Below are 112,164 nucleotides of genomic sequence, written 5' to 3'. Positions count from 1 at the left end.
GCCGTCGAGCCGGTCGGCCTGCCCGCGCTGCTGGAGATCGCCGCCGAGCTCTACCACGGCGAAGACCCGCTGGCGGCCCACGGCGCACCGGTCACCCCGCTGCTGCGCGTGCGGCCCGCCGACGGCGGGTACGCCCTGCGCGTCGCGGTCCCGCTTTCGCGGGACGCCGAGGTCGACCTCGCCCGCGTCGACGACGACCTGGCGATCACCGTGGACGGCTTCCGCAGGCTCATCGCCCTGCCGGAGCCGCTGCGGCCGTGCCGGATCACCGGCGCGGAATCCGACGCCGACGGCCTGGTCGTGCACCTGGCCGGGAACCGGGGACGCGGGTGAGCGAAGCGGAACACGGGCCGCGGCTGGCGGAGGAGATCCGCCTGCTCGCCGAGCTGGTCGCCGAGAAGGCGGCCCCGTGGCTCGACGGGGTGCTCGCGGCCGGGCACGGGCCGCTCGACGAGGCGAAACCGGACGGTCCGGCGTGCGGCTGGTGTCCGCTGTGTGCGATCGTCGCGGTGGTGCGGGGTGAACGGCCGGAGCTGGTCGCGCGGCTGGCCGAGCAGCTCGCGCAGCTGGTCGCCCTCCTGCGCGCGGTGCTCGCCGACCGCTGGGAGCCGGAGGAGGGCGTGCACATGCCCGGGTTCAGACCCGCACCGCGGCCCGCCGGGGACGCCACCGCGGCGACCAGGGTGCAGCACATCGCCGTCCGCCGGCGCGACGAGTGGGAGAGCTGAGTGCGGACGATAGGGGTGGACGTCGGCGGGACGAGCATCCGGGCCGGCGTGGTGGACGAACGCGGCTCCCTGCTCGACACGGCCAGGGTCGCGACACCGACCGAGGAGGGCGCCCTCGAGGACGCCATCGCCGGTGTGGTCGAGGACCTGCGCAACCGGCACGACGTGGCCGGGGTCGGGCTGGCGGTGGCGGGGTTCGTGGCGCGCGACCGCCGGTCGGTGATGTTCGCCCCGCACCTGGCGTGGCGCGGCGCCCCGGTCGCCGACCGGATCGAAAAGCGCGTCGGCCTGCCGGTACTGCTGGAGCACGACGTCAATTCGGCGATCGTGGGCGAGCACCGCTTCGGCGCGGCCCGCGGCGCCCAGGTGGCGGCCCTGGTGGCCCTGGGCACGGGCATCGGCGCGGGGTTGCTGCTGGAGGGCAAGCTGTATCGCGGCGCGTACGGCGTGGCGCCCGAGCTGGGCCACCTGACGGTGGTCCGCGGCGGGCGGCCCTGCCCGTGCGGCAAGTACGGCTGCTGGGAGCGCTACTGCAGCGGAACGGCCTTGGCGGCCACGGCGGTGGAGCTGCTGGCCCGCCATCCGGGCCGCTCGACGGTGCTGGCGCCCCAGGTGGCGGGCGACCCGGGATCGGTGACGGGCCGCCGCGTGGCGGGCGCGGCCCGCGACGGCGACCCGATCGCCCAGCTGGCGATGGCGGAGCTGGCCAAGTGGCTCGGCGAGGGCCTGGCCCTGGTGGCGGACGTGTTCGACCCGGAGATCATCGTGATCGGCGGCGGCGTGTCCGAGTCGGCGCCGCTGTTCCTGGACGAGGCCCGCGAGCACTACGCGGGCGCGATCACGGGAGCCCGCCACCGCCCGTTGGCGCGGATCCGCACGGCCCACCTGGGCGACGACACGGCGATCGTGGGCGCGGCGGCCTTGGCGCTGGAAGCGGCGAAGACCCCGGTCTGACCCCGGTGGATGGTGCGCGCCGCCGCCGGTTCCGCGCGCGCGGAACTGTCGGTTGCTCCCGGTAGCGTGGAAAACGGGGGCTGCTCAGCCCGGCCACCGGCTTCCGGGCATGACACTTCCCCCGATCGGGTACCCCCGATCCGGGGAAGGGAGCGGGGATGCCGACGGACGTGTGGATCGGATCAGGGGGCGCGGTCCTGGCCGTCGCCGCACTCTTCGTCCAGCACAAGGCGAGCCGGAAGTGGGCGAAGACGACCGCCGCCGCCTTCGCCGGGGTGGGCTGGGTCCTCGCGGCGCACCTGCTCACGTGGCTGGTGCCCGGCGTGATCGTGGCCTGGCTCGTGATCGGCGGCAGCACCCTCGGCATCTTCCTCACCGCGCTGATCGGCGGCCGAAGCGGCCGGAGCCGCCCGAGCAGCCGTGCGGAACAGCCCGATCCGCAGCCGACCGCCCGCGACGACCGGCGGTCCGTGTCCGACCTGTGACAGGCTGGAGGGGTGAGTGCCCCGTCCGCGAGCGTCTTCGTCAGGTGCTCCTGCGGGCACCTGCACTGGGGCCGCTACGGCGCCGCCGGCCTGTTGCTCGTCGATCCCGCCCGCGGTGTCCTCCTGCAGCGCCGCGCCTGGTGGGTGCACCACGGCCGCACCTGGGCGCTGCCCGGCGGCGCCATCGAGGCCGGCGAGACAGCCAGGGGCGCCGCGGCCCGCGAAGCCTTCGAGGAGGCCTCCGTCCGCGCCGAGGCCTTCCGCCCGGTCTCGGCCTCCGTGGTGGACCACGGGAACTGGAGCTACACGACCGTCCTGGCCCTCGCCGACGGCGCCGAAGCGCGCGTCGCCAACACCGAAAGTGCGGAGGTGCGCTGGGTGGATCCCGACGACGTCCCCGGTTACCCCCTGCACCGCGACTTCGCCGCCGCCTGGCCGGACCTGCGCGGCCGCGTCGGGCAGGAGCTCGTCCTGGTCGTCGACGCCGCCAACGTCGTCGGCTCGCGCCCGGACGGCTGGTGGCGCGACCGGCACGGCGCCGCCGAGCGCCTCCGCGACCAGCTCGCCAAGCTCGCCGAAGCCGGTGTGCCGGATCCGGCCGACCCCACGGTGACCTGGTGGCCCCGGATCATCCTGGTCGTCGAGGGCAAGGCGAAGCACGTCACCGGAACAGCGGGCGTGGAGGTCGTCGCCGCGGACACCGACGGCGACTCGAAGATCGTCGAAGTCGTCGCGCAGCAGCACGCCGAGGTCCTGGTCGCGACGGCCGACCGGGAGCTCAAGCGGCGCGTCGAGGCCCTCGGCGCGTCGATCCTCGGCCCCGGCACCCTCCGCACGCAGCTGGACGCGCTCTAGTCCTTTGCGATCCCGTCGCGCATCTCCGCCACCAGCGACGCGACGACGGCCTTGAGGCTGCCCTTGTGCCGTTCCGCGACCGCCCGCTGCCGCCGGTAGCTCGGCCCGTACCGCAGGATCGTCTCGACGTCCCGCAGCTCCGCGACGCAGTCCAGGCGCCGCGCCACCGGCTCGAGCCGGTCCAGCAGGTCGGCCACGTCGTCGGTGACCAGCCGCTCGCGCCCGGCCGCGTCCAGGATGACGATCGCGTCCGTGCCGTAGCGCGCCGCGCGCCACTTGTTCTCCTGGACGTGCCACGGCGGCAGCGTCGGGAGGATTTCGCCGTCGTCCAGGCGTTCGCTGAAGTCGTCCACCAGGCACTGCGTCAGCGCCGCGATCGCGCCGACCTCCTCCAGCGTCGGCAGGCCGTCGCAGACGCGCATCTCGATCGTGCCGAGCTTCGGCGACGGCCGGATGTCCCAGCGGATCTCCGAGAAGCTGTCGATCACGCCGGTGGTGAACATGTCCTCGACGTAGCTCTCCAGTTCCGCCCACTTCCGGAACTGGAACGGCAGCCCGGCCGTCGGCAGCTGCTGGAACATCAGCGCCCGGTTCGACGCGTACCCGGTGTCCTCCGCGCCCCAGTACGGCGAAGACGCCGACAGCGCCTGCAGGTGCGGGGCGTAGTTCAGCAGGGCGTCGAGGATCGGCAGCACCTTCTCGCGGTGGTCGATCCCGACGTGGATGTGGACGCCGTAGATCAGCATCTGCCGCCCCCACCACTGGGTCCGGTCGATCAGCTTGGCGTACCGCTCCTTGTCGGTGACCTTCTGCTGGTACCAGTTCGAGAACGGGTGCGTCCCCGCCGAGAACATCTCGACGCCGAGCGGGTCGGCCACGCCGTGCACGACGTCGAGCGACTCGTTCAGGTCAGCCTTGACCTCGGCGATCGTGTCGCAGACGCCGGTGATGATCTCGATCGTGTTGAGCAGCAGCTCCTGCTTGATCTTCGGGTGCTCGGCCGCCCCGTCGGGCCGGACGGCCTCGAGGATCTGCTCGGCCGCCGACGACAGCTCGCCGCTGCGCCGGTCCACGAGGCCGAGCTCCCATTCCGCGCCGACGGTCGATCGCCGCGAAGGACTGAACTCGATGGACATCGCGGCGGGATCAGACCTGGGCGCCGTTGCTGGGGTCCGCACCGGGCGGCGGGCCCTGCCGCACGCGGAGCAGCAGCAGCGCGATCGCGGTCGCGAGCGCGAGGATGCCCAGCGGCGTCGCCACCGTCGGGCCGACGCCGATCGCGCCGGGCAGGATCAGCAGGAACAGCCCGGCCAGGAACAGCAGCAGGATGAGGAACGCCCCCATCCGCGGCCGGGGCAGCGGCGGCGGCTCCGGCGGGACGTAGTGCTCGTCGTCGCCCGCCGGGTCGTCGGAGAACATCGTGGTGTCCCACGACGTGCCCCCGGACCGCCAGCCGGGTTCCGGCGGCGCCTCCACGGCCGGCGGCTCGGCGGGCCGCTCGGGCGTGCGGCGCGACTCCGGCTCCGCGCCGGCCGTGCCGGTGGTGTCCGCGGTGTCCGCAGTGTCTTCTTCGGGGAGCCCGAACCCGCCGGCGCGCAGGTCGGCGACGATCTCGGCGAACGTCGCGTCGACGTCCTCCGGCCCGTCCTTCCCCCGGCTCATGCGGTCTCCTCCGGCTGGGCGGCGTGCGCCTTCGCGAACTCCACGCTGCGCGTGAAGATCACTTCGGCGTCGTTGTCCTGCGTCGCCACGTGGTAGCTGTTCTCCAGCACGACCTCGGTGACGTCGGTGCTCGAGACGCCCCGCAGCACCAGCTGCGAGTTCACCGGCTCGACGACGTGGTCGACCGAGGAGTGCAGCAGCAGCACCGGCTGCGTCACCTTGGCCAGGTCGGCCCGCACGACCGCCCACAGCTTCGCCAGGCTCGCCGCCGCGCGCACCGGCGTCCGCGGGTAGGCCAGCTCCGTCTCGCCCGGCTTCTTGATGTCGTTCGCGATCGCCGGCACCGACGGCACGAGCCGGCCCAGCACCGGCAGCAGCTTGGTGTCCCACTTCAGCCGCGTCACCGACGGGTTGACCAGGACGATCCCGGCGATCCGGTCGCCGAACTCCTCGGCTAGGCGCAGGGTCAGCGTCCCGCCCATCGACAGGCCGCCGACGAAGACGGTCTTGCACGTCGCCAGCAGCGCGAGGAGGGCCTCGCGGACGGCGCCGTACCAGTCTTCCCACGTCGTGCGGTTGAGGTCCGGCCAGCGGGTGCCGTGCCCCGGCAGCAGCGGGCAGCGCACCGTGAACCCGGCCCCGGCCAGGTGGTCACCCCAGGCCCGCAAGCTCGCCGGGGTACCGGTGAACCCGTGGCAGAGCAGGAACCCGGTTTCGGCCGAACCGGTGTGGCCGAACGGTTCCGCGCCGGCGAGCACGCCCATGCGATCGCCTTCCGTGTGAGCGGGGCAGTCCGTCCATGCTCTCACGCCCGGCGGGCGTTGTGGGGGTCCGCCCGGGCCCGGAATTCGCTGTGAGATCGATCGCTGCGGAAGTGGTAACCGGGTGGTCGGCGTTGTGCGGCGGCCGCCGGTGTTCGTAGGCTGTTCGTCTCGGGTGGACAGGGGTTGCGGCTGCGATGGAGGACTGAGGCACCGGTGCTGTACTGGCTCATGAAGTGGGTGTTCCTCGGACCGCTGCTCAAGACGCTCTGGCCGACCAAGGTCGTCGGCGCGGAGAACATCCCCGAGACGGGTGGCGCGATCCTGGCCGGCAACCACCTGGCGGTCGCCGACTCGTTCTTCATGCCGCTGCGCGTCAAGCGCAAGGTGACCTTCCCGGCCAAGTCCGAGTACTTCACCGAGCCCGGCTTCAAGGGCACGCTCAAGAAGTGGTTCTTCACCGGCGTCGGCCAGTTCCCGATCGACCGGTCCGGCGGCAACGCCGCCCAGGCCGCGCTCGACACGGCGATCCGCCTGGTCCGCGAGGGACACCTGCTCGGCATCTACCCGGAGGGCACCCGCTCCCCGGACGGCCGCCTGTACAAGGGCAAGACGGGCGTCGCCCGGATCGCCCTGGAATCCGGCGGCGTGGTGGTCCCGGTGGCGATGGTCGGCACCGACAAGGTCAACCCGATCGGTTCGAAGATGTGGCGGCCGCGGCGCCTCGAGGTCCGCTTCGGCAAGCCCCTGGACTTCTCGCGGTACGAAGGCCTCGCGGGCGACCGGTTCATCGAGCGGTCGATCACGGACGAGATCATGTACGCCCTGATGGAGCTGTCGGGCCAGGAGTACGTGGACATCTACGCGGCGAAGGCGAAGGAACTGCTGGCGGCGGAGGCGGCCGGGGTCAAGCCGGAGGTACCGGCCCAGCCCGGCGCCCGTGACGCGGCCCGGGTGCCGGATTCCAAGGTCGGCTGAGCCACCACTACTGTTCACCAGTGCGTTTTTTCTACGACACCGAGTTCATCGAAGACGGCGTGACGATCGATTTGGTGTCGATCGGGGTGGTGGACGAACGGGGCCGCGAGTTCTACGCGGTCTCGACGGAGTTCGACCCCGCCAAGGCGGGGCCGTGGGTCCGGGACAACGTGCTGGACAAGCTCCCGTCCCCGGCCGATCGCGCGTGGCGGAGCCGGGAGAAGATCCGCACGGACCTGCTGGAGTTCTTCGGCAAGCCGCCGGGCGGAATCGAGCTGTGGGCCTGGTTCGCCGCGTACGACCACGTGGCGCTGGCCCAGCTGTGGGGCCCGATGCCGGCGTTGCCCCGGCAGCTGCCGAGGTTCACGAGGGACTTGCGGCAGCGGTGGGAGGACGCGGGCAAGCCGAAGCTCCCGGCGGCCCCGACCGACCAGCACGACGCCCTCGCGGACGCGAAGCACAACCTGGCCCGCTGGGAAGTCATCGAGGAGTACTTCCGGCGCCGCTGACCCCGGTGCCAAGCGCCCCAAGGCCGCCTTGGGGCGCTTGACGAGACGAACGGCCCGTTCGCGCCGCCTCCGAACCCCGGGAAACCCACGTCACGCCGCAGTGGGGGTACGAACGGCCCGTTCGCGCCGCCTCCGAACCCCGGGAAACCCACGTCACGCCGCGGCGGGGGTACGAACGGCCCGTTCGCGCCCGCCGCAGGCCTGGAACTGTCGGGGGTCCCCGGTAACGTGAAAACCGGGGGACCCCCAGGCCGGGGACCTCTCAGCGGCGCGCCCGCACCGCCGCGGCCAGCTCGTCCAGCAGCGGTGCGGTGTCGTCCCACGCCAGGCACGCGTCCGTGATCGACTGCCCGTACGTCAGCTCCGAAGCGTGCCCCAGCGAAAGCTCCTGCCGGCCACCCGCCAGGAAGCTCTCCATCATCAGCCCGGAAATCCCGCGCTCACCCGCGGCGATCCGGGCCGCCAGCTCCCGGACCACCGCGCCCTGCCGCACGTGGTCCTTGCCGCTGTTGCCGTGCGAAGCGTCGATGATCACCCGCTCCGGCAGCCCCGCCTTCGCCAGCCGTGCCAGCGTGTCGGCGACCGTCGGTGCGTCGTAGTTGGGGCCCGCGTTGTGGCCGCGCAGGATCACGTGGCAGTCCGGGTTGCCCGACGTCGTCAGCAGGGCCGCCAGGCCGTCGGTGTTGATGCCCGGGAACACGTGGCTCGCCGCCGCCGCGCGGGTCGCGTCGATCGCCACCTGGACGTCGCCCTCGGTCGAGTTCTTGATGCCCACCGGCATCGACAGCGCGCTGCACAGCTGGCGGTGGACCTGGCTCGCCGCCGTCCGGGCGCCGATCGAGCCCCACGTGACGATGTCGGCGATGAACTGCGGCGTGATCGGGTCGAGGAACTCACACCCCACCGGCAGGCCGAGCGCCGACACGTCGAGCAGCAGCTTGCGCGCCATCCGCAGGCCCTTGTTGACGGCGAACGTGCCGTCCAGGTCCGGGTCGTTGATCAGGCCCTTCCAGCCCAGGGTCGTGCGCGGCTTCTCGAAGTACACGCGCATCACGACGTGGATGTCCTCGCGCAGTTCCTCGGCCTTCGCGGCCAGGCGGCGGGCGTAGTCGAGGGCGGCCTCGGGGTCGTGGACCGAGCACGGGCCGACCACAACGAGCAGCCGGTCGTCGCGGCCTTCGAGGATGTCGACCGTCTCGGCGCGGCCGTGGCGCACCACCTTGGCGACGGCCGCGTCGGCCGGATGGTCTTCGCGCAGCAGCGCGGGCGAAATGAGCGGACTGATCGACGTGGTGCGCGCGGCGTCGAGGTCACCGATGGCGGCCGGTCCGGCGGAGAGCGTCATGGCGGGGGTGTTCCTTCCTGGTGGACACCGACCCGCGGGGGACTCGCCGAGCCGGTTCGGAAATCCGGCTCGGGGGTGGGAGTCAGCGCAGGTTCACGCCGCCGCGCCCACCCGGGGCCGGCTTCGTAAACCAGAAATAGCGCTGCACGGCGTCAAGGTAGCACAGCGTCACGCGGACCGGATCCGGCAGGTGGTACGGGCTGCACCGATCAAGACGAGAGCCGCTACGCTGGCGGCTGACGAAATGTGACTGTCATCTCCCGAGAACAGACGGAGGCTTCTCATGCGTGTCGGTGTGCTGACCGGCGGCGGCGACTGCCCGGGGCTCAACGCGGTGATCCGCGCGGTGGTGCGCAAGGGCATCGAGGTGCACGGCTGGGACTTCGTGGGCTTCCGCAACGGCTGGAACGGCCCGCTGACCGGCGACAGCCGCCCGCTGGGCCTGAACGACGTCGAGGACATCCTCACCCGCGGCGGCACCATCCTGCGGTCCTCGCGCACCAACCCGTACAAGGTCGACGGCGGCGTCGACAAGATCAAGCAGGTCCTCGCCGAGCAGGGCGTCGACGCGCTGATCGCGATCGGCGGCGAGGACACCCTCGGCGTCGCGAAGCGGCTGACCGACGACGGCGTCGGTGTCGTCGGTGTGCCCAAGACGATCGACAACGACCTGGGCGCGACCGACTACACGTTCGGCTTCGACACCGCGGTCTCCATCGCGACCGAGGCGATCGACCGGCTGCACACCACGGCCGAGTCGCACCACCGCGCGCTCGTCGTCGAGGTCATGGGCCGCCACGCCGGCTGGATCGCGCTGCACTCCGGCCTCGCCGGCGGCGCGAGCGTGATCCTGGTGCCGGAGCGGCACTTCAACGTCGACCAGGTCGTCTCCTGGGTCGAGCGCCGCTTCGAGAAGGAGTTCGCGCCGATCATCGTCGTCGCCGAGGGCGCGCTGCCCGAGGGCGGCGAGGAGAAGCTGCTCACCGGCGAGAAGGACGCCTTCGGGCACGTCCGCCTCGGCGGCATCGGCACCTGGCTGGCCGACGAGATCGCCCACCGCACCGGCAAGGAGTCCCGCGCGGTCGTGCTGGGCCACGTCCAGCGCGGCGGCACCCCGACGGCCTACGACCGCGTCCTGGCGACGCGCTTCGGCCTCAACGCCGTCGACGCGGTCGCGGACGGCGACTTCGGCGTCATGGTCGCCCTCAAGGGCACGGACATCGTCCGCGTGAAGCTGTCCGAGGCGACGGCGGAGCTGAAGACGGTTCCGGTCGAGCGCTACCAGGAAGCCGAAGTCTTCTTCGGCTGAGCCTCTGGCGTCGAAGGGCCGCCCCGGGAGTCCCGGAGCGGCCTTTCGCGCGTTCAGGGCCGCTGGCGCACCGCGTCGACGATGCCCTGGCTCACCACCGTGCCCGTCCCGGAGCCGAGGTAGGCGAAGGTGACCGGGTCGAACAGGAACTCGTCCTGGTTGCCGATCCCGTGCTCGGTGGTGCTGTTCCAGGTGATGCCGAGCACGGGCCGGCCGGTGGCGTCCTTCGCGTCGGTGCGGGCGACCAGGCCGGGCACCTTCGCCACGGCCTCGTAGAGCGCGGCCCGGACCGCCGGGGGCAGGTGGCCCCCGGCCAGCTCCACGACCTCGGTGCCGAGGTCGTGGCGGGTGTCGCCTTCGCCGTAGGTGCTCCGGTGCAGGTAGGCGAGCATGGCGTCGGCGTCGGCGGGCAGGTCCGCGGGGGCGGCGGGGTGCGGCACGCACCGGCTCGTCACCGTCCGGCCGTGACTCTCCTTCTGCACGCGCTTCCCGTTGCGGCAGCCCGCCACCTCGGTTTCGTGGCCGAAGAGGAAGGCCAGCCCGTCGTGGGTGCCGTCCACCGACGCCCACGTCTCGTTCTCCCGGCCGTCCGCGAGCCGCGTCTTCGTGTAGACGAACTGGTCCGGCCGCGGGGTGACGTCCGGCAGGGCGCGGGCCTTCGCGGCCGCGGTGTGCAGGATCCGCACCGCATCGGGCACCGGGGCAGGCCCGACGGCTTCGTCCGCCGGCGCGAGCACGGCGACGACGGCGACGGCCGCGACGGCTGCGGCGAGCCCGGCTGCCGTGACCCCGCCCCAGAGCACCCGCCGCCGGGGACGGGCCGCGGCCGTCGCGGCGAGCAGTTCGGCCCGCTGCCGGGCCAGGTCCTCGCGCGCCGGGAGCCCGGCGGGCCCGGCGAAGTCGCGGAGCAGCTGCATCTCATCCATGGTTGGAGACCTCCTCGGGCACCAGTGCGGCGCGGACCTTCCGGCGGGCCCGGTTCAGGCGCGATCGGACAGTGCCGACCGGGATGTCCAGCGCGACGGCCACTTCCTGGTAGGCGAGCCCTTCCCAGGCGATCAGCAGCAGGACGTCCCGGTCCCCGCGCGCCAGCCCGCCCAGCGCGGCGGCCAGCCGGCCGTTCATCGCCTGCGCCGTCACCCGCTCGGCGACCCGGTCCGCGTGCCCGTCCTGCCCGGCGGGTGGGCCGAGGGTGGCACGCAGCCGGTATTCGCGGGCCTCTTCGCGACGGCGCTGCCCGACGAGGTTGGTCGCGATGCCGTAGAGCCACGGCCGCGCGTTGCGGAACGCCGGGTCGTAGCGGGCGCGGCCGCCGAACGCGATCAGGAACGTCTCGCCCATCAGGTCGTCGGCGACCTGGGCGCCGAGCCGCCGGGCGAGGTAGCGATGGATGTGCGGGGCGTGCCGGTCGAAGACCACCGCGAACCGCTCGGGGTGCGCCAGTGACGCGGTGATGACGTCCGCGTCGTCCCCGGCTTCACCTGGTGAACTCATGTACCGCCCGCCTGTCGTGAGGCCGTTTCCCCCGTTGTTGGCAGGCCGGGCGGATCGGGTTCACGCTAGATGCGCGCCAGCGCTTCCAGCACGCCGGCGGCGGCGGCGATGTCCTCGGTGAGCGGCCGGTCGTCGAGGCTCTCGGCCAGCACCGCCGACGCCGCTTCGAAGGCGTCGCGCACCGGCAGGTCCACCAAATCCGCCTCCCGCATCCGCAGCGCGCGGACCGCGGCGACCAGCTCGCACGCCAGCACCTGCTGGTAGGCCGCACACGCCGCCGTCGCCGCGCGGGCCGCCTGCGTCGAGAAGCTGGCGTGGTCCTCGATGCCGCGGGAGACCACCGCGGTGCCGAGCGTGGCCGGGAGGGCCGCCTGACGCAGCTCCGTCAGCGCGTCGTGCGCCACGTACTCCAGGATCATCACGCCCGAGCTGCCCGGCGGGCCCGCCGCCAGGAACGGCCGCAGGCCGGTGAACTCCGGCTCCACCAGGTCGCCCAGCCGCGCCACCGACGGCTCCGCCACCTGGTGCACGGTCGCGCGGGCCTGGTCCAGCGCCGTCGACACGTAGGCGGTGTGGAAGTGCGCGTGGTGGTAGGCGTCGTTGTGGACCGTCGAGATCATCGGGTTCTCCGTGCTGGCGTTGATCTCGACGGCGAGCACGTCCCGCAGGTAGTGGAGCGCGTCCAGCGCCGGGCCCTGCACCTGCGGAAACGCTCGCAGCCCGAAGGGGTCCTGGAGCCGCCGTCCCGGCTTCGGCGTCTGGTGCATGCCCAGCAGCCGCCGCATCTCGGCCGCGCAGGCCACCTGCCCCGCGTGCGGACGCGCTTCGTGCACCGGCGTCGCGTACGCCTCGGGGTTGCCGTCGAGGGCGACGTACGTCAGCGCCGCGACGGCGTGGCTCGCGCGGGTGAGGGTGTCCAGCCGCATGGCCGCGAGGGTTGCTTCGGCGAGGGTCGCGGCGTTGCTGCTCATGAACGCCAGCGCGTCGCCCGCGCGCACCGGCACCGGCGGCACGTGCCCGGTGAGCCACGGCCGTTCGCCGGTGAGCGCCAGTGCCGCCTCGGCCAGCGGCGCCAGGTCGCCGGTGCCGATGGCGCCGAGCCGGTGCACCAGCGGCCGCGCGCCGGTGCGGACCGCTTCGGCGAGCGCCCCGATCAGCTCGGGGCCGATCCCGGACCGGCCGGCCAGCAGCTGGTTGAGCCGGATCAGCAGCATCGCCCGGACCTGGCCGGGCGGCATCTCGTCCCCGCTGCCGCCCGCGTGGCTGCGCAGCAGCCGCAGGCCGTGCGCCACGGAGCTTTCGACGGGGTCGTCCTTGTTGGCCCCGACGCCGGTGGTCCGGCCGTAGACCACCCGCCGCGTGCTCAGTTCCTCGGCGAGCTTCCACGCGTTTTCCGCCGCTCGCAGCGCGGCGATCGAGACGTCGATGACCAGGGGACCCTCGGTGCGCGCCGCGGCCACGACGTCCGCGCACCGCAGGGTCCGGCCGTCCACCCGGATCAAACGGCAGCCCTCCCTTCCGGCTGCCCTCACTATGCGGCTAGGACGCCGGAGGCTGCCAGGGCGGCATCGGCCAGTCCCAGTGGGGGACCGGCTCGCCCGGGTCCGGATCGGCGCCGGGCGCGGAGAAGATGACGGCCAGGCGGCTGCCCCACTCGAGGTAGCCGGCGAACGCGGCCCGGAACTCGGGGTCGCCGGGCAGGCCGGCTTCGTCGGCGGCGTCGAGCAGCAGGGTCACCCACCGTCGGCGCTGCTCCTCGGTGATGCCGCGCCCGAGGTGGCGCCCGACCATGTGGGCGTGGCCGCCGTGGCTCGCGGAGTACTCGGCCGGCCCGCCGAAGACCTCCCCGAGCCAGACCGCCACGTGCTTCGGGTGGTCCGGGTCCATGCCGCGGAACACCGGTTCGAGCAGCGGGTCTTCGAGGACGTGGCCGTAGAAGATCGTCAGCAGCCTGACGAGCGCTTCGTGGCCACCGGCCCAGTCGTAGAGGGTCGGCGTGGTTTTTGGGACGATCACCGGATCAGGCAACCAGTGGTGCCCCGGTCGGGCAACCACGTACTTTCCGGTGCGTAGGGGGAAAGCGGATGAAGCACTACCACTGCGCGACGGAGCTGGCGGTCGACCTGATCGGCGGCAAGTGGAAGCCGGTGATCCTGGCCCACCTCAAGGAAGGCGCCCACCGCTACGGCGAGCTGCGGCGCCGGATGCCGGGGGTGAGCGAGAAGATGCTGACCCAGCAGCTGCGCGAGCTCGCCGCGGACGGCGTCGTCCGCCGAGAGGAGTTCGAGGGCCGGATCCCGCACGTCGAGTACCACCTGACGAAGGTGGGGGAGGAGCTCCGGCCGGCGCTGACGGCGCTGTACGAGTGGGGCGAGCGCCGCGCGGCCGAGCGCGGCATCACCTTCGAACCGCACTGACCCGAGCGCCCCAATGTGGCCTTCGGTGCGTGTGACGCACCCAAGGCGGCCTTCGGTGCGTCAGACGCAACCAAGGCCGCCTTGGGGCGCTTGGGGCGGGCGTCAGGCGGGGTCGGTGGAGTCCAGGCGGTGTTCCAGGGCGTCCAGGCGGTCGGACCAGAAGCGGCGGTAGGGCGCGAGCCAGGCGTCGACCTCGGCCAGGGGCTCCGGGCGCAGCGCGTAGCAGCGCCGCTGCGCCGCCACCCGGACCGTCACCAGCCCGGCCTCGCGCAGCACGCGCAGGTGCTTGGACACCGCGGGCTGGCTCAGCTCCAGCTGCTCGACCAGCTCGCCGACCGAGCGCTCGCCGTCGCGCAGCAGGTCGAGGATCGTCCGGCGGCGGGGTTCGGCGAGGACGTCGAAAGTCTGCATCACCCCCGAAATGTGCTCCGGCGGGCATATTCCTGTCAAGGAATGTGGACGGACGCTGGTCTGGACCATTGACCTAGTGGTCTAGTCCACTTACGGTGAGTGTGGTCCCCACCACTCCGGCAGCGTTGCCGTGAGTAATTCCCGGGAGGAAGAACGCATGTCCCGATTCCGCAGGAAGAGCTTCTCGGCCCTGCTGGCCGTGGCCGCCGCCGCGGGCCTCGTCGCGGGTGGCGCGACGGCCCCGGTGGCCACCGCCGCGACCGAGACCGCGCAAGCCTCGGTCGGCAAGGTGGTCGGCTACTTCACCGAATGGGGTGTCTACGACCGCAACTACCACGTCAAGAACATCGAGACGTCGGGCTCGGCGAGCAAGCTGACCCACATCAACTACGCCTTCGGCAACGTGACGAACGGCGGCTGCGCCATCGGCGACGCCTACGCCGACTACCAGAAGACCTACGACGCCGCGGGCAGCGTGGACGGCGTCGCCGACACGTGGGACCAGCCCCTCGCCGGCAGCTTCAACCAGCTCAAGAAGCTCAAGGCCAAGCACCCCGGCCTGAAGGTCATCTGGTCCTTCGGCGGCTGGACCTGGTCCGGCGGCTTCGGCCAGGCGGCGAAGAACCCCGCCGCGTTCGCGAACTCCTGCTACAACCTGGTCAACGACCCGCGCTGGGCGGGGGTCTTCGACGGCATCGACATCGACTGGGAGTACCCGAACGCCTGCGGCCTGAGCTGCGACACCAGCGGTGCGGCGGCCTTCAAGAACCTCCTCCAGGCGCTGCGGGCGAAGTTCGGCTCGAAGCTGGTCACGGCGGCGATCACCGCCGACGGCACCAGTGGCGGCAAGATCGACGCGGCCGACTACGGCGGCGCGTCGCAGTACGTCGACTGGTACAACGTGATGACCTACGACTACTTCGGTGCCTGGGCCGCGCAGGGCCCGACGGCGCCGCACTCGCCGCTCACCAGCTACAACGGCATCCCGACGCCGGGCTTCTACTCCGACGCGGCGATCCAGAAGCTCAAGAGCAAGGGCGTCCCGGCGGGCAAGCTGCTGCTGGGCATCGGGTTCTACGGCCGCGGCTGGACCGGCGTCACGCAGAGCGCACCGGGCGGCACCGCGACCGGCCCGGCGCCCGGCAAATACGAGCAGGGCATCGAGGACTACAAGATCCTCAAGACGTCCTGCCCGGCGACCGGCACCATCGCCGGCACCGCGTACGCCAAGTGCGGCAGCAACTGGTGGAGCTACGACACCCCGTCGACCATCGCCGGCAAGGTCTCCTACGCCAAGCAGCAGGGGCTCGGCGGCGCGATGTTCTGGGAGCTCTCGGGTGACACCACGAACGGCGAGCTGATCACCGCCGTCGCGAGGTAGGCCCTCGGGGGCACCGGCGAAACCCCGTCGGTGCCCCCGTTTATCGTCGCGGGCGTGACGTTCAGCGGATTCGGCGAGTACGCCATCGACTTCTACGACGGCCTCGTCGAAGACAACTCCAAGCCCTACTGGGACGACCACGTCGAGACCTACAAGTCCGACGTCCGCGCGCCGATGGAGGCGTTGCTCGCCGAGCTGGCGCCCGAGTTCTCCGACGGCTTCGGCGAGCCGAAGGTGTTCCGCCCCTACCGGGACGTCCGGTTCGCCAAGGACAAGACGCCGTACAAGACCCACTGCGGTGCGGTGATCGAGCAGGGCCGGGGCGGCGGCGCGTACTACGTCGAGGTCGGGCCGGACGGCCTGCGCGTCGGCGGCGGCTGCTTCCACCTCGAGCCCGACCAGCTCGCCCGGTTCCGGACGGCCGTCGACACCGAGCTGCACGGCGAAGCGCTGCGGAAGATCCTCGCCAAGCTCGAGCGGGCCGGCTGGGAGGTGAAGGGCGACCGGCTCAAGTCGAAGCCGCGCGGGTTCGACGCCGACCACCCGCGGATCGACCTGCTGCGGCACCGCTCGGTGTACGCCGTGCGCGGCTGGGAGCCCGACGACGTCCTGCACGAACGAGGCGCCCTCGACCGCGTCCGGAAGGCCTGGCGGCAACTCCGCGAGTTCAACGAATGGGCCCGCGACCGGGTCGGCGCGAGTGAACGGCCCCGTCGCTGACAGTGGCTGTGACCTGCGGGGCTTCGCCTCGGCCGGGGGCTCCGCCCGGCAGGCTTCGAAGCATCTGAGCGGGCAGGTTTCTGAACATCTTCTTGAACATTCGGGATCGGTACAGACGAACGCGCGAAGAGGGACTACCCTGTGCAGACGTGAGCCGACGCGCGAAGATCGTTTGTACCCTGGGACCCGCCACCGCCACGCCGGAGAAGATGCGGGCGCTGGTCGACGCGGGCATGGACGTGGCCAGAATGAACTTCAGCCACGGGAGCCACAGCGACCACAAGCAGGTCTACGACCTGATCCGGGCCGCGGCCGCCGACAGCGGCCGGGCGGTCGGCATCCTCGCCGACCTGCAGGGCCCGAAGATCCGCCTCGGCACGTTCGCCGGCGGTCCGGTCGAGTGGCACAACGGCGACATCGTCCGGATCACCGTCGAGGACGTCGCCGGCACCCACGACCGGGTCTCCACCACCTACAAGGGCCTGGCGAGGGACGCCAAGCCCGGTGACCGGCTGCTCGTCGACGACGGCAAGGTCGGCCTGGTGGTCCGCAAGGTCGAGGGCCCGGACGTGGTGTGCGAGGTCACCGAAGGCGGCCCGGTCAGCAACAACAAGGGCGTCTCGCTGCCCGGCATGGACGTGTCCGTGCCGGCGCTGTCCGAGAAGGACATCGAGGACCTCGAGTTCGCGCTCGAGCTGGGCGTCGACTTCATCGCCCTGTCCTTCGTCCGCTCGCCGGCCGACATCGACCTGGTCCACCAGGTGATGGACCGGGTCGGCAAGGGCAGGCTGCCGGTCGTGGCCAAGATCGAGAAGCCCGAAGCCGTCTACAACCTCGAAGCCATCGTGCTGGCCTTCGACGCGGTGATGGTCGCCCGCGGCGACCTCGGCGTCGAGCTGCCGCTGGAGCAGGTCCCGCTGGTGCAGAAGCGCGCCATCCAGATCTGCCGCGAGAACGCGAAGCCGGTCATCGTCGCGACGCAGATGCTCGAGTCGATGATCAACAACTCCCGGCCGACCCGCGCCGAGGCCTCCGACGTCGCGAACGCGGTGCTCGACGGCGCCGACGCGCTGATGCTGTCCGGTGAGACCTCGGTCGGCCGGTACGCGATCGAGGTCGTGGAGACGATGGGCCGGATCATCGAGGCGGTCGAGACCGACTCGCCGATCGTGCCGCCGCTCTCGCACGTCCCGCGGACCAAGCGCGGCGTGATCTCCTACGCCGCCCGCGACATCGGCGAGCGGCTCAACGCGAAGGCCCTGGTCGCGTTCACGCAGTCCGGTGACACCGTGCGCCGCCTCGCGCGCCTGCACACCCGGCTGCCGCTGCTGGCGTTCACGCCCGAGGAGTGCGTGCGCAGCCAGCTGTCGATGACCTGGGGCACCAACACCCACATCGTCCCGCAGGTCAGCTCGACCGACCAGATGATCCAGCAGGTCGACCACGCGATGCTGGAGATGGGCAAGTACCAGAAGGGCGACCTGGTCGTCATCGTGGCCGGTTCCCCGCCGGGCACCGTCGGGTCGACGAACCTGATCCGCGTGCACCGCCTCGGTGAAGACGACCACGCATAAGGGACGCGTCACCCGTCCAGCACATAGGGTCTGGCCATGACTGAATTGGCCAGGACGGCCGCCACCGAACTGGAGATCCCGGGTGGCGGCCAGCCGGTGCTCGATCGACTGGTCGCGCTGCTCGACCTGGAGAAGATCGAAGAGAACATCTTCCGCGGCGTCTCGCCCGCCCACTCGCCGGTGCGGGTGTTCGGCGGGCAGGTCGCCGGGCAGGCGCTGGTCGCGGCCGGGCGCACGGTCCCCGAGGAGCGCCGGGTCCACTCGCTGCACGCGTACTTCATCCGCGGCGGCGACCCCAGCGTGCCGATCGTCTACGAGGTCGACCGGATCCGCGACGGCCGGTCGTTCACCACGCGCCGGGTCGTGGCGATCCAGCACGGCAAGGCGATCTTCTCGCTCTCGGCGTCGTTCCAGACCGACGAGCCGGGCATCGAGCACGCCGAAGCCATGCCGGAGGGCGTGCCGGCGCCGGAGACCCTGCCGACGCTGATGGAACGCGCGGAGGGGTACGCGATCGGTGCGCACGCCCGGCCGCGGCCGATCGACCTGCGGTACGTCAACGAACCGCCGTGGGTCACCCGGCAGACCGGCGAGCGGCCCGCGCGCAACCAGGTGTGGATGCGCGCCGACGGGAAGCTGCCCGACCAGCAGCTGCTGCACGTCTGCGTGCTGACCTACGCCTCGGACATGACGCTGCTCGACTCGGTGCTCGCCCGCCACGGCGTCTACTGGGACACCGACAAGGTGCTCGGGGCGAGCCTCGACCACGCGCTGTGGTTCCACCGGCCGTTCCGCGCGGACGAGTGGTTCCTCTACGACAGCGCCTCGCCGACGGCGTCCGGCGCCCGCGGTCTGGCCACGGGCCGGTTCTTCGCCCAGGACGGCACGCTGATCGCGACGGTCGTCCAAGAAGGACTCCTGCGCGTCTTGTGATGTTCGCCGGGAAATCACCCTCACGGGCGACCAATTGCCCGAATACCGGTCGCCGGAAAAGGGCATTCGGCTCGCGTAAGGGGGCCGGGACCGATCGGGGGACGGCCCCGGACCCCTTCGCCCGATGATCGCGCAGCACGCTGCCCGATCATCGTCTACCCTGCTCAGAGGCCGGTCGAAGCCACGGCGGGCCGACAGTCGGGCGCCCGGAGCAGTGCAGGGTGCGAGGATACAAGAGCATTCTGCAAATTGCAGATCCGGTGCCGGAATCGACTCGCGTTAATCCCCCGACTCCGCGCCGGGATGGTTGGATACACGGACCACTCGACATCCGGAGGTGCCGCGATGGCAAGGGGACAGAGCCCCACGGTTCGCCGCCGGAGGCTGGCGGGCGAACTGCGCCGGCTCCGCGAGGCCGCGGACCTGACCATCGACGAGGTGGGCGAGAAGCTCGAATGCTCGGCCTCGAAGATCAGCCGCATCGAAACCGGGCACGTCGGCGTCACGCCGCGTGACGCCCGGGACATGCTGGCCCTCTACGGCATCACCGGCGACGAGCAGGAGGCGCTCGTCCAGCTGGCCAGGGAGGCCCGCAAGCGCGGCTGGTGGCACGCGTACAACGAGGTCTTCACCGGCACCTTCGTCGGGCTCGAAGCCGAAACCAGCTCCCTGCGCGCGTTCCAGGCGCTGCTGGTACCCGGCCTGCTGCAGACCGAGCGGTACGCCCGCGCGGTGATCCGCGCGCTGCGCCCGGACGCCGAAGAGGCCGAGATCCGCCGCCGCGTCGCCGCCCGGATGGCCCGCCAGGAGCTGCTGACCGAGAGCCCGCCGACGGAGTACTGGGCGGTCATGGACGAGGCCGTGCTGCGCCGCGTGGTCGACGGCCCCGAAGTGATGGCGGAGCAGCTCTACCGGATGGTCACCCTCGCCGAAAAGCCGAACGTGACCATCCAGGTCGTGCCGTTCGGTGCCGGCGCGCACCCCGGCATGGAAGGTCCCTTCCTCATCATGGGCTTCCCCGAGCAGGCCGACCCGGACGTCGTCTACGTCGACGACAGCACGTCCAGCGGCCTCTACCTGGAGGAACCCGCAGACGTCCGGCGCTACGGGCTGATGTTCGACCATCTGCGCGCGGCCGCACTGAAACCGGACGACTCGGTGGAGCTGATCGCCGAGGCCGCCGGACGGTTCGCCGAACAGGCGGCCGTACCGGCTCCGGTGCACCATCCGGATCCGAGGACCCAGTAGGGCGAGGACACAGTAAGGAGTGGGGACCATGGAAGCAGAACTCTCCGGGGCGCGGTGGCGCAAGAGCAGCCACAGCGGCGGCGGCAACGACTGCGTCGAGGTCGCGTTCGTCGACGGCGGCGCCGCGGTGCGCGATTCGAAGGACCCCGAAGGGGGTGCGTTCCGCCTGCCCGCGTCGGGTTGGCGGGGGCTGCTGGCCGCGGTGCGGACCGGCGGCCCGGCGCACGACTGAGGCGCTTGGAAAAGACCCCTTACCCCCGTCGAGCTGGGCTCGGCCGGGAGTAAGGGGTCTTTTCGCGCTGATGCCTACGTGATCACCCGATGCCCGGGGGGTGCCCTCAGGACGAACCTGAGTGCTACCAACCGAGAGACAGGGGAACACGATGCACAGCGATCTCATGCTCGACGCGGTCCGCGCCGAAGCCGCCTACCGGGCCGAGGAACTGCGGAAGGCCGGGCGCAGTGCCTGGGCCGCCCGCGCCCGCCGCGCCGTCCGCCACCTGCGGGCCGCGCACACCGACGTCGAGGTGCCGAGGCAGGAGCGCCGGGAGGCCGCGCGGGAGACCGCCGGCGTCGGCAAGACCGCCCGGTAAGGGGCGGCGAGATGGTGTCGAAGGCGATAAGCGGCCGGAAACCGTCGGGGACATCCGGGGCTTCGCCCCAGGTCGGGGGCTCCGCCACCCGAGCCCCCGAAAAAATGTCGGTGGGGTAGGCAACAATGCTCCTCGTGCCCCGACTCGGCTCCGGAATCCCGCTCGTCGCCCGTACCCACGAGATGCGGCGGCTCCGCGCCGCCTTCGCCAGGGCCGAACGTGGCGAAGCCGGCGCGGTGCTGCTCTCGGGGGACGCCGGGGTCGGCAAGACCCGGCTGCTGACTGCGCTCGGCGAGCACGTCTCGGCGTGCGGTGGGCTGGTGCTCACCGGCCGCTGCATCGACGTCCGCGAGGGCGGTCTTCCTTATCTTCCGTTCGCCGAAGCGCTCGCCCCGCTGGGCAGCGCGACGGACCCGGTGGTCGCCGCCGCGGTGCGGGCCCGGCCCGCGCTCGGGCGGCTGCTGCCGCAGGGCCCGGGCTTCGAGGAGCCCCGGGCGGCCGAACACCCGCCGATGACCTCCAACGACCGGGAAACCATGGTGCGTCCCCGGCCGGAGCAGGATCTCGGTCAGCTGCAGTTGTTCGACGCGGTACTGGGGGTGCTGACCGAGATCGCGGAGTCGCGCCCGGTGGTGGTCCTCCTGGAGGACCTCCACTGGGCCGACGCATCGACCCGCAACCTGCTGTCCTTCCTGCTCACCCGGCTGCGGGCGCAGCGGCTGCTCGTCGTGGGCAGCTACCGGGAAGAGGACGTCCACCGGCGCCACCCGCTGCGCGGCGTGCTCTCCGAGCTCGTCCGGCTCGCCACGGTCGAGCGCGTCGACCTGCAGCCCTTCGGCGCGGCCGACGCCCGCAAGTTCGTCGAGGCGCTGGCCGACGAGCCGCTGCCGTCCGGGGTCGTGGCCGACATCGTCAGCCGCTCCGAGGGCAACCCGTTCTTCGCCGAAGAGCTGCTCGCCACCAAGACCGAGTGCAACGACCTGCCCGCCGGGCTGGCCGAGGTGCTGCTGTCCCGGCTCGAGCGGCTGTCGCCGGACGCCCGCCGCGTCGCGCGGGTGATCTCGGTGGCCAACGAGCCGGTCATGCACGCCGCTCTCGCCGAGGTGTCCGGGCTGGGGGAGCTGGAGCTCGACGAGGCGTTGCGGGAAGCCGTCCAGCACCACGTGCTCGTGGTCCTCTCGGACGGCTCGTACACGTTCCGGCACGCGCTGCTGCAGGAAGCGGTGTACGGCGACTTGCTGCCGGGGGAGCGGTCGCGCACGCACGCGGCGTACGCGGCGCGGATCAAGGCGCGGCCGCAGGGCCGCGGCCACGACGCGAAGCTGGCCTACCACTCGATGCAGAGCAGCGATCTGGCCACCGCGCTGCCGGCGTTGCTGCGCGCGATGGACGAGGCCGAGAAGCTCGGCGCGCCCGGGTCGGCGCTGCAGCACGTCGAACAGGCGCTGTCCATCTGGGACGCCGTCAGCCCGGCCGACCGGCCCGACGGGGTCGACGAACTGCAGCTGCTGTACGAAGCGTCCTACTTCGCGGGCACGTCCGGCGAGCCCGAGCGGGCCGCCGCCTTCGCGCGCTCCGCCACGCAGGCGCTGACCCCGGACATCCCGAACGACCGGGCCGCGAAGGTGTGGCGGCGGCTGGCGGACGCGCTCCTCGCGCTGGAGGGCACCCTCGACGAGGCCGTCGCCGCCATCGACCGCGCCTGGGATCTGGTCGAGAACACCGAACCGAGCTCCGCGCGGGCCTGGGTGCTGGCCAGCCGGGCCGGGTTCCTGCGGATCCTCGACCAGCCCGAGGCGGCGCTCGACAGCGCGCTCACCGCGGTCGCCGACGCACAGGCCGTGGGCGCGACGGGCGCGGAGGCGTCGGCTCTGGTCACTCTGGGCACGCTCGCCGATTCGCGGGGCGACGCCGCCGAGGCCCGCGAGCGCCTGCGCCAGGCCCAGCGCAAGGCGCGCGACGTGGGTGCGTACAACACCGAAATCCGCGCCACCTACTTCCTGGCGTTGAGCCACGACGACCACGGCGAGTTCACCGAAGCGCTGGAGCACGCCTCCCACGGCGTCGCCCGGGCCGAAGAGACCGGGCTGAGCTGGAGCGTCTACGGGCTGGAACTGCGGGCGGGGCAGCTGAAGCTGCGCTACCTGATGGGCGACTGGCCGGACGAGAGCGCCGGGCGCGCCGGCCGCGGGGTCTCCAGCGCGGTCGCCGCGCGGATCCTGGCCATCTGGTCGCTGTTCGTCGTCGCCCGCGGCCGGTTCGACGAGGCCGCGAAGCTCCTGTCCGGGCTGCGGCAGCACTGGACGGCGGACATGCAGATCCCGCTGTCGGCCGGGGGCGCCGGGATCGAGCTGGCGTACTGGCGTGGCGACCACGCCGGGGCCGTGCGCCAGGCCGAAGAGCTGATCGGCTGGCTGGAGCGGATCGAACCCGGCCTGCTGGCCGGCATCCGGGTGGCCGCGCTCGGCGTGTCCGCCGCGGCCAAGCTGGCCGCCGAAGCTCGTGTCCACGGCGATCAGGCCGCGGCCGAAGCGGCGGTCGCCACCGGCGAGCGGTTCCTGGCGCACGGCCGGATGTGCTCGGTCGTCGGCCAGCCGCGTTCGGGCACGCTCGGCCCCGAGGGCCGCGCGTGGCTGGCGCGCCTGGAGGCGGCGGCGACGTGCCTGTCCGGCCGCGGCGACGCGGAAAAGTGGACGGCCGCGGCGGCGGCGTTCGGCTACGGGGCGGTGTACGAGGAGGCGGTCTGCCGCTGGCACGAAGCCGAAGCCCTGCTGGCGGCGGACGCCGACGCGGGTGCGGCCCTGGAGGCGGCGCACGCGGTGGCGGTCCGGCTCGGCGCGATCCCGTTGCGCGACGCCGCCCGCGACCTGGCGCACCGCGCCCGCGTCGAGCTGGCCGGCGTCGAACCGGCGGCCCCGGTCCGCACGGTCACCGACCCGCTGACCGACCGCGAGCGCGACGTCCTCGAGCGGGTCGCCCTGGGTCGCACGAACCGCCAGGTCGGCGAAGAGCTCTACATCAGCGAAAAAACGGTGAGCGTCCACCTTTCCCGCGTGATGGCCAAGCTGGGCGCCAGCCGCCGCGCGGAAGCAGTCGCCATCGCCTACGACCGCGGCCTCCTCACCGCCTCCACCTCGTGATCCGAGGGTCAACTCACGTGATTGAAGGGTCGACACGCGTGATTGAAGGGACGACACGCGTGATTGAAGGGTCGACACGCGTGATTGGAGGGTCGACACGCGTGATTGAAGGGTCGACACGCGTGATTGAAGGGACGACACGGCCGGGGCCGCCCGTTTCGCCGTGTCGACCCTCCAATCACGAGTGATGACTCTCCAATCACGCGTGATGACCCTTCAATCACGCGTTCTGACCCTTCGATCACGTCAGCGGGGGAGGCGGCGGAGGGCTTTGAGGCCGATCGTCATGCCGCGGGACCACAGCGAACCCGGGATCGCGCGGGGCGGGCGCAGGGCCAGGCCGCGCTGGAGGGCGATCGACTGGGACTCCGTGTACTTCAGGAGGCCTTCGGCGCCGTTGCGGCGGCCGACGCCGGAGTCCTTCATCCCGCCCATCGGCACGCCGACGCTGCCGAACGTCGCCGCGTAACCCTCGTTCACGTTGACCGTCCCGGCCTTCAGGCGCGCCGCGACCTCCCAGCCCGCGCGGCCGTTGCGGCTCCAGACGCTGGCGTTGAGCCCGAACGGCGTGTCGTTGGCCCGCTCGATGGCGTCGGTGACGTCGGTGTAGCCGTAGATCGAGACGACCGGCCCGAACGTCTCCTCCGCGAACGGCAGCATGTCCGGCGTGACCCCGGAAAGCACCGTCGGCTCGTAGAACAGCGGGCCGAGGTCGGGCCGGGCGCGACCGCCGGTGAGGACCGACGCGCCCTTCGCGCGAGCGTCCTCCACGTGCGCGGACACCGCCGCGAGCTGCTCCTCCGACGTCAGCGAGCCCATCTGGGCCTGGTAGTCCAGCGCCCCGCCGAGCCGCAGCGCCGCGGTGCGGGCCACGAACGCGCGGGTGAACTCGTCGCGGATGTCCTCGTGGACGTAGATCCGTTCGACCGACACGCACAGCTGCCCGGCCGAGGAGAAACACGCCGTCACCGCGCCCGTCGCCGCCTTCGCGACGTCGGCGTCGGGCAGGACGACCATCGGGTTCTTGCCGCCGAGTTCCAGCGAGTACGACGTCAGCCGCTTCGCCACCTGGCCGGCCAGTTCCTTGCCGGTCGGCGTGGAGCCGGTGAAGCACAGGTAGTCGGACTCCTCGACCAGCGCGGTGCCGATCTTCGACCCGCGGCCGAGCACGATCTGCCACGTCCCGGCGGGCAGCCCGGCCTCCTCGGCGAGTTCGTGCAGCCACAACGCCGAAAGCGCGGTCTGGTTGTCCGGCTTCTGCACCACGGCGTTCCCCGCGGCCAGCGCCGGCAGGACGTCCATCGCGGTCAGGGCCAGCGGGTAGTTCCACGGCGAGATGATCCCGACGACGCCCTTGGGGTGCCGCACCTCGCCCGCGCGGGTCAGGCCGGGGATGACCCCGGCGACGCGGCGGGGCGCGAGGATCTTCGGGGCGTGCTTGCCGTAGTAGGCGGCCACCAGGGCGGTCGCGCTGACCTCGTCGAACGCGTCGAGCCGCGCTTTGCCGGCCTCGACCTGGACCAGGTCGAGCGCCTCTTCCTGGCGGGCGAGCACCAGGTCGTGCAGGTGGGTGAGGACGCGGGCGCGCTCGGCGGGGGAGTGCTCGGCCCACGCCCGCTGGGCCGTGCGCGCGCCGGCGAACACCGCGCGGACGTCGGCGTTGGTGGCCTGCGGCAGGGTCGCGATCGGCAGGCCGGTGAAGGGCGCGTTCATCCGGATCGGCGCCGAGTCCGCGCCGCCCCGGACCCGGGCGACGAGCTGGGCCGCCCGCGCCGAGCCCGGCGCCCCGGCGATGCCGCCGACGGTCGGCGGCATCGAGGTGTCTTCGACTGCGTTCGCGGGGGTCGTGCTGGTCATGACGTCTCCGTTCCGGCGGAGTCCGCGCGACGTCGCGCAGGGGTTACCGACGAGTACACCATACCGTCGGTACGTCAGATGTCCAGCTCGACGTGAATAAGATTCACGTATTGGGCGGGTGGAGGGGCGGCAGCTGGTAGTTGGGTTCGGTCGGTTCCTGCCGGCCCGGGTGCGGCTGCGCCTGCGTCACGCCGCCGAAGGGGTCGCCGGGCTGCTGCGCCGGGAACGGCTGCGACGCCGGGCCGCCGTACGAGGGGGGCTGCGGGCCGGTCTGCGGCGGCGGGGCCTGGGCCGGGAACGGCTGGGACGGCGGATAACCCGGGTGTGGCTGCCCGTACTGCTGGGGCGGCCCGGGGTACGGCCGCGGCTGCTGGTACGGCCCGGGTGGCGGTCCGGCCGGCGCCGCGACGGGTGCCCGTCGCCCGCCCAGCACCGCGGCACCCAGCGCCAGCAGGGCGACGATCCCGCCGCCGAGCAGCAGCCAGAACCCCGCGCCGGTCGCGTAGTGCGCTTTGACCGCCGCGTCGTCGGTCTCGTAGCTCAAGGTCGCCGAGACGTCCATGCCGAGCATCCACACCGCCGCGGCCACCCCGGCGCCTCCCGCGACCAGGGCCGTCCGGGCGCCCGGGCGCACGCCGGGTTTCGCCGAGCGGCGCCTGCCGGCGAACGCCAGCACGGCCCCGGCCAGCAGCACCACCGCGCCGGCGGTGAGCGGGATCCCGTACCGGGCGACGTGGGTCCGGTCGTAGAACTTCTTCTCGTCCGGGCCGGGCTCGACGGGGAACGAGCGCGACCAGGCGGTGATCGTCTGGCTGCTCTCGGTCTTGCCGTCCACCACCTGGTCGAACGAGGTCTGCGGGAGGAACGACCCGGTGATCACCAGTGCCGCGGCGAGGATGCCGAGTACTCCCGCCAGCAGCCGGAAAAGGGCGCCGGGATCGGCCGGCGGCGCGGTGGGTGGCGGAGTGGGGGGCGGGCCGTAGGGGTACGGGGCGGCGGTCATGGGAACTCCCCTCGTTCGGAGGGATTGGACCATGAAATCCCCCTGCGGGATAAGGGGCAAAGCACCCTTGCGGCGCCGCGCTGGTCAGCTCGGCGCAGTGGTGGCGTCCTGGTAGAGCAGGACGGCGATGCGCTTCCACTCGTCGAGGAGCTGGCGACGCCGGTTCGGGTCGCCGCCGAGCTCGGCGTCCAGCGCCAGCCCGCGGGTGAGGTTCACGGTGAGCCAGAACAGCATTTCCGCGCGTTCCGGCGGGAGTTCGCCGGCGACCTGGGTGACGTGCTCGAGCGTGGCGCGGCCGAGCGCGCGGTCGACCGGGCGGATGGCCGCGCGCAGCTCGGGATCGGTGCGGGCGGCGACCCAGAGCTCGGTGACGGCGGTCGAGAGCGTGCCGGAGTAGCCGGCCCACAGCAGGTCGATCGCGGCGGCCACGCCGTTGCCGCCGCCCGGGAGGTCTTCGAGCGAGGACGCGAGCTGACGGCGCAGTTTCGTCGTGAGGTGCTCGACGGCGGCCGCCATCAGCTCGGCCTTCGCCGTGAAGTGGTGCTGCACCGCGCCCTTCGAGACGCCCGCGCGGGCGCAGATCTCCTGCACCGACGTGCGCGCGTAGCCGACCTCGACCAGGCAGTCGATGGTCGCGTCGAGCAGCGCGGTGCGGGTCTGCTCCCGCCGCTGCGCCTGGGTGCGGTGCGTCGTCTCGGTCACCGCGGCCTCCCTGCTTTACCTACGGGCCGGTAGGGATGTACATTCCGAACAGAACTTACATGCTGATCGTCATGTTTTCCAGCAGGAGGGTCCCGTGCCACTGCAACTGCCGAAGAGCTCGTGGAGCACGACCGAGCTCGACGACCTCCGCGAACTCGCGCGGTCCTTCCTGCAGAAGGAAGCCGTCCCGCACCAGGAGCGCTGGGCGGCGGAGAAGAAGGTCGACCGCGAGCTGTGGACCAAGGCGGGCGACGTCGGCCTGCTCTGCCTGTCGATCCCCGAGGAGTACGGCGGGGGCGGCGGCACGTTCGCCCACGAGGCCGTGCTCTACGAGGAGCAGGCGCGCTCCGGCGACAGCGCGTGGGGCGTCACCGTCCACAATGGAATCGTCGCGCACTACCTGCTCGCCTACGCGTCCGAAGAGAAGAAGCGCGCGTGGCTGCCGAAGCTGGCCAGCGGCGAGTTCGTCGGCGCGATCGCGATGACCGAGCCCGGCACCGGCTCGGACCTGCAGAACATCAAGACGCGGGCGGTCCGCGACGGCGACCACTACGTCCTCAACGGCGCGAAGACCTTCATCACCAACGGGTTGCACGCCGACCTCGTGGTCGTCGCCTGCAAGACCGACCCGGACGCCGGCGCGCAGGGCGTCTCGCTGATCGTGGTCGAAACCGACACCCCGGGCTTCCGCCGCGGCCGCGTCCTCGACAAGGTCGGGCTCAAGGGCCAGGACACCGCCGAGCTGTTCTTCGACGACGTCCGGGTGCCGGTCGGCAACCTGCTCGGCGACGCCGAGGGCCAGGGCTTTGTCCAGCTGATGCTGCAGCTGCCGCAGGAACGGCTGATCATCGCCGTCACCGCGGTGGCCGGGCTGGAGGCGGCGGTCGACCTCACGCTGGAGTACACCAAGGAGCGCACGGCGTTCGGCCGGCCGATCTTCTCCTTCCAGAACACCAAGTTCACCCTCGCCGAGGCGGCGACCGAAGCCGCGGTGGCGCGCGCGTTCCTCGACCAGTGCATCGAACGCCACCTCAGGGGCGAGCTCGACGTGCAGGGCGCGGCGATGGCGAAGCTGTGGACGACCGAGCGCGTCAACAAGGTGGTCGACGACTGCGTGCAGCTGTTCGGCGGCTACGGCTACATGACCGAGTACCCGATCGCGCGTGCCTGGGCCGACGTCCGCATCTCCCGGATCTTCGGCGGTACCAGCGAGATCATGAAGGAAATCATCTCCCGCTCGCTCTGAAAGGTTTTCGCTCATGAAGGCAGGTCCGCTCGCCGGCCTGAAGGTGGTGGAGCTCGCCGGTCTCGCGCCGGGGCCGTTCGCCACGATGGTCCTCGCCGACCTCGGCGCCGACGTCGTCCGCGTCGACCGGGCACAGCCGGGGGAGGACGTCCTCGGCATCGGGACCGACCCGCTCGCCCGCGGCCGCCGGTCGGTCGGCATCAACACCAAGACGCCCGAGGGCGTCGAGCTGGTGCTGAAGCTGTGCGACGACGCCGACGTGCTCATCGAGGGCTTCCGCCCGGGGGTCGCCGAGCGGATCGGCCTCGGTCCCGACGTCGTGCACGCCCGCAACCCGCAGCTGGTCTACGGCCGGATGACCGGCTGGGGGCAGGACGGCCCGCTGGCCAAGGCGGCCGGGCACGACATCAACTACATCGGCATCGCCGGCGCGCTCGAGCCGATCGGGCGCGCGGGCGAGCGGCCGGTGCCGCCGCTGAACCTCGTCGGCGACTTCGGCGGCGGCGGGCTGCTGCTGGCGATGGGCGTTCTCGCGGCGCTGTACGAGCGGACCACGTCCGGGCGCGGCCAGGTCGTCGACGCGTCGATGGTCGACGGCGCCGCGCTGCTCACCACGAGCCTGCACGGCATCAAGGCGGCCGGCCTCTGGTCGGCCGGGCGCGGCGAGAACATGCTCGACGGCGGTGCGCCGTTCTACGACACCTACGAGACCGCCGACGGCAAGTACGTCGCCGTCGGCGCGATCGAGATGCGGTTCTGGGGCGACCTCGTGAAGGTCCTGGAGCTGGACCCGACGGAGCTGCCGCTGCACATCGACAAGACGCAGTGGCCGCGGCTGCGCGAGATCGTGGCCGGCGCGATCGCCAAGCACACGCGCGACGAGCTCGTCGCGCGCGCCGAAGGCACCGACGCGTGCTTGACGCCGGTGCTGTCGCCCGAAGAAGCGGCTTCGCACCCGCACAACGCGGCGCGCGGCACGTTCGTCGAGATCGGCGGCATGGTCCAGCCGGCGCCGGCGCCGCGGTTCGACCGGACCCCGCCGTCGACGCCGGAAGCCCCGCGGGGCAAGGGATCCGACACCGAGGCCGTGCTGGCCGAGCTGGGTGTCACGGACCTGGACCCGCTGCGGGCGGTGGGGGTGATCGCCTAGGTCTTCGCCAGGTCGGAGCGCACGACCGAGTAGATGACGTGGTCGCGCCACTCGCCGTCCCGGAAGTCGTAGCCGCGGAGGACGCCTTCGCGGGTGAAGCCGGCTTTCTCGAGCGAGCGCTGTTCGGCGCGGTTGCCGACCTCGGTCGTCGCTTCGACCCGGTTGAGCTGGGTGTGCGCGAAGAGGTAGCCGACGAGCAGTCGCTGGGCCTCGGTGCCGTAGCCGTGGCCGCGGGCTTCCGGGGCCAGGACGAGGCCCATGTTCCAGCAGTAGGCCATCGGACCGGTCCGGCTGCGGTGCCAGGAGACGAGCCCGAGGACGCGGCCGCCGAGCGTCGGCACGAGCATGCCGGTCTCGGCGGTGAGCATCCCGGTCTCCAGCCACCGGCGGCGCAGGTAGCCGGGATCGTGCCAGCCGAACCACTGGTGCACGCCGGCGGCGACGGGATCGTTGGTCAGCCGTTCCAGGAGGTCGAGGTCGCTTTCGGCCACCGGCCGCAGCTCCACTCTGACGCCGTCGTCGTCCATCGGCAGACCTTATCGGCCGCTTGACCGGAACCGGCAAGCCCGAGCCACGCGCATCCCCCGGTCGAAGCACACCCGCTCACAGAACGGTCAACACGCGTGCTCGGAACGCCGACACGCGTGATTGCCGGGTCGACACGCGTGATCCGAGGGGCGACACGGCGAAACCGGACGGGCCGGCCGTGTCGACCCTTCAATCACGCGTGTCGACTCCCCGATCACGCGAGTCGACCCTTCGGTCACGTGAAGGTGCCGTGGCGGCCTTCGCCGCCGGTGAAGCGGGCCGCGCCTTCGACCGCCTCCGCCGCCAGGACTCCCGTGCCCATGGCCGCGGTGAACTCCGCCCGCAGCGCGTCCGGTTCGGACATGCCCCACTGGGCCAGCGCCGACCGGCGGTCGCCGCGCAGGCAGGCCTGCGGGAACGCCGCCAGCTGCCGCGCCAGTTCCTGCGCCGCGGAAACGGCTTCGCCCGCGGGTACCAGCCGGTTCGCCAGGCCGATGTCCAGTGCCTCCGCGGCGTCGACCGGCCGTCCGGTGAGGATGAGGTCCATCGCCCGGGACTGCCCGATCAGGCGCGGCAGCCGTACCGTCCCGCCGTCGATCAGCGGGACGCCCCAGCGGCGGCAGTACACGCCGAACACCGCCGTCGCGTCCGCGACCCGCAGGTCGCACCACAGGGCCAGCTCGAGGCCACCCGCGACGGCCGGCCCGTGCACCGCCGCGATCACCGGCTTGCCGAGGGTCATCCGGGTGGGCCCCATCGGGCCGTCCCCGTCCGGGTGAGTGCGGTTCATCCGGTCGGTGCCGAGCGCCTTCAGGTCGGCGCCCGCGCAGAACGCGCCGCCCGCCCCGGTCAGCACCGCGACGGCCGCGTCCGGGTCGGCGTCGAACGCGCGGAACGCGTCGGCCAGTTCCGCGGCCGTCGGCCCGTCGACGGCGTTGCGCGCGGACGGCCGGTCGATGGTGACGGTCGTCACCACGCCGTCGCGGTGCACCAGCACGTTCCGGGTCATCGCCGCTCCTGGGGGTTGCTCGAGTGTCCGCGAGTGTCCGAGGTGTCTTCCGCGCACGCCTTCCCTAGAGTATTGGGATGGCCACTCCCAGGACGGGGACGGCGAGCCGGGGAGGAAGCGCATGTCGGGCGGCGTGAAGAAGATCCTGATCGTGGGCGTGGTCGCGCTCGTGCTCTTCCTGCTGATCACCCAGCCCACCCAGTCCGCCGACTTCGTGCACCGCGTGCTCGGCTGGCTCAAGGACGGCGCCGAAGCGATCGTGACGTTCTTCCGGGCGCTCTTCTCCTGACCTCGCGCTTCTGCGTACCGGCACCGCCACGGGCTGTGCCGGCGACTACCGTGCGTGTTAACGGACGGTAAATCACCCAGGGTCACCAATCCCGGATTTCGGACGCCGACACTCGACCATCCGGGTGGATTGCGGCCGAAAACACGCAGGTCGTCGAATTCGTGGCACCCGGGGTCTGGCGAAGGTGACCACCCCGGCCCTACGGTGCTCACATTGCGTGATCGGGTGGTTCGCCATCCCCCCGGAGAACCCCGGTACGCAGGCAGTTTCCACTCAGCAAGGTGCAGGTTGGTGCGTGCGGCACCACCGCGTGGGACAGGCGTCAGGGTCTGTCCGTCGGGGACCTACAAGGAGGCAGGGATGACCGGAGATCCCGGAGTGGACGCGTTGATCCGGCAGTGGGCCGCCGAGCGCGAGAGGACTCCCGAGGAGCAGGAGGTCGACCGCATCGCGTCCGCGTGGCTGGCCGACGCACCCGCGCCGGCTCCGGGCATCCCCGGCCAGCGGGCCCGGACCGGGCAGTCGCGGTTCGTCCCGGTGGAGTCGGCCGATCCCGGCTACCTCGCCGCGATGCGCAGCCGGTTGCCGGAAGTGCCCGAAGAGCTCCTCACCGCCGCCGCGGGCTGGTGGCAGATGGTCGGCGGCGTCGCCGAAGCCGAGGAGTGGTGGGACGCCGGCATCAGCCCGCTCGACCAGCGGGCCCTCGACTACCGGGCGGCCGGTCTCGCGCCGTCCGACCTGAGCCGGCGGCTCGGGCCGATGACCGTCCTGCAGCACCTGCGCCGCGGCAGCGCCCCGGCCTGGTGCGTGGCCCGGCTCGCGCGGCAGCAGAAATCCGCCTGAGGAACCGGTTTCCACTCGACCGGGTGACCCGGTGAGGTGAGACGATCGGGACGACCCGCGTAACGCCACCGTGCGCGGGCTCGTTGACCGTTCGTCGACACACGCTGGAGAACCGGAGTTTCGTGCGCACCAGGACCGGAAAGACCGAGGACGACCCGATCGGCCCGAGTGCCGAGGAAGCCGCCTCCGCCGCACCGGCACCGCGCGCTCCGGGCGTGGCCGTGCTCACCCGGCTGATCGTGGTCCTCGCCGTGCTGGCCGTGGCCGGCGGCGGGATCTGGCTCGTCACCCGCGCCGCGACGCCGGAGGCGAGCCCGACCACCACCGAAATCCCCGCTTTGCAGGTCAAGGCGGCCGACGTGCGCCCGGGCTCGGTCGCGCCGGCCGGAGGTGCGGTGGCGGGCGGGGCCGAGCAGCAGACGAGCCCGCAGCAGGCCCGCTCGCGCGAATCGGGCCCGGCGACGCTTTCCCAGTGGGCGGCCCAGGTCGCGGCGGCCACCGGTGTCCCGGCGCGGGCTCTGCAGGCCTACGGCAACGCCGAGCTGGCGATGCGCGCGGACCAGCCGGGCTGCAGGATCTCGTGGGCCACGCTCGCCGGCATCGGCCGCATCGAGTCCAACCACGGCCAGTACGCGGGCGCGGTGCTCGGCGCCGACGGCCGCCCGTCCAAGCCGATCGTCGGCGTCCCGCTCGACGGATCGGCCGGCGTCCAGGCGATCGGCGACACGGACGGCGGCCGCTACGACGGCGACCCGGCCGTGGACCGCGCGGTGGGCCCGATGCAGTTCATCCCGGGCACGTGGCGCAAGTGGGCCTCGGACGGCAACGGCGACGGCCTCGGCGACCCCCAGCAGATCGACGACGCGGCCCTGGCGGCGGCGCGGTACCTGTGCGCGGGCGGCCGCGACATGGCGAGCCCGGGCGGCTGGTGGGCGGGGATCCTGTCCTACAACAACTCGACGGAGTACGCGCAGAAGGTGTTCGGCCTGGCGGACGGCTACGCGAAGGCGGCACAGGCGGCGCGCAAGCGGGGCTGAGAGCCGGGCCACCCGACCCCAAGTCGGCCGCCGGTGCCCAGCCGGTCAGTGCTAGCGTCGAAGCGTGCCAGCTTCCCCGCCACCGGCCGCCTCCCCGTGGGGACGGCGGATCGCGATCGTCGCGACCTGCGTGGTAAGCCTGCTCGTCTGCTGCGGGCTCGCCTGGTGGCAGTGGGACCGCTTCACCTCGGCCAACGGCACCTTCCAGAACCTCGGCTACGTCCTGCAGTGGCCCCTCTTCGGCCTCTTCCCGGCCTTCATGTTCTGGCGGATCCGCAAGCTCCGGCAGAAGGCCGAAGCCGAGTCCGAGTCCACAGCCGAGTCCACAGCCGGGCCCGCGGCGCCGGTGGCCGAGAAGCCCGCGGTGCCCGCCCCCCGTCCCCGCCCGGACACCCCCCTCCCGAGCGCCGGGGCCGCGGACGAGGACGAGGACGACGAGCTGGCCGCCTACAACCGTTACCTGCGCGAGCTCAACGCCCGCGACCAGCAGGCCGCAGAGTGAGGACGACGACCCGATGACCACCAGCACCGAAGGCGCCCGGACGGCCGTGCCGCTCGACGGCCCCCTGGTCCGGTTCCGCACCGCCGCCTACGTCACCGGCGTCGGGCTGCTCGGCCTGTGCTTCGTGATGGTGCTGCGGTACGCCTTCGGCAACCCGACGCCGTCGGCGGTCTACTCGCCGATCCACGGCGTCCTCTACATGATCTACCTGGTGCTCACCATCGACCTGGCCATCAAGGCCCGCTGGTCGATCAAGGGCACCGTGCTCGTGCTGCTGGCCGGCTGCGTCCCGTTCGTCTCGTTCCTCGTCGAGCGCCGGGTGACGCACCGGGTCAAGGCCGGGCAGAAGCTGTAACGCGGCGGAACGTCAGCGCCACCAGCACCGTGCAGGCGGCGAACACCGCGGCCGTCGAGAACGCCGCCGTCATGCCGTCGACCGTCAGCTGCGCGCCCGTCGTGCCCGCCGAACGGGTCACCGAGCCGAACACCGTGACCAGGACGGCCAGCCCGAGCGTGCTGCCGACCTGCTGCATCGTCTGCAGCACGCCGCCCGCGGCGCCCGCGTCCTCGCTCGGCACCGTGGCCATCACGATCACGTTGAGCGGGGCGAACGCCAGCCCGCCGCCGAGGCCCATCAGCAGCAGCGGCCCCAGCAGCGCCGGGAAGTACGTGCTGTCGGTGGTCAGCAGCGTGAGCCAGCCGACGCCGGTCACCATCAGCACCGAGCCGGTGAGGGCCAGCGGCTTCGGCCCGTAGCGGGGGAGCAGCCGCGGCACGAGCCGGCTCATGGTGAAGATCAGCGCCGCCATCGGGAGGAACGCGAACCCGGTCGCGAGCGCGGCGAAGTGCCGGATGTCCTGCATGAACTGGGTCAGGAAGAAGAACATCGACATCATCGCCATCGGCCCGAGGAAGAAGTTGACGTAGGCCGCGCTGCGGTTGCGGTCGGCGAACAGCCGCAGCGGCACCAGCGGCAGCGCCGTGCGGGCTTCGACGGCGACGAACCCGGCGAGCAGCACCAGGCCGCCGGCGAGCGAGCCGAGCGTCACCGCGTTGCCCCAGCCGTCGGACGCGGCGTGGGTGAAGGCGAACACGAGCGCGCCGACGCCGAGGGTGCCGGTGACCGCGCCGGGCAGGTCCAGGTGCGCGCGACGGCGTTCGGGTTCGGCCACGAACCGCGGCGCGAGCAGGGCGATCGCCAGGCCGAACGGGACGTTGATGAACAGCGCGGCGCGCCACGAGATCCACTCGGTGAGCAGGCCGCCGACGATCAGGCCGATCGCGAAGCCGCCGCTGGACATCGCGGAGAACAGCGCCAGCGCGCGGACACGGGCCTTGGGCTCGGTGAACGTCGTCGTGACCAGCGCCAGGGTGCTCGGACCCGCCATCGCGGCGCCGACCCCCTGCACGACGCGGGCGGTGATGAGCAGCGCGGCCGAGTCGGCGAGCCCGCCGGCCAGCGACGCGAGCGTGAACAGAGCCGTGCCCGCGACGAACATGCGCCGCCGTCCGAACAGGTCGCCCGCGCGGCCGCCGAGCAGCAGCAGGCCGCCGAAGACCAGGCTGTAGGCCGTCATCACCCAGGACAGCCCGGTCGGGGAGAACCCCAGGTCGGACTGGATGCGCGGGAGGGCGACGTTCATGACGGTCGCGTCCAGGACGAGCATAAGCTGGCAGGTCAGGATGATCGCGAGGACCAGCCCGCTGCGGTGGGGGCGCGCCGGTGCGGGCGCGCGGTCGAGCGTTTGGTGCGACAAGGGATACTCCCCCAAGGAGCAAGAGAGAAGCGGAGACGTTCTCCGTTTGACGATGATCCGATAATATGGAGAGTGTCTCCGGATGCGCAAGTGAATTCGGAGAATCTCTCCGGTTGATGGCGAGGAGGCCGGGATGCCCGAGGCCGAGCGCCCGATGCGCGCGGACGCGCGGCGCAACTACGAGCGCATCGTCGCGACGGCGAAGGACCTCTTCACCGCCCACGGCGCCGACGTGCCGCTGGACGACATCGCGAAGAAGGCCGGCGTCGGCGCGGGCACCCTGTACCGGCACTTCCCGACGCGGGAAAAGCTGTTCGAAGCGGTCTACCGCGACGAGATCACGGTGCTCGCCGACCGCGCGTTCGTCCTGCACGACGAGCTGCCCCCGTGGGAGGCCCTGGAGGCGTGGCTGCTCGCGCAGGTCACCTGGGTCGTCGAGCGGCACAAGCTCGCGACGATCCTCAAGGAATCCATCGACTCCGGCTCGGAGACCTTCTTGTACTGCCAGAAGCGGCTGCGCGAGGCGACCGGGGTGCTCGTCGAGGCCGCCCAGGAGGCCGGGCTCGTCCGGCCGGACGTCGTCGGCGCGGACGTCCTCCGCCTCGGCCACGGCGCCGGGATGGCCGTGCGCAACTGCAGCCCGGACGACGGCAGGCGCGTGCTGACCGTGATCCTGGACGGCCTGCGCGCCTGACGCCGGCCGTCCGGCGGGGTCAGCTGCCGATACCGGTCATCGCGCGGACTTCCATCTCCGCCTGCTTTTCCGCGTCCGCCTTCGACCGCCCGAGGAAAGTTCCGACGAACCCGCACAGGAACGAGAACGGGATCGAGACCAGGCCCGGGTTCTTCAGCGGGAACCAGGCGAAGTCGATGCTCTTGAGGATCGAGTCCGGGGCACCCGAGACGACCGGCGAGAAGAGCACCAGCAGCACGCACGCGATCAGGCCGCCGTACATGCCCCACAAGGTGCCGGTCGTGTTGAATCGCTTCCAGAACAACGAATACAGCAGCGTCGAGAGGTTGGCCGACGCCGCCACCGCGAACGCCAGCGCCACGAGGAACGCGACGTTCTGCCCGTTCGCCAGCACCCCGCCGACGATCGCCAGCACGCCCACCACGATCGCGGTCAGCCGCGCCACCCGGACCTCGTCCGCCGGTTCGGCCTTGCCGCGCTTGAAAATGTTCGCGTACACGTCGTGGGCGAAGGAAGCCGACGCGGTGATCGTCAGCCCGGCGACCACCGCGAGGATCGTCGCGAACGCCACCGCGGCGATGACGCCCAGCAGCAGCGTGCCGCCGATGTGCAGGGCCAGCAGCGGCGCCGCCGAGTTCTCCCCGCCCGGAGCGTTCTTGATCTCGTCCGAGCCGACCAGCGCGGCCGCGCCGAAGCCGATCACCAGCGTGCAGACGTAGAAGATGAGCATGCACACGGTGGCCCAGACGACCGAGCGGCGCGCCTCGAAGGAGTTCGGCACCGTGTAGAAGCGCATCAGCAGGTGGGGCAGCGAAGACAGGCCGAGCACCAGGGCCAGCGCGAGCGACACGAAGTCGAGCTTGGTGGTGTCGTCCATGCCGTAGGACCCGCCCGGTTCCAGCAGGTGCTCGCCCAGCGGGCTCTTCTCGGTCGCCGCGGTGAGCAGGTTGGAGAAGCTGAAGCCGTACTTGCCGAACAGGAACACCGCCATCAGCACGACGGCGAGCATCAGCACGGCGGCCTTGATGATCTGCACCCACGTGGTGCCCTTCATCCCGCCGACCAGCACGTACACGACCATGACCAGGCCGACCACGCCGATCACCAGCGCCTGCCCGAGCCGGGTGTGGATGTCGAGCAGCAGGGCGACCAAGCCGCCCGCGCCGGCCATCTGCGCCAGCATGTAGAAGAGCGAGATCACCAGGGTCGACGTCGCCGCCGCGGCCCGGACCGGGCGCTGCTTCATCCGGAAGCTGACGACGTCGCCCATCGTGAACCGGCCGGTGTTGCGGAGCAGCTCGGCGATCAGCAGCAGGTCGACCAGCCACGCGACGAGGAAGCCGATCGAGTACAGGAAGCCGTCGTAACCGTGGACGGCGATCGCGCCCGCGATGCCGAGGAACGACGCCGCCGACAGGAAGTCGCCCGAAAGCGCGATGCCGTTCTGGCGGCCGGTGAAGGCGCTGCCCGCGGCGTAGTAGTCCGACGTCGAGGAGTTCCGGCTGCCGGCCCGGTAGACGACGTAGAGGGTGATCGCCACGAAGAGGGCGAACACGACGGTGTTGACGACGGGATCGCTGGTGGCGGACCCGCCCGCGGCGAGCGCGGTCACCGGCGCTTCTCTTCCGCGAGGCCCGCGGCCGCCCGCAGCTCGGCGACCCGCGGGTCGAGCCGGCGGCGGGCGTAGCGCAGGTAGAGCCAGGTGATGAACGCGGTGCTGGCGAACTGGCCCAGTCCGAGCAGGATGGCCACGTTGACCTGACCGAACACCTTGCGGCTCATGAAGTCGTGCGCGTACGCGGCCAGCAGCACGTAGGTCATGTACCAGGCGAAGAACGCGAAGCTCAGCGGGAAGACGAAGCCGCGGAACCGGCGGCGCAGCGAGCGGAACCCGGGACCGGCCTGGATCGCGAGGTAGTCGGGGCCCGAGGGGGCGGCCGGGCGCTGGGGCGGCCCGCCGGCCGGGCCGGGCCCGGCGGGCAGGGCCGGCATCCGGCTCGTCTCCTCGAGGGCGTTGCCCGGCGCGGGCCGCGCTACGTCGTACATGGTGCCTCCGGCAGAGTGCCTCCGTGGCGGCGGGCCCCGGGACGCCTGCGGGAGTGCACCGGGCCGCCCTTGCGGACTGCGAGGGCACATCGTAACTACGCCATCCGGCGGCTGCCGAAGGCGGCCGGACGGTCCGGTCGATCCGGGTGGCCGTATTCGTTTTCCGGTCGACGGTGTCGAATGGGTGGCGCGCGACCGGGAGTGGGGAGGAGGTCCGTAATGCCGAAAAGAATTGTGACGGCAAGTTGCGGACGTCGGGGACCACTGCGGCGAACGGGCTAACGATCGTGCGTCCTCCGGCAGGCTGGTAACCCTTCGTAGTCGAAATCCGGACTTGATCCGGCTCGCGGGTGGCTTCGAGGGGCCGGCATTAGGCGAAGATCCACTGGTCAGCGTAGGGTTCGGTCAGAAATCACCGGGTCGGGGCGGGACAACGCGGAACGCCACAACATCGGGCACATCTTGAGACTTGACCCACCCGTTGGTGGTACGGAGTGTAGATCGACCGAGGGATACTGCTACCCTGTCTGGGCTAATCGGGTGACGGCCGGATGCGACCGGCCCGCAGTCCGGTAACCGGAATTCCCGCTTTCGGGGGCGGTGTCGCGGAATGGCGTCGCTCCTGTCCGGTGGCGAAAGCACTTTTCGCAGGTCAGCGCCCGAACGGGGAACACAATTGACCGGCACGGCATCGGGGGTACGATTCTTTGGCCCAGCTGACCGCAGCGATCGATTGGCACCGATAAAGTTGATCTCGATCACCGTGCACAACGCAAGTTGCGACATGCACGTGCAGAGTCCCGGGCACGGGACGGCGGGACGGTGCCTGCCCGGCGACGGGCGCGCGGACGGCGGGGCGGCCGGGGACGAGCGAGGGCGCCGGGGAAGCGGCAGGGCGGGGACGGCACGGCCGTCCGGCCCGACGCGAGCTGGGACGCCACGCCGCCGACGCGGATCCATGACGCCGGACAGGGAGTCACTCACGTGACCGTTGCAGGAGAAGGTCAGGTGCCCGTCGGGGAACTGCTCGGCCGAGCGCCCCGGCAACCCCAGGGAAAGGCCGGGTGGCGCGCGCTCGTGCAGTGGCGCGACTGGAGCCTCCCCGTCAAGCTTTCGGCCGTCACGGTCGTGCCCATCGTCCTCGCGCTGGTGCTGGGCGTGGCCACGATCGCCGCGCAGGTCGCCCGCTCGGACGAGTACCAGCGGCTCGACCGGCTGGTCGCCCTCGGCGGCGGGATCCGCACGCTGACCGCCGCCATCCAGCAGGAGCGCACGGTCACCGCGGCGATGCTCACCGAGGGCACCGTCGGCGGCACCCCCGACCTGGCCGCGGCGCGCAAGGCCACCGACGCCGCGACCGGCCCGTTCACCGCGGAGCAAACCCGCGCCGCCGAAGCCGAGCCCGGCGTGTCCGGCGCCGCGGGCGCGGCGTCGGCGCAGGTCGGCAACCTCGCCTTCCTGCGCCGCCAGGTCGACGGCGGCCAGCTCGACCCCGGCCAGGCCATCACGGCGTACTCCGCGCTCACCGGGTCGCTCATCAGCCTCGACACCGCGGCCACCGCGGGCGCCGGCGACGGCACCCTCGGCGGCATGCCGGCGGGGCTGCACGAACTGCTGGTCGCCGGCGAACAGGTGTCGCTCAGCCAGGCCCTCGTGTCCTACGGCATCGGCCGGGCGGGGCTGACGCCGAGCGAGCTCGCCACCCTGCGCGCCGCCGAACTGCGGCTCGCCGACCGGCTCGTGGACTTCCGCTCGGCGTCGGGCGACACGCTGCAGCGCGACTTCGCCGCGATCGCCGAGGGCGCCCAGGCGCAGAGCCGGGCCCGGATGGTCGAGACGATCCTGAACGCCCAGAGCAGCGCGGTGGACGACGCCTTCCGCGCGCTGCCCGCCGCGGAGTGGAACAACGCTTCCGCGGCGATGCGCACGCAGATCGGCCGGATCGCCGACCGGCTCGGCGCGTCGGCGTCGCAGACGGCGGCCGAGCTCGTCGACGACTCCAGCAGCGGCGCCGGCCTGCTCGCGGTGGTCCTGTTCGCCGCGATGGTGCTGGCCGTCGCGGTCGTCTTCCTCATCACCCGCCAGCTGCTGCGTTCGCTGAAGGTGCTGCGCCGCAGCGCCCTCGACGTCGCCGAGACCGCGCTGCCCGAGGCCGTCCGCAACATCCAGGAGGGCCGCGCGCAGGGCACCGACGTCCGGCCGGTGCCCGTGCACACCGACGACGAGGTCGGCGAGGTGGCGCGGGCCTTCGACAAGGTGCACCACCAGGCGCTGCGGCTGGCGACCGAGCAGGCCGCGATGCGCACCGGCTACGGCAGCGTCTTCGTGAACCTGTCCCGGCGCAGCCAGAGCCTGGTGCAGCGGCAGCTGCACCTGATCGAGCAGCTGGAGCGGGACGAAGAGGACGCCGACCAGCTGGCGACGCTGTTCCAGCTCGACCACCTCGCCACCCGGATGCGGCGCAACAACGAGAACCTGATGGTGCTCTCGGGTGCCGAGCCGGGCCGCCGGTCCGGCAAGCCGGTCGGCACCACCGACATGCTGCGCGCCGCGGTGTCGGAGATCGAGCAGTACCAGCGGGTCCAGGTGCAGCCGCCGCCCCCGGCCCGGATCGTCGGCTACGCCGCGAGCGACCTGATGCGCCTGGTCGCCGAGCTGTTGGACAACGCCGCGGCGTTCTCCGCGCCGGAGACCACGGTGACCGTGGCGTCGCGGCTGGGCGAGGACGGCTCGCTCCACATCGACATCCTGGACAAGGGCATCGGGATGAACGAGTGCGAGGTCATCGAGGCCAACACCCGGCTGACCGAGGCCGGGTCGGTCGACCTGGTGACGTCCCGCCGGATGGGCCTGTTCGTCGTCGGCCGGCTGGCCAGCAGGCACCGGATCGGGGTGTCGCTGCACGGCGGCAAGGACATCGTCGGCGTCCGCGCCACGGTCGTGGTCCCGGCGGAGCTGGTGATGCCGGTGACCGACGGCCCGGCGACCGGCCCGATCGGCGCGCTGCAGCAGCACCCGGCGAGCCCGGCGGCGGGCAACCGGCTGCCGCGCCGCCCGGTCAACGGCGCGGCCCGTCCGCGGCCGGTGGTGCCGCAGCAGCCGGCGATGGGGGAGGAGCGCTGGCCGTCGGCGAGCGACCTCGCCGGGCTGTCCGGTGGCCGCCCGCCCTCGGACCTGGAGATCTCCGGGACCGCGCTGTTCGCCCCGATCGAGAAGGACGGCGACGTCCCGCCGCCGCCCCCGGCCCTGCCGCCGGTGCCCACGGTGCTGTCGGTGCCGCTGCCGCCGCGGGCGGACGACCTGCCGGCGGGCAAGGACCTGTTCACGGCCAACGAGACGACGCTGAGCGACTGGTGGCAGGAGGCGACGGCGGGGTCGGAACCGCCCCCGCCGGCCCCGGCACCGGACCGTTCGGAGACGACACCGATCTTCGACGAGATGCTGTCGGCGTGGTTCCGCGAGGACAAGCCGGCCGTGTCCGAGGAAGAGCCGGCCGCCGCCGAGGAGGCGCCGCCGGAGGAGCGCCGCAGCTGGGACTTCGCGAGCGACGAGAACTTCCGCACGGTCCAGGAGCGGACGAAGGCCGAGCCGACGGCGTTCACCGAGGCGGGCCTCCCGCGCCGCCGCCGCGGCGAGCAGCTGCTGCCGGGCAGCGCGACCCCATCGGTCCCGGCGGCCCCGCAGCCGGCCCCGGCCCGGCCGGACCTCCCGGTCCGCGACCCGGCGGACGTCCGCGGCCGCTTGAGCAGCTTCCAGCAGGGCGTCAACCGCGGCCGCCGCCAGGCCCGCCAGGCCGCGGCCCAGCGTTCCCGCCCGGCCTCCCAGCCGGGCACGCCGTCGGGACCGGGACTGGGCACGGCCCAGTCGGCCCAGCACCCCCAGCCGGCGGCCGAGCAAGGTACGGGGACCGGACAGCAGGCGACGGGTTCGGCGCCCACGCAGGATTCGACGCGGCAGGCGGGTTCGGCGCAGGCGTTCGTGCCGGGTCAGGAGCCTGCGGCCGGGCAAGCCGCGGGTCCGGCGCAGCCGGGCGAGGGTTCGGGGACGGGGCAGCAGGCGACGACGGGTTCGGCGCCCACGCAGGATTCGGTGCGGCAGGCGGGTTCGGCGCGGGCCCTGCCGGAAGCGTTTGCGCGGCCGGGGCAGGAGCCTGCGGCTGGGCAAGCCGCGGGTCCGGCGCAGCCGGAGCAGGCGCAGCCGGGCCAGGAAGTGTTTGCGCAGGCGGGTGAGGGTTCGGCGCAGGTTGTGCCGGAGGCGTTCGCGCGGCCGGGTCGGGAGTCTGCGGCTGGGCAAGCCGCGGGTTCGGATCGGGCCGCCGGTTCGGCGCAGGCGGGTGAGGGTTCGGCGCAGGTTGTGCCGGAGGCGTTCGCGCGGCCGGGTCGGGAGTCTGCGGCTGGGCAAGCCGCGGGTTCGGATCGAACTGCCCGTTCGGCGCAGCCGGGCCAGGGTTCGGTGCAGGCCGCGCCGGAGGCGGCCGGGCAGCCGGGGCAGCAGCCCGGCGCGGCGGACTCGGCCCGTGAGGGGCACCCGCCCGTGGACGGGGAGGATCTCTCGGCGGCGCAGCACGATGCGGCGGCCCCCGCACAGCCGGGCATCGCCGGGCAAGCCACCCCGCAGCCGAGCACCGCTCCGCAGACCGCCACCGCCGCACCGCAGCCGGGTGCCGCCGCCGCACCGCAGTCGGATGCGCCCTTCGCGGCCGCACCGCAGCCGGGTGCGGCCGCCACGACCACACCGCAGTCGGATGCGGCCGCCGCCACCGCACTGCAGCCGGGTGCGGCCGCCGCGACCACACCGCAGTCGGATGCGGCCCCCACGGCCGCACCGCAGCCAGGCGCGGCCCCCGCGGCTGCCCCGCAGCTGGGCGCGGCTGCCGCGCAGCCCGTGACCGATCAGCAGGCGGCTGCCTCACCGGCGCCCGCAGCGGCCCCGCCCGCGGACCAGGCTTCCCAGCGGCCCCCCGCCGGGGGTGCGCTGCCCAGCCGCCGTCCGGCGGCCACCGGGTCCACTTCGGGCACCCTTCCGCAGCTCAACGGGCGGCACCAGGATTCCGGCCGGCTGCCCGTCGCCAACGGGTGGAAGCCCACGGAAACCCCCGCTCCGCGCCGGGAAGAGACCGCGGTGGAAGGCACCACCGAGTGGAACTTCGGCACGGACGACGGCTGGCACGCCGTGCAAGCGGTGTCCCAGTCGACACCCTCCACCTTCACTTCGGCAGGATTGCCCCGGCGCCGTCGCGGGGAGCAGCTGCTCCCGGGCAGCGCCGGACCGTCCACCGGGGCCACGGCCCCCCGACCACAACGGGACGCACACGACGTGCGGGGCCGCCTGCGGAGCTTCCAGCAGGGCATCGAGCGCGGACGCCACCGCACCGCACAGGCGGCCGAGAACAACCACGAGACCTTGGAGGGTGAATGACCTCGCCGAGTAGCGCTCAGCCGACGCAGAACCAGTTCGGCTGGCTGGTGAACGACTTCGCGGAGCGGGTGCCCGGCGTGGCGCACGCCGTGGTCGTCTCGGCGGACGGCTTGCTGCTGACCGCGTCGAACCGGCTCCCGCTCGACCGGGCCGACCAGCTCGCCGCCGTCGCCTCCGGCCTGGTCAGCCTGACCCAGGGCGCCGCCCGCTGTTTCGAAGCCGGCGCGGTGAACGAGACCGTCGTCGAGATGGAGCTCGGGATCATGGTGCTGATGTCGATCAGCGACGGCTCGTGCCTGGCCGTGCTGGCCGCCCCCAACTGCGACATCGGCCAGGTCGCCTACGAGATGACGATGCTCGTCGACCGCGTCGGCCAGATCCTCACCCCGGAGCTGCGCGCTCAGCTTCAGGGCTCCGGGGGGTCGCTGATCGGCGAACCGGTGGGATGATGGCGCGATGAGCACGGGGTCCGGATTCGACGGCGAACCACCCGAGGGGCGCAGCTCCGCCGGGCGTGGGGACGACGGCAGGTTCGCCGACGTCCTCAACGGGTTCACGCTGGATTCCGGCCGTGCCCGTCGGAAGCGCAAGAAGAGCAAGGAGTCCCCGCAACCCCCGGCCGCCGGTGCGCACGCGGCCGCGGATCCGCCGGCCCCCGCGCCGTCGGCCGACCAAGGAGATCATGTGACCTCTTTAGTCTCTCCACCCGGCAGTACCGACGGGGACAGCCCCAGACCAGGCGGTTTGTTCGACCCGGGCCCGCCCAGCGGCGAGTTCGTCATGCCCGCGGTGTTCGAGCAGCCGCCCGCGCCCGAGGAACTGACGGCGATCGTCCGGCCGTACGCGCTGACCGGCGGCCGCACCCGGGCCAATTATGCCCTGGAGCTGGAGACACTGATCTCCGCGAAGGACTACGCTGCCACCGGTGGCTTCCCCGAAGTGGCCGCGGAGCAGATCGAGTGCATCTCGATCATGGAAGAGTGCCGGACCCCCCGTTCGGTCGCCGAGATCGTTTCGGCGCTGCGGGTGCCGCTGGGCGTGGCCCGGGTACTGATCAGCGACGCGGCCGACGCGGGGCTGGTCACGGTGCACAAGACGATTACGGGCAATGACGGCGCCGAGGCACATCTGGTGTTGATGGAAAGGGTTTTGAGTGGACTCCGTCGGCTTTAAGGCACCGCGGGACACCGCGCCCCCGACCATGACATCCGCCAAGATCGTGGTGGCTGGCGGCTTCGGTGCGGGGAAGACGACCTTCGTCGGGTCGGTGTCGGAGATCGTGCCGCTGACCACCGAGGCGATGATGACCGACGCCAGCGTGGGGGTCGACAACCTCGACCACACGCCGGGCAAGTCGACGACCACGGTGGCGATGGACTTCGGCCGCGTGTCGCTGGACGCGGACCTGATCCTGTACCTGTTCGGCACGCCCGGGCAGCAGCGGTTCTGGTTCATGTGGGACGACCTGGTCCGCGGCGCCATCGGCGCGGTGGTGCTGGCCGACACGCGCCGGCTGGCCGACTCGTTCGCGCCGATCGACTTCTTCGAGGACCGCGGGCTGCCGTACATCGTCGGCATCAACACGTTCGACGGCGTGCTGGAGCACGACATCAACGACGTCCGCGAGGCCCTGTCGATCGACCCGAACATCCCGATCGTCCGCTGCGACGCCCGGGACCGCGAGTCGACGAAGCAGACGCTGATCACGCTGGTCGAGTACGCCATGCGGCAGTGGATCGCGCTCCGGGCGGCCAACGCCCGCTGACGCCTGCGGGCCCGGGACACGCCCGGGCCCGGCATCGCTCGCACCGAGCGGCGCGATCGGCCGGTCGAAGGTGCGCGACTCGGCCGGTGCGAGGTCGAGCCGCGCGGCGCCGCTGTGGGGAAGACCGCGTGCGCGCGCACTCCGGCACGCGGGCACAAGCGCCGCCACGCGCGCCACGCCCGCCGTCAGCGCGCCTTCTTTCGCCCGGGTCACGGCCGAAGGCGCGGGTTCCGGGCCGGCGCTGCCCGGGGGCCGACATCGGTCGGCCGCAGCAGCGCGGCTCGGCCGGTGCGAAGCCGAACCGCGCGCTGCCTCCGGTGGTCAGTACTCGTCGTGCCGGCGCCACCACGAGCTGGGCGCGTCGTCGCCGCGGCTCTCCTCCTCCCACGCCTCCTGGCGCCCCAGTGGCGTGATGTCGAGGTACCGGTGCGACGAGAGGAACATCTCGCCGCCGCGGCCGGAGGTGAAGTACGTGCGGTAGACGTCGTCGCCGTCGCGCAGGAACACGCTCACGCCGAAGCCCGAGCCGACGCCGCAGTCCTCGGTGAACGTGCTGCCGTGCGCCGACACCCAGGGCACGTCCCAGCCCATCCGCGTCCGGTACCGCTCGATCTCCGCGAACGTCGCCGGCGCGACCACCGTGAACGTGACGTCCCTGGCGTGCAGGTGGGCCAGGTGCGGCAGGTTGTCGACCACCAGCGAGCAGCCGGGGCAGCCCGCCTCGTCGCCCGGGTGCAGCATGAAGTGGTAGACGATCAGCTGGCGGCGGCCGTCGAACAGGTCGAGCAGGCTCTTCTTCCCCTCGGCCGACTCGAACTCGTAGGGCTCGGTGAAGGGCACCATCGGCAGCCGGCGGCGTTCGGCGGCGAGGTGGTCGGCCGCCTTCATCAGCTCCTTCTCCTTGACGAGCAGCGCGTCGCGGTCGGCCTGCCATTCCTCCGGCGAGACGATCTCGGGCAAGGTGGCGGTCATCGGACGTCCTTTCCTCGGATGAAGCCGGTCAGGTCCTCGAAGCTGGAGGTCCAGCCCTCGTCGTGGCCGTCGCGGTCGGCGGCGGTCGGGAAGCCGGTCTGGACGAAGGTCATTTCGGTCTTGCCGCCAGGTCGGCGAAGCCGATCGTCACGAGCATCTCGGTGCGCAGGTCGCCTTCGGTGTCCCAGGCTAAGGTGAACACCAGCCGTTCGGGGGCGGTGATCTCCCGGTACACGCCGTGCATCCAGTGCTCGTCGCCTTCGGGGGAGCGGATGCACGCCCGCCAGGCGCCCCCGAGCCGGGTGGCGAGGGTGACGGCCGAGCCGGTGTAGCCGTGCGGGCCGAGCCAGCTCGCCAGCTGGTCGGGGTCGGTCCAGGCGGCGAAGACCAGCTCGCGCGGGGCGTCGAACACGCGGGTGATGGTGAGGTCAGGCATCGCCGGTCAGCCTCCGCAGGTGGTCTTCGAGGCGGTCGAACCCGTCGTCCCAGAACCGGCGGTAGGCCGCCACCCAGTCGGCGACGTCCTCGAGGGGCTTGGCTTCCAGCCGGCAGGGCCGCCACTGGCGCGTCCGCCCCCGGGTGATCAGCCCGGCCTCTTCCAGGACCTTCAGGTGCCGGGACACCGCGGGCAGGCTTATCGGCAACGGCTCGGCGAGCTCGTTCACCGTCGCTTCGCCGGCCGAGAGACGCGCGAGGATGGCGCGCCGGGTCGGGTCGGCGAGGGCCGAGAACGTCCGGCTCAGCGTGTCGGTCATTTCACCATCTCGTTAATTAACATGCTGGTTAAATATAGGCTCCAGCTGGCCGATGTCAAGGTTCTCCCGGGTGGCCCTGAGAGCTGCGTCACTGGTCCTCGGGTTTCCAATAGTAGGAAGTCAAAGTATTTTGGAGGGATGAGCAGCGAGCTGTACCGCCCCGTGCACCCCGTCCGCTTCGTCACCGCGTCGAGCCTCTTCGACGGGCACGACGCGTCGATCAACATCATGCGGCGGATCCTGCAGTCCCAGGGGGCGGAGGTCGTCCACCTCGGCCACAACCGGTCGGTCGACGAGGTCGCGACCGCGGCCATCGCCGAGGACGTCCAGGGTGTCGCCATCTCTGCTTACCAGGGCGGGCACGTCGAGTACTTCTCCTACCTGGTCGAGCTGCTGCGCGAGCGCGGCGCGGGCCACATCAAGGTCTTCGGCGGCGGGGGCGGGGTGATCGTGCGCGAGGAGATCGAGCTGCTGCACTCGCGCGGCGTCGCCCGCATCTTCTCGCCCGAGGACGGCTACGAAATGGGCCTGCCGGGCATGATCAACCTGATGATCAAGGCCTGCGACACCGACCTCGCGGCCGAGTCGCCCGCGCTCGACAAGGTGCTCTCCGGCGACGTCGCCGCGCTCTCGCGGGTCATCACGCAGCTGCAGGCCGAGAAGCTGCCCGGCGACCTGCTGGGCGGCCTCGCCGAGGCCGCGGGCAAGCGCGAGGTGCCGGTGCTCGGCATCACCGGCACCGGCGGCTCGGGCAAGTCGTCGCTCACCGACGAGCTGATCCGCCGCTTCCGCCTCGACCAGGAGGACAAGCTGCGGATCGCGGTGCTCGCCGTCGACCCGTCGCGGCGCAAGGGCGGCGGCGCGCTGCTCGGCGACCGCATCCGGATGAACTGCCTCGACGGCTCGCCGGTGTACTTCCGCTCGCTGGCCACCCGTACGACTTCCGGCGAGATCCCGGCCGGGCTGCGCGAGTCGATCCTGGCCTGCAAGGCCGCCGGCTTCGACCTGGTGATCGTGGAGACGCCCGGCATCGGCCAGGGCGACGCCGGGATCGTCGACTTCGTCGACCAGTCGCTGTACGTGATGACGCCGGAGTTCGGCGCCGCGTCGCAGCTGGAGAAGATCGACATGCTCGACTTCGCCGACGTCGTCGCGATCAACAAGTTCGAGCGCCGCGGCGCCGAGGACGCCCGCCGCGACGTCGCGCGCCAGCTGGTGCGCAACCGCGAGGCCTTCTCGTCGGCGCCGGAGGACATGCCGGTGTACGGCACGAGCGCGGCGAAGTTCAACGACGACGGCGTCACCGCGCTGTACCAGCACCTGCGCGGGCTGCTCGCCGAGCGGGGCCTCGGCGTGTCCGCGGGAACGCTGCCGCAGGTGGCGGGCAAGGTCTCGACCGACGCGTCGACGATCATCCCGGGCAACCGGTCCCGCTACCTGGCCGAAATCTCCGACACCGTGCGTGGCTACCACGCCAAGACGCAGCAGCAGGTCGCCGCGGTACGCAAGCGGGACGCGCTGGCCGTCGCGCGCGAAGAACTCGCCAAGGTGGACGCCTCCACCGACGCGCTGGACGGGCTGCTCGCCGCGGCCGAGTCCGATGTGGACGGTGAAACCACGAAGCTGCTGGCGCGGTTCCGCGCGCTGGCCGAGGAGTACCGCCAGGACGAGCTCGTCGTGAAGATCCGCGACAAGGAACTGCGCACGCAGCTGTGGCGCGACACGCTGTCGGGCAACCGGATCCCGCGGGTCGCCCTGCCGCGGTACGCCGAATCCGGTGAGCTGCTTTCGTTCCTGCGCCGCGAGCACCTGCCGGGCTACTTCCCGTACACCGCCGGTGTCTTCCCGTTCAAGCGCGACGGCGAGGACCCGGCGCGGATGTTCGCCGGCGAGGGCGACGCGTTCCGCACCAACCGCCGGTTCAAGCTGCTGTCGGCCGACTCGGAGGCCAAGCGGCTCTCCACCGCGTTCGACTCGGTGACGCTCTACGGCCACGACCCCGACACACGTCCCGACATCTACGGCAAGGTCGGCACGTCCGGGGTGTCCATCGCGACGCTCGACGACATGAAGGCCCTCTACGACGGCTTCGACCTCACCGCGCCGAACACGTCGGTGTCGATGACGATCAACGGCCCGGCGCCGACGATCCTCGCCTTCTTCCTCAACACCGCCATCGACCAGAAGCTGACGGCGTTCCGCGACGAGCACGGCCGGGAGCCGTCCGACGCCGAAGCCGCCGAGCTGCGCGAGTGGGTGCTGCGCACCGTCCGCGGCACGGTGCAGGCCGACATCCTCAAGGAGGACCAGGGCCAGAACACCTGCATCTTCTCGACCGAGTTCAGCCTCCGGATGATGGCCGACATCCAGGAGTGGTTCATCGAGCACGGCGTCCGCAACTTCTACTCGGTGTCGATTTCCGGCTACCACATCGCCGAGGCCGGGGCGAACCCGATCTCGCAGCTGGCGTTCACGCTGTCCAACGGGTTCACCTACGTCGAGTCGTACCTGGCCCGCGGGATGGCCATCGACGACTTCGCGCCGAACCTGTCGTTCTTCTTCTCCAACGGCATGGACGCGGAGTACTCGGTGCTCGGCCGGGTGGCGCGGCGGATCTGGGCGGTGGCGATGCGCGAGCGCTACGGCGCGAACGAGCGGTCGCAGAAGCTCAAGTACCACGTGCAGACGTCCGGCCGGTCGCTGCACGCGCAGGAGATGAGCTTCAACGACATCCGCACCACGCTGCAGGCGCTCTGCGCGCTGTACGACAACGCGAACTCCTTGCACACCAACGCCTTCGACGAAGCGATCACGACGCCCTCGGAGTCGTCGGTGCGCCGCGCGATGGCCATCCAGATGATCATCAACAAGGAGTGGGGCCTGTCGAAGAACGAGAACCCGCTGCAGGGTTCGTTCGTCATCGACGAGCTGACCGACCTGGTCGAGGAGGCCGTGCTGGCCGAGTTCGACCGGATCAGCGAGCGCGGCGGCGTCCTCGGCGCGATGGAGACCGGCTACCAGCGCGGCAGGATCCAGGACGAATCGATCCTGTACGAGCGCAAGAAGCACGACGGCTCGCTGCCGATCATCGGCGTCAACACGTTCCGCAACCCGAACGCGGGGGAGGAGGACGTCGAGGTCGAACTGGCCCGCGCGACGGAGGCGGAGAAGCAGTCCCAGCTGGACCGCCTCGCCGACTTCCAGCGCCGCCACCAGGAGGAGGCCCAGCAGGCGCTGAAGGCGCTGCGCGAAGCGGCCACCCGCGGCGGCAACCTGTTCGGGGTGCTGATGGACGCCGCGCGGGTGTGCTCACTCGGCCAGATCACGGAGGCGTTCTTCGAGGTGGGCGGGCAGTACCGCCGCAACGTCTAGCGGCGGACCGCCGTCAGCTGCCAGACCGGGACCAGGACACGGCCGTCCGCGTCGGTGTCCATCCCGGTCAGGGCGGGCGGCTCCGCGCCGAGCACCACCCGGACGCTCTGCTGTAGCTCTTCCGGCGTCATCGACGTCGTGTACACCGTCGGCTCGAGGCGCTCGATCGTCCAGTCCTTGCCGACCGTCTCCCGCAGGTTGGCTTCGCTGATCAGGTACGGCGCCGGGAAACCCGCCGGCACCTCCGGGGAGAAGGCGAACAGGTGCAGCCGCGCGCCCGGCCGCGTCGCCCGGGTCAGTGCCGCCACGTACGCGCGGCGCTCGTCCTCGCCGAGGCAGTGGTACAGCGCGCTGTCGAGGACCGTGTCGAAGCGGCCTTCGTAGCCCGCCAGCTCCGTCGCGTCGGCGACGGCGAACTCGATGTCGAGACCCTTCTCCGCGGCGCGGGCGCGCGCCTGCTCGACCGCCGAAGGTGCGCCGTCGAGGCCGGTGACGTGCAGGCCGCGGGAGGCGAGGAACGCCGAGTTGTCCCCGAGGCCGCAGCCGATGTCGAGGACGTCGCCGCCGAACTCGCCGGCGTCGGCCAGCGCGACGACCGCGGGCTGCGGGGCCCCGAGGTCCCACGGCATCTTGCGGCCCATCGGCGTGGCGCCTCGGTAGAGCTCCTCGAAGTCGACGTCCTGCACGTCCATGACCATCCCCTTATTCAACGTATGATGAGATGACTCCATCCTGCACCCCTCGTCAACCCGGTGGTAGTCCTGGAGGCATGGAATTCGGGATCTCCACATTCGTCACCGACGAGGGCATCCGCCCGGACGTGCTCGGCGCGGCCCTGGAAGAACGCGGCTTCGGGTCGCTGTGGCTGGCCGAGCACTCGCACATCCCGGTGAGCCGGGAAACGCCGTACCCGGGCGGGGGCGAGCTGCCGCGCGTGTACTACCGCACGCTCGACCCGTTCGTGGCGCTCACCGCGGCGGCCACCGCGACGTCGGAGCTGCTGCTCGGCACCGGCATCGCCCTGCTGGTCCAGCGCGACCTGATCCACACGGCCAAGGAGGTCGCGTCCCTGGACCTGATCTCCGACGGGCGCGCGCTGTTCGGCGTGGGCGTCGGCTGGAACCGGGAGGAGATGCGCAACCACGGCACCGACCCGAAGACGCGCGGCGCGCTGATGGACGAGCAGCTGGCGGCGCTGAAGGAGATCTGGACCTCGGAGCAGGCGGAGTTCCACGGTGCGCACATCGACCTGGACCCGATCTTCAGCTGGCCGAAGCCGGTGCAGCAGCCGCACGTCCCGATCTACATCGGCGGCGAGAGCGAAGCGGCCCTGAACCGGCTGGTCAAGTACGGCGACGGCTGGCTGCTCCGCGGCCACACGAAGTACCAGGAGGCGCAGCGGGTCCGCCGCTGGCTGGCCGACCAGGGCCGCGAAGACGTGCAGTTCGCGGTCTTCGGCGGCCCGACGGCGCCGAAGGTGGTCGACGGCTTCCGCGAGGCCGGCGTCGAGCGGTACACGTTCCTGCTGGACACCCTGCCGGAAGCGGAGACCCTCAAGGCGCTCGACGAGCTGGCGGAGGTGGCCGCCGCCCACCGCTGACCCGCTTGCTACTTGTCCAGCAGCAGGTGCACCGACAGTTCGAGGCGGTTCGCGACGTCGGCGGCGGAGGCGCGGCGGGTCACCCAGGCGACCAGGTTCGCCATCCAGACGTCCGCGACCACGTGGAAGATGTCGCGGTCCGCCTCGCTCGGCTCGGCGATGCCCATCGCCTTGGCGAACATGTTCTCCATCAGCCGCCCGACCTGCTCGACCTCGGCCGCGGCGGAGGTGTCGGCGAACATGAACGCGCGCACCATCGCCTCGGTCAGGTGGGGGTCGCGCTGCATCAGGCGCGTGTTGCGGCCGAGCACGAACATCAGCCGCTCGGCCGGCGTGTCGCCCGGGATGGCCTGGCGTTCCAGCTTCTCCTGCGCGCGCTCGAACTCGCGGGCCAGCCCGGAGACGAGCAGGTGGATCTTCGAGGGGAAGTACCGGTACAGCGTGCCGAGGGCGACGTCGGCCTTCTCGGCGACCGCGCGCATCTGGACCGCGTCGTAGCCGCCCTTCGAGGCCAGGGCGAGGGTGGCGTCGATGATCCGGCGGCGGCGGTCGCGCTGGGCGGCCGAGCCGAGCTCGTCCGCGCCGATCGCGCCCAGGCCGTTGCCGCGGGCCTTGGTCTTGCCTGGCATCGGCATTCCCCCGTCCTTCGGAACTTGTTCCAGTTCAGGACGTAGATTACCTGTCCTGGCGAACCTCGCGACAATCGGCCCACTGGCCGAAAAACTGTAACACGTTCTATACTGGCGAGTAGTGTCACGCTCGCGAGGAGGCCCGATGGCGGTCGCGCTCACCGAGGAACAGGCCGCGCTGGCCGAGGCGATCCGCGCCTGGGCCGCCGCGCACCACCCGCGGGAGGCGGTGCGCGCGGCGGAGACCGGGGCGGGTCTGCCGCCCGGCTTCGCCGCGCTCGGCCTCTTCGGCGTCGCCCTGCCCGCGGCGGCCGGTGGCGCCGACGGCAGCGTCGCCGACCTCGCCGCCGGGCTCGCCGCGGCGGCGGAAGAACTCGTTCCCGGCCCGGTGCTCGGCACCGCGCTCGCCGGCCTCCTGCTCGCCGAAGTCCCCGAAGCGAAGGAGCTGCTCCCGGCCCTGGCCGAGGGGGAGGCCACCGCCGCGGTGCTGCTGGACGTCGTGTCCCTCGAGGACGGCCTCAGCGGGCCGGTGCCCGGGGCGCATCCGGGCGCCTGGCTGCTCGTGCCGGTCGACGGCGGCCACGTGCTGCTCGAGCCCGGCACACCCGGCGTGACCGTCGAGCCCCTGGACCCGTTCGACTTCTCGCGCCCGCTGGCGCGCGTCCGGTTCGCGGGCGCCCGCGGAGACCTGCTCACCGTGGCGCCGGTGTCCCCGCCGGCCGCGACGCTGGCCGCGGCCGAAGCGGCGGGCGTGGCCCGGCGGTGCCTGACCATCGCCGTCGAGTACGCCAAGGTCCGCGAGCAGTTCGGCAAGCCGATCGGGGCCTTCCAGGCGGTCAAGCACCTGTGCGCCGAGATGCTGTGCCGCGCCGAAGCCGCCGAAGCGCTGGCCTGGGACGCGGCTTCCGGGCAGCACCCGCTCTCGGTGGCGAGCGCGGCCGTCGTCGCCCTCGACGCCGCCGTCGCCAACGCCAAGGACTGCGTCCAGGTCCTCGGCGGGATCGGCTTCACCTGGGAGCACGACGCGCACCTGTACCTGCGCCGGGCCGTGGCCCTGCGGCAGTGGCTGGGCGGGGCGTGGCGGCGGCGGGCGGCTTCGCTGGCGCTGTCCGGGACCGACCGGACGCTGGGGGTCGACGTCGGTGAGGATCCGTCGCTGCGCGACGAGATCGCGCGGATCGCCGAACTGCCCGTGGCTGACCAGCGGGCCGCCCTGGCCGACGCGGGGTTGCTGACGCCGCACTGGCCGGCGCCGTACGGCCGGGGCGCCGATGCCGCCGAGCAGCTGCGGATCGACGCCGCGTTGAGCGCCGCGGGCGTCCGGCGCCCGGACCTCGTGATCGGGGCGTGGGCGGTGCCGACGATCCTCGAACACGGCAGCGACGAGCAGCGCGCCCGGTTCGCCCGGCCCACCCTCCGGGGCGAGATCACGTGGTGCCAGCTGTTCAGCGAGCCCGGCGCCGGGTCCGACCTGGCGGCGCTGCGGACGGCGGCCCGGCGCGTCGACGGCGGCTGGCGGCTGTCCGGGCAGAAGGTCTGGACGTCGCTGGCCCGCGAAGCCGACTGGGGCATCTGCCTGGCCCGTACCGACCCGGACGTCCCCAAGCACAAGGGCATCACGTACTTCCTGGTCGACATGCGCGCTCCCGGCATCACGACGCGGCCGTTGCGGGAGATCACCGGCGAGGCGGTGTTCAACGAGGTGTTCCTCGACGACGTGTTCGTGCCGGACGCCGACGTCGTCGGCGCACCGGGCGGCGGCTGGCGGCTGGCGCGCACGACCCTGGCCAACGAGCGGGTGGCCATCGGGAGTGGTTCGGCGGTCGGGGAGAGCGTGCGGACGCTGGTGTCCACACTGGACGCCGCGGTGCTGGACGACGTCGCGCTGGACCGGCTCGGCGCGCTGGTCGCCGACGGGGTGGCCGGGTCCGTCCTCGACCTGCGGGCGGCCCTGCGCCGGCTGGAGGGCCAGGACCCGGGCGCGGAGTCGAGCGTCCGGAAGCTGCTCGGCGTGCGGCACCGCCAGGACGTGGCGGAGTTCGCGCTGGAGCTGGCCGGCTCGGGCGCGTTGCCCGCCGACGGCCCGGCCCAGCACGAATTCCTCCTGACGCGCTGCCTGTCCATCGCGGGCGGCACGACGCAGGTCCTGCGGTCCCTCACGGCCGAACGCCTCCTGGGCCTGCCCCGCGGCTGATGCCCCAATGGTCACGCGTGCTGCCGTTCGGCGCACGGGTGGGTTGCGTCGTGCCACGGTGCGAACGGACCGTTCGCGCCGCCGAGGGCAAAACTGTCGGGGTCGTGTTCTAGCGTTGCGGTCGTGGAGTTCAGCGCAGACACCCAGGCCACTTACCTCCCCGCGGATCCCCCGCGGGACGGGGTGCTGGCCCTGTGGGGCGACGACGTGGCCGGCGGGACCACGATCGAGCTCGTGCTGCCCCGGGGCGCCAAGTTCGCGCGGACGAAGGTCGAGGCCGAGCTGGTGCCCCTGGAGCGGGCGCTGCCCCGGCTCCTGGCGGTGGGCGAGGAGGCCAGCCCGGCGGTGGCGGCGTGGTCGGCGGCCGTCAACGCGGGGGTGAACCTCGTCGCGCGGGGGCGGCTGCGCCCGGCCGCCTCGCCGGCCGGGGCGGCGGCCTGGCGGATCGGCCCGCTGGACGCCGCCGACGAGGAACTGCTGCGGGGGCTGGCCGGCGCCCTGCCGCCGGAGGCGTACGCGCTGCCGCTGACCGGGCTGAAACGCATCCGCCTGCACTCGCCGGACTCCCTGGTCCGCGCGCTCTGGGACGCGACGGCCGACCTGCTGGTGCGCAGCCCGGCGGCGGCCGTCGGCGCGGGCGATCCGGCGTTCGCGGCGCGCGAACCGGCGTTGCTGGGTCCGGACGGCGCCGCGTGGCTCGCGGAGCTGGAGGCGCGCGAACCCCGTGGGGTGCAGGTGCTCCTGCGGGTCGAGGGCCGGGAGGACGACTCGTTCGCGGGGGTGCCGGCGGTCCGCAGCGTGGCGGAGCCGAGCCTGGTGGTGGAGGCGGCAACGCTGTGGGACGCGCCGGACGCGGTGCTGAACCGCCTCGGCGACCAGGTGGAGACCCAGCTGCTGCTCGGCCTGCGCCGCGGTGCGCGGGCCTGGGCACCGCTGGGCCGGGTGCTGACCCAGGCGACCCCCGCTTCGCTGGCGTTGTCCGACGACGAGGTCGTCGACCTGCTCACCGACGGTGCCCGCGAACTCGGCGGCGCCGGCATCGAGGTGCTCTGGTCGAAGGGCTTGTTCGCCGCCGAGGTGAAGGCGAAGGCGAGCGCGACCCAGGCGCCGGCGAGCGTGACGGACGCGGAGTTCGCCCTGCGGAGCCTGCTGGAGTTCCGCTGGCAGCTCAGCCTGGGCGGCGAGCAGCTGACCGAGGCGGAAGTGGCGGCGCTGGCCGAAGCCAAGCGCCCGCTCGTCCGCCTGCGCGGTCAGTGGGTCCGGGTCGACCCGCAGCTGCTGGCCCGGGTGCGGAGCCGGACCCGCAGGCTGGACGCGGGCGAGGCACTGGCGGCGGCGTTGACGGGCGAGCTCGAGGTGGACGGCGAACGCGTCGAGTTCGCGGCGCCGCCGGCCCTGGGCGGGCTGGCTTCGCGCATCCGCGACCGGGCGGAGGCCACGGTGGCGCCGCCCCCGGGGCTGCAGGCGACGCTGCGGCCGTACCAGCAGGCGGGGCTGTCCTGGCTGGCGACGATGACGGGCTTGGGGCTGGGCGCGTGCCTGGCGGACGACATGGGGCTGGGCAAGACGATCCAGCTGATCGCCCTCCACCTGCACCGGCGAGAGCTGGCGAGGAGGGGGGCGCTTCCCGGCCCGGTGCAGCGCGCCGAGGTCGATGGGGATACGGCCGGGCAGTCCGGCGGGGCCGGTGGGGAGACAGCCGAGTGGCCACCGGTGCCGGGCGAGGCCGGTGAGGTGGCGGCGGAGCCGCAGTCCGGCGTGGTTGCGGCGGAGCCGCAGGCAGGTCTGCTTGGTGAGGCCGCGGGCGGCAGCGAGCCCCCACGAACCACCGGCGGCCCGACCCTCGTCCTCTGTCCCACCTCCCTGCTCGGCAACTGGGAGCGCGAGTTCGCCCGCTTCGCCCCCGGAATCCCCGTCCGGCGGTTCCACGGCGGCGGCCGCCACCTCGACGACCTCGCGCCCGACGAGGTCGTCCTCGCCACCTACGGCGTCCTCCGGCGGGACCGCGAGACCCTGTCCGAAGTGGACTGGGGGCTCGTCGCGGCCGATGAGGCGCAGCACGTCAAGAACCCGCTCTCCGCCACCGCCAAGGAACTGCGCAAGGTGCCCGCGCGAGCCAAGGTCGCCCTCACCGGCACCCCGGTCGAAAACCGCCTCACCGAGCTGTGGTCCATTGTGGACTGGACGACCCCGGGCCTGCTCGGGCCGCTCGACCGCTTCCGCCGCACCGTGGCGCGGCCGATCGAACGCGACCGCGACCGGGCGGTCACCGAACGGCTGGCCGCCACCGTCCGGCCGTTCCTGCTGCGGCGGCGCAAGTCCGACCCCGACATCGCCCCGGAGCTGCCGCGCAAGACCGAGACCGACCGGTTCGTCCCGCTCACCGCCGAGCAGACCACGCTCTACGAGGCCGTCGTCCGCGAAAACCTCGCCGAAATCCGGGAAACACGGGGGATCAAGCGGCGCGGGCAGGTGCTGCAGCTGCTCACCGAACTCAAGCAGATCTGCAACCACCCCGCGCAGTTCCTCAAGGAACCGCACGGCGCGCTCACCGGGCGCTCCGGCAAGCTCGCGGCGTTCGAAGAACTCCTCGACGTCATCCTCGACGAGGGCGAGAGCGTGCTCGTGTTCAGCCAGTACGTCCGGCTCTGCCGGTTGCTCGAACGGCGCCTGAAGGAACGCGGCCTGCCCACCGAACTGCTCTCGGGCGAGAGTTCGCCGGCGAAACGGCAGGACATGGTCGACCGGTTCCAGGCCGGCGAGATCCCGGTGTTCCTGCTCTCGCTCAAGGCGGGCGGTGTCGGCCTCAACCTGACCCGGGCCACCCACGTGATCCACTACGACCGCTGGTGGAACCCCGCGGTCGAGGACCAGGCCACCGACCGCGCCTACCGGATCGGGCAGGACCGGCCCGTCCAGGTGCACCGGCTGATCGCCGAGGGCACGCTCGAAGAGCGGATCGCGCAGGTGCTGGAAAAGAAGCGCGGCCTCGCCGAGTCGATCGTCGGGGCCGGGGAGGACTGGATCACCGAACTGTCCGACGACGAGCTCGCCGACCTCGTCCGGCTCGGGGGCGGGTGATGCCTCCGAGGCGGAACTTCGGCACGACGTGGTGGGGCCGCGCCTGGGTCGAGGCGCTGGAGCAGCGCGCGAAACTCGACCCGAACCGGCTGCCCCGCGGGCGGACGTACGCGCGGAAAGGCACGGTCAGCGAGCTGGCCGTCGGCGCGGGCGTGGTGAGCGCCCGGGTGCGGGGCAGCCGGCCGGAGCCCTACAAGGTCACCATCACCATGCGCACCTTCACCGACGGCGAGTGGGACACGCTGCTCGGCGTGGTCGGCACCCAGCTCGGCCACGCGGCCGCACTGCTCGACGGCGAGCTCCCGGGCGCGCTCACCGAACAGGCGCGCGAAGCGGGGGTCGACCTGCTGCCGGGCCCGGGCGACCTGCGGCCGCGGTGCTCGTGCCCGGACTCGGCGAACCCGTGCAAGCACGTCGCCGCGGTGTACTACCTGGTCGCCGACGAGGTCGACCGCGACCCGTTCACGCTCTTCCTGCTGCGCGGACGCCCGCGCGCGGACGTGCTGGCCGAACTCCGCGCCCGCCGGTCGCCGGCCCGCGGCGAGAAACCGAAGCTGCCCCAGCCCGTCGACGAGGGCCTGACCCCGCGGGCCGCCTACGCCCGGCGGCCGGGCGCGCTCCCCACCCTGCCGCCACCCCCGCGGGTCGCGGGGGCCCCGGCGGTCCTGGACCTCGACCCCCCACCGGGCACCGGCTGGACGGCGGCGGCGCTGGCGGCCCTCGCGGCGGACGCGGCGGGCCTCGCCCGCGACCTCCTGACCAGCGGCCCGGCCGCGGCGGAGCTGACGTTCGAGGAAGACCTCGCCCGCCGTGCGGCCGGCCGCACGGCTCCGGAGATCACGGCACTGGCCACCGCGGCCCGGGTCCCGCCCCGCGACTTGACCCGCTGGGCCGAGGCCTGGCGCGAAGCAGGCCGCGGTGGGTTGACCGCGCTGCGCGAGAGCTGGCAGCCGGGCCCGGGCCCGCTCGCCGAAGCACAGGCGGTCCTGGCCGAGACCGGGATCCCCGGCCCGGCGAAAACCTGGCGCAACCGTGTGTCGCAAGGAGAACTGCAACTGCGCTACGGCCGCGACGCGCGCTGGTACCGCTTCGTCCGCGAAGGAACGGAGTGGTGCCTCGACGGCCCGCCGTCGGCGAGTCCCGTGGATCTCGTCTACTGATGAAATAACGGAGGACGTGCAATGGAAATCCTGCGCTACACGGCGTTCAGTTCGGTGCGGTCGGGCGGGAATCCCGCCGGCGTCGTGCTGGACGCCACGGGGCTCGATGACGCCGTGATGCTGGAAACCGCCGCCGAGATCGGCTTTTCCGAGACCGCGTTCGCGGTTCCCCAGCCGGACGGGTCGCTCGCCGTGCGGTACTTCAGTCCCGGCGCCGAGGTGCCGTTCTGCGGGCACGCCACGATCGCGACCGCGGTCGCCTACGCCCATCGGCACGGGACCGGGTTGCTGCGGTTCCACACGAAGGCGGGGGAAGTGCCGGTCACCACCAGCCGGTCGGCGGACGGTTCGATCGTCGCGACCCTGGTCAGCGTGCGGCCGCGAACCGCCGACATTTCACCGGACGACGCCGCGGAGCTGCTGGGCGCGCTGGGCTGGTCCGCGGATGACCTGGACTCGGAGCTGCCGTTGCGGGCGGCCTTCGCGGGCGCCTGGCACCCGGTGGTCGCGGCGTCGTCCCGGGAACGTCTGGCCCGGCTCGACTACGACTTCCCGCGGCTCGCCGCGCTCATGCTTCGCAAGGACTGGACCACCGTCGATCTGATCTGGTGCGAGTCGCCGACGGTCTACCACGCCAGGAACCCGTTCCCGCCGGGCGGGATCGTCGAAGACCCTGCCACCGGGGCCGCCGCGGCGGCGCTGGGTGGCTACCTGCGCGAGCTGGACCGGATTCCGCCGGGCCGCACGTTCACGGTGTGGCAGGGAAGCGATCTGGGGCGGCCGGGCCGGATCGAGGTTTCCGTTCCGGTCGAGCCGGACAGCGGTGTTTCCGTCACCGGTACCGCAGTCGGGCTCTGACCGGTGTGACGCCTTATCGGTGCTCGGCCTTCCAGGCGTGGTAGGTGAAGTCCAGGAACCGCGCCACGCCGCGGACCACGTGGGCCGAGCGCACCGACGTGAACACGTCGAACGCGTGCTGCGCCCCCGCCAGTTCCGCGTACGCCACCGGGTGCCGGGACTTCTCCCGCAGCCGCGAGACGAACTCGCGGGCCTCCCGCACCGGGACCAGCGAATCGTCCCGGCCGTGGATCACGAAGAACGGCGGGGCCTCCGAGGTGATCCGGTCCAGCGGCGACGCCGCGATGTAGTCGTCCAGATGGGACACCGGGTCGCGGTCCGGGGCGAACACGCGGCGGGCGAGCAGGCTCTCCAGGCGGTACTTGCTCGCCGGTGCGCCGGACGTCGCCGCGAAGTCGTACACCCCGTAGTGGGGGACGCAGGCCTGGATGCTCGTGTCCGCGTCCTCGAAGCCCGGCTGCAACGCCGGGTCGTTCTGGGACAACGCCAGCAACGCCGACAGGTGACCGCCCGCCGAACCGCCCGTCACCGCCACGAACCGCGGGTCGCCGCCGTAGGCGGTGATCGAACCGCGGATCCACGCCAGGGCCTGCTTCGCCGCGATGATGTGGGCCGGCCAGCGGTGGGCCGGTGCCAGCGGGTAGTTGATCGCGACGCACACCCAGCCCCGGCGGGCCAGGTAGCGCATCAGCGGCCGGCCCTGCTCCTCCTTGTTGCCGATCACCCACGCGCCGCCGTGGACCTGCAGCAGCACCGGGGCGCCCGAAACCGGCGACGACGGGCGGTAGACGTCCAGCAGGAACCGCTTGCCGCCCGGGGCGTAGGCGATGTTGCGGTCGACGCGCACGTCGGGGGCGCCCATCCGGAACGGCAGCGCCAGCTCGCCCCACGGCAGGCCCAGGTCCGACCGGCCCAGCTCCTGCGCGTAGTCCTCGCCCAGCGCCGAGGTCAGCGCCTTCTCGATCTCTTCGCGCGCGCCGTGGCCGGTCCGGATCAGCGCGGCGAGCCCGGCGGCGGACGCGGCCGCCATCGCCAGCCCCGCTTTCGTCGACCGGTCGCCGGTGCCGTGGCGGGCCACGTGGACCAGGGAATCCGCCGCGGTCAGGGCCAGCAGCTGCGGCGCCAGCTCGCCGGTCAGCCACCCGGCGAAGAACACCGGGATCGTGGTGGACCGGGCCCGCAGCGGGCGGAGGGCGTTGGCGGTGAGCCCGAGCTGGACCGCGCGACGGATCAGGAAGTTCGGCTGCACCACCGCGATGATACCGGCGAGTAGGGTGACGCGCCGCTCACCGGACGTGTCTTACCCTGGGCGCCATGCAGAGATTGAGCGGCCTCGACGCGAGCTTCCTCTACCTCGAGACGTCGTCACAGGTCCTGCACGTCTGCGGGCTGCTCATCCTCGACGGTTCGACCGTCCCCGGCGGCTACACGTTCGCGGAACTGCACGAAAAGCTCGAGGAACGCGTCCGGATGATCCCGGCGTTCCGCCGCAAACTGCACAACCCGCTCTGGAACCTCAGCCATCCCGTGTGGGTGGAGGACGAGGAGTTCGACCTCGACCACCACGTGCACCGCATCGGCGTGCCCGCCCCCGGCGACCGCGAAGAGCTGGCCGGGCTGTGCGCGCACATCGCCGGGCAGCAGCTCGACCGGGCGCACCCGCTGTGGCAGCTCTACGTCATCGAAGGGCTGGCCGACGGCCGGCTCGCCGTGCTGCTGAAGATGCACCACGCGAGCGTCGACGGCGTGAGCGGCGCCAGCCTGATCAGCTACCTGGCCGCGCTCGAGCCGGACGGGCCGATGCCCGAGGTCGAGGAGCACCGGAACGCCGCGATGCCGTCGCCGCTGGACCTGATCCGCTCCGGGGTCGAGAGCGTCGTGAAGCGGCCCGCCGAGGCCGCGCGGCTGCTGCCCGACCTGCTCGGGCTGATGCCGCGGTGGGTCGGGCGGGCGTTGCGCGGCAAGGGGATGCCGGTCCCGTTCACCGCGCCGAGGACATCCCTGAACGGCACGATCACCGGGCACCGCAGTGTCGCCTTCGCCCAGCTCGACCTGGCCGACGTCAAGGACGTGAAAAACGCCTTCGGGGTCACGGTGAACGACGTCGTGCTCGCGCTCGTCGCCGGCGCGCTGCGGGACTTCCTCGCCGGACGCGGTGAGCTGCCCGAGGACCCGCTGGTCGCCACCGTCCCGGTGTCGGTGCACGACCGGACCGAACGCGAGCAGGGCAGCAACAAGGTTTCGGCGTTCTTCGCCTCCCTGCCGACGCACCTGGCCGACCCGGCCGCGCGGGTGTTCTTCCTCGCCGAGGCCAACCGGCGCTCGAAGGACCACCACCACGACATCGACGCCGACATGCTGCAGGACTGGGCGCAGTTCTCGGTCGCCTCGGCGTTCGGGCTCGCCGTGCGGGCGTACTCGGCGCTGCGCCTGGCCGAGAAGCACCCGGTGGTGCACAACCTGGTCGTCTCGAACGTGCCCGGGCCGCCGATGCCGCTGTACTTCCTGGGCGCGCGGATCACCGGCTTCTACCCGCTCGGGCCGGTCTTCCACGGCGCCGGGCTGAACGTCACGGTCCTGTCCAACGCGGGGAAGGTGCACGTCGGCCTGCTCGGCGCGCGGGAACTGGTCAAGGACCTGTGGCCGCTCGCCGACGCGCTCCCGGACGCCCTGGACGAGCTGCTCAAAGCCGCGGGCTGAGCACCACGACGGGGATCTCGCGCTCGGTCCAGGCCTGGTACTTCGCAAAGTCCGCATAGAGCTCGACCAGCCGTGGCCACAGGTGCGCGCGTTCCTCAAGCCCGGCGACCCGGGCGGTCACCGGGACGCCACGACGGCCCTTGAGGTGCACGCGGGTGTCGGGGCGGGCCAGCAGGTTGAAGTACCACTGCGGGTGCCGCGGCAGCCCGCCCTGCGACCCGACGACGACGAAGTCGCCGCCCGAGCGCAGGTAGAGCAGCGGGGTGGTGAACAGCCGCCCCGACTTGCGGCCCCGGTGCTCCAGCAGCAGCGTCGGCACCGGCCGGCGGAACCCGGCGCCGATCCGCCACGTGCTGCCGACGCGGCCGCCGGTCCACCGGAAGACCGCCACCTGCGCCTTCGCCGCGTACTTCATGACCTTCGCCGTCACCGGCGAGTCGAGGCCGCCCGGCTTGGAGTCGGGCAGGCTGAAGCGTCCCATCAGGGCTTCCTTCCTCGGGGGGAGCAGACCACGGCGAGCCGGGCGGACACCCGGCGGCCGGCATGCGGGCGGCGACCTCGTCGGGTGTCGAGTCGAACGGCCGATCTCGTCGACGGCGACCGCGCTCGCCCAGGGCGTGGTCGAGCGGAACTCCCGCAGGCGGGCAGCGCGCCGGCGGCGAAGGAGCCCACGGTCGAGTGCCGCACCTGTTCGGTAACGCGTTCTTGTTCGGCGGGCGGCGAGCTGCGCGACGAACCCGCCCGTCGAGTACCCGGCGACGGCGAACCGGCCGGCGTCGAGCGCGTCACCGGCGGCACGGTGAGCAGCCACGTCCGCGCCATTCCGCCACCCCCGGGGGTTGCCGTGCCCACCCTTTCCGGTTAAGACTAGAACAGGTTTCACTATTGCGCCCGATCCGGAGGACAGGCGTGGACTTCGCCCTTGACGATACGCAGACCGAAATCGCCGCCCTCGCCGCGAAAGTGCTCGGCTCGCCCGACGATCCCTGGCGCGCGCTCGCCTCGGCGGGCCTGCTCGCCCTGGCGCTGCCCCCGGAGCTGGAAGGCGACGGCCTGGGGGCCGCGGAGGTCGCCCAGGTCCTGACCGAGGTGGGCCGGGCGGCGGTCCCGGTGCCCGCGTACGCCGCGCTCGCCCTCGGAGTCCTGCCGATCGAGGCGCTCGGCACCCCGGCCCAGCGCGCGGAGTTCCTGCCGCCGGTCGCGGCCGGGGACGCGCTGCTCACCGCGGCGCTGAACGAACCGTCCGCGCCACTGGCCGCCGAGCCCGCCGCGACCGCGCGGGCCGGGGACGGGAAATGGCTGGTCAGCGGCGTGAAAACGGCGGTGCCGTACGCCGCCGAAGCCGCCCGGATCCTCACGCCGGTCAGCACCGGGCACGGGAGCGCCGTCTACCTCGTCGACCCGCGCGCCGAGGGCGTCACGCTCGTTCCGACACCCACCTCCGCCGGGGCGCCCGAGTACACCGTCCGGCTCGACGACGTCGCCGTCGAGGAGAGCGACCTCCTGTTCGACCGGGGTGCGGTCGCGGCGCTGCACCGGTTCGCGCTGGCCGGCGCCCTGTCCCTCGGCGACGGCCTGCTGGCCGGAGCGCTGGCGCTCACCGTGAAGCACGTCGGCGAGCGCACCCAGTTCGGCCGGCCGCTCGCCGCCTTCCAGGCGGTGGCGGGCCAGATCGCCGACGTCTACGTGGCCGCCCGGACCGTGCACCTCGCCGTGACGTCGGCGGTGTGGCGGCTGGCTTCGGGTCTCGACGCGGACGCCGAACTGGACGTCGCCGCCTACTGGTTCGCCACGCAGGCCCCGGCGGCGCTGGCCACCTGCCACCACCTGCACGGCGGGATCGGTGTCGACGAAACCTATCCGCTGCACCGGTATTCGTCGGCGGTCAAGGACCTCGGCCGGGCGCTCGGCGGGGCCGCGCACCGGCTCGGCCGGCTCGGCGAACGAGTGGCGGGGTGAGCGGATGCACGTCGAACTGACCGGCGCGCAACGCCGGCTGCGCGCCGAACTGCGCGACTACTTCGCCGGGCTGGTCAGCCCCGAGGAGCGCCGGGCGATGCGGCGGGAGCGGCACGGGCCGGTGTTCCGCGACATCGTCCGCCGGATGGGCCGCGACGGCCGGCTCGGCGTCGGCTGGCCGGTCGAACACGGCGGCCAGGGCTTCGGCGGGATCGAACAGCACCTGTTCGTCGACGAGGCCGCGCGTGCCGACGTCCAGCTGCCGTCGGTGACGCTGCAGACGGTCGGGCCGACCCTGCAGGAGTTCGGCACCGACGAGCAGAAGTCCTTCTTCCTGCCGAAGATCCTGGCCGGCGAAATCCACTTCGCGATCGGGTACAGCGAACCGGAAGCGGGCACCGATCTGGCGTCCCTGCGGACTTCGGCGGTGCGCGACGGCGACGAATACGTCGTCAACGGCCAGAAGATCTTCACCACCGGCGGGCACGACGCCGACTACGTCTGGCTCGCCGTGCGGACCGCGCCGGACGCGCCGAAGCACCAGGGCATCTCGATCCTCATCGTCGACACGAGCGACCCCGGCTACTCGTGGACGCCGATCATCACCTGCGACGGCGCCCACCACGTCAACGCGACGTACTATTCGGACGTCCGGGTGCCGGCGAACCGCTTGGTGGGGCCGGAAAACGCGGGTTGGCGGCTGATCACGACGCAGCTCAACCACGAGCGCGTCATGCTGGGGCCGGCCGGGCGGATCGGCGGGCTGTACGACCGGGTGCGCGCCTGGGCGAGCGCGCACGGCCTGCTCGACCTCGCGGACGTGCGGGCCGTCCTCGCCGAGGCGCTGGCCGTCACCCGGGTGAACGAGCTGCTGAACTGGCAGGTCGCGGTGTCCTCGGCCAGTGCGCCGGTGGGCGTGGCCGACGCGTCGGCGACCAAGGTGTTCAGCTCCGAGGCCGTCCAGCGGATCGGCCGGAACGTCGAGGAAGTCGTCGCGCGCCACGGCGACCTGGCCGATCCGGACACCGCCGAGCTCGCCGAATGGCTCGATCTCACCGCGAAGCGCAACATCGTGCTGACCTTCGGCGGGGGCGTCAGCGAAATCCAACGGGAGCTGATCGCCTCGATCGGCCTGGGCCTGCCGAGGGTGCCGCGATGAACATCGAAGAGGCCGCCGCGGAGATCGCCGCGCGCGGGGAATGCGCCCCGCGCCTGGCGCGCGACCCGGTCAACCAGGCCATGGTGAACAACTGGGTCGAAGCGATCGGGGACCGCAACCCGGTCTACACCGACCCCGGGTACGCCGCTCGGAGTGTCCACAAGGGACTGGTCTCGCCGCCCGCGATGGCCCAGGTGTGGACGATGGGCGGCCTGAACGTCCCGCGCGGCTCCGACGACCCCCTGGGGTCGATGATGGAACTCCTGGACGAAGCCGGGTTCACCTCCGTCGTCGCGACGAACTCCGAGCAGACCTACCACCGTTACCTGCGTCACGGCGAGCAGGTCGAGGCGCGGACGCGGCTGGAGGGCGTCGTCGGTCCCAAGAGGACCGCCCTCGGCGAGGGGTGGTTCGTCACCACGCGGATGACCTGGTACGTCGGGGACGAAGCCGTCGCCGAGATGATGTTCCGGGTCCTGAAGTTCCGGCCGCCCGCCCCGGAGCCGCCGCCGTCACCGGTGCTGCGGCCGGTGATCAGCCGGGACACCGAGTTCTTCTGGGACGGCCTCCGCGAGGCCGAGTTGCGGATCCAGCGCTGGGGCGAAACGCTGCGGCACCCGCCGGGGCCGATGCCACCCGACGGCTCACTGGACACCAAGCCCGACTACGTCGTCGCCAGTGGCCGGGGGACCGTGTTCTCCTACGTCGTGCACCACCACCCGCCGGTGCCGGGCAAGGACCTCCCGTTCGTGGTGGCCCTGGTCGAGCTGGAAGAGGGCGTGCGGGTGATGGCCGAGCTGCTGGACGCCGCCCCGGACGAGGTCCACATCGGACTTCCGGTGGTGGCGGCGTTCGTCCGCGTCGACGAGGACCTGACCCTGCCCGCGTGGAAGGTGGCCCGATGACCGTCGTCGCCGAAGGGACCGAGCTGCCGCCGTTGACGATCGAGGCGACACCGACGTTCGTCGTCAGCACGGCGCTGGCCACCCGGGACTTCCAGGACGTCCACCACGACCGCGACTCGGCCGTGGCCCGCGGCTCGAAGGACATCTTCCTCAACATCCTCACCGATACCGGCCTGGTCCAGCGGTTCGTCTCGGAGTGGGCCGGGCCGGAGGCGCTGATCCGGTCGATCAGGATCCGGCTCGGCGTGCCCTGCTACGCCTACGACACGCTGACGTTCACCGGCCGCGTGGTCTCGGCTTCGGGGCGCGACGTCGTGGTCTCGGTGTCCGGAGTGGACAGTCTCGGTGAACACGTCGCCGGTACCGTGGAGGTGACCCTGCCGTGACGCTTCCGGGCAAGGCGGCGATCGCCGGGATCGGCGCGACGGAGTTCTCCAAGGACTCCGGGCGCAGCGAACTGCGGCTGGCGGCCGAATGCATCTCCCACGCACTGGCCGACGCGGGTCTCACACCATCCGATGTGGACGGACTGGTGTCGTTCACGATGGACGGCAACGCGGAGATCGCGGTCGCGCGGGAGCTCGGGATCCCCGAACTGAAGTTCTTCAGCCGCGTCCACTACGGCGGCGGTGCCGCGGCGGCAACCGTGCAGCAGGCCGCGATGGCGGTGGCGACCGGCGTCGCGGACGTCGTCGTCGCCTACCGGGCGTTCAACGAGCGGTCCGGGCACCGCTTCGGCCAGGTGTCGGCCGCGGCGGCCGGGCAGGTCAACTCCTCGGGGGTGGACAATGCGTTCCACTACCCTATGGGCATCGCGACCCCGGCGGCGACGGTGGCCATGGTGGCCCGGCGCTACCTGCACGACTACGGCGCGACGAGCGAGGACTTCGGCCGGGTGGCGGTGCTCGACCGCAAGCACGCGGCGACCAACCCGGACGCGTGGTTCCACGGGCGGCCCATCACCCTGGAAGAGCACCAGGCGTCGCGCTGGGTGGCCGAGCCGCTGCACCTGCTCGACTGCTGCCAGGAGAGCGACGGCGGGGTGGCGCTCGTGGTCACCAGCGTCTCGCGGGCGCGTGACCTGGCTCGCCCGCCGGCGGTCATCGCGGCGGCGGCGCAGGGGAGCGGGCCGGACCAGTACGTGATGACCAGCTACTACCGCGACGACCTGGCCGCGCTGCCGGAAATGGGCGTCGTCGGCCGGCAGCTGTGGGGCCGGTCCGGGCTGGGACCGTCCGATGTGGACGTAGCCGTGCTGTACGACCACTTCACGCCGTACGTGCTGATGCAACTGGAGGAGCTGGGGTTCTGCGGTCGCGGTGAAGCGAAGGACTTCATCGCCGACGGCGCGCTGGAGCTCGACGGTGCGTTGCCGCTCAACCCGCACGGCGGTCAGCTCGGCGAGGCGTACATCCACGGCATGAACGGCATCGCCGAGGGCGTCCGCCAGATCCGCGGCACGGCGGTCAACCAGGTCGCGGCCGCGGCCCGGGTGCTGGTCACGGCGGGTACCGGCGTGCCGACGAGCGGGCTCATCCTGACGGGTGACTGAGTGTCACCTCAATGACGGCTGGTGCGCGGCCGGCGTGGGTGTCACGGTGGAGACACCACCCACGACGGAGAGTGAGGCCGATGGCGGTCGACTGGGCGCTCACCGCGGTGTTCGCGGCGCTGGTGCTGCCGTGCGTCCTGCGCCTGACCCGCCTCGACTACGCGCGGCTGGGCCACGGCGTCCGCCACGGCGACCTGGCGGAGCTGCTGCTGGTGGTGGCGATGGTGGCGATGTTCTCGCCGGTCGGCGGCCCGATCCCGGCGGCGGGCTGGCAGGCGGTGCTGGTGCTGACGACGGGCTGGTTCGCGGTGGCCTGGTGGCGCGACCGGACGTGCGCCCACCACGCGCTCTCGGCGGCGGCGATGCTGTACACGGTGACGGCGATGCCGCACGCCGGGATGGACCACGGACCGTGGCTGACGATGTCCACAATGGACGCCCGGCTGGCGTTGCCGCTGATAGCGGTGGTGGCGGCGGGGTATTTCGTGGTCGACGCGGCATGGTCGGGCGTGCTGGTGCTCCGGGGCGCGGCGGCCACCGGTCCGGCCTCCGGCTCGGTCGCCGCTTCGGGGCAGGCGTCGCGCGCGGTGTGCCGGACGGTGATGGGCGCCGGGATGGGCTACATGCTGCTGGCCTCGGCTCTGTGAACAGGCCTCTGTGAGCAGGGCTCTGTGAGCAGGGCTCTGTGAGCAGGGCTCTGTGAGGACGGCCCGGTGAGCACGGCCACGAGAGGTCCCCGGCCTGGGGGACCCCCGGATTTCACGTTACCGGAGGCCACCGACAGTTTCCGGCGGTGCGGCGGCCTCGATCGGCTCCCGAGCTGGGGGTTCGCCGCGAACGGTGGATTCCGGCCGCGCCCAGCCTCAGCCCGCGACCCGCCGCACCTCGCCCGGCCCGCTTTCCCCCGGCTCCGGGAGCGAGGCAGCCGGGTGCTCCGCCGTCCACTGGCCGGCCACCGCGATGTCGTTCTTCAACGCCGTGATCAGGTCCTCCGCCGAGTCGTACTTCTGCTGCGCTCGCAGGCGCGACCCGAGCCACACCACCAGCGTCTCGCCGTAGAGGTTGCCGCTGAAGTCCAGGACGTGGGCCTCCAGCAGGCGGTAGCCGTCCGCGCCGTAGTACGTCGGGCGGCGGCCCACCGAGATCGCCGCCGGCAGGCGGGTGCCGTCCGGGCGGCCGATCCAGCCCGCCCACACCCCGTCGCCCAGGAAGCCGTCCTGGTCGCGCAGGGCGATGTTCGCCGTGGGGAAGCCCAGCTCGCGGCCGCGCTTGTCGCCCGGTTCGACCGTTCCCCGCACCACGAAGTATTCCGGCATTCGTCCTCCCGAGGTCTCCCTCCCACGGTAGCGGGCCCGGAGCGCGGCGTTCAGGAAGTGGACGACACCAGCACCGTGTCCGCCAGCACCGGCGCGTCGTCCCGCTCCGGCGCCGACGTCGTCACCAGCAGCCGGTCGCCGGAGCGCCACACCCGGATCCGCAGCGTCTCGCCCGGGAACACCACCCCGGCGAACTTCGCCGCGAACGACGCCACCCGTGCCGGGTCGCCGTCCAGGAACTCGTTCACCAGCACCCGCGCCACGATCCCGTACGTGCACAGCCCGTGCAGGATCGGCCGGTCGAACCCCGCCGTTCGGGCGAACGCCGGGTCCGCGTGCAGCGGGTTGCGGTCGCCGCAGAGGCGGTACAGCAGCGCCTGCTGCGGGAGGGTCGGCGTCTCCACGACGAAATCGGGCGCACGCGTCGGCCACTCGATCCGGTCCGACGGCCCCCGTGAGCCACCGAAGCCGCCCTCGCCACGGGCGAAGATGCTCGACCGGGCCGTCCACAGTGGATCGCCGGCCGACGACGTGACGGCGACCTCCTGGACCACGACCGCCGCCTTGCCCTTGTCGAAGACGTCGGCGATCCGCGACCGCGCCACCGCCTTGCCCTCGACCGGGATCGGCTGGTGCAGCGTGATCTCCTGCTTGCCGTGCAGCACCTTCGCCAGGTCGATCTCCACCCCGGGGAACGACACCGCCGGCGGGTCGAACACGCGGAGGTTGGCCGCGACCGTCGCGAAGGTCGGCAGCACCACGAGGTCCCGCTCGTAGGTGAACCGCAGCTCGTCCGGGCCCGCGCCGAGCGCCAGGTGGTAGAGCAGCACGTCCGACGACGTCCAGGCGAAGCTCACCTCGCCGATCTCGGCACCGATGGCGGCCGCGGGGTCGATGGGCACGCGGGACCTCCTATTCGTAGCTGATCGAGACCTCGTCGGTGACCGGCAGCGACTGGCAGGCCAGCACGATGCCGTCCGCCATGTCTTCGGCGTCGAGGACCTCGTTGTGCAGCATCTTCACCTCACCGGACACGACCCGGCAAGCGCAGGCGCTGCACTGCCCTTCGCGGCACGAGTACGGCGCGTCCATGCCGTCTTCCAGCAGCCGGTCCAGCAGCTTCCGCTGCCGGGGCCACGCCATCGACCGCGTCTGCCCGTCGAGGGTCACCGTCAGCGACGCCGGTGCCGCATCGGAAGGCTCTTCCTCGACGACGACGTCCTCGAACGGATTCCCGGTCAGCGACGTGAACTTCTCGACGTGCACCCGCTCCCGCGGCACGCCGAGCTGCCCGAGCGCCTCCCGCACGGCCGCCATGAACGGCGCCGGCCCGCACAGGAACGCCTCGTGCGACGTATGGGCCGAAGCCAGCCCGCGCAGCTGCGGGACGTCCGGCAGGCCCTGGACGCTTTCCAGCCAGTGGACGACGACCAGCCGATCGCCGTACCGCTTCGCCAAGGACGCCAGCTCGCCCGCGAAGATCACCGAGCGTTCGTCGCGGTTCGCGTAGACCAGCACGACCCGCCCCGACCCCTGCTCCAGCGCCGTCTTGAGGATCGCCATCACCGGCGTGATGCCGCTGCCCGCGGCGAACAGCAGGAAGTCCTCGTCCGCCGACGCCGGGGAGAACACCCCGGCCGGTGCCAGCACGTCGAGCTGCATGCCCGGCCGCAGGGACGAGCAGATCCAGCCGGACCCGTACCCGCCGTCGGTCCGCTTGACCGTGACCTGCACGCGGTTCTCGTGCGGCGCGCTCGAGAGCGAGTAGCACCGCGCCACCGAACCGGTCCGCTCGCTCGGGATCTTCAACGTCAGGAACTGCCCGGCGGAATAGCGGAACGCTTCGGTGTGCTCCGGAGGGATCTCGAAGACCACCGACCGCGCGTCCGGCGTTTCGACGACGACGTCGGCGACGGTCAGCGTGTAGACCCGCTCAGCCATCGGCCACCGCCAGCGTGCCCTCGCGCACGGCGTCGCCGATGCTGTCGGCCAGCTTCGGGCAGGTGTCGAGCAACGCCGAGGGGCCGTCGGCGTCCGCGAAGACCGGGCAGGTGTCGGCGGGCCGGGAGGTCCACTGGATGCTGGTGTGCTGGATGCTGTTCTTCTTCACCAGCACGCACGTTCCGCAGCTGCGGCACTCGTGTGGCCGCAGCCCGCCCGACAGGAACTCGGTCTGCTCGGCGGTCGTCACACTTCCGCCTCGGTCTTCTGCCGCGCCAGGTTCTCCGCGACCTCCGCCGCCCACGCCTCGTTCGCCTTCGTGGTGTCCACTTCGAACTCGAACCGCCGGGTCATCTCCTCGGTGACGTCGGCGGCGTCGACGTAGAACTGCTGGTACCACCGGCGGAGCTGGTAGACGGGACCGTCCTCTTCGCACAGCAGCGGGTTGTCGATCTGCGTCTTGTGCTTCCAGATCTCGACGTCCTGCAGGAACCCGGCGCCGATCCCGCGGGCCAGCTTCGCGGCGATCTTGTCCGCGTGCTCGTCGGAGATCCCCGGCAGCTTCTTCACCTTCATGCCGTACTGCAGCACGAACGACGTCGGCGTCACCGGGTAGTGGCAGTTGATGAGGACGCTCTCGATTTCGTAGCCCTGGAACGAGTTCACCAGCTTGTTGATCATGTAGGACGGCCCGAAGTACGACGCTTCCGACCGCAGCAGGTTGTCCTCGCCGCCGTAGTTCGAAGCCATGCCCATGTCCGGGCGGCCCTTGGTGTTGAGGTACTGCGTGGCGATGTGACCCTCGAACACGTTCTTGAAGTACGTCGGGTAGGCGTAGTGGATGTAGAAGAAGTGGGCCATGTCCACGACGTTGTCGATGATCTCCCGGCAGTTCGAGCCGTCGATGAAGATCTCGTCCCAGGTCCAGTTGCTCCACTCGTCGCTGTAGGCGGCTTCGATCCGGGGGATGGCCACCTCTTCGGGCGGCGGGTTGCCCTCCGGGTCGTGCCACACCAGCAGCTGGCCGTTCTGCTCCTCCGACGTCCACGACCGCGTCCGCGCGCGCAGCGGAACCCGTTTGGCGTAGGGGATCGAGACGCACTTGCCCGTGCCGTTCCAGCGCCAGTCGTGGAACGGGCAGGCCACCTCGTCGCCCTTGACGCTGCCCTGGGTCAGGTCGCCGCCCATGTGGCGGCAGTAGCCGTCGAGCACGTGCAGCCGCCCGGCCGAGTCCGCCCACACCACGAGTTTCGTTCCGAACGCCGTCACCGCGTGCGGTTTCCCGTCGCGGAAGTTCTCCGCCAGGCCCAGGCAGTGCCAGCCGCGGGCGAACCGGGTCGGCGGCTCACCGGCGTAGATGGTGCGTACCGAGTCCTGCGTCATCGCTGCCCTCCCGTGGTCCCCTGATCCTGGTTCGCCAGCCGCGCCGCCGCAAGGTAGCCGAACACCATGGCCGGGCCGATGGTCGCGCCCGGTCCGGCGTAGGTCCGGCCCATCACGGCTCCGCTGGCGTTGCCCGCGGCGAACAGGCCCGGCACGGCCGAGCCGTCTTCGCGCAGCACCTGCGCGTGCTCGTCGGTGCGCAGCCCGCCCTTGGTGCCCAGGTCGCCCGGGACGATCTTCACCGCGTAGAACGGCGCTTCGTCCAGGGGGCCGAGGCTGGGGTGGGGTTTGTTGCGCGGATCGCCGTAGTAGTGGTCGTACTTGCTGACCCCGCGGTGGAAGTCCTCGTCGACGCCGTTGCGGGCGAAGCCGTTGAAACGCTCGATGGTCGCTTCCAACGCGGCTGCCGGGACGGCGATCTTGGCCGCCAGCCCGGCGATCGAAGACGACTTCGCCGCGATCCCGGCCTTGAACCAGCGGCCGGGCAGCGGCTGGCGCGGCCCGATGCCGGTGAACATGTACCGGTCCTTGTAGCGCTGGTCGAACAGGAGCCAGGTCGGGATGTGCTCGCCGGGGCCGTCCCCGGAGCCGTACATCGCGTGCACGGCCTCGACGTACGGCGCCGACTCGTTGACGAACCGCTCGCCGCGCGCGTCGACCATGATGCTGCGCGGCCGCGAGCGCTCGGCGAGGGCGAACCACGGCCCGCCGGTGAGCGGCAGCGTGGGCCCCCACCAGGCGTCGTCCATGAGGTCGATGGCGGCGCCCAGCTTGAGGCCGGCGGTGATGCCGTCACCGGTGTTGGCGGCCGCGCCGACGGTCCAGTCGACGCCGATCGGGGCGCGCTGGTACTTCTCGCGCATCTCGAGGTTCCGCTCGAAGCCGCCGCTGGCGAGGAGCACGCCCCGTCGCGCGCCGACGACACCTTGCGGCGTGACGACGCCGGTGACGCGGTCGCCGTCGACCCGCAGGTCCACCAGCGGCGTGTTCAGCCGGACCTCGACGCCGGCCCGGGCCAGGCCCACCCGCAGGCCGGCCGCCAGTGCCTGGCCCATGCTCAGCAGCCGCTGCCCGCGGAGTTTCCCGACCAGCCACTGGCGGCCGAGCGACAGCAGCCGCAGCGCCCCGCGCGGGTGCCGGGCGAGCAGGCTCAGCCAGCGGTAGTCGGCCTGGGTGATCGGGACGCCGAGCGGGGGAGCGCTGTACGGCGGTTCGAGGTGGGCCAGCTCGGCACCGAGGAGCTTGCCGTCGAGGGCGGCCGGCTCGACCGACCGGCCGCCGGGGCGTCCGCCGGGGGCTTCGGGGTGGTAGTCGCTGTAGTCGCGGACCCAGCGGAACTCCAGGGGCGTGTGGTCGCAGACGAACCGCAGCACCTCGGGGCCGTGCGCGAGGAACGTGTCGCGCCGGACGGCCGGGACGACGTCCCCGACGATCGAGGCCAGGTACTCGCGCGCCCGTTCGGGGGGTTCCTCGATCCCGGCGGCGCGCAGGGCGTGGTTGCCGGGCAGCCAGACGCCGCCGCCGGAGCGGGCGGTCGAGCCGCCGAAGCAGGCGGCCTTCTCCAGGACGACGACGCTCAGGCCGTGGTGGGCCGCAGCCAGCGCGGCGGTCATCCCGGCGGCGCCGCTGCCGACCACGACGACGTCGAACTGCTCCGTCATGCCACCTCACCTGTAACGTGTTCCATCGAATAAGTATCCAGTTGGGAGCCGCTTTCGGTCACGATAGACGAGAACGTGTTGCAGTTCTAGGGTAGCGACCATGGACGCACTCGTCGCGGACGTGGTCATCGTGGGGTTCGGGGCGGCGGGCGCCTGCGCCGCGCTCGAAGCGGCCGACGCGGGCGCCGACGTCGTCATCGTCGAGCGCTTCGCCGGCGGAGGGGCCAGCGCGGTCAGCGGTGGCGTCGTCTACGCCGGCGGCGGGACCGGCCAGCAGCTCGACGCCGGTGTCGACGACTCGGTCGAGGCGATGTACGCCTACCTGCGGATGGAGACCGGCGACGTCGTCTCGGAGCGGACGCTGCGGCGGTTCTGCGAGGGCAGCCGCGAGATGATCGCCTGGCTGGAGGGCAACGGCGTGCCGTTCGAGGGCAGCCTGTGCCCGTACAAGACGTCGTACCCGAGCGACGCCCACTACCTGTACTACTCCGGCAGCGAGGCCGCCGGCGGGTTCCGCGACGCCGCGAAACCGGCGCCGCGCGGCCACCGGGTCAAGGGGCCCGGGACCTCGGGGAAGCTGCTGATGGCGCGGCTCGAAGCGGCCGTGCGCGCCCGCGGCATCCGGGTGCTGACCCAGACGACCGCGCGCAGCCTGATCCGCGACGACGCCGGCCGCGTCACCGGGCTCGTCGCCGACACCCTGGGTGCTGCCCCGGCGTCGATCAAGGCGGGGCACCAGCGCTTCGCGCGGTACGCCGCCAAGCCCGGGATCTACGTGCCGTCCCTGCGCAGGTCGCTGCACCGGCGTGTCGAGCGGTTCGAACGCGCGCACGGCCGTGAGCTGCGGATTTCCGCCCGGCGCGGGGTGGTGCTGGCGGCGGGCGGGTTCATCGCGAACCGGGAGATGGTCCGCGAGCACGCCCCGGCGTACCGCGGCGGGCTCCCGCTCGGCACCTCCGCCGACGACGGTTCGGGCATCCGGCTGGGTGTCGAGGCCGGCGGCGCGACCGGCGAGCTCGGCCGGATCTCCGCGTGGCGGTTCATCACGCCGCCGAGCGCGTTCCTCGGCGGCATCATCGTCGACGCCACGGGCCGGCGGGTCATCGACGAGTCCCGGTACGGCGCCGCGGTGGGCGAGAAGCTCATCGAGGAGCACGGGAGCCAGGGCTGGCTGCTCGTCGACGCGCCGATCGTCGCCGAGGCGCGGCGGGACACGAAGGCGCAGAGCCAGTGGTTCCAGGGGCTGCAGCTGCGGTACCTGCTGCGGCGCGGCCGCGTCACCGGGGCGACGGTCGAAGAGGTGGCGCGCAAGGCCGGCGTCGACCCGCAGGGGCTGCGCGCGAGCGTCGAGGCCTACCACGGCGACCGGGACCCGCTGGGCAAGCCCGCCGAGTTCGCGCGGCGGCTGGACCACCCGCCGTACTCGCTCATCGACATCTCGGTGCGGCCGAACCTCGGGTACCCGACGCCGATGCTGACCCTCGGCGGCCTGGTCGTCGACGAGGACACCGGCGCGGTGCGGAGCGCGGCGGGGGCGCCGATCCCCGGGCTGTACGCCGCCGGCCGCACCGCCGTGGGAATCTGTTCCAGGTCCTACGTGAGTGGCCTGTCCCTGGCCGACTGCGTGTTTTCCGGCCGCAGAGCGGGGATCAACAGTGCCCTGGCGCAGGGCGTTCTCGACAAAAACGAGAACGTGTTCTAGTCTTGCGGCAGCGAGCGAAGGAGTACGCATGAGCGAGCAGGTGATCGCCGGGGTCCGGGACCTCCTGCCGGTCCTGCGGGAACGGGCCCAGGACGCCGAGGACGCGCGCCGCGTTCCCGAGGAGTCCGTCAAGGCCCTGCAGGAAACCGGGTTCTTCAAGCTGCTGCAGCCGAAACTCCACGGGGGCTTCGAGGCCGACCCGGTGAGCTTCTACACCGCGGTCAAGCTGATCGCGAGCGCGTGCGGGTCCACCGGCTGGGTCGCCTCCATCCTCGGCGTCCACCCGTGGCACGTGGCGCTATTCGACGCGCAGGCGCAGCAGGAGGTCTGGGGCGAGGACCAGGACGTGCGGATCTCCTCGTCGTACGCGCCGATGGGCAAGGCCGAGGTCGTCGACGGCGGCTACCGGCTCTCGGGCCGGTGGAGCTTCTCCTCCGGGTCCGACCACTGCACGTGGGTGCTGCTCGGCGGGCCCGCGTTCGCCGGTGGCAAGCCGGTCGACTTCTGCACCTACCTGCTGCCGATCGCCGACTACTCCATCGTGGACGTCTGGGACACGATCGGCCTGCGCGGCACCGGCTCGAACGACATCGTCGTCGAGGACGTCTTCGTGCCGCAGCACCGGGCGCTGAGCTTCATCGCGACGTCGAAGTGCAAGGTGCCGGGCCAGGCCGTCAACCCCGGGCCGCTGTACCGCCTCCCGTACGGTTCGGTGCACCCGACCACGATCACCGCGCCGATCATCGGCATGGCCCAGGGCGCGTACGACGCGCACGTCGAGCACCAGCGCAAGCGCGTCCGGGCGGCGTACGCGGGCGAGCAGTCCAAAGAGGACCCGTTCGCCAAGGTGCGGATCGCCGAGGCGGCCAGCGAGATCGACGCCGCCTGGCTGCAGCTGACCCGCAACATCGAGGAGCTGTACGAACTCGCCAAGCGCGGGGAACGGCTGCCCGCGGACCTGCGGCTGCGCGTCCGGCGCGACCAGGTGCGCGGCACGGAACGCGCGATCGCGGCGATCGACCGGCTCTTCGAGAACTCCGGCGGCCGCGCGATCCAGCGCGGGACGCCGATCCAGCGCTTCTGGCGCGACGCGCACGCGGGCCGCGTCCACGCGGCCAACGACGCCGAGCGCGCGTACGTCATGTACGGCACCGGGGCCTTCGGGCTCCCCGTCGAGAACGCGATGTACTGATGGCCGCACCCGAAGGCAAGTACGTCCAGGCCGGTCCGCTGAAGCTGCACTACCACGAGGCCGGCGCCGAACACGCCGAAACGGTCGTCCTCCTGCACGGCGGCGGGCCCGGCGCCTCGGCGTGGAGCAACTTCGGCCGCAACCTGCCGGAATTCGCCAAGCACTACCGGACGATCGCCGTCGACCAGCCCGGCTTCGGGCGGTCGGACAAGCCGACCGAGCACCCGCAGTACTTCCGGCACAGCGCCGACGCCGTAATCGGCCTGATGGACGCCCTCGACATCGAAACCGCCCACTTCGTCGGCAATTCGCTCGGCGGGGGCGCGGCCGTGCGGCTCGCGCTGAACCACGGCAAGCGGGCCGGGCGGCTGGTGCTGATGGGGCCGGGCGGGCTGAGCGTCAACCTGTTCGCGCCGGACCCGACCGAAGGCGTCAAGAACCTCGGGCGGTTCGCGGGCAAGCCGTCGCGCGAGCGGATGGAAGCCTTCCTGCGGATCATGGTGCACGACCAGAGCCTGGTCACCGACGAGCTGATCGACGACCGGTTCGCCGCCGCGAACACCCCGGAGTCGCTGGCCGCGATGCGCGCGATGGGGATGTCGTTCGCGCAGCCGGACACCTACGAAGAAGGCATGCTCTGGCGCGAAGCCCACCGCTTGCGCCAGCGCGTGCTGCTGATCTGGGGCCGCGAGGACCGCGTCAACCCCCTGGACGGCGCGCTCGTGGCTCTCAAGACGATTCCGCGCGCGCAGCTGCACGTGTTCGGCGGCTGCGGGCACTGGGCCCAGCTGGAGAAGTTCGACGAGTTCAACCGGCTGGCCCTCGACTTCCTCGGGAGTTCCTGATGGGCATCCGGTCACTGGGCTACCTCCGCATCGAAGCCACCGACATGGCCGCGTGGCGCGAATACGGGCTCAAGGTGCTCGGCATGGTCGAAGGCAGCGGCACCGACCCGGACGCGCTCTACCTGCGCATGGACGACTTCCCGGCGCGGCTGGTCATCTCGCCCGGCGACGCGGACCGGCTGGCCGTCACCGGCTGGGAGGTCGCGCACGCCGGCGAGCTCGCCGAGCTGCGGTCGCGATTGGACAGTGCGTCGGTGCCGTACAAGGAGGGCACGCCGGACGAGCTGGCCGACCGCCGCGTCGACGAGCTGATCAGCTTCGACGACCCGTCCGGCAACACCCAGGAGGTGTTCCACGGCGTCGCGCTGCAGCACCGCCGCGTGGTCAGCCCGTACGGCCACAGGTTCGTCACCGGTGAACAGGGTCTCGGCCACGTCGTTTTGTCTACAAAGGATGACGAGGCGTCGCTGCGGTTCTACCGGGACGTCCTCGGCTTCCGGCTGCGCGACTCGATGCGCCTGCCGCCGCAGCTGGTCGGCCGCCCCGCCGACGGCCCGCCCGCGTGGCTGCGGTTCTTCGGCTGCAACCCGCGCCACCACAGCCTCGCGTTCCTGCCGATGCCGACGCCGTCCGGGATCGTGCACCTGATGGTCGAGGTGGAGAACACCGACGACGTCGGGCTGTGCCTCGACCGCGCGATCCGGCGCAAGGTGCCGATGTCGGCCACCCTCGGCCGGCACGTGAACGACCTGATGCTGTCGTTCTACATGAAGACCCCGGGCGGCTTCGACGTCGAGTTCGGCTGCGAAGGCCGCCAGGTCGACGACGACAACTGGATCGCCCGCGAGAGCACCGCGGTGTCGCTGTGGGGCCACGACTTCTCGGTCGGCGCGCGGCCCCCGGGCGCATGACCTCCGTGGCGGTCGACCGGACCGGGTTCCGCAGCGTGCTCGGGCACTTCTGCACGGGCGTCACGGTGGTCACCGGCCGGGACGGCGACACGCTCGCCGGGTTCGCCTGCCAGTCGTTCGCCGCGCTGTCGCTGGACCCGCCGCTGGTGCTGTTCTGCCCGGCCCGCACCTCGCGGACGTGGCCGGTGCTGGCCGCGGCGGGCCGGTTCGCGGTCAACGTGCTGGCCGAGGACCAGCAGGAAGTCAGCGCGGTGTTCGGCGCCCGCGGCGAAGACAAGTTCGCCCGGTTCGGCTGGACGCCCGCGCCGTCCGGTGCACCCCTGCTCGACGGCGCCCTGACGTGGATCGACTGCGCACTGGAAGCGGTGCACGAAGCCGGCGACCACTACGTCGTCATCGGCCGGGTGACCGCGCTCGGCGCGCCGTCGGACGCGCGCCCGCTGCTGTTCCACCGCGGCCGCTACTCGGTCACCGAACCGGTCCGGGACGCGTTTTCGGCGCTGATGCCCTGGCCCCGCCCCGACGACTGGCTGTGACCGGTTCCCACGAGCGGGTGGTTGTGCACCGGTTCACAGGTGGGCCGCATCCCATTGACGAGAGAAAGCCGAGCCCCGGCGCGCACACTGTTACCGAGAAGACATCTTCCCGGGAGGAGTGAGTCGCGCATGCGTGGGCCCAGCGGACGAATCGCCCGGTTCGGGCGCCGGGTGCGCCCCGGCCGCAACCCGCTGGCCCGAGCGGGCGACCGCGTCGAAGCCTTCCTGCTGCTCCTGGCCATCGCGGGGGCGATCCTCGCGATCCCGTTCGCGGCGGCGTTCGGCTCCGAGACGTACGCGGCCCAGACGGCCCGCGCGGCGGAGGAGCGCACCACCCGCCACCCCGCCACCGCCGTTTCGCTCGCGGCGGCGTCCGGCCAGTCGTACAGCACCGACGGCGCGGGCGCCCCGGCCGACCAGACCACGGTCCCGGCGGCCTGGTTCGACGCGCGCGGCACCCGCCACACCGGCGAGGTCCTCACGGACGCGGGCAGCCCGGCGGGCACCCGCGTGCCGGTGTGGCTGGACCAGCGCGGCGAGCTGACGACCGAACCCCTGACCCCCTCGACGTCGGCCGCGGACGGCGTGTTCGCGGCGATCCTGCTGTGGGCGGCGATCACGGGGGGACTGGTGGGGTTGTACGCCGCCGTACGGTTCGTCCTGTCCCGCCTCCACGCGGCGGCCTGGGACCGCGCGTGGGCGCAGGCCCGCCACGACAGCCGGTTCTGACCCCGCGAGCTTGATTCGCCCGGCCGGCCGGCCCCGGTCGGATAAGGTACCTCTCCGTGACCGCTCCGGAACAATTCCCCCTCAGGGGCCGCCGGGTGGCACCGGCGGCGGTCGGCAGCACTTCCGACAGCTTGGTCGAGGAGCTTCGTGGCAGGCTTCCCGCCTTGGCGGAGCAGGTGCTGGACGAACTCGAACCCCAGCTCGCCCGGGACTTTCCGGCAGCTGATCCCCGCGCTCTTCGTGCCGACGTGGTCAAGCGAGTGGCCGAGGACGGTCTCGCGTTGCTCAGCGACACGAACAATCAGATCGCCCAGTTGAGGCGCGCTCGCAAGGCACTGGCCGCGCAGGACGATCCGACGGTGCCACCGGCCGACGGGCCGGACCGCCGGGACAAGGTCGCTCACGCCGCGCTCGGCGCGGCCATGTGGGTGGGCGTCATCAGCCCGCTCGTCTTCTGGCAACTGCTTCAGCTCCCGTTGAGCTCGGCGGCCCATTTCTGGGTGTCGGTGGCCGTTGTGGTGGGAGGCCTGGTCCTGCTCTGGCCCGCCAAGGTGGCGGTGGCGCGGGCCGGCCGCAGGCTTGGTGGCCGGCTGGCCCGAGGCGGCGCAGGCTGGCCGTGGGTCGTCGGGTTCCCGACGGTGTACCTGATGTCGCTCTGGCGGCTCGGGTCCTCTTCCCGAGAAGACGTGGGTACCTTCTGGGCCTACGTGATCTGGATTTCCGCGGCTCTGGTCACCGCCTTCCTGACGGCAATCGCGTACTTCGCGACCACCACCCCCGAGCCGGGCGAAACGGAGGGGCATCGCATCCCCCGCTCGGTCGTCGGCCGGGAGTGGGTCGTCACCCTGGCCGCCTTCGCCGTCTTCGCGCCGTTACTCACCGGCGTGGTGCCTGTCCCGGGGCCGGAATGGGTGGCGTGGCTGGCCGCCGATGTCCTGTCGCTGTTGGTGATGGTCCTCGGAGGGCCGTTGGCCCTCGGCTGGGCGGTGCCTGCCCGGTTCTCGCGGGACGAGACCCGTCGCGGCAGCCGTGGGTGGACCCAGCAGCGGGCCCGGCTGTCCGGCGAGCTTGCCGCGGCGGAGCACGCGTGGCGGGAAGCGGCCGAGGAGCCCGTTCGGCAGTGGGTCCTCCAGCACATCAACGCGATGCGCAATCCACCTTTCGGCACCAGACTGCCCGCCTACGACCGAGCCGCACTCGGCCAGATGCGGGCCGGTGACCGGATCGTCAAGAACACCGCGGCGGGCAAGCGGCTGGAGTCGGTGCTGGCGGGCATAAGCGGCGGCGCGATCGGGGTGGCCGGTCCGCGGGGTGCGGGTAAGTCCACGTGGCTCGAGGCTTATCGAGATCGCCGGCTCCTCGACGTGGACAGTGCACACATCGCGTTGCTTGAGAGCGTGCCGGTGCGCTACGACGTGCGTGAGTTCGTTTTGTACTTGTACGCACGGATGTGCAGCGCCGTTGTCGCTTTTTGCGACGAACGCGGCGTCGACACCGCCGAACGGCCGGACCCGTGGCCCGGGTGGCGCGCCCGGCTCCGCCGCTGGTGGCCGTCCGTGGCGATCGTGGCGGCGTGGCTGGTCCTCGGAATCGCGGGTTCGGCGTGGTTGCGCGACCCGAAGGCCGACATCAGGGCGTGGCTTTCCTCCTTGTGGTGGCCCCTGGTCTCGCTGCTCACGGTCGGGGGTCTCCTCGCGGTCGCAGTACGCCACCGGCCCGCCACCCCGTCCGCGGCTCCGCCGGCCTGGCAGGTGAAGCAGGGAAGGCCGCGGGTGGACGGCCTGCCCGCCTTGCGCCGCCTCGCGGTGGATCGGCTCGAGGCAATCGAGTTCCAGCAGAAACACACCGCGGGCTGGTCGGGGAAGGTCGGCGTGCTGGTTGGTGGCGAAGTGGGGCTCAGCGGCTCCCGCGAACTGACCAGGCAACCACGCACCTACCCGCAGATAGTCCGCGATTTCAGCGACTTCCTCGATGCGACGATCGACTGCGTGGCGCGGGAGCCCAATGTTGCCACCCCGTCGGTGGTGATCATCCTCGACGAGCTCGACAAGATCGCGTCACCGGAGGCCGCCCAGGACTTCGTGAACGAGGTCAAGGCGCTTTTCGACCTCGACGTTCCGGGGTTCCTGTTGCTCGTCTCGGTGTCCGAGGACGCCCTCGCGTCGTTCGAGCGGCGGGGTCTGCCGGTACGGGACGCCTTCGACAGTGCCTTCGACATCATTTTCCGGCTGGAGTACCTGACCCTCGACGACGCGCGGCAAGTGCTGAACAATCGCATTGTTGCGCTGCCCGAACCGTTCGTGTGTCTTTGCCACTGCCTGGCGGGCGGCTTGCCCCGAGAGCTGATTCGCGTGGCCCGGCAGATGATCAGCGACAGTGGCTCGCTTCGGGCTGTCTCACGCCGTTTGGTCGGCGACGACCTGCGCGACAAACGTGGTGCGCTGCGCACGGTCGTCGCGCGCGGTGCGTACGACGACGTCCTGGTGAGTGAGCTGGTCCGCCACGTCGACGCACACATCGTCGCCGACGCGGAGGTGTTGCTGCACGCGGTCCGGCGACCACCGATCACCGTAGGCCTCGCGGCCGAGCCGGACCCACTGTCCCGGCTGCAGCTGGAAACCCTCGGGTACCTCTACTACCTGGGAACCGTGCTGGAAGTGTTCGACGACGGGTTCAGCCCGGCGGATCTCGAACGCGGCCATACCGAGGGTGACGCGTCGTTCGACACGCTCAGCTCGGTACGCCAGCTGTTTCCCGTCAATGCCCGTCTCGCTTGGCTGACGGTGAGCGCCTTCAGGCAGGCGTGGAAACTCGAAACCGTCCCGCCGCCCGGCACGGCCGAGGGGCAGCGCGTCGATGGCCGGGCGACCTGACGGTGCCCGGCCGGAAGCGGCAGCCGACTGGATGACCCGCTCCGTCACTTCCAGCGGAAGTGCACGAACACCCGGCCGAAGTTGTCCTTGTCCTTCTCGACCCGGTGGTAGAGCGCCTTGACGTCCTTGCGCTCGAGGAACCGCAGCACGTGCTTCTTCAGCTGACCCGACCCCTTGCCGGGGATGATCTCGACCAGCGGCGCCTTCTTGGCGACGGCCTCGTCGATGATCGCGCGCAGGGCCCGGTCGATTTCGCCCCCGCGGTTGTAGATGTCGTGCAGGTCCAGTTTCAGCTTCACAGCGCCTGCCACCAGCCGTCCACCGCCGGGGGTGCGGTCGCGTCGATGCGTTCGCCCGGGCGGGGGATGGCCAGCGGGAGGTCCGCCTCCTTCGCTTCGCTCCACACCCGGTCGGCCGGCTCGCCCCACGGGTGCATCGCCAGCTGGAACGTCGCCCAGTGCACCGGGACCAGCAGCTTCGCCCGGACGTCCAGGGCCGCCGCGACGCCCTCTTCCGGCGTCATGTGGATGTCCGGCCAGTGCGGGGCGTACGCGCCGATCTGGATCAGGGCCGCGTCGAACGGGCCCTGCTCGGCGCCGATGGCCGCGAACCCGGCGAAGTACCCCGTGTCACCGCTGTAGAACACCCGGTGCTCCGGGCCCAGCACCGCCCACGACGTCCACAGCGTGTCGTCGTTCGTGATGCCGCGGCCGGAGAAGTGCTGGGCCGGTGTCGCGACGAACCGGACACCCGCCACCGTCGCTTCTTCGTGCCAGTCGAGCTCGATGATCCGGCCGGCCGGGACGTGCCAGCGCTCCAGGTGCGCACCCACCCCGAGCGGCACGAGGAACGGGGCGTCGGAGGAGCCGACGAGCGCGCGGACCGTGGCCAGGTCCAGGTGATCGTAGTGGTCGTGGGAGATCACGACCGCGTCGATCCGGCCGAGGGCCGACAGCGGCACCGGCGGCTCGTGCAGCCGCCGTGGGCCGGCGAACGCCGCGGGGGAGACGCGGTCGCTCCACACCGGGTCGAGCAGCACGCGGGCGCCGTCCAGCTCGACCAGCGCCGACGCGTGGCCGTACCAGGTGAGGTGCAGGCCGTCCGCCGACTCGACCGGCGCGGCCGCGACCAGCGGCACCGCGCCGGCCGGTTTGCGCAGCTCACGGTGCTCGCCGAAGAACATCTCGCGGAAGATGGTCCGCATCGCCGCCGCGGTCATGGGGTGCCGCGGCGCCGCGTTGCGGAACACCTTGCCGTCGAACTGCGGCGAGGAGCGCACCCGCTCGGCCCGCGCGCCGGTGGCCTTCGCGCCGAACGCCGCCGGCAGGTCACGCAGGGCGTCGATCGTCTTCCTCATGCCCCGAGTCTACGAACGGTTCCTGAGAGGCGCCCCAGTTTCGTGCAGGTGGGTGAGGGCCTGCCGGTAGGACTCGACGAGGCTCGTCTGCAGGTACGGGACGCCCAGCTCGGCGCAGTAGGCCTGGACGATCGGCTGCGCCCGCCGCAGGTGCGGCGACGGCATGCTCGGGAACAGGTGGTGCTCGATCTGGTAGTTGAGGCCGCCGAGGGCGACGTCGGTGACGAGGCCGCCGCGCACGTTGCGCGAGGTGAGCACCTGCTTGCGGAGGAAGTCGAGCTCGGGGCGCCCGGTCAGCGTCGGCATGCCCTTGTGGTTGGGCGCGAAGATCGATCCCATGTAGACACCCCACAGTCCCTGGTGGACGGCGAAGAACAGCAGCGCCATGCCGGGGGAGAGGACGGTGAACAGCGCGCCGGAGTAGAGGACGAAGTGCGCGGCCAGCAGCGCGGCCTCGGTCTTGCGGTGGCGCAGCCCCGGCCTGCGGACCGCGCGGACGCCGGACCAGTGCAGGTTCAGGCCTTCGAGGGTGAGCAGCGGGAAGAACAGGAAGGCCTGGTACCGCCCGATGAACCGCGGCACCCCGCGGCTGGCGCGCGCCTGGTCCTTCGACCAGACGAGGATGTCCGGGTCGACGTCGGGATCGAGTTCCTCGTGGTTCGGGTTGGCGTGGTGGCGGGTGTGCTTGTCCATCCACCAGCCGTAGCTCATCCCGATCCCGAGGTCCCCGGCGAGCATCCCGGCGATTTCGGTGGGCCGCCGTCGCCGGAAGACCTGCCTGTGCGCGAGATCGTGCGAGAGCAGGGCGACCTGCCCGAACACGACGGCCATGAAGGCCGCGACGGCGAGCTGCCACCAGGAGTTCCCGAGCAGGGCGAAGGCCACCCACCCGGCGGCGAACAACCCGGCGACAACGGCGATCCGGGCGGTGTAATACCCGGGACGGCGCCTCATCAGGCCGGCGGCGGAGATGCGGTGGCTCAGCCGGGCGAAGTCGCTGCCGACGTGGTTCTCGGTGGTGGTCACGCCCCGAGTCTTCGCGGCGGGAGGCCGCGCCGGAATGCGGTGCGCTCGACGGACTTTCCGGGGGCCAGCCCTACCGGCCGCCCTGGTATACCGCGCCCCAATGTGGCCTTGGGTGCGTCAGACGCACCCAAGGCGGCCTTCGGTGCGTCAGACGCACCCAAGGCCGCCTTGGGGCGCTTGGACTCAGCCCACGTACTCCGCGAGGTGCTTCCCCGTCAAAGTCTTCTTCCGCGCCTTCACCAGCTGCGCCGGCGTGCCCTCGAACACGATCCGGCCGCCGTCGTGGCCGGCTCCCGGGCCGAGGTCGACGATCCAGTCCGCATGGGCCATCACCGCCTGGTGGTGCTCGATCACGATCACCGACTTGCCCGAATCGACCAGCCGGTCCAGCAGGCCCAGCAACTGCTCGACGTCCGCCAGGTGCAGGCCCGCCGTGGGCTCGTCCAGCACGTACACCCCGCCCTGCTCCGCCATGTGCGTCGCCAGCTTGATCCGCTGCCGCTCACCGCCGGAGAGCGTCGTCAAGGGCTGGCCCAGGGTCAGGTAACCGAGGCCGACGTCGGACAGGTGGGTCAGGATCCTGTGCGCCGCCGGGAGCGCCGCGTCGCCGGCCGAGAAGAATTCCAGCGCCGAAGACACCGGCATCGCGAGCACCTCGCTGATGTCCCGGCCGCCGAAGGTGTACTCCAGCACGTCGGCGTTGAACCGCTTGCCCTCGCACACCTCGCACGGCGTCGCGGTGCCCGCCATGATCCCCAGGTCCGTGTACACGACACCGGCGCCGTTGCAGTTCGGGCACGCGCCCTCGGAATTCGCGCTGAACAGCGCCGGCTTCACGCCGTTGGCCTTGGCGAACGCCTTGCGGATCGGCTCCAGCAGGCCGGTGTACGTCGCCGGGTTGCTCCGGCGCGAGCCGCGGATGCCCGTCTGGTCGACCGTCACCACGCCTTCGCCGCCGGACACCGAACCGTGGATCAGCGAGCTCTTGCCCGAGCCCGCCACCCCGGTCACGACCACCAGCACGCCGAGCGGGAGGTCGACGTCGACGTCCTGCAGGTTGTGCGTCGACGCGCCGCGCACCTCGAGGAACCCCGACGGCGTGCGCACCGACGGCTTCAGCGACGCCCGGTCGTCCAGGTGCCGCCCGGTCAGCGTCCTGCTCTTCCGCAGACCGTCCACAGTGCCCTCGAAGACGATCTCGCCGCCCTCGGTGCCGGCGCGCGGGCCGAGGTCGACGACGTGGTCGGCGATCGCGATCGCCTCGGGCTTGTGCTCCACGACCAGCACCGTGTTGCCCTTGTCGCGCAGCTGCAGCAGCAGGTCGTTCATGCGCCGGATGTCGTGCGGGTGCAGGCCGATGGTCGGCTCGTCGAACACGTACGTGACGTCGGTGAGCGACGACCCGAGGTGCCGGATCATCTTGGTGCGCTGGGCTTCCCCGCCCGAGAGTGTCCCGGATGGACGGTCGAGCGAGAGGTAGCCGAGCCCGATCTCGACGAACGAGTCGAGCGTGTGCTTCAGCGCGTCCAGCAGCGGCGCCACCGACGGCTCGGACAGCTTCCCGACCCACGCCGCGAGGTCGCTGATCTGCATCGCGCACGCGTCGGCGATGCTGATCCCGCCGATCTTCGACGACCGCGCTTCGGCCGACAGCCGGGTGCCGTCGCAGTCCGGGCAGGTCTGGAACGTCACCGCCCGCTCGACGAACGCGCGGATGTGCGGCTGCATCGCGTCGACGTCCTTGGACAGGAACGACTTCTGGATCGCCGGGACCAGCCCCGAGTAGGTGAGGTTGATGCCGTCGACTTTGATCTTCGTCGGTTCCTTGTACACCAGGTCGTTGAACTGCTTCTTGGTGAACTTCTTGATCGGCTTGTCCGGGTCGAAGAAGCCGGAGCCGCGGAAGATGCGGCCGTACCAGCCTTCCATGCTGTAGCCCGGGATCGTGATCGCGCCTTCGTTGAGGGACTTGTTCTCGTCGAACAGCGCGGTGAGGTCGATGTCGTTGACCTTGCCGCGGCCCTCGCAGCGCGGGCACATGCCGCCGGTGATGCTGAAGCTGCGGCGTTCCTTGATCTGCCGTCCGCCCTTTTCGACGGTGACCGCGCCCGCGCCGCTGATCGAGGCCACGTTGAACGAAAACGCCTGCGGCGAACCGATGTGCGGGGTGCCGAGCCGGCTGAACAGGATGCGCAGCATCGCGTTCGCGTCGGTCGCCGTGCCGACCGTGGAGTGCGGGTTGGCGCCCATCCGCTCCTGGTCGACGATGATCGCGGTGGTGATCCCGTCGAGGACGTCGACGTCGGGGCGGGCCAGCGTCGGCATGAACCCCTGCACGAAGGTGCTGTAGGTCTCGTTGATCAGCCGCTGCGACTCGGCGGCGATCGTGCTGAACACCAGCGAGCTCTTGCCGGATCCGGAGACCCCGGTGAACACCGTCAGCCGCCGCTTGGGCAGCTCGACGCTGACGTCCTTGAGGTTGTTGACGCGCGCGCCGTGGACGCGGATCAGGTCGTGGCTGTCGGCCACGTGCGCGGTCTTCCTCGTGGGCTTGGTCATCGGTGTGCTCCAGTTTTCGTTCGGGCGGCGCGGTTCACGCTGCTTCCGGCCCGGCGGCCCGGGCTTCTCGATTCCTGACCGCTCCGACGGCCCGCCGGTAGGCGTGCGACGAAAGGCCGTAGGCGTCGCGGAAGCGGCGGACGAACAGCGCGACGGGCAGGTCCACTGTGGCCGCCAGCGCTTCGACGTCCAGTGCGGCGGCGGGCTCGCGGTCGATGCGGTCGCGGACGCGGCGCAGCAGCGCCAGCTCGCGGAGGTGGTGCTGCGCGGCGACCTGCAGGCTCAGGCACATGCCGGGGTCAGCGCAGTTCCTGGATGCGGAGCAGGTTGCCGGCGGGGTCGCGGAAGGAGCAGTCGCGGATGCCGTAGGGCTGCTCGACCGGCTCCTGGACGACTTCGGCGTTGCCGGCCTCGAGCTTGGCGAACAGCGCGTCGAGGTCCTTGGTGGCGAGGTTGACGCCGGCGTAGGTGCCCTTGGCCATCATCTCGTTGATCATGCGGCGCTCGTCGTCGGTCAGGCCGGGCGTCGCGGCCACCGGTGTCAGCACGATCGCGGTGTCCGGCTGGTTCGGCGGCCCGACGGTGATCCACTGCATGTCGCCGTACTTGACGTTCTGGCGGACCTCGAAGCCGAGGAGGTCGCGGTAGAAGGCGAGCGAGGCTTCCGGGTCCGTGTGCGGGAGGAAGCTCGAGTGAATGGTGACGTCCATGGTGGTCACCCTAGGTGGCGGCCGACGGCCGCGCTTCTCGATTCCTGATCGGTCTGGTGACCTGCTTGGCGACGCACGGCGGCATCCCCACGGTGGCCTCGGCCTGCTGCTCGCGGTAGACGCTCGGCGGCATCCCGACCAGCTCGGCGAACCGCGTGCTGAAGGTGCCCAGCGACGAGAAGCCGACCGTGAAGCAGACCTCGGTGACGCTCAGCTCACCCGTGCGCAGCAGGGCCATCGCCCGTTCGATCCGGCGCGTCATCAGGTACGAATACGGTGACTCACCGTAGGCGCGGCGGAACTGACGGCTGAGGTGCCCGGCGGACATGTTGACGCCGCGGGCCAGCGCCTCGACGTCGAGGGGCTGGGCGTACTCCCGGTCGATCCGGTCCCGGACGCGCCGCAGCAGCGCGAGGTCGCGCAGGTACTGAGCCGTCGCGGGCGAGCTGGTCACGGATGAATCGTGCCACAGGGGACGCGGGCGGGAGCCGGTTTCGTCCGGTCGGGCGGGTATCTCGCGTGCTCGGGCGTGGTGCGGCGTGACTGGGGCGCGATTCGGCGTGGTCGGGGGCGGCTCCCGCGTGATTGCACGTGACCGGGGGCGGATCTCGCGTGATTGGAGGGACATCTCGTGTGATTGGGGAGGCATCTCACGTGATTGGAAGGGCATCACGCGTGATTGGGGGGTCGACTCGCCTGCCCGAGAGGTGGCCTGCCTGGGGGTCAGGGGAGGGCGGACTGGAGGGTTTCGCGGAGCCACTGCTGGGCCGGGTCGGCGTCCAGGCGGGCGTGCCAGGACAGGCGGACCTCCAGGTCCGGCAGGTCCGCCGGGACCGGGAACCAGCGGAGGCCGAGCGGGCCGGCGTACTGCTCGGCGAGGCGCCGCGGCAGCAGTCCCACGTACGGGCTCGAAGCGATCACCAGCACGGCCACCGCGGCCGTGGGGACGACGGCGGCGACGTGCCGGTGCAGGCCCGCCGCGGCGAGGACGTCGTCCAGCGGCCCGCGGGCCAGTCCGCGGCGGGACGCCGAGACGTGCGGGTGGCGGCACAGCTGCGCCAAGGTCGGCCGGCGGTGCCGGGCCAGCGGGCTGTCCGCGCGCACGGCGGCCACCAGGCGCTCGCGGTACAGCACGGCGGTGCGGATGTCGGGCGCCGGGTGCCCGCCCACGCCGATGTCCAGGTCGACCGAGCCGTCGCGGAGGGCGTCGGCGCTCTCGCTGCCTTCGGCCACGAACCGCAGGGTGACGCCCGGGGCGGCCTCCGCCGTGGCCTCGGCGGCCGCGGTGGCCAGGGTCGCGGCCACGCCGTCGTTGATGCGGATCGTGAAGGTGCGCTCGAGCGCGGCGAGCGAAAAGTCGGTGCTGACCAGGGCCGCCGCTTCCTCCAGCAGCGAGCGCACCCGCGGGGCCGTGCGCAGCGCGAACGGCGTCGGCGCCAGCCCCCGGCCGGCGCGCACCAGGATCGGGTCGCCCATCGCCCGCCGCAGCCGGCCCAGCGCGCGGCTGGTCGCCGGGATGGACAGGTGGAGGCGCTCGGCCGCCGCCGTCACGCTGCCGTCCCGCAGGAGCGCGTCGAACACGCGCAGGAGGTTCAGGTCGAGCTGCTCGGCCACAGTTGCAGCATACGCAAACTGCCCTTGCCGAAGTTGCGTCGCGCGCAGCAGTCCGTCCTTCCTACCGTCGGCGTCATGACTACTCAGCTTCGCGAACCGATGTCCGGCCGGGCGTCGCAACGCGGTCTCCTCACCCTCATGTGCGCCGCGGTGGTGCTCGTCGTCGGGATGGTCGCCGCGATCAACCTCGCCGTCCCGCTGCTCGCCGGGAGCGCGTTGCGGCCGTCCGCGCCGGCCCTGGTCTGGATCGTCGACACCTACGTGATCGTGTTCGCCTGCCTGGTGATCCCCGCCGGGGCCGCGGGCGACCGGTTCGGCCGCAAGGGCGTCCTGCTGACCGGCCTGGGGCTGTTCGCCGCGGGCACGCTGCTGTCGGCACTGGCCCCGGACGTCGCGGTGCTGCTCGCGGGCCGGGCGCTGACCGGGATCGGCGCGGCGGCGGTGCTGCCCAACTCCCTCGCCGTCCTGCTGCACGCCGTGCCCGCCGCCCGCAAGCCGGCGACCATCGCCACCTGGGCGTCGATGACCGGCATCGGCGGGGTCGCGGGCAACGTCGGCGGCGGCCTGGTGCTGACCGCGGGGTCGTGGCGCTGGCTGTTCGCCGCCGCCGCGGCTGTCTCGCTGGGCCTCGCCGCGCTGGTCGCCCGGTGCGCGCCGGTGTCCTCCCGCCACGACCGGCGGCTCGGGCCGGTGGCCGTGGCGTTGCTGACCGGCGCGTCGGTCACGCTGCTGCTCGCGATCGTCCAAGGTCCGGAGGCGGGCTGGGACAGCGTGGTCGTCGTGTCCGGGTTCGCCGGGGCCGCCGTGCTGTTCGCGGCGTGGGTGTTCGCCGAGCTGCGGTCCGCGCACCCGCTGCTGGACCCCCGGTTGTTCCGCGATCCGCGCCTGCGCAGCGCCTGCCTCGGGCTGACCGCGATCTTCTTCGGCATGTTCGCGCTGTTCTACGTCAACGCGTCGTTCCTTCAGTACGCCAAGGGGTTCGGCGTGCTGGCGACGGGACTCGGAATCGTGCCGCTGACGGTCCCGGTGATCTTGGGCGGACGGCACGCCGGGCGCCTGGCCGGGCGGATCGGCCTGGACGCGACCATCGCGTGCGCGTTCGCGTGCGTCGGCGGCGGCCTGCTCGGACTGTCCACGAGCGACCCGGCGACACCGTACGCCGTCTACGCGGCTTGGCTCGTCGTGACCGGGATCGGCGTGACCCTGGCGTTGCCGACGCTGTCGGGCGTGATCGCGGGTGCGCTGCCGCCGGACCGGGCGGGGGTGGGCACCGGGTTGCAGGCGACCACGCGCGAGTTCGGCAGCGCGCTCGGCGTCGCGGTGATCAGCACGGTGTCCACGGCGAGGTTCGTCGCCGCGCTGCCGCCGGACACCCGCGGGGCGCACACGGTGGCGGAGGCCCTCGCCCGGGCCCCTCGCGCGTCCGACGTCGTCACGGCGTTCGTGGCGGGGACGGACGCGGGGTTGCGGGTGACCGGGGTGGCGGTGCTGGTCCTCGGCGGTCTCGTGGTGGGGGAGTCGTGGTGGTCGCGGCGCTCGCGGTGAGGTCGCCCCCGGGGATTCCCCCGCCATGTGAGCGGTCGGGGGCCGGTTTCATCCGGTGGAGAGGGAAATCTCGCGTGATTGGGAGGTCGACTCGCGTGATTGGAGGGTCGACTCGCGTGATTAGGGGGTCGACTCGCGTGATTGGGAGGTCGACTCGCGTGATTAGGGGGTCGACTCGTGTGATTGGGGGGTCGACTTGGGTGCCGGGGAGGGCGGGTGGGGTGGGGAGGCCGTCCCGGGGGTTCCCGTGCCCCCGGGACGGCCGTGCACCGGTGCAAGACCGTGGCGTTCCTTCCGGCGGCATACCCGTCCACCGGAACGACCGCCACGGCCCGTGCGCCCCGGCGAGGTGACCCGCCGTGGCGCTCGACCCCGGGCCCCCGCCCGGTGCGCCGGGAGAAGGTCACCCCGGGGGCGTCGGGTTCCCTCGGGATGACCTTCTCCTGGCCCGCCGGGCGCTCGTGCCGTCACGGACGCGAGGCGGGCTGGGGGACGCTGGGGCCGGTCACCACACACCCAGCCGCGGAGGGGGTGTGGTGACCGGCAAGGGACGGAGGGCCGCCGCGCGCAGCCCCGTCCCGGCTTCGCTACCTCCCCATCGGGATGGCCATGGTCGGCAGGGCGGCCCCGGGCTGCGCGGCGAACGCCGTGGTGGGCAGCGCCTGCGCGGGGAACGCCGTCGTCGGGATGTCGTTGGCGAACTCGCTTTCGAACTCGCGCTCGAAGGCCTGGTGGTCGAAGCCGCTGTCGAACTCCGGCGGCACGTCGGCCGCCAGCGCGGCCAGCGACGGCTCGACCACCGGCACCTCCGGGGCGGGCGCGGGCTCCGGCTCCGGCACGTAGTCGGGAGCGGGCAGCCGCCGGTCCAGCTCGGCCATCCAGTCGAGCATCGCCCGCGGCTTGTCCCACGCGGAGATGCCGACCAGGCGCCCGTCGCGGATGAAGCCGGTGATGCCGTCGGCCAGCGACACGGTGTCCTCGGCCAGCGAGGGCATCCCGCACATCTGCAGGCGCGTGTCGTACAGCGTCGACCAGGCGCGGGGCAGCGGGGTGAACGGCCGGGCGCTCGAGTGCCCCATCAGCAGGTTCTCCGCCGCGTGCCGGGCCGACTCGACGGCGTTGATCCAGTGCTCGACCCGCCGCGGGGTCTCGTCGAACCGCAGGTTCGGCCAGCGCGCGATGTCGCCGGCGATGACGACGTCGGACGCGCCCTCGGCGAACAGCTTGGAGTCGCAGAGCACGCCGTCGCTGATGTCCAGGCCGGAGCCGCGCATCCAGTCCACCGACGGGACGCTGCCGATGGCGAGCACGACGACGCTGGCGACCAGCAGCTGGTTGTTCGTCAGGTGCAGCCCGACGGTGTCCTTCGTGCTGATCCAGTGCCGGACTTCACTGCGCATGGCCAGGTTCGCGCGGTGCTCGTGGTGGGCCTCGACGATGCCGCTGGAGACGCGGTCGCCGAAGCGGTGCAGCGGCGCCTTCGCGTGCCCGATCAGGGTGACGTCCCGGCCGATGTGCCGCATGCTCGCGGCGAACTCGTTGCCGATCAGGCCGGCGCCGATCACGACGGCCGGCTTCTTGCTGGCGTTGAGGCAGCGCCGCACCGCCATCGAGTCCTCGACCGTGCGCAGGATCCGCACGCGCGGGTCGTGCCGCGGCGCGCCGGGCAGGTGCCGCGGGTAGACGCCGGTGGCGGCGATCAGGCCGTCGTACCAGAGGGATTCGCCGCCGGGCAGGTGCACGACCCGCTCGGTGGTGTCCAGGTGCGTCACGCGCGCCCCGAGGCGCCAATGCACGTCGAGGTCCGGCAGGTAGTGCGAAAGGCCCACGTCGCTGGGCCGTTCGGTCCCCATCACCAGCGCCTTCGAGACCATCGGGCGGTGGTACGGGCGCCGTGCCTCGTCACCGATGAGCACGATTTCCCCGTCGAAGTTCAGTTCCCGCAAGCGTTCCGCGGCACGCAGCCCGGCGACGCCCGCACCGACGATGACGATCCGGTCGCCGTCAGCCATCGAGGTCCCCTCTCATCACGACCGCCTGCATCGGGCAGCAGCGGGCGGCCATCTTCGCCTGTTCAATGGTGGTTTCGTCCAGCAGCCGCGTGTGGAAGCGCAGGCGGCCGTCCTGGCCGAGGTCGAACACGTCCGGCGCCTCCATGGCGCAGATGCCGTAGAGCTCGCAGCGGTCGTTGTCGACGCTGATCCGGGGGCCACCCCCGGGCAGCCGGAAGGGCATCTCAGGCCACCTGCTCTTCCACGAGTCCGATGCGTTCCAGGGTGCGGGCGGGCATGAACCGCAGCATCGACACCGTCACGGCCGGGACCAGCAGCGTGATGCCGCCCAGCCAGGTCACCGAGAGGTGGCCGTTGGCGATGGCGCCGAACCAGGAGTGGACGGCGATCAGCCCGACCGCCGGGTACGCGCAGCGGTGCAGCCACAGCCAGCGGCGGTAGGAGGTGAAGCGCTGCAGGCCGGCGGTGAGGAAGATGGCGAACATGACCTCGAAGCCGATGATGCCCGCGATGTGGCGCGCTTCCTGGCCGGACCCGAACGGGACGAACATGTAGGCGAAGCTGTACGGGGCCACCGTCAGGTAGGTGAAGCCCAGCGCGTGGACGAGGCCGAAGATGATCGTCGCGGTGGCGAGCACCATGTGGGTGCTGCGCAGGCCCTTCCGGCCGGTGACCGAACGGATCCAGCCGGTCGCGGTGAGCACGCCCCAGGTGAGCGTCAGCATCGTCGCCGCGTAGGACGTCCGGGCGGCGAACGCCGCGAGGCCGCGGGCGGCCGGGTCGGTCTTCGGCTGGAACTGCTGGGTGAGGAAGATCGTTGCGTCGTGCCATGTCTCAACCATGGCTACCCCCGGTTCTCGCGGTGGCCGGCCGGGACGACCTGGCGCGGCCACGGTTGCTCTTGATCTGGCGCAGCACGTAGAACAGCCCGCCACCGACCAGCAGGAACAGCGCCCCCACCACGGCGAGCTGGGACGTGTCGAGACCGAGCTGGATGCCGGTGGGCGCCGCGGTGGTGGAGACGACCGGCGCGGGCAGCGCGGTGTAGTCGACCATCCCGGTGCTTTCCAGCATCGTCATGTGCCGCATCACGGCCTGGTTGCCGACGGTGGCGAAGGCCCGCACGTCGTCGTTGCGGGTGCCGGCGCGCAGCTGCGCGAGGACGGCGAACACCTGGCCGTGCGCCGCCCGCAGCCGGTTGGCGAAGACCCGGTCGAACTCCGGGCCGGGGGCGGCGGCCATCTCTTCGGCGAGCCAGCCGCGCTGTTCGTCGGACGGCTGGTCGGGGACCGGCGAGTTCAGCTTCTGCGAGAGCGCGCGGGTGGCGACGTCGAGGCGGCCGTGGTCCATCATGATCGCGAAGCCGACCTTCTGGACGATCGGGCTGCCCTTCTGCATGGCCATCATGCCCGAGGGCATCTCCCACAGACCGGCCTGGCGGACCTTGGTCAGCAGCACCGCGTCGGTGTCGGACACCGAGTTCACGGCGCCGGTCTGGGCGAGCGAGGTGTAGCCCGGTGCGAGCAGCGTCAGGACCGCGGCCAGCACGAACAGGATCCGGGCCAGCGGCCGGGAGCGTTCGAGGGCCGACGGCGGTTCGAAGTCGAACCCGGCGAGCTCAGACGCCGAACGCATTTTGCCTCCACTCGTCCTGGGTCAGCGTGATCTTCTTGCCGTCCGGGGCGATCGGGTACCACGCCTGGTCGGCGCCCTGTCCGGAGGTGTCGGCCGGCTCGCTGTCGCCGGTGAAGTGGTACAGCGGCCAGCCGGCCAGGGTGAGCTGCTGGGACCCGTCGTCGCGGGTGATTTCGCCGATCAGCGACTGGTCGACGTCGATCGGGGCGAGGTTGCCGCCGGCCTTGACCGGGATCCACTTGTCGGCGCACGCGCCGGTGCAGTTCGACCGCGAGGGCTTGGGGGTGTCCCGGTCGTACCGGTAGATCGTGTACCCGGTCCCGTCGACGAGCATGAGCCCCAGGTCGAACGTCTTGGCCGCCCTGAGCTGGCTCTTCGCCGGGTTGTTGGGGTCGGCGGAGATGCCCTGCGGCATCGGGAGGACGACCTGGCCCTGCTGCATGCCGGGCATCTGCATCCCGGCGCCGCCGGCGGCGTACCCGCCACCCGAGGTGGTGGCCGCGCCGGCGGTACAGGCAGTGAGCAAGGCGAGTGCGGAGAGGCACACGGCGGCGGGGACCACCGGGCGGGGAATGCGGATCACTGCTCCTCCGTGGGGCATGACTACGCGCTGTTGCCGGTAGTGCAACGGAAAAGGGCGCGAAAGATCCACAGTGGACATTCGGTCCGGAGTGGATGCGGAGCGTTGCGGGGGACAACGCCTGGTCGGGGTCTTCGGTAGGGGATACGGACACGGTCCGGAAACGGTTCAAAAAAGTTTTGCACCCGGTTTGGGGTCCGAAGTACTGGACGTAGGCCGTCCGGCCCACCAGGATGTCCCGCGTGGGACGGCACACCCGAGCGCTGAGATCCGTCGGAGAGCACGAGGCCGTCGAGCCCGGTGACGGCTCCGACGATCTGGCGAAGGCGCTCTACCAGGAGTTCGGCGGGTCCCTCATGGCGTTCGCGCTGCGGCTGACCGGCCACGACCGGCAGTGGGCCGAAGACGTCGTGCAGGAGACGCTGATCAAGGCGTGGCGGAACGCCGACAAGCTCGACCGCCAGCCGGAGATGCTGCGTGCCTGGTTGTTCACGGTGGCCCGCCGCACCGTCATCGACGGCTGGCGCAGCCGCAGTGTCCGGCCCCAGGAGCTCGAGGAGATCGAGTCCGACGCGATCGCGGTGTCCGACGAGTCGGACCGGACGCTCGCCGCGATGATCGTTTACGAAGCGCTGCAGGGGCTTTCGCCCGAGCAGCGGGAGGCCATCCAGCAGACCTACCTGCGCGATCGGACCGTGAACGAGGTCGCGGCGACCCTCGGCGTCCCGCCCGGCACGGTCAAGTCCCGCATCCACCACGCCGTCCGCGCGCTGCGCCGGGCCTTGCGGGAGCGGGGGTGAACTGAGCGTGGCCGGATCCGCACACACCGACGTCGCCGCCTACGTGCTCGGCGTCCTCAGCGAGGCCGAGAACAGCCAGTTCGAAGCCCACCTGATGAACTGCCCGCACTGCCAGCTCGACCTGATCGAGCTGTACCAGCTGCCGGACGTGCTCGACCTGGTGAAGCGCAGCTGGCCGGAGCCGCCGATGCCGGCGCCCGGCCCGCGCACCCTGTCACCCGGTCCCCGGGTGCTGCGCGGCCTCATGGAAGAGGCCGCCGTCAAGCGCCGCCGCCGTCGCCGGATCGGCATCCTCGCCGGGGCCGCGGCCGCGGCGGCGGTGATCGCCGGCCCGCTGGTGACCCTCGCGGTCCGGCCGGCCGACGCCGTTCCGCCCGCTTCGCTCGCCGCCCCGGCCGGCAAGCAGCCGCCGCCGGCCACGAGCGTCCCGGCGACGTCCACCCCGCCGCCCGGCGGGGCCCAGGGCCAGCCCGGTGGCGGCCAGACCTACGGCCGCGGCAGCGGCGGGTCCGCCGTCAGCGCGCTCGTCACCGTTTCGCCGGTGGAGTGGGGCAGCCGCGTCGAGCTCGAACTGCGCGGGATCGTGGGGCCGGTGAAGTGCCAGCTGGTCGCCGTCCCGGCCACCGGGGCCGAGCGCGTCGTCTCGAGCTGGTCGGTGCCGCCCAAGGGGTTCGGCATCCCCGGCTCGCCCGAACCGTTGCGGCTGCAGGGTTCGGTGTCGCTCGCGATGGACCAGATCAGCCGGTTCGAGGTCCGCGGCGAGGACGGCACCGTCCTCGTGGTCGTCCAGCGCTGAATCTCTTTCTTTTCGACGGAATGCCGTGACCTGGGTGAATGCTGTCCGGTTGCGTTCCGGTAGATAACGAACAGATAACGGGCCGGTCGCTTTTGAACCTCGGGCCGCTCGGGTCCGTATCCCCCAATGCATCCCCGATGCATCCCGACAGCCGGAACCGCAAGCGTCCCCACCGGGTTCCGCGATCTCGAGCTCAATCAACGGTAGTTCTTGCCCGGGCTGCCGCGCCGCTGGCGCGCGCCCGGAAAAACGAACGAGGTGAACTAGTCTATGGCCCGGAATTCTCGGTCCCCCGTGACGGGCAAGCACCGCGTTGCCCGCCGAACCAAGATCGCGATGGGTGCGATCGGCCTGGCGATCGCCGTCGGCGCACTCGCCGTCGCGGTCACCACGGGCCGCACGGGCGAGGCCAGCGCGGACCCCGCGGACCCGTCGTTCTTCATCGACATCAACAAGGTGCCCGCCGGCAACAACGTCAACGCGGCCTTGAAGAAGAAGGGCGCCCAGGGCTCCTTCACCGTCAACTGTGGAACGAACGCCGACGGCGCGCACCAGAACCCGGACAACTTCATCGCCCAGCCCGGGATCAAGAACGGTGCCCAGCACCTGCACGACTACGTCGGCAACAAGACCACCGACGCCGACTCGAGCCTCAAGAGCCTGCTCGCCGGCGGGACCACCTGCAAGAACGGCGACAAGTCCGCTTACTTCTGGCCCGTCATCCGCATCGACCGCGGTGACAAGGAAGCCGAGCAGCAGAAGAACCAGCAGGCCCAGCAGCAGCAGAAGGGCAAGACGGGCGACGTCCAGCAGGACAAGAGCGCCCAGGACGCCAAGGACGCGCAGGAGCAGCGCAACAGCCAGGGCCAGGGTGGCGGCCGCTCGGGCCGCAGCGCGCAGCAGCAGGGTGACCAGAACCAGAACCCGGACGGCCAGCAGCAGCGTCGCCAGCGCAACCAGGACCAGAACAACCAGCAGCAGGATCAGAACCAGCAGCAGGACAAGCAGGGCCAGAACAAGAACCAGCAGCAGGACCAGAACAACCAGAACCAGGCCAACCAGAACCAGAACCAGGCCAACCAGAACCAGAACCAGGCCAACCAGAACCAGGGCCAGCAGCAGGACGAGCTCGGTGGTGTCCAGGGCGCGAACAAGGAAGTCGGCGACAACGACGGCACGATCATCGAGCCGGAGTCGGCGACGCTGAAGTTCATCGGCGGCGGTGCGCGGGACGTCGTCGCGATGCCGCTCGGCCTGCGGATCCTCTACGGTGACGCCAAGCAGAGCACCAACGGCCCGAAGAACGCCCGGCCGAGCTGGACCTGCACCGGGTTCGAGGACCGGCTGACCGACCTGTACCCGATCTGCCCGGCGGGCAGCAAGGTGGAGCGGATCCACGCCTTCCCGAACTGCTGGGACGGCAAGAACACCGACAGCAAGGACCACCGCAGCCACATTGTGTTCGCCGACCAGCAGGGCAAGTGCCCGCAGGGGTTCAAGAACGTGCCGCAGCTGCAGGTGACGCTGGTCTACAACGTCCCGCAGGACGTCCAGCAGAACGGCGAGTACAAAGTGGACGCCTTCGCCCAGGAGAAGCACAACCCGCGTTCCGACCACGACGACTTCGCGAACGTGATGAGCCGGCAGATCATGGGCCGCCTGGTCAACTGCATCAACTCCGGCCGGGCCTGCGCCGAATAGCAGTTCCGGTTGCTTCGACTGCCGGGAAGGAGAACTTCCGATGAACCGTGCTCGCCCGGCCGTTGCCGCGCCGCTCACCGTTGCCGGACGCGCGCTGGTCGCGGCCTGCGGGACCAACCCGTACGCCGCTGGTGCTCGGGGCGCAGCAGCAGCCGGCGAGCGCGGTTCCGGGAAGTCCACCTGCGACGGGGCGTGCGCGCGGAAGTGGCCGTCGCTGCTCGCGGACGGCGCGGGCGGCACGTGGCACGCGCCGGAACCCAACGGCGGCAAGGCGGACCCGGCCCGCCGCCCCACGATCCAACAGGCTTCGGCCCGATCCCCCAGCGGGCACTGACCCGCACCCAGACCCCGGCCCGGCGGACACTTCCCTCCACCTCACCCCCCCGAAGTCCGCCGGGCCGGTCGCTCCACCGCAAACCGCGGGACCCCTCCCGCACCAACCGCGGGACCCCCTCCCGCACCCGAGCCCCGGCCCGGTGGACGCTTCCCCTCCACCTCACCCCCAAGTCCACCGGGCCGGGATTCCTCACCCCACCGATCCGGTGCAGCCGGATCAGCGAAGGAGGAGAAGGCGGGAGTCGCTCCCGCCCGCGAGTTCCGGCCGGTGGACGCTTCCCTCCACCTCACCCCCCATCCACCGCGCCGGAACCCCCTTCCCACCCACCGACCCTCCAGCCCCAACCCGCCAGGCACGCGAGTCGACCCTTCAATCACGCGAGTCGACCCTTCAATCACGCGAGTCGACTTCCCAATCACGTGTGATGCCTCTCCAATCACGGGAGATGCCCCGCCAATCACGCGCAAGACCCGTTCCTGCATCCGAGCTCAGTACCGAAATCACGTGAGACCCGGGCCCGATCACGCGAGATCCGTCCCGAATCACGCAACTTCCAGCCTCGATCACGCGACTTTCGTCCCGGTCCACACCAGACCCGAACCGCACCGAACCAGCCCCGAAAGCCCGGCCCGCCGACCGCCCTTCGGTCACCCGGCCCCACGAACCCCGGTCCCGGGGGATGCTTCCCTCCACCTCACCCCCCTCATCCCCCGGACCGGTGAACGCTGCGGTCCCCGTGCTCCGGCACGGGGACCGCGGCCCAGAAGTCCAGCGGCACCCGGCCCGCTCCCCGCCCCGCCGGGTCGAGCAACCGGCCCATCAGCTTGACGCTCCGCAGCGTCACCGCCCGGCCCGTGATCTCCAGCCACGGCAGTTTCGCCGCCAGTTGCGCCTCCACCGCGACCACCTCGTGCTGCGCGGGCAGCCACAGCACCAGCATCAGGTTCGCGTCGCCGGTCAACGCCGCGCACATCCGGACCTCCGGCACCATCGCCAGCGACCGGGCCGTCGTCTCGAGCTTGTCCGGTGGCACGCGCAGCCACAGCGTCACCGTCACCGGTGCCGGGGACAGCGAACGCGCGATCTCGCACCGGACGCGGACCGCGCCGCGGCCCAGCAGGGCGTCCAGCCGGCGGCGCACCGTCGTCGCCCCGACGCCCAGTGAGCCCGCCAGCGCCGCCGCCGATGCCCGGGCGTCCGCGCCCAGGGCCAGGACCAGGGCCCGGTCCGCCGCGTCGAACCGCAGCGGGGCGCGGTGGCGTGGCGGCTTCGGCGACAGCGCCTCCCGCTGGCCCGGCGAGATCGCCCGGACCCGCCAGCGGCTGCCCTCGGTGAACATCCGCGGGGACAGCGCCGTGCGCACCCGCGCCACGCCGGGCACCGCCGCCACCCGGCCCGCCACGTGCGCCCCGAGGTCCCGCAGCGACGGCGTGACGACGTGGACCAGCAGGTCGCAGGGCCCGGCCACGTACTCGACCGTGGCCACGTGGACGTCCGCGGCCAGTGCGGCCGCGACGGAGAACACCGCCCCCGGCTCGCAGTCGATCGCCACGAAGGCCAGCGCCAGCTGCGAGAGCAGCTCGCCGCCGGCGTACGCTGTGAGCCAGGCGTCCCCGCGCTCCACCAGCGCCTCCCAGCGGCGGGCCACCGTCACCGCGCTCAGGCCGAGCGCGTCCCCGAGCGTCGACCACGACGCCCGCGGCGCCGCCTGGAGCGCGTCGGCCAGTTTGAGGTCCTGCTCGGCCAGCATGGCGGATTCTTCGCTCATAAGCCCTCGAAACGGTGGTTCCGGCCGTTTTCCCCGGCCATTGTGCTCGACTCTCGCATGATCGGCGGATGACCCTGCGCTCCGATGCCGCCGCCCTGCTCGACGAGCTGGTCGCCCTGCGCCGCGACCTGCACCGGATCCCCGAGATCGGCCTGCACCTGCCCCGGACCCAGGAGCGGGTGCTCGGCGCCCTCGACGGCCTGCCGCTCGAACTCACCCTCGGCAAGAACCTGTCGTCGATCACCGCCGTCCTGCGCGGCGGCAAACCCGGCGGCGAACCCGGCGGCAAACCCGGCGGCACCGTTCTCCTGCGCGGCGACATGGACGCGCTCCCGGTCACCGAGGCCAGTGGCGAGGAGTTCACCTCGACCCTCGACGGCGCCATGCACGCCTGCGGGCACGACCTCCACACCGCGGGCCTGGTCGGCGCGGCCCGGCTGCTCGCCGCCCGCAAAGAAGACCTGCCCGGCGACGTCGTCTTCATGTTCCAGCCCGGCGAAGAAGGCTGGGACGGCGCCGGCCGCATGATCGACGAAGGCGTGCTGACGGCGTCCGGCCGGCCCGTCGACGCCGCCTACGGCCTGCACGTCTCGGCCGCGAGCTACGCCAAGGGCCACTTCGTCGCCCGCCCGGGCACGCTGATGGCGGCCTCCGGCGCCCTCGAAGTCCGGGTCAAGGGCGACGGCGGCCACGGCTCGTCCCCGCACGACGCCCGCGACCCCATTCCGGCGGCCTGCGAGATGGTGACCGCCCTGCAGACGATGGTCACGCGCACCTTCGACGTCTTCGACCCGGTCGTGGTCACCGTCGGCTCGTTCCACGCCGGCACGCGGCGCAACATCATCCCGGACGACGCGGTGTTCGAGGCGACGCTGCGGTCGTTCTCGCCGGAAGTCGCCGCGCGGGTGGGGGAGCGGGCGGTGCGCGTCTGCCGCGGCATCGCCCAGGCGCACGGCCTCGACATCGACGTCACCTACGAACCCGAGTACCCGGCGACGGTCAACGACGCCGAGGCGTACGGCTTCGTCGCCGACACGATCCGCGACGTCTTCGGCGAGGAACGCTTCACCGAGATGGCCGATCCGATCACCGGTTCGGAGGACTTCTCCCGGGTCCTCGAGCGGGTGCCCGGCGCGTACCTCTTCCTCGGCGCGTGCCCGACGGACCCGGCGACCGCCCCGGACAACCACTCGCCGCGCGCCCGCTTCGACGACAGCGTGCTCGGCGACGGCGCCGCGCTGCTGGCCGAACTCGCCGTCCGCCGGCTCGGGCTGCTGGCCGGGTGACGCCGTGCGCAGCTACCACTGGCCCCCGCTGCTGCCCGTGCTCGCCCTGGTGCTGATGCCGTTCCTGCCGTTCGTCAACACCACCGGCCTGTGGCTCGGCCTGCCGCGGATGATCGTGTGGGGCGCGTTCTGGTGCCTCATGTTCACCCCGGCGCTGCTGCTGTCGGAACGCCTGATGCGCGCGGAGGAGGACGACGGATGATCCTCGCCTTCACCCTCGCGGGCATCGTGCTGATCGGCGTCCTCGGGTTCGTCGGTCGGCGCACGCCCGTCGCCGACCTCGCGGAATGGACCGTCGGCGGCCGCCGGTTCGGCGCGGTGACGATGTGGTTCCTGCAGGCGGGGGAGGTGTTCACCACCTTCACCTTCCTCGGCATGGCGGGCCTCGCCTTCTCCGGCGGCGTCGCCGCGATGTACGCCCTGCCGTACGTCCCGATCGCCTACGTCGTGCTGTTCTTCCTCGCGAAACGGCTGTGGACGATGGGGAAGGAGCGCGGCTACCTCACCCAGGGCGACTTCCTCGAGGACCGCTACGCCAGCCGGACGCTCGGCACGCTGTCCGCGGTGCTCGGCGTCGTCTTCGTGCTGCCGTACCTGCAGTTGCAGATCACCGGCCTGGGGCTGATCGTCCGGCTGGTCACCGGCGACACCGCGTCCGGGACGCTGAGCATGGTGACCGGCAGCGTGCTGGTCGTCGCGTTCGTGCTGTGGGCCGGCTTGCGCGGCGTCGCGGCGACGTCCTACTTCAAGGACGGCATCATGCTGGTCGCGCTGGTCGTCCTGATCATCGCGGTGCCGACGCACTTCGCGGGCGGCATCCCGGCGGTGTTCCACAAGGTCGAACAGCTGCACCCCGAGAAGCTCATCGTCCACAGTGGAGCAAACGACCACGTCTGGTTCGTGACGAGCATGCTGGTCAGCGCGATCGGCGTCGGGCTGATGACGCTGCCGCACTCGTGGCCGGCGCTGATGTCGGCGCGCGACCCGAAGGTGCTGCGGCGCAACTACGCCTGGATGCCCGTGTACGAGCTGAGCCTGCTGCTGCCGATGGTGATCGGCTTCGCGGCGATCCTCGTGGTGCCGAAGGGCAGTGACCCGAACGGCGTATTGCTGACGCTGTCGAAGGACGCCTTGCCCGGCTGGGTGACCGGGATCGTCGTGGTCGCCGCGACGGCCACCGCGATGGTCCCGGCGGCCGGGATCCTGATCGGGATTTCGTCGCTGGTGGCGCGCAACATCGTGCGCGTCCGCAGCGGCCGCCGCCAGTTCTGGATCAACCACGGCACGGTTGTCCTCGCGAGTACGCTGGCCCTCGTGCTCGGCATCTTCCGGCCGGATCTGCTGGCCAACCTGCTGTTGCTCACCTATTCGGGGTCGGTGCAGCTCGCCCCGGCCAACCTGCTGGCGTTCCTGCGGCGCGTGCCGGTCGGCAAGGGCCCGGTGCTGGCCGGGCTGGTCGCGGGCGAGCTCGTGGTGCTCTGGCTGACCTTTGTGGACACCCACCTCGTCGGCACGGTCAACGTCGGCCTGGTCGGCCTCGGCGCGAATGTCGTCGTGCTCGCGGCGGCCGCGGTGGCGGCACCGCGGCGGAAATCTCTTGTGGAGGCAGCGTGACGCGCACGGTGTTCACCGGCGGTTCGGTCTTCGACGGCACCGGCGCGGACCCGGCCCCGGCCGACGTCGTCGTCGAGCACGGCCGGATCGTCGACGTCGGCACGGACCTCGACGGCGACGAGGGCGTCGACTGCACCGGCACGGTGCTGCTGCCCGGGCTCTTCGACTGCCACGTGCACGTGACGATCTCCGACATCGGGCTGCTGTCCCGGGTGCAGAAGCCGTTCTCCTACCAGTTCTACGAAGCCGCGTGGAACCTGTGGGCGACGCTGGGCCTGGGCATCACGACCGTCCGCGACGCGGCGGGCGCGGACCTCGGCATCAAGCAGGCGGTGGACGACGGGCTGATCCCGGGCCCGCGGCTGCAGATCTCGGTCGGGCTGATCAGCGCGACCGGCGGTCACGGCGACGCGTGGCACCCGTCGGGGCTGTGCGTGCCGCTGATGGTCCCGCACCCGGGCCGGCCGGACGCGACCGCCGACGGGCCCGACGAGATGCGCCGGGTGGCCCGGACGATGCTGCGCGCGGGCGCGGACGTGCTCAAGGTGTGCACGACCGGCGGGGTGCTGTCCCCGCGCGACGACCCGCGGCACTCGCAGTTCACGCCGGAGGAACTGGACATCCTGGTGACGGAGGCGGCGATGCAGGGCCGCCCGGTGATGGCCCACGCCCAGGGCGCGGCGGGCATCAAGAACGCGGTCCGCGCCGGCGTGCGGTCGATCGAGCACGGGATCTACCTGGACGACGAGGCGATCGAGCTGATGCTCGGCCACGGGACCTGGCTGGTTCCCACCCTGATCGCGCCGGTCAACGTCGTCCGCGCGGCCGACGCGGGCGTCGACCTGCCCTCGGCGGTGGTGGCGAAGGCGCGCGAAGTGGTGGAGGTCCACCGCGACTCGGTCCGCCGCGCGTATGCGGCGGGGGTCCGGATCGCGATGGGCACGGACAGCGGCGTGGGCCCGCACGGCACGAACCTCGAGGAACTGGCCCTGATGGCGGCGTGCGGCATGACACCGGGCGACGTCCTGGAGGCGACGACGTCCTCGGCGGCCCGGTTGATGGGCCTGGACGGCGAACTGGGCCGGCTGGAGCCGGGCTTGCGCGCGGACGTCGTGGTGGTGGCGGGGGACCCGTACGACTTCCCGGCGCTGGCGTCGAACGTCCGGGAGGTCTGGAAGGACGGCATCCGGGTGGTCTGACCCCGTGCCGTCCGTCAGGACTCCGGGGTCAGCAGCTCCTTCAGCGCCGCGGCGAACTTCGCCGGGTTCCGCTGCGGCGCCAGGTGCGATCCCGGTACCTCCGTGAACGGCAACCCCAGCTCCAGCGCCAGGATCTTCGCCGGCTGGTAGTGGTAGCGGCCGCGGCTGCCCTCGCCCGCCACCGGGAAGATCTCCGTGCTCGCCTTCCGCAGCGCGCGCAGGTCCGGGAGGTAGTCGAAGAACTCCGTCAGCTCGCGGTCGAACAGCCGGAGCCAGTCGGCCTCGTGCGGCAGCCGGAGGTTCGGCAGGTTCGGCAGCGCCGCGCCCGCGATCGCGTCCGCGAACCGCGTCACCGCGGCCATCAGCTCACCCGAACGGGCCAGCCGGACCTGTTCCGCCGCCGCTTCGAGCCAGCCGCCCGCGTCCGGCATCAGGTGGACCGCCGGGGGTTCGTGCGCGACCAGCGTCGTGACGCGGTCCGGGTGCCGGGCGACGAGGTCGAGGCCGATCAGCGCGCCCGCGCTCGAGCCGAACACCCGGGCCGGGCCGTCGGCGGCGGCGTGGTCCAGGACCGACAGTGCGTCGTCCGCCTGCAGCGAAACCGGGACCGGGCCCGTCGTCGTGTCCGTGCTGCCGAAGTGGCCGCGCCGGTCGTAGGTGATCACGGTGTAATCCGCGTACAGCTGCTTCGCCAGCGCGCGGTAGGCGTCGCCCGATCCGGTGCCGCCCGCGATCAGCAGCAGTGCCGGGCCCTCGCCGCCGCGGCGGACGAGGAGCTCACCGTCCTCCACCGGGCAGCGGCTCTCCGAGATCATGCATCGAAGTGAAGCACAAGGGCCGCAAGCTAATGTGCGCGGTATGACGGAACGGCGAGCGATCCTCAGCGGGTCCACCTTCGAGGAACGGATCGGCTACGCCCGCGCCGTGGTGCACGGCGATCGCGTGTACGTCTCGGGCACGACCGGCTTCGACTACGCGGCGATGACCATCTCCGACGACGTCGTCGAGCAGGCGGCCCAGTGCCTGCGCAACATCGAGGCGGCACTGGCCGAGGCGGGCTGCACGTTCGCGGACGTGGTCCGCGTCCGCTACCTGCTGCCTTCGCGCGCGGACTTCGAGCCGTGCTGGCCGGTGCTGCGCAAGGCGTTCGCCGACGTCCGCCCGGCCGCGACGATGCTGGAATGCGGCCTGGCGGACCCGCGGATGAAGATCGAAATCGAGGTGGACGCCCACCGGCCGGGCTAGAGCCGTTCGATGATCGACGCCGTGGCCAGCGCCCCGCCCGCGCACATCGTCACCAGGGCCGTCGAGGCGTCCCGGCGCTCCAGCTCGTGCAACGCCGTCGTCAGCAGCCGGGCTCCCGTGCTGCCCACCGGGTGACCGAGGGCGATCGCGCCGCCGTTGACGTTCACCCGGGCCGGGTCCGGCGCCACCACCTGCTGCCACGACAGCGCCACCGAGGCGAACGCTTCGTTGACCTCGAACAGGTCGACGTCGGCCACGCTCATCCCGGCCCGGGACAGCACGCGCTCCGTCGCGCGGATCGGGCCGTCCAGGTGGTAGTACGGCTCGGCGCCGACCAGCGCCTGCGCCACGATCCGGGCCCGCGGACGCAGGCCCAGCGCCGCTGCCCGGTCCGCGTCCAGCAGGAGCAACGCTGCCGCGCCGTCGGAGATCTGGGAGGACGTGCCCGCCGTGTGGATGCCGTCCTCGACCACCGGCTTGAGCCGGGCGAGGCCCTCCACCGTCGTTTCGCGCAGGCCCTGGTCGCGCGCGACCAAGCGCGTCTCGCCCGTCGGAGCGCCATCCGGCGAAAGGACCGGCGCCTTCACCGGCACCACCTCGCGGTCGAAGTGGCCCGCCGCCCAGGCGGCCGCGGCCTTCCGCTGGGACGCCGCACCGAACCGGTCGACGTCCTCCCGCGTCAGCCCGCGGCGGACCGCGATGCGTTCGGCCGCACCGTACTGGTTCGGCAGGTCGATCGACCACGACGACGGCCGCGGGGACGCGCCGGCGCGGTTCGTGCCGAGCGGCACCCGGCTCATCGCCTCGACGCCGCACGCGACTCCCGCCTCGATCGCGTCCGCCGCGATCAGGCCGGCGATCAGGTGGGTGGCCTGCTGCGCCGAGCCGCACTGGGCGTCGATCGTCGTCGCGCCCGCCGTCTCGGGCAGGCCCGCGTGCAGCCACGCCGTGCGCGTGACGTTGTTCGACTGCTCGCCCGCCTGCGTGACGCAGCCGCCGATGAGCTGCTCGACCAGCGCGGGGTCGATCCCGGCGCGGTCGAGCAGGGCGAGCTGCGCGGCGCCCAGCAGTTCGGCCGCGTGCAGGCCGGCCAGCAGGCCGTTCCGCTTGCCGATCGGCGTCCGCACGGCTTCGACGATGACCGGCACGCCCATGTCGTCCCCTTCGTCGGGAAACACTGTTCACCACCGCAGAAACTAGAATAAGTTATTGTTTTGTGCAAGTCCGCGCAGGTTCGACCCCTTCTTGATCTTCCGACGGTGAGCGCACGCTCACCTGGCCTCATCGGTTTAGTAAACGGGTTTCACTCACGGTCTTCCGTTGGTTAACGCCGTATGCTTCAATCCAAGCTAGAACGTGTTCCAAGCCGAACCGTGGGAGGCAACGTGGCCGCTCCGCTCATCCCCGCCGGGTTCGACTTCACCGATCCGGACCTCTTGGCGGAGCGACTTCCCGTCGCCGAGTTCGCCGAGTTGCGGCGGACCGCCCCGGTGTGGTGGAACCCCCAGAAGCACAACGCCGCCGGCTACCGCGACGACGGCTACTGGGTCGTCTCGCGCCACGCGGACGTCAAGGAGGTCTCGCGCGACAGCACGCTGTACTCGTCGCGGGAGAAGACCGCCATCATCCGCTTCGACGAAAACATGACCGAGGACAACCTCGAGGCGAACCGCCTGGTGCTGCTCAACATGGACGCCCCGCAGCACACGAAGCTGCGGCGGATCGTGTCGAAGGGCTTCACCCCGCGGTCCATCGCCAAGCTCGAGGACACGCTGCGCGACCGCGCCGAGCGCATCGCTTCGGAAGCGCGCAAGAAGGGGTCGGGTGACTTCGTCACCGATGTCGCGTGCGAGCTGCCGCTGCAGGCGATCGCCGAGCTGATCGGCATCCCGCAGCAGGACCGGCTCAAGATCTTCGAGTGGTCCAACCAGATGGTCGCCTACGACGACCCCGAGTACGAGGTCGCGCCGCTGGAGGCGTCGGCGCAGCTCATCGGCTACGCGTGGAACATGGCCGAGGACCGCCGCAAGTGCCCGATGGACGACATCGTCACGAAGCTGATCCAGGCCGACGTCGACGGTGAGGCCCTCGGCTCCGACGAGTTCGGTTTCTTCGTCATCCTGCTCGCGGTGGCCGGCAACGAAACCACCCGCAACGCCATCACCCACGGCATGAAGGCGTTCCTAGACCACCCGGAGCAGTGGGAGCTGTTCAAGGAGCAGCGGCCGAAGACCGCGCCGGACGAGATCGTCCGCTGGGGCACCCCGGTGGTCGCGTTCCAGCGCACGGCCACCCGCGACACCGAACTCGGCGGCGCGCACATCCGCAGGGGCGACCGCGTCGGCATGTTCTACAGTTCGGCCAACTTCGACCACGAAGTCTTCGAGAACCCGGAGAAGTTCGACATCTTCCGCGAGGACAACCCGCACGTGGGCTTCGGCGGAACGGGCTCGCACTACTGCATCGGCGCGAACCTGGCGCGGCTGGAGATCGACCTGATCTTCAACGCGATCGCGGACGTGCTGCCGGGCATCTCCGAGGCGGCGCCGCCGGTGCGGCTGCGGTCGAGCTGGCTGAACGGGATCAAGCACTACCCGGTGCACTACGGCTGAGTCCGCCGGTCCCGCGGGACTCAGCCGGACCTCGATGCGGGCGGTGGTCGATCGTCGCCCGGAGTTCGTGGGCCGGGCGACGGCCGGCTACCCGAAATCCGAAAGGAACGCGGCAACGCGGTCCCAGGTGAGCTCCGCCGCGGCGGCGTTGTACTCCGGACCCGCCGCGTCGGTGTAGAAGTGGCCGATGCCCGGGTAGGTGTACACCCGGGCGTCGGCACCCGACTTCGCCGCTGCTTCGCGCCAGGCCGCCACCTGCGCCGGAGGGGCGATCGGGTCGGGATCGGCGACGTGGACCTGCACCGGCAGACCCGCGCGGGCCGGCAGGGCCCCGAGGGCGTGGAGGAACAGGACGCCGGCCGCGGCGGGCCGGTGTGGCAGCACGGTCTCGACCACCCCCGCGCCCATCGACACGCCCACCAGCACGGTCTTCGCCGGGAGGTCGCGCACCGCGTCGTGGGCCCGCCGCGTGATGGTCTCCCAGCCGACGGCGTCTTTCAGCGCGAAGCCGTCGTCGAGCGTCGATGCCGTCCGGCCGTCGAAGAGGTCCGGGGTGGTGACGCGGTGCCCCGCCGCCCGCAGCCGGTCGGCGAAGCCGAGTTCGACGGGGCGCAGTCCGAGCACGGAGTGGAACACCACGATGTCGGTCACCCGGCGATTCTGCCAGCCGGTGGCATCCTGGGGCGATGGCCGCGCGAGCGACCGTCGACGTCGAGTTCGGCCACGGGACCCGCGCCGAGGTCTTCGACCTGCCGACCGGCGAGCACCGCGTCACCTGCCACGCCGAACGCGCGCTGACCGAGCCCGAACCCGGCCGAGCCGGTACTGCCCGTCCGACCGCGTCGCCGGGCTCGTGCCGCGAGAACTCGTCAAGCTCCGGAACCCGCGCAGGCAGGTCGAAGCCGTCGTCCGGCACGTCCACGAGCGACTGTCCTATGTGGTCGGTCCCGCCGCCGACGCCGTCGACACCCTGCTCGCCGGCGAAGGCGTCTGCCGCGACTTCGCGCACGTCTGCATCACCCTGTCCCGGTTCCTCGACATCCCCGCGCGCTACGCCGCCGTCTACGCGCCCGGCCTCCCCCCCGCGGCAGACCCTGCTCCGCATCTCGACCGGCCGCGACACCGCCGACACCGCCTTCCTCGCCACGCTCGGCGGCGAACTCGGCTTCCTGGGCAGCACCGTCTTCGCCACGACGGAGGCCGCGCTGCCCGCCGACGACGGGTCCGGTCCGGTGGTTCTCGGCTGATCTGCGTGTTGCCTGCGCAAAGACGGCTCCGGCTGGGTAGACAGTCTTCGTGAACAGTTCCCCCAAGGCCCCGAGCCCCTGGGCCCGGGCTCGCGCCCGGTACCGGTGGCTGGACCACATCGCCCGCGCGACCAACCGCTACATCGACTCCGGCGGTTACCACTACGTCGCTTCGATCACCTACTTCAGCCTGCTGTCGCTGGTGCCGCTGCTGATGGTCGCCTCGTCGGTCGCCGGGTTCGTGCTGGCCACGCAGCCGCACCTGCTCGACACGCTGGTGCACGCGATCGTCAGCACGCTGCCGGGCGGGCTCGGTGACAAGGCCACCGAACTGCTCACCGGCTTCGTCGAGCAGCGGACCAGCGTCGGCGTGCTCGGCCTGGCCATCGGCCTCTACTCCGGCTGGAACTGGATGAACGCGCTGCGGGACTCGCTGACGGCCCTGTGGGGGCAGAACCGGTCGGACCAGTCGCTGCCGCGGCTGATCCTCGTCGACCTGCTCGCGCTGCTCGGCCTGACCGCGGCGCTGCTCGTGTCGTTCACGCTCACCATCTCCGGCACCGCGCTCGGCAGCTACCTGCTCCGGCTGGCCGGCCTCGACGACACGAGCTGGGGCCACCAGCTCGTGTCGGCGTCCTCGGTGCCGCTGTCGCTGGCCGCCGACTGGCTGGTGTTCCTGTGGGTGCTGACCCGGCTGCCGCGGCAGAAGGTCGGCGTGCGCAGCGCGGTCCGCGGCGCGGTCGCCCTCGCCATCGGGTTCGAGGTGCTGAAGCTGGCCGGCGGGTTCTACCTGCGGCTCATCGGCGACTCGCCGACCGGCATCGCGTTCGGCTCGGTGATCGGCCTGATCTTCTTCATCTCGCTCGTCGCCCGGCTGCTCGTGTTCGTCACGGCGTGGACGGCGACCGGCTCGGACGCGCCCCCGAAGCCGGTCCAGCCGCCGGCGCCGGTGGTGCTGGAGCCGGTGGTCGTGGTGGACCCGCCGATGGCCGTGCCCGCGACGGTCGGCGTGGTCACCGGCGTCCTCGGCACCCTGCTGGCCCTCCGCCTGCGCCGCTCCCGCCGCTAGGGCGTGTCCTCAAAGCCAGAGGAGCAGGGTGGCCAGGTCGATCAACCCTCGGTAGGAGGTAGCGGTCTTGTCGAAACGGGTGGCGATGGCACGGAACTGTTTGAGGCGGTTGAAGCAGCGTTCG

Annotated in this window: 108 protein-coding genes and 1 pseudogene (1 of these 109 only partly in view); 62 read left to right on the top strand and 47 right to left on the bottom strand. The window is 72.0% G+C overall.

The features are described 5' to 3' along the window. From ACLJOU_RS17470 to ACLJOU_RS17450, 5 genes are all read left to right on the top strand, one after another. Positions 1-333: the 3' end of an ArsA family ATPase gene (locus tag ACLJOU_RS17470; RefSeq protein ID WP_410568554.1), read on the top strand. Its footprint begins 801 nt before the window's first position; only the last 333 of its 1,134 coding nucleotides appear in the window; the start codon falls outside the window, past its left edge; the stop codon is at positions 331-333. Next, entirely contained in the window at positions 330-728 is a 399-nt protein-coding gene (locus ACLJOU_RS17465; RefSeq protein ID WP_410568552.1) for a hypothetical protein, read from the top strand. The genes ACLJOU_RS17470 and ACLJOU_RS17465 overlap by 4 nt, the downstream gene beginning before the upstream one ends. A 15-nt stretch (positions 729-743) precedes the next feature. Continuing rightward, a complete protein-coding gene (locus ACLJOU_RS17460) occupies positions 744-1,682 on the top strand; it encodes an ROK family protein (RefSeq protein WP_410568958.1) in 939 nt (312 codons plus the stop codon). A gap of 158 nt (positions 1,683-1,840) precedes the next feature. Further along, positions 1,841-2,167 carry a hypothetical protein gene (locus tag ACLJOU_RS17455; RefSeq protein WP_410568550.1) on the top strand — a complete coding sequence of 109 codons (327 nt, stop codon included), beginning with the start codon at positions 1,841-1,843 and terminating at the stop codon, positions 2,165-2,167. A gap of 12 nt (positions 2,168-2,179) precedes the next feature. Next, positions 2,180-3,022 carry an NUDIX domain-containing protein gene (locus tag ACLJOU_RS17450; RefSeq protein ID WP_410568548.1) on the top strand — a complete coding sequence of 281 codons (843 nt, stop codon included), beginning with the start codon at positions 2,180-2,182 and terminating at the stop codon, positions 3,020-3,022. Here ACLJOU_RS17450 and ACLJOU_RS17445 read toward each other — a convergent pair. The 3 genes from ACLJOU_RS17445 to ACLJOU_RS17435 are packed head-to-tail and all read right to left on the bottom strand — an operon-like array spanning position 3,019 to position 5,448. After that, entirely contained in the window at positions 3,019-4,158 is a 1,140-nt protein-coding gene (locus ACLJOU_RS17445; protein ID WP_410568546.1) for a glutamate--cysteine ligase, read from the bottom strand. The two genes, ACLJOU_RS17450 and ACLJOU_RS17445, sit on opposite strands and share 4 nt — an antisense overlap. Before the next feature lie 10 nt (positions 4,159-4,168). Continuing rightward, positions 4,169-4,684 (bottom strand): hypothetical protein, encoded by a 516-nt coding sequence (locus ACLJOU_RS17440; protein WP_410568544.1) that lies wholly within the window; start codon positions 4,682-4,684, stop codon positions 4,169-4,171. Continuing rightward, positions 4,681-5,448 (bottom strand): alpha/beta hydrolase, encoded by a 768-nt coding sequence (locus tag ACLJOU_RS17435; protein ID WP_410568542.1) that lies wholly within the window; start codon positions 5,446-5,448, stop codon positions 4,681-4,683. The genes ACLJOU_RS17440 and ACLJOU_RS17435 overlap by 4 nt, the downstream gene beginning before the upstream one ends. Positions 5,449-5,661: 213 nt before the next feature. On the opposite strand from ACLJOU_RS17435, the gene ACLJOU_RS17430 reads away from it, so the two are divergent. Together ACLJOU_RS17430 and ACLJOU_RS17425 are read left to right on the top strand one after the other, a co-directional pair. Next, positions 5,662-6,423: a lysophospholipid acyltransferase family protein gene (locus ACLJOU_RS17430; protein WP_410568540.1), complete on the top strand. Its 762-nt coding sequence runs from the start codon at positions 5,662-5,664 to the stop codon at positions 6,421-6,423. A 20-nt stretch (positions 6,424-6,443) separates the two neighbouring features. Continuing rightward, positions 6,444-6,932, top strand: a complete 489-nt coding sequence (locus ACLJOU_RS17425) for a polyadenylate-specific 3'-exoribonuclease AS (protein ID WP_410568538.1) — start codon at positions 6,444-6,446, stop codon at positions 6,930-6,932. A gap of 262 nt (positions 6,933-7,194) precedes the next feature. Here ACLJOU_RS17425 and ACLJOU_RS17420 read toward each other — a convergent pair whose 3' ends face one another. Next, entirely contained in the window at positions 7,195-8,277 is a 1,083-nt protein-coding gene (locus ACLJOU_RS17420) for a 3-deoxy-7-phosphoheptulonate synthase (protein WP_410568536.1), read from the bottom strand. A 283-nt stretch (positions 8,278-8,560) separates the two neighbouring features. Here ACLJOU_RS17420 and ACLJOU_RS17415 point away from each other — a divergent pair, with 283 nt between their 5' ends. Then, positions 8,561-9,586, top strand: a complete 1,026-nt coding sequence (locus tag ACLJOU_RS17415) for a 6-phosphofructokinase (RefSeq protein ID WP_410568534.1) — start codon at positions 8,561-8,563, stop codon at positions 9,584-9,586. Between the two features lie 53 nt (positions 9,587-9,639). Here the strand turns inward: ACLJOU_RS17415 and ACLJOU_RS17410 are convergent, their stop codons facing one another. The 4 genes from ACLJOU_RS17410 to ACLJOU_RS17395 all read right to left on the bottom strand — a co-directional run bounded on the left by ACLJOU_RS17410 (position 9,640) and on the right by ACLJOU_RS17395 (position 13,096). Continuing rightward, a complete protein-coding gene (locus tag ACLJOU_RS17410) occupies positions 9,640-10,512 on the bottom strand; it encodes a CU044_5270 family protein (RefSeq protein ID WP_410568532.1) in 873 nt (290 codons plus the stop codon). After that, a complete protein-coding gene (locus ACLJOU_RS17405) occupies positions 10,505-11,080 on the bottom strand; it encodes an RNA polymerase sigma factor (protein WP_410568530.1) in 576 nt (191 codons plus the stop codon). Before ACLJOU_RS17405 ends, ACLJOU_RS17410 begins: the two co-directional genes overlap by 8 nt. Positions 11,081-11,145: 65 nt before the next feature. Next, positions 11,146-12,582 (bottom strand): aromatic amino acid ammonia-lyase, encoded by a 1,437-nt coding sequence (locus ACLJOU_RS17400; protein ID WP_410568528.1) that lies wholly within the window; start codon positions 12,580-12,582, stop codon positions 11,146-11,148. A gap of 37 nt (positions 12,583-12,619) precedes the next feature. Further along, complete coding sequence (locus tag ACLJOU_RS17395; RefSeq protein ID WP_410568526.1) at positions 12,620-13,096, bottom strand: group II truncated hemoglobin; 477 nt, start codon at positions 13,094-13,096, stop codon at positions 12,620-12,622. Between the two features lie 68 nt (positions 13,097-13,164). Here ACLJOU_RS17395 and ACLJOU_RS17390 point away from each other — a divergent pair, with 68 nt between their 5' ends. Further along, complete coding sequence (locus ACLJOU_RS17390; RefSeq protein ID WP_410568524.1) at positions 13,165-13,497, top strand: winged helix-turn-helix transcriptional regulator; 333 nt, start codon at positions 13,165-13,167, stop codon at positions 13,495-13,497. Positions 13,498-13,599: 102 nt separating this feature from the next. Here ACLJOU_RS17390 and ACLJOU_RS17385 read toward each other — a convergent pair whose 3' ends face one another. After that, positions 13,600-13,908 (bottom strand): ArsR/SmtB family transcription factor, encoded by a 309-nt coding sequence (locus tag ACLJOU_RS17385; RefSeq protein WP_410568957.1) that lies wholly within the window; start codon positions 13,906-13,908, stop codon positions 13,600-13,602. A gap of 157 nt (positions 13,909-14,065) precedes the next feature. On the opposite strand from ACLJOU_RS17385, the gene ACLJOU_RS17380 reads away from it, so the two are divergent. The 8 genes from ACLJOU_RS17380 to ACLJOU_RS17345 all read left to right on the top strand — a co-directional run bounded on the left by ACLJOU_RS17380 (position 14,066) and on the right by ACLJOU_RS17345 (position 23,497). Continuing rightward, positions 14,066-15,289 carry a glycoside hydrolase family 18 protein gene (locus tag ACLJOU_RS17380; protein ID WP_410568522.1) on the top strand — a complete coding sequence of 408 codons (1,224 nt, stop codon included), beginning with the start codon at positions 14,066-14,068 and terminating at the stop codon, positions 15,287-15,289. Between the two features lie 54 nt (positions 15,290-15,343). Beyond that, positions 15,344-16,009: a DUF2461 domain-containing protein gene (locus tag ACLJOU_RS17375; protein WP_410568520.1), complete on the top strand. Its 666-nt coding sequence runs from the start codon at positions 15,344-15,346 to the stop codon at positions 16,007-16,009. Positions 16,010-16,158: 149 nt separating this feature from the next. Beyond that, positions 16,159-17,583, top strand: a complete 1,425-nt coding sequence (pyk, locus tag ACLJOU_RS17370; RefSeq protein WP_410568518.1) for a pyruvate kinase — start codon at positions 16,159-16,161, stop codon at positions 17,581-17,583. 36 nt (positions 17,584-17,619) lie between these two features. Next, entirely contained in the window at positions 17,620-18,516 is an 897-nt protein-coding gene (tesB, locus tag ACLJOU_RS17365; protein WP_043783452.1) for an acyl-CoA thioesterase II, read from the top strand. Between the two features lie 345 nt (positions 18,517-18,861). Then, positions 18,862-19,764, top strand: coding sequence for a helix-turn-helix domain-containing protein (locus tag ACLJOU_RS17360; RefSeq protein ID WP_410568516.1), 903 nt, complete (start codon positions 18,862-18,864; stop codon positions 19,762-19,764). 28 nt (positions 19,765-19,792) lie between these two features. Continuing rightward, positions 19,793-19,996 (top strand): DUF397 domain-containing protein, encoded by a 204-nt coding sequence (locus ACLJOU_RS17355; RefSeq protein ID WP_410568514.1) that lies wholly within the window; start codon positions 19,793-19,795, stop codon positions 19,994-19,996. A gap of 151 nt (positions 19,997-20,147) precedes the next feature. After that, positions 20,148-20,357 (top strand): hypothetical protein, encoded by a 210-nt coding sequence (locus ACLJOU_RS17350; protein WP_410568512.1) that lies wholly within the window; start codon positions 20,148-20,150, stop codon positions 20,355-20,357. 125 nt (positions 20,358-20,482) lie between these two features. Further along, positions 20,483-23,497, top strand: coding sequence for a helix-turn-helix transcriptional regulator (locus ACLJOU_RS17345; protein ID WP_410568510.1), 3,015 nt, complete (start codon positions 20,483-20,485; stop codon positions 23,495-23,497). A gap of 246 nt (positions 23,498-23,743) precedes the next feature. Here the strand turns inward: ACLJOU_RS17345 and ACLJOU_RS17340 are convergent, their stop codons facing one another. The 3 genes from ACLJOU_RS17340 to ACLJOU_RS17330 form a co-directional block, all read right to left on the bottom strand. Further along, positions 23,744-25,354, bottom strand: a complete 1,611-nt coding sequence (locus ACLJOU_RS17340; RefSeq protein WP_410568508.1) for a succinic semialdehyde dehydrogenase — start codon at positions 25,352-25,354, stop codon at positions 23,744-23,746. A 103-nt stretch (positions 25,355-25,457) separates the two neighbouring features. After that, complete coding sequence (locus ACLJOU_RS17335) at positions 25,458-26,357, bottom strand: hypothetical protein (RefSeq protein WP_410568506.1); 900 nt, start codon at positions 26,355-26,357, stop codon at positions 25,458-25,460. Positions 26,358-26,441: 84 nt separating this feature from the next. Continuing rightward, a complete protein-coding gene (locus ACLJOU_RS17330; protein WP_410568504.1) occupies positions 26,442-27,059 on the bottom strand; it encodes a TetR/AcrR family transcriptional regulator in 618 nt (205 codons plus the stop codon). A gap of 94 nt (positions 27,060-27,153) precedes the next feature. Here ACLJOU_RS17330 and ACLJOU_RS17325 point away from each other — a divergent pair, with 94 nt between their 5' ends. Together ACLJOU_RS17325 and ACLJOU_RS17320 are read left to right on the top strand one after the other, a co-directional pair. Beyond that, on the top strand, positions 27,154-28,305 hold the full coding sequence (locus ACLJOU_RS17325; protein WP_410568502.1) for an acyl-CoA dehydrogenase family protein: 1,152 nt from the start codon (positions 27,154-27,156) through the stop codon (positions 28,303-28,305). A 13-nt stretch (positions 28,306-28,318) separates the two neighbouring features. Next, on the top strand, positions 28,319-29,455 hold the full coding sequence (locus tag ACLJOU_RS17320; RefSeq protein ID WP_410568500.1) for a CaiB/BaiF CoA transferase family protein: 1,137 nt from the start codon (positions 28,319-28,321) through the stop codon (positions 29,453-29,455). Here ACLJOU_RS17320 and ACLJOU_RS17315 read toward each other — a convergent pair. Then, positions 29,452-29,982 (bottom strand): GNAT family N-acetyltransferase, encoded by a 531-nt coding sequence (locus ACLJOU_RS17315; RefSeq protein WP_410568498.1) that lies wholly within the window; start codon positions 29,980-29,982, stop codon positions 29,452-29,454. The two genes, ACLJOU_RS17320 and ACLJOU_RS17315, sit on opposite strands and share 4 nt — an antisense overlap. Before the next feature lie 236 nt (positions 29,983-30,218). Then, positions 30,219-30,992 (bottom strand): crotonase/enoyl-CoA hydratase family protein, encoded by a 774-nt coding sequence (locus ACLJOU_RS17310; RefSeq protein ID WP_410568496.1) that lies wholly within the window; start codon positions 30,990-30,992, stop codon positions 30,219-30,221. Positions 30,993-31,113: 121 nt separating this feature from the next. On the opposite strand from ACLJOU_RS17310, the gene ACLJOU_RS17305 reads away from it, so the two are divergent. The 5 genes from ACLJOU_RS17305 (at position 31,114) to ACLJOU_RS17285 (ending at position 34,018) form a co-directional block, all read left to right on the top strand. Further along, a complete protein-coding gene (locus ACLJOU_RS17305) occupies positions 31,114-31,281 on the top strand; it encodes a hypothetical protein (protein ID WP_014466828.1) in 168 nt (55 codons plus the stop codon). A 360-nt stretch (positions 31,282-31,641) separates the two neighbouring features. After that, complete coding sequence (locus tag ACLJOU_RS17300) at positions 31,642-32,124, top strand: helix-turn-helix transcriptional regulator (RefSeq protein ID WP_410568495.1); 483 nt, start codon at positions 31,642-31,644, stop codon at positions 32,122-32,124. Between the two features lie 122 nt (positions 32,125-32,246). Further along, positions 32,247-33,161, top strand: a complete 915-nt coding sequence (locus ACLJOU_RS17295; RefSeq protein WP_410568494.1) for a lytic transglycosylase domain-containing protein — start codon at positions 32,247-32,249, stop codon at positions 33,159-33,161. Positions 33,162-33,225: 64 nt separating this feature from the next. Beyond that, complete coding sequence (locus tag ACLJOU_RS17290; RefSeq protein WP_410568492.1) at positions 33,226-33,663, top strand: hypothetical protein; 438 nt, start codon at positions 33,226-33,228, stop codon at positions 33,661-33,663. Between the two features lie 13 nt (positions 33,664-33,676). Beyond that, positions 33,677-34,018, top strand: a complete 342-nt coding sequence (locus ACLJOU_RS17285; RefSeq protein ID WP_410568490.1) for a DUF3817 domain-containing protein — start codon at positions 33,677-33,679, stop codon at positions 34,016-34,018. On the opposite strand, the gene ACLJOU_RS17280 is transcribed toward ACLJOU_RS17285, so the two are convergent. Next, on the bottom strand, positions 33,996-35,420 hold the full coding sequence (locus ACLJOU_RS17280; RefSeq protein ID WP_410568488.1) for an MFS transporter: 1,425 nt from the start codon (positions 35,418-35,420) through the stop codon (positions 33,996-33,998). The genes ACLJOU_RS17285 and ACLJOU_RS17280 overlap by 23 nt on opposite strands. A 133-nt stretch (positions 35,421-35,553) precedes the next feature. On the opposite strand from ACLJOU_RS17280, the gene ACLJOU_RS17275 reads away from it, so the two are divergent. Then, positions 35,554-36,114, top strand: a complete 561-nt coding sequence (locus ACLJOU_RS17275; RefSeq protein WP_410568486.1) for a TetR/AcrR family transcriptional regulator — start codon at positions 35,554-35,556, stop codon at positions 36,112-36,114. Positions 36,115-36,133: 19 nt separating this feature from the next. Here ACLJOU_RS17275 and ACLJOU_RS17270 read toward each other — a convergent pair whose 3' ends face one another. Together ACLJOU_RS17270 and ACLJOU_RS17265 are read right to left on the bottom strand one after the other, a co-directional pair. Further along, positions 36,134-37,726, bottom strand: a complete 1,593-nt coding sequence (locus ACLJOU_RS17270; protein ID WP_410568484.1) for a cation acetate symporter — start codon at positions 37,724-37,726, stop codon at positions 36,134-36,136. Next, positions 37,723-38,160, bottom strand: a complete 438-nt coding sequence (locus ACLJOU_RS17265; RefSeq protein ID WP_410568482.1) for a DUF485 domain-containing protein — start codon at positions 38,158-38,160, stop codon at positions 37,723-37,725. Before ACLJOU_RS17265 ends, ACLJOU_RS17270 begins: the two co-directional genes overlap by 4 nt. 1,008 nt (positions 38,161-39,168) lie before the next feature. Here ACLJOU_RS17265 and ACLJOU_RS17260 point away from each other — a divergent pair. From ACLJOU_RS17260 to ACLJOU_RS17245, 4 genes are read left to right on the top strand one after another with little or no spacing between them, the layout of a single operon-like run. Further along, the gene (locus ACLJOU_RS17260; protein ID WP_410568956.1) at positions 39,169-43,578 is read left to right on the top strand and encodes a nitrate- and nitrite sensing domain-containing protein; all 4,410 of its coding nucleotides are present in this window, start codon (positions 39,169-39,171) and stop codon (positions 43,576-43,578) included. Further along, positions 43,575-44,027, top strand: a complete 453-nt coding sequence (locus tag ACLJOU_RS17255; RefSeq protein ID WP_004561253.1) for a roadblock/LC7 domain-containing protein — start codon at positions 43,575-43,577, stop codon at positions 44,025-44,027. Before ACLJOU_RS17260 ends, ACLJOU_RS17255 begins: the two co-directional genes overlap by 4 nt. A 7-nt stretch (positions 44,028-44,034) precedes the next feature. Continuing rightward, positions 44,035-44,751: a DUF742 domain-containing protein gene (locus ACLJOU_RS17250; protein ID WP_410568480.1), complete on the top strand. Its 717-nt coding sequence runs from the start codon at positions 44,035-44,037 to the stop codon at positions 44,749-44,751. A gap of 28 nt (positions 44,752-44,779) precedes the next feature. Next, positions 44,780-45,343: a GTP-binding protein gene (locus ACLJOU_RS17245; RefSeq protein ID WP_004561255.1), complete on the top strand. Its 564-nt coding sequence runs from the start codon at positions 44,780-44,782 to the stop codon at positions 45,341-45,343. Between the two features lie 321 nt (positions 45,344-45,664). Here the strand turns inward: ACLJOU_RS17245 and ACLJOU_RS17240 are convergent, their stop codons facing one another. The 3 genes from ACLJOU_RS17240 to ACLJOU_RS17230 all read right to left on the bottom strand — a co-directional run bounded on the left by ACLJOU_RS17240 (position 45,665) and on the right by ACLJOU_RS17230 (position 47,070). Further along, positions 45,665-46,315: a DUF899 domain-containing protein gene (locus ACLJOU_RS17240; protein WP_410568478.1), complete on the bottom strand. Its 651-nt coding sequence runs from the start codon at positions 46,313-46,315 to the stop codon at positions 45,665-45,667. Between the two features lie 109 nt (positions 46,316-46,424). After that, positions 46,425-46,751 (bottom strand): SRPBCC domain-containing protein, encoded by a 327-nt coding sequence (locus ACLJOU_RS17235; RefSeq protein ID WP_410568476.1) that lies wholly within the window; start codon positions 46,749-46,751, stop codon positions 46,425-46,427. Continuing rightward, a complete protein-coding gene (locus tag ACLJOU_RS17230; RefSeq protein WP_410568474.1) occupies positions 46,744-47,070 on the bottom strand; it encodes an ArsR/SmtB family transcription factor in 327 nt (108 codons plus the stop codon). The genes ACLJOU_RS17235 and ACLJOU_RS17230 overlap by 8 nt, the downstream gene beginning before the upstream one ends. Before the next feature lie 138 nt (positions 47,071-47,208). Here ACLJOU_RS17230 and icmF point away from each other — a divergent pair, with 138 nt between their 5' ends. Then, positions 47,209-50,442: a fused isobutyryl-CoA mutase/GTPase IcmF gene (icmF, locus tag ACLJOU_RS17225; protein WP_410568472.1), complete on the top strand. Its 3,234-nt coding sequence runs from the start codon at positions 47,209-47,211 to the stop codon at positions 50,440-50,442. Here the strand turns inward: icmF and ACLJOU_RS17220 are convergent. Next, positions 50,439-51,134 carry a class I SAM-dependent methyltransferase gene (locus ACLJOU_RS17220; protein WP_410568470.1) on the bottom strand — a complete coding sequence of 232 codons (696 nt, stop codon included), beginning with the start codon at positions 51,132-51,134 and terminating at the stop codon, positions 50,439-50,441. The two genes, icmF and ACLJOU_RS17220, sit on opposite strands and share 4 nt — an antisense overlap. Before the next feature lie 77 nt (positions 51,135-51,211). Here ACLJOU_RS17220 and ACLJOU_RS17215 point away from each other — a divergent pair, with 77 nt between their 5' ends. Next, entirely contained in the window at positions 51,212-52,042 is an 831-nt protein-coding gene (locus ACLJOU_RS17215; protein ID WP_410568468.1) for an LLM class F420-dependent oxidoreductase, read from the top strand. An 8-nt stretch (positions 52,043-52,050) separates the two neighbouring features. On the opposite strand, the gene kstR is transcribed toward ACLJOU_RS17215, so the two are convergent. Next, positions 52,051-52,677: a cholesterol catabolism transcriptional regulator KstR gene (gene kstR, locus ACLJOU_RS17210; RefSeq protein ID WP_410568466.1), complete on the bottom strand. Its 627-nt coding sequence runs from the start codon at positions 52,675-52,677 to the stop codon at positions 52,051-52,053. Positions 52,678-52,816: 139 nt separating this feature from the next. Between kstR and ACLJOU_RS17205 the strand changes: the two genes are divergently transcribed. The 4 genes from ACLJOU_RS17205 to ACLJOU_RS17190 all read left to right on the top strand — a co-directional run bounded on the left by ACLJOU_RS17205 (position 52,817) and on the right by ACLJOU_RS17190 (position 59,964). After that, the gene (locus ACLJOU_RS17205) at positions 52,817-54,865 is read left to right on the top strand and encodes an acyl-CoA dehydrogenase family protein (RefSeq protein ID WP_410568464.1); all 2,049 of its coding nucleotides are present in this window, start codon (positions 52,817-52,819) and stop codon (positions 54,863-54,865) included. Between the two features lie 123 nt (positions 54,866-54,988). Then, complete coding sequence (locus ACLJOU_RS17200; RefSeq protein ID WP_410568462.1) at positions 54,989-57,946, top strand: DEAD/DEAH box helicase; 2,958 nt, start codon at positions 54,989-54,991, stop codon at positions 57,944-57,946. Continuing rightward, the gene (locus tag ACLJOU_RS17195; protein ID WP_410568460.1) at positions 57,946-59,106 is read left to right on the top strand and encodes an SWIM zinc finger family protein; all 1,161 of its coding nucleotides are present in this window, start codon (positions 57,946-57,948) and stop codon (positions 59,104-59,106) included. Before ACLJOU_RS17200 ends, ACLJOU_RS17195 begins: the two co-directional genes overlap by 1 nt. Positions 59,107-59,127: 21 nt before the next feature. Then, entirely contained in the window at positions 59,128-59,964 is an 837-nt protein-coding gene (locus ACLJOU_RS17190) for a PhzF family phenazine biosynthesis protein (protein ID WP_410568458.1), read from the top strand. Positions 59,965-59,977: 13 nt separating this feature from the next. Here ACLJOU_RS17190 and ACLJOU_RS17185 read toward each other — a convergent pair whose 3' ends face one another. Next, positions 59,978-61,213 carry an alpha/beta hydrolase gene (locus tag ACLJOU_RS17185; RefSeq protein ID WP_410568456.1) on the bottom strand — a complete coding sequence of 412 codons (1,236 nt, stop codon included), beginning with the start codon at positions 61,211-61,213 and terminating at the stop codon, positions 59,978-59,980. A gap of 65 nt (positions 61,214-61,278) precedes the next feature. On the opposite strand from ACLJOU_RS17185, the gene ACLJOU_RS17180 reads away from it, so the two are divergent. Then, complete coding sequence (locus tag ACLJOU_RS17180) at positions 61,279-62,664, top strand: WS/DGAT/MGAT family O-acyltransferase (RefSeq protein WP_410568454.1); 1,386 nt, start codon at positions 61,279-61,281, stop codon at positions 62,662-62,664. Here the strand turns inward: ACLJOU_RS17180 and ACLJOU_RS17175 are convergent. After that, positions 62,648-63,145 (bottom strand): nitroreductase family deazaflavin-dependent oxidoreductase, encoded by a 498-nt coding sequence (locus ACLJOU_RS17175; protein WP_410568453.1) that lies wholly within the window; start codon positions 63,143-63,145, stop codon positions 62,648-62,650. The two genes, ACLJOU_RS17180 and ACLJOU_RS17175, sit on opposite strands and share 17 nt — an antisense overlap. A gap of 428 nt (positions 63,146-63,573) precedes the next feature. Between ACLJOU_RS17175 and ACLJOU_RS17170 the strand changes: the two genes are divergently transcribed. The 6 genes from ACLJOU_RS17170 (at position 63,574) to ACLJOU_RS17145 (ending at position 68,886) form a co-directional block, all read left to right on the top strand. Next, the gene (locus ACLJOU_RS17170) at positions 63,574-64,623 is read left to right on the top strand and encodes an acyl-CoA dehydrogenase family protein (RefSeq protein ID WP_410568451.1); all 1,050 of its coding nucleotides are present in this window, start codon (positions 63,574-63,576) and stop codon (positions 64,621-64,623) included. 4 nt (positions 64,624-64,627) lie between these two features. Further along, on the top strand, positions 64,628-65,782 hold the full coding sequence (locus tag ACLJOU_RS17165) for an acyl-CoA dehydrogenase family protein (RefSeq protein WP_410568449.1): 1,155 nt from the start codon (positions 64,628-64,630) through the stop codon (positions 65,780-65,782). Continuing rightward, complete coding sequence (locus tag ACLJOU_RS17160; protein ID WP_410568448.1) at positions 65,779-66,687, top strand: bifunctional MaoC family dehydratase N-terminal/OB-fold nucleic acid binding domain-containing protein; 909 nt, start codon at positions 65,779-65,781, stop codon at positions 66,685-66,687. Before ACLJOU_RS17165 ends, ACLJOU_RS17160 begins: the two co-directional genes overlap by 4 nt. Continuing rightward, complete coding sequence (locus ACLJOU_RS17155) at positions 66,684-67,073, top strand: acyl dehydratase (protein ID WP_410568446.1); 390 nt, start codon at positions 66,684-66,686, stop codon at positions 67,071-67,073. Before ACLJOU_RS17160 ends, ACLJOU_RS17155 begins: the two co-directional genes overlap by 4 nt. Next, positions 67,070-68,239 (top strand): lipid-transfer protein, encoded by a 1,170-nt coding sequence (locus tag ACLJOU_RS17150; protein ID WP_410568444.1) that lies wholly within the window; start codon positions 67,070-67,072, stop codon positions 68,237-68,239. The genes ACLJOU_RS17155 and ACLJOU_RS17150 overlap by 4 nt, the downstream gene beginning before the upstream one ends. A gap of 80 nt (positions 68,240-68,319) precedes the next feature. Further along, positions 68,320-68,886, top strand: coding sequence for a DUF5134 domain-containing protein (locus tag ACLJOU_RS17145; RefSeq protein WP_410568442.1), 567 nt, complete (start codon positions 68,320-68,322; stop codon positions 68,884-68,886). A 216-nt stretch (positions 68,887-69,102) separates the two neighbouring features. On the opposite strand, the gene ACLJOU_RS17140 is transcribed toward ACLJOU_RS17145, so the two are convergent. From ACLJOU_RS17140 to kstD, 6 genes are read right to left on the bottom strand one after another with little or no spacing between them, the layout of a single operon-like run. After that, a complete protein-coding gene (locus tag ACLJOU_RS17140; RefSeq protein ID WP_410568440.1) occupies positions 69,103-69,555 on the bottom strand; it encodes a riboflavin kinase in 453 nt (150 codons plus the stop codon). Between the two features lie 50 nt (positions 69,556-69,605). Continuing rightward, positions 69,606-70,457, bottom strand: coding sequence for a MaoC/PaaZ C-terminal domain-containing protein (locus tag ACLJOU_RS17135; RefSeq protein WP_410568439.1), 852 nt, complete (start codon positions 70,455-70,457; stop codon positions 69,606-69,608). Positions 70,458-70,467: 10 nt separating this feature from the next. Continuing rightward, positions 70,468-71,496 (bottom strand): 2Fe-2S iron-sulfur cluster-binding protein, encoded by a 1,029-nt coding sequence (locus ACLJOU_RS17130; protein WP_410568437.1) that lies wholly within the window; start codon positions 71,494-71,496, stop codon positions 70,468-70,470. After that, on the bottom strand, positions 71,489-71,746 hold the full coding sequence (locus ACLJOU_RS17125) for a hypothetical protein (protein WP_310974809.1): 258 nt from the start codon (positions 71,744-71,746) through the stop codon (positions 71,489-71,491). The genes ACLJOU_RS17130 and ACLJOU_RS17125 overlap by 8 nt, the downstream gene beginning before the upstream one ends. After that, complete coding sequence (locus tag ACLJOU_RS17120) at positions 71,743-72,879, bottom strand: Rieske 2Fe-2S domain-containing protein (protein ID WP_410568435.1); 1,137 nt, start codon at positions 72,877-72,879, stop codon at positions 71,743-71,745. Before ACLJOU_RS17120 ends, ACLJOU_RS17125 begins: the two co-directional genes overlap by 4 nt. Next, entirely contained in the window at positions 72,876-74,540 is a 1,665-nt protein-coding gene (gene kstD, locus ACLJOU_RS17115; RefSeq protein ID WP_410568433.1) for a 3-oxosteroid 1-dehydrogenase, read from the bottom strand. Before kstD ends, ACLJOU_RS17120 begins: the two co-directional genes overlap by 4 nt. A gap of 100 nt (positions 74,541-74,640) precedes the next feature. Between kstD and ACLJOU_RS17110 the strand changes: the two genes are divergently transcribed. From ACLJOU_RS17110 to ACLJOU_RS17080, 7 genes are all read left to right on the top strand, one after another. Then, complete coding sequence (locus tag ACLJOU_RS17110; RefSeq protein WP_410568431.1) at positions 74,641-76,242, top strand: FAD-binding protein; 1,602 nt, start codon at positions 74,641-74,643, stop codon at positions 76,240-76,242. 28 nt (positions 76,243-76,270) lie between these two features. Beyond that, positions 76,271-77,434, top strand: a complete 1,164-nt coding sequence (gene hsaA / locus ACLJOU_RS17105) for a 3-hydroxy-9,10-secoandrosta-1,3,5(10)-triene-9,17-dione monooxygenase oxygenase subunit (RefSeq protein WP_410568429.1) — start codon at positions 76,271-76,273, stop codon at positions 77,432-77,434. After that, positions 77,434-78,279: a 4,5:9,10-diseco-3-hydroxy-5,9,17-trioxoandrosta-1(10),2-diene-4-oate hydrolase gene (hsaD, locus tag ACLJOU_RS17100; protein ID WP_410568427.1), complete on the top strand. Its 846-nt coding sequence runs from the start codon at positions 77,434-77,436 to the stop codon at positions 78,277-78,279. Before hsaA ends, hsaD begins: the two co-directional genes overlap by 1 nt. Further along, a complete protein-coding gene (gene hsaC / locus ACLJOU_RS17095; protein ID WP_410568425.1) occupies positions 78,279-79,190 on the top strand; it encodes an iron-dependent extradiol dioxygenase HsaC in 912 nt (303 codons plus the stop codon). The genes hsaD and hsaC overlap by 1 nt, the downstream gene beginning before the upstream one ends. Then, on the top strand, positions 79,187-79,726 hold the full coding sequence (gene hsaB / locus ACLJOU_RS17090; RefSeq protein WP_410568423.1) for a 3-hydroxy-9,10-secoandrosta-1,3,5(10)-triene-9,17-dione monooxygenase reductase subunit: 540 nt from the start codon (positions 79,187-79,189) through the stop codon (positions 79,724-79,726). The genes hsaC and hsaB overlap by 4 nt, the downstream gene beginning before the upstream one ends. Before the next feature lie 129 nt (positions 79,727-79,855). Further along, entirely contained in the window at positions 79,856-80,455 is a 600-nt protein-coding gene (locus ACLJOU_RS17085; protein WP_410568421.1) for a hypothetical protein, read from the top strand. A 56-nt stretch (positions 80,456-80,511) separates the two neighbouring features. After that, positions 80,512-83,328 (top strand): transcriptional regulator, encoded by a 2,817-nt coding sequence (locus ACLJOU_RS17080; RefSeq protein ID WP_410568419.1) that lies wholly within the window; start codon positions 80,512-80,514, stop codon positions 83,326-83,328. Between the two features lie 44 nt (positions 83,329-83,372). On the opposite strand, the gene ACLJOU_RS17075 is transcribed toward ACLJOU_RS17080, so the two are convergent. From ACLJOU_RS17075 to ACLJOU_RS17040, 8 genes are all read right to left on the bottom strand, one after another. Then, complete coding sequence (locus ACLJOU_RS17075; protein WP_003092780.1) at positions 83,373-83,627, bottom strand: Smr/MutS family protein; 255 nt, start codon at positions 83,625-83,627, stop codon at positions 83,373-83,375. Further along, positions 83,624-84,685 carry an MBL fold metallo-hydrolase gene (locus tag ACLJOU_RS17070; RefSeq protein WP_410568416.1) on the bottom strand — a complete coding sequence of 354 codons (1,062 nt, stop codon included), beginning with the start codon at positions 84,683-84,685 and terminating at the stop codon, positions 83,624-83,626. Before ACLJOU_RS17070 ends, ACLJOU_RS17075 begins: the two co-directional genes overlap by 4 nt. A 9-nt stretch (positions 84,686-84,694) precedes the next feature. Further along, a complete protein-coding gene (locus tag ACLJOU_RS17065; protein WP_410568415.1) occupies positions 84,695-85,711 on the bottom strand; it encodes a fatty acid desaturase family protein in 1,017 nt (338 codons plus the stop codon). 183 nt (positions 85,712-85,894) lie between these two features. Then, positions 85,895-88,270: an ATP-binding cassette domain-containing protein gene (locus tag ACLJOU_RS17060; protein ID WP_410568413.1), complete on the bottom strand. Its 2,376-nt coding sequence runs from the start codon at positions 88,268-88,270 to the stop codon at positions 85,895-85,897. Positions 88,271-88,304: 34 nt separating this feature from the next. Next, positions 88,305-88,562, bottom strand: a complete 258-nt coding sequence (locus tag ACLJOU_RS17055; protein ID WP_410568411.1) for an AraC family transcriptional regulator — start codon at positions 88,560-88,562, stop codon at positions 88,305-88,307. 7 nt (positions 88,563-88,569) lie between these two features. After that, positions 88,570-88,980 carry a VOC family protein gene (locus ACLJOU_RS17050; protein ID WP_191315778.1) on the bottom strand — a complete coding sequence of 137 codons (411 nt, stop codon included), beginning with the start codon at positions 88,978-88,980 and terminating at the stop codon, positions 88,570-88,572. Positions 88,981-88,990: 10 nt separating this feature from the next. Further along, positions 88,991-89,434, bottom strand: coding sequence for a helix-turn-helix transcriptional regulator (locus ACLJOU_RS17045; RefSeq protein ID WP_410568409.1), 444 nt, complete (start codon positions 89,432-89,434; stop codon positions 88,991-88,993). 269 nt (positions 89,435-89,703) lie between these two features. Beyond that, positions 89,704-90,594 carry a LysR family transcriptional regulator gene (locus ACLJOU_RS17040; RefSeq protein WP_410568407.1) on the bottom strand — a complete coding sequence of 297 codons (891 nt, stop codon included), beginning with the start codon at positions 90,592-90,594 and terminating at the stop codon, positions 89,704-89,706. Positions 90,595-90,732: 138 nt separating this feature from the next. Here ACLJOU_RS17040 and ACLJOU_RS17035 point away from each other — a divergent pair, with 138 nt between their 5' ends. Further along, positions 90,733-92,139, top strand: a complete 1,407-nt coding sequence (locus ACLJOU_RS17035; protein WP_410568955.1) for an MFS transporter — start codon at positions 90,733-90,735, stop codon at positions 92,137-92,139. 587 nt (positions 92,140-92,726) lie between these two features. Here ACLJOU_RS17035 and ACLJOU_RS17030 read toward each other — a convergent pair. The 5 genes from ACLJOU_RS17030 to ACLJOU_RS17010 are packed head-to-tail and all read right to left on the bottom strand — an operon-like array spanning position 92,727 to position 96,369. After that, a complete protein-coding gene (locus ACLJOU_RS17030; protein ID WP_410568405.1) occupies positions 92,727-94,151 on the bottom strand; it encodes an NAD(P)/FAD-dependent oxidoreductase in 1,425 nt (474 codons plus the stop codon). Then, on the bottom strand, positions 94,144-94,374 hold the full coding sequence (locus ACLJOU_RS17025) for a ferredoxin (RefSeq protein ID WP_013224408.1): 231 nt from the start codon (positions 94,372-94,374) through the stop codon (positions 94,144-94,146). The genes ACLJOU_RS17030 and ACLJOU_RS17025 overlap by 8 nt, the downstream gene beginning before the upstream one ends. A gap of 1 nt (position 94,375) precedes the next feature. Further along, positions 94,376-94,993, bottom strand: coding sequence for a ferric reductase-like transmembrane domain-containing protein (locus ACLJOU_RS17020; RefSeq protein ID WP_410568403.1), 618 nt, complete (start codon positions 94,991-94,993; stop codon positions 94,376-94,378). After that, positions 94,986-95,786 carry a DUF4142 domain-containing protein gene (locus tag ACLJOU_RS17015; protein WP_410568401.1) on the bottom strand — a complete coding sequence of 267 codons (801 nt, stop codon included), beginning with the start codon at positions 95,784-95,786 and terminating at the stop codon, positions 94,986-94,988. The genes ACLJOU_RS17020 and ACLJOU_RS17015 overlap by 8 nt, the downstream gene beginning before the upstream one ends. Next, complete coding sequence (locus ACLJOU_RS17010; protein ID WP_410568399.1) at positions 95,770-96,369, bottom strand: hypothetical protein; 600 nt, start codon at positions 96,367-96,369, stop codon at positions 95,770-95,772. The genes ACLJOU_RS17015 and ACLJOU_RS17010 overlap by 17 nt, the downstream gene beginning before the upstream one ends. A gap of 239 nt (positions 96,370-96,608) precedes the next feature. Here ACLJOU_RS17010 and ACLJOU_RS17005 point away from each other — a divergent pair, with 239 nt between their 5' ends. From ACLJOU_RS17005 to ACLJOU_RS16990, 4 genes are all read left to right on the top strand, one after another. After that, positions 96,609-97,166, top strand: a complete 558-nt coding sequence (locus tag ACLJOU_RS17005) for a sigma-70 family RNA polymerase sigma factor (RefSeq protein WP_410568397.1) — start codon at positions 96,609-96,611, stop codon at positions 97,164-97,166. A gap of 7 nt (positions 97,167-97,173) precedes the next feature. Continuing rightward, complete coding sequence (locus ACLJOU_RS17000) at positions 97,174-97,962, top strand: zf-HC2 domain-containing protein (RefSeq protein ID WP_410568395.1); 789 nt, start codon at positions 97,174-97,176, stop codon at positions 97,960-97,962. A 270-nt stretch (positions 97,963-98,232) separates the two neighbouring features. Then, positions 98,233-99,663, top strand: a complete 1,431-nt coding sequence (locus ACLJOU_RS16995) for a DUF1996 domain-containing protein (RefSeq protein WP_410568394.1) — start codon at positions 98,233-98,235, stop codon at positions 99,661-99,663. Positions 99,664-99,703: 40 nt separating this feature from the next. After that, complete coding sequence (locus tag ACLJOU_RS16990; RefSeq protein ID WP_410568392.1) at positions 99,704-99,997, top strand: hypothetical protein; 294 nt, start codon at positions 99,704-99,706, stop codon at positions 99,995-99,997. A 706-nt stretch (positions 99,998-100,703) separates the two neighbouring features. Here the strand turns inward: ACLJOU_RS16990 and ACLJOU_RS16985 are convergent. Next, positions 100,704-101,768, bottom strand: a complete 1,065-nt coding sequence (locus ACLJOU_RS16985; RefSeq protein ID WP_410568391.1) for an Lrp/AsnC family transcriptional regulator — start codon at positions 101,766-101,768, stop codon at positions 100,704-100,706. A gap of 68 nt (positions 101,769-101,836) precedes the next feature. On the opposite strand from ACLJOU_RS16985, the gene ACLJOU_RS16980 reads away from it, so the two are divergent. From ACLJOU_RS16980 to ACLJOU_RS16965, 4 genes are read left to right on the top strand one after another with little or no spacing between them, the layout of a single operon-like run. Beyond that, a complete protein-coding gene (locus tag ACLJOU_RS16980) occupies positions 101,837-103,054 on the top strand; it encodes a M20 metallopeptidase family protein (protein WP_410568389.1) in 1,218 nt (405 codons plus the stop codon). Positions 103,055-103,058: 4 nt separating this feature from the next. Next, positions 103,059-103,256, top strand: coding sequence for a hypothetical protein (locus ACLJOU_RS16975; RefSeq protein WP_410568387.1), 198 nt, complete (start codon positions 103,059-103,061; stop codon positions 103,254-103,256). Further along, entirely contained in the window at positions 103,253-104,668 is a 1,416-nt protein-coding gene (locus ACLJOU_RS16970; RefSeq protein ID WP_410568385.1) for a sodium:solute symporter family protein, read from the top strand. The genes ACLJOU_RS16975 and ACLJOU_RS16970 overlap by 4 nt, the downstream gene beginning before the upstream one ends. Then, a complete protein-coding gene (locus tag ACLJOU_RS16965) occupies positions 104,665-105,867 on the top strand; it encodes an amidohydrolase family protein (RefSeq protein ID WP_410568383.1) in 1,203 nt (400 codons plus the stop codon). Before ACLJOU_RS16970 ends, ACLJOU_RS16965 begins: the two co-directional genes overlap by 4 nt. 14 nt (positions 105,868-105,881) lie before the next feature. Here ACLJOU_RS16965 and ACLJOU_RS16960 read toward each other — a convergent pair whose 3' ends face one another. Then, on the bottom strand, positions 105,882-106,682 hold the full coding sequence (locus ACLJOU_RS16960) for an alpha/beta fold hydrolase (protein ID WP_410568381.1): 801 nt from the start codon (positions 106,680-106,682) through the stop codon (positions 105,882-105,884). A 43-nt stretch (positions 106,683-106,725) separates the two neighbouring features. On the opposite strand from ACLJOU_RS16960, the gene ACLJOU_RS16955 reads away from it, so the two are divergent. Beyond that, positions 106,726-107,112, top strand: a complete 387-nt coding sequence (locus ACLJOU_RS16955) for a RidA family protein (RefSeq protein WP_410568379.1) — start codon at positions 106,726-106,728, stop codon at positions 107,110-107,112. Here the strand turns inward: ACLJOU_RS16955 and ACLJOU_RS16950 are convergent. After that, positions 107,109-108,266, bottom strand: a complete 1,158-nt coding sequence (locus tag ACLJOU_RS16950; protein ID WP_410568378.1) for a steroid 3-ketoacyl-CoA thiolase — start codon at positions 108,264-108,266, stop codon at positions 107,109-107,111. The genes ACLJOU_RS16955 and ACLJOU_RS16950 overlap by 4 nt on opposite strands. Positions 108,267-108,497: 231 nt before the next feature. Here ACLJOU_RS16950 and ACLJOU_RS16945 point away from each other — a divergent pair, with 231 nt between their 5' ends. Next, entirely contained in the window at positions 108,498-109,724 is a 1,227-nt protein-coding gene (locus ACLJOU_RS16945) for a cytochrome P450 (protein ID WP_410568376.1), read from the top strand. Between the two features lie 87 nt (positions 109,725-109,811). On the opposite strand, the gene ACLJOU_RS16940 is transcribed toward ACLJOU_RS16945, so the two are convergent. Continuing rightward, complete coding sequence (locus ACLJOU_RS16940; protein WP_410568374.1) at positions 109,812-110,375, bottom strand: dienelactone hydrolase family protein; 564 nt, start codon at positions 110,373-110,375, stop codon at positions 109,812-109,814. A gap of 59 nt (positions 110,376-110,434) precedes the next feature. Between ACLJOU_RS16940 and ACLJOU_RS16935 the strand changes: the two are divergent. Both ACLJOU_RS16935 and ACLJOU_RS16930 read left to right on the top strand, forming a co-directional pair. Then, a pseudogene (locus tag ACLJOU_RS16935) lies at positions 110,435-110,971 on the top strand (transglutaminase-like domain-containing protein); the annotation flags it as partial. A 49-nt stretch (positions 110,972-111,020) separates the two neighbouring features. Next, positions 111,021-112,040, top strand: a complete 1,020-nt coding sequence (locus ACLJOU_RS16930; RefSeq protein WP_410568372.1) for a YhjD/YihY/BrkB family envelope integrity protein — start codon at positions 111,021-111,023, stop codon at positions 112,038-112,040. Positions 112,041-112,164 lie beyond the last annotated feature (124 nt).

This window comes from Amycolatopsis sp. cmx-4-61 (assembly GCF_046548775.1).
In the GTDB taxonomy this organism is placed as follows: Bacteria; Actinomycetota; Actinomycetes; order Mycobacteriales; family Pseudonocardiaceae; genus Amycolatopsis.
This window is presented reverse-complemented; position numbering and strand designations above follow the sequence as displayed.

Bases quoted from the DNA above. Each gene is read 5' to 3' on its own strand.
- ACLJOU_RS17455 (WP_410568550.1), top strand. From the start codon at position 1,841: ATGCCGACGGACGTGTGGATCGGATCAGGGGGCGCGGTCCTGGCCGTC.
- ACLJOU_RS17445 (WP_410568546.1), bottom strand. From the start codon at position 4,158: ATGTCCATCGAGTTCAGTCCTTCGCGGCGATCGACCGTCGGCGCGGAA.
- ACLJOU_RS17440 (WP_410568544.1), bottom strand. From the start codon at position 4,684: ATGAGCCGGGGGAAGGACGGGCCGGAGGACGTCGACGCGACGTTCGCC.
- ACLJOU_RS17435 (WP_410568542.1), bottom strand. From the start codon at position 5,448: ATGGGCGTGCTCGCCGGCGCGGAACCGTTCGGCCACACCGGTTCGGCC.
- ACLJOU_RS17420 (WP_410568536.1), bottom strand. From the start codon at position 8,277: ATGACGCTCTCCGCCGGACCGGCCGCCATCGGTGACCTCGACGCCGCG.
- ACLJOU_RS17415 (WP_410568534.1), top strand. From the start codon at position 8,561: ATGCGTGTCGGTGTGCTGACCGGCGGCGGCGACTGCCCGGGGCTCAAC.
- ACLJOU_RS17410 (WP_410568532.1), bottom strand. From the start codon at position 10,512: ATGGATGAGATGCAGCTGCTCCGCGACTTCGCCGGGCCCGCCGGGCTC.
- ACLJOU_RS17405 (WP_410568530.1), bottom strand. From the start codon at position 11,080: ATGAGTTCACCAGGTGAAGCCGGGGACGACGCGGACGTCATCACCGCG.
- ACLJOU_RS17390 (WP_410568524.1), top strand. From the start codon at position 13,165: ATGAAGCACTACCACTGCGCGACGGAGCTGGCGGTCGACCTGATCGGC.
- ACLJOU_RS17385 (WP_410568957.1), bottom strand. From the start codon at position 13,908: ATGCAGACTTTCGACGTCCTCGCCGAACCCCGCCGCCGGACGATCCTC.
- ACLJOU_RS17380 (WP_410568522.1), top strand. From the start codon at position 14,066: ATGTCCCGATTCCGCAGGAAGAGCTTCTCGGCCCTGCTGGCCGTGGCC.
- tesB (WP_043783452.1), top strand. From the start codon at position 17,620: ATGACTGAATTGGCCAGGACGGCCGCCACCGAACTGGAGATCCCGGGT.
- ACLJOU_RS17360 (WP_410568516.1), top strand. From the start codon at position 18,862: ATGGCAAGGGGACAGAGCCCCACGGTTCGCCGCCGGAGGCTGGCGGGC.
- ACLJOU_RS17355 (WP_410568514.1), top strand. From the start codon at position 19,793: ATGGAAGCAGAACTCTCCGGGGCGCGGTGGCGCAAGAGCAGCCACAGC.
- ACLJOU_RS17350 (WP_410568512.1), top strand. From the start codon at position 20,148: ATGCACAGCGATCTCATGCTCGACGCGGTCCGCGCCGAAGCCGCCTAC.
- ACLJOU_RS17345 (WP_410568510.1), top strand. From the start codon at position 20,483: ATGCTCCTCGTGCCCCGACTCGGCTCCGGAATCCCGCTCGTCGCCCGT.
- ACLJOU_RS17340 (WP_410568508.1), bottom strand. From the start codon at position 25,354: ATGACCAGCACGACCCCCGCGAACGCAGTCGAAGACACCTCGATGCCG.
- ACLJOU_RS17335 (WP_410568506.1), bottom strand. From the start codon at position 26,357: ATGACCGCCGCCCCGTACCCCTACGGCCCGCCCCCCACTCCGCCACCC.
- ACLJOU_RS17320 (WP_410568500.1), top strand. From the start codon at position 28,319: ATGAAGGCAGGTCCGCTCGCCGGCCTGAAGGTGGTGGAGCTCGCCGGT.
- ACLJOU_RS17315 (WP_410568498.1), bottom strand. From the start codon at position 29,982: ATGGACGACGACGGCGTCAGAGTGGAGCTGCGGCCGGTGGCCGAAAGC.
- ACLJOU_RS17310 (WP_410568496.1), bottom strand. From the start codon at position 30,992: ATGACCCGGAACGTGCTGGTGCACCGCGACGGCGTGGTGACGACCGTC.
- ACLJOU_RS17305 (WP_014466828.1), top strand. From the start codon at position 31,114: ATGTCGGGCGGCGTGAAGAAGATCCTGATCGTGGGCGTGGTCGCGCTC.
- ACLJOU_RS17300 (WP_410568495.1), top strand. From the start codon at position 31,642: ATGACCGGAGATCCCGGAGTGGACGCGTTGATCCGGCAGTGGGCCGCC.
- ACLJOU_RS17285 (WP_410568490.1), top strand. From the start codon at position 33,677: ATGACCACCAGCACCGAAGGCGCCCGGACGGCCGTGCCGCTCGACGGC.
- ACLJOU_RS17275 (WP_410568486.1), top strand. From the start codon at position 35,554: ATGCCCGAGGCCGAGCGCCCGATGCGCGCGGACGCGCGGCGCAACTAC.
- ACLJOU_RS17265 (WP_410568482.1), bottom strand. From the start codon at position 38,160: ATGTACGACGTAGCGCGGCCCGCGCCGGGCAACGCCCTCGAGGAGACG.
- ACLJOU_RS17255 (WP_004561253.1), top strand. From the start codon at position 43,575: ATGACCTCGCCGAGTAGCGCTCAGCCGACGCAGAACCAGTTCGGCTGG.
- ACLJOU_RS17250 (WP_410568480.1), top strand. From the start codon at position 44,035: ATGAGCACGGGGTCCGGATTCGACGGCGAACCACCCGAGGGGCGCAGC.
- ACLJOU_RS17245 (WP_004561255.1), top strand. From the start codon at position 44,780: ATGACATCCGCCAAGATCGTGGTGGCTGGCGGCTTCGGTGCGGGGAAG.
- ACLJOU_RS17240 (WP_410568478.1), bottom strand. From the start codon at position 46,315: ATGACCGCCACCTTGCCCGAGATCGTCTCGCCGGAGGAATGGCAGGCC.
- ACLJOU_RS17235 (WP_410568476.1), bottom strand. From the start codon at position 46,751: ATGCCTGACCTCACCATCACCCGCGTGTTCGACGCCCCGCGCGAGCTG.
- ACLJOU_RS17230 (WP_410568474.1), bottom strand. From the start codon at position 47,070: ATGACCGACACGCTGAGCCGGACGTTCTCGGCCCTCGCCGACCCGACC.
- icmF (WP_410568472.1), top strand. From the start codon at position 47,209: ATGAGCAGCGAGCTGTACCGCCCCGTGCACCCCGTCCGCTTCGTCACC.
- ACLJOU_RS17220 (WP_410568470.1), bottom strand. From the start codon at position 51,134: ATGGACGTGCAGGACGTCGACTTCGAGGAGCTCTACCGAGGCGCCACG.
- ACLJOU_RS17215 (WP_410568468.1), top strand. From the start codon at position 51,212: ATGGAATTCGGGATCTCCACATTCGTCACCGACGAGGGCATCCGCCCG.
- kstR (WP_410568466.1), bottom strand. From the start codon at position 52,677: ATGCCGATGCCAGGCAAGACCAAGGCCCGCGGCAACGGCCTGGGCGCG.
- ACLJOU_RS17205 (WP_410568464.1), top strand. From the start codon at position 52,817: ATGGCGGTCGCGCTCACCGAGGAACAGGCCGCGCTGGCCGAGGCGATC.
- ACLJOU_RS17195 (WP_410568460.1), top strand. From the start codon at position 57,946: ATGCCTCCGAGGCGGAACTTCGGCACGACGTGGTGGGGCCGCGCCTGG.
- ACLJOU_RS17190 (WP_410568458.1), top strand. From the start codon at position 59,128: ATGGAAATCCTGCGCTACACGGCGTTCAGTTCGGTGCGGTCGGGCGGG.
- ACLJOU_RS17180 (WP_410568454.1), top strand. From the start codon at position 61,279: ATGCAGAGATTGAGCGGCCTCGACGCGAGCTTCCTCTACCTCGAGACG.
- ACLJOU_RS17175 (WP_410568453.1), bottom strand. From the start codon at position 63,145: ATGGGACGCTTCAGCCTGCCCGACTCCAAGCCGGGCGGCCTCGACTCG.
- ACLJOU_RS17165 (WP_410568449.1), top strand. From the start codon at position 64,628: ATGCACGTCGAACTGACCGGCGCGCAACGCCGGCTGCGCGCCGAACTG.
- ACLJOU_RS17160 (WP_410568448.1), top strand. From the start codon at position 65,779: ATGAACATCGAAGAGGCCGCCGCGGAGATCGCCGCGCGCGGGGAATGC.
- ACLJOU_RS17155 (WP_410568446.1), top strand. From the start codon at position 66,684: ATGACCGTCGTCGCCGAAGGGACCGAGCTGCCGCCGTTGACGATCGAG.
- ACLJOU_RS17145 (WP_410568442.1), top strand. From the start codon at position 68,320: ATGGCGGTCGACTGGGCGCTCACCGCGGTGTTCGCGGCGCTGGTGCTG.
- ACLJOU_RS17140 (WP_410568440.1), bottom strand. From the start codon at position 69,555: ATGCCGGAATACTTCGTGGTGCGGGGAACGGTCGAACCGGGCGACAAG.
- ACLJOU_RS17130 (WP_410568437.1), bottom strand. From the start codon at position 71,496: ATGGCTGAGCGGGTCTACACGCTGACCGTCGCCGACGTCGTCGTCGAA.
- ACLJOU_RS17120 (WP_410568435.1), bottom strand. From the start codon at position 72,879: ATGACGCAGGACTCGGTACGCACCATCTACGCCGGTGAGCCGCCGACC.
- kstD (WP_410568433.1), bottom strand. From the start codon at position 74,540: ATGACGGAGCAGTTCGACGTCGTCGTGGTCGGCAGCGGCGCCGCCGGG.
- ACLJOU_RS17110 (WP_410568431.1), top strand. From the start codon at position 74,641: ATGGACGCACTCGTCGCGGACGTGGTCATCGTGGGGTTCGGGGCGGCG.
- hsaA (WP_410568429.1), top strand. From the start codon at position 76,271: ATGAGCGAGCAGGTGATCGCCGGGGTCCGGGACCTCCTGCCGGTCCTG.
- hsaD (WP_410568427.1), top strand. From the start codon at position 77,434: ATGGCCGCACCCGAAGGCAAGTACGTCCAGGCCGGTCCGCTGAAGCTG.
- hsaC (WP_410568425.1), top strand. From the start codon at position 78,279: ATGGGCATCCGGTCACTGGGCTACCTCCGCATCGAAGCCACCGACATG.
- hsaB (WP_410568423.1), top strand. From the start codon at position 79,187: ATGACCTCCGTGGCGGTCGACCGGACCGGGTTCCGCAGCGTGCTCGGG.
- ACLJOU_RS17085 (WP_410568421.1), top strand. From the start codon at position 79,856: ATGCGTGGGCCCAGCGGACGAATCGCCCGGTTCGGGCGCCGGGTGCGC.
- ACLJOU_RS17070 (WP_410568416.1), bottom strand. From the start codon at position 84,685: ATGAGGAAGACGATCGACGCCCTGCGTGACCTGCCGGCGGCGTTCGGC.
- ACLJOU_RS17060 (WP_410568413.1), bottom strand. From the start codon at position 88,270: ATGACCAAGCCCACGAGGAAGACCGCGCACGTGGCCGACAGCCACGAC.
- ACLJOU_RS17055 (WP_410568411.1), bottom strand. From the start codon at position 88,562: ATGTGCCTGAGCCTGCAGGTCGCCGCGCAGCACCACCTCCGCGAGCTG.
- ACLJOU_RS17050 (WP_191315778.1), bottom strand. From the start codon at position 88,980: ATGGACGTCACCATTCACTCGAGCTTCCTCCCGCACACGGACCCGGAA.
- ACLJOU_RS17035 (WP_410568955.1), top strand. From the start codon at position 90,733: ATGTGCGCCGCGGTGGTGCTCGTCGTCGGGATGGTCGCCGCGATCAAC.
- ACLJOU_RS17030 (WP_410568405.1), bottom strand. From the start codon at position 94,151: ATGGCTGACGGCGACCGGATCGTCATCGTCGGTGCGGGCGTCGCCGGG.
- ACLJOU_RS17025 (WP_013224408.1), bottom strand. From the start codon at position 94,374: ATGCCCTTCCGGCTGCCCGGGGGTGGCCCCCGGATCAGCGTCGACAAC.
- ACLJOU_RS17020 (WP_410568403.1), bottom strand. From the start codon at position 94,993: ATGGTTGAGACATGGCACGACGCAACGATCTTCCTCACCCAGCAGTTC.
- ACLJOU_RS17015 (WP_410568401.1), bottom strand. From the start codon at position 95,786: ATGCGTTCGGCGTCTGAGCTCGCCGGGTTCGACTTCGAACCGCCGTCG.
- ACLJOU_RS16995 (WP_410568394.1), top strand. From the start codon at position 98,233: ATGGCCCGGAATTCTCGGTCCCCCGTGACGGGCAAGCACCGCGTTGCC.
- ACLJOU_RS16990 (WP_410568392.1), top strand. From the start codon at position 99,704: ATGAACCGTGCTCGCCCGGCCGTTGCCGCGCCGCTCACCGTTGCCGGA.
- ACLJOU_RS16985 (WP_410568391.1), bottom strand. From the start codon at position 101,768: ATGAGCGAAGAATCCGCCATGCTGGCCGAGCAGGACCTCAAACTGGCC.
- ACLJOU_RS16980 (WP_410568389.1), top strand. From the start codon at position 101,837: ATGACCCTGCGCTCCGATGCCGCCGCCCTGCTCGACGAGCTGGTCGCC.
- ACLJOU_RS16970 (WP_410568385.1), top strand. From the start codon at position 103,253: ATGATCCTCGCCTTCACCCTCGCGGGCATCGTGCTGATCGGCGTCCTC.
- ACLJOU_RS16960 (WP_410568381.1), bottom strand. From the start codon at position 106,682: ATGATCTCGGAGAGCCGCTGCCCGGTGGAGGACGGTGAGCTCCTCGTC.
- ACLJOU_RS16955 (WP_410568379.1), top strand. From the start codon at position 106,726: ATGACGGAACGGCGAGCGATCCTCAGCGGGTCCACCTTCGAGGAACGG.
- ACLJOU_RS16950 (WP_410568378.1), bottom strand. From the start codon at position 108,266: ATGGGCGTGCCGGTCATCGTCGAAGCCGTGCGGACGCCGATCGGCAAG.